The sequence below is a fragment of the Pseudomonas sp. LBUM1669 genome (genome assembly GCF_059695705.1).
In genome coordinates this window covers 3,968,757-4,082,828 of sequence record NZ_CP166784.1, presented here as the reverse complement: position 1 = coordinate 4,082,828, position 114,072 = coordinate 3,968,757, and the positions used below count along the sequence as shown (strand labels likewise).

Genomic DNA, 114,072 nt, shown 5'->3' with positions numbered 1-114,072 from the left:
CCGTACCGATCAGGCGCGGGATCTGCGCAACGTCACCGAGCTGCGCTTGCGCACCGAAATCCAGACCGCCCTTGAGCAATGGCAGACCGCCAACGGCGAAGTCCAGGCGTTCAACCAGACCATCCTGCCCGCCGCACAAAGTGCAGTGGACAGCGCCACGCGCGGCTTCGAAATGGGCAAGTTCGATTTCCTCGACGTGCTCGACGCCCAGCGCACCCTGATCAGCGCCCGCACCCAATACATCCAGGCTGTTGCCGAGGCGACGGACGCGCGGGTGCGCATCGAACGCATTTTCGGCGACCTCGGCGCACTCGCCGTCAGCCCTTGAATTTCACCTTTCAGATCACTGCGCGATGACATGGCGCAGAGGAGTTTCCATGGATAAAAAACTGATCGTTGTCGCAGTGGCGACGTTGGCGCTGGGCCTTGGTATGGGCTCGATGTGGGCGGGCAACGCGTCCATCGATGCCCACGCCGATGAAGCGGCGGAGCATGCGGACCACGCCGAAGAAGGCGCTGCAGCCGACGGCGAACATGCCGAAGGCGAAGAGGGGCATCTGACGTTGAGTGCCGAGCAGATCGCGGCGGCGGGCATTCAACTGGCCGAAGCGCGGGCGCAAAGCATCAGCCTCGGTTTGTCGTTCCCCGGCGAAGTGCGCTTCGATGAAGACCGCACCGCCCACGTCGTACCGCGGGTGCCAGGGGTGGTCGAGTCGGTGTCGGTCAATCTCGGGCAGTGGGTGAAGAAGGGCCAGTTGCTGGCGGTAATCGCCAGTCAGCAGATCTCCGATCAGCGCAGCGAACAGGCTGCGGCGCAACGGCGCCTGGCCTTGGCGCGCACCACCTACGAACGCGAGAAGCAGTTGTGGCAGGACAAGATTTCCGCCGAGCAGGATGTGTTGCAGGCGCGCCAGGCGCTGGAAGAGGCCGAAATCGCCGTGAGCAACGCCCGGCAAAAAATCAGCGTGCTCAGTGGCAGCGTGGTTGCCACCGGCGGCAATCGTTATGAATTGCGCGCGCCGTTCGACGGCATGGTGGTGGAAAAGCACCTGACCCCAGGGGAGGTAGTCGACGAAACCACGGCGGCGTTTACGCTCTCGGACTTGTCGCGAGTGTGGGTGACCTTCGGCGTTTCGCCCAAGGATCTGAACAAGGTGCAAGTCGGCAAAGCAGTCACCGTCAGCGCCCCGGAACTCAATGCGCAAGTCGCCGGCACGGTGGCTTACGTCGGCAGTTTACTCGGCGAACAAACCCGCACCGCCACCGTGCGCGTCACCTTGGAAAACCCTCAAGGTTCGTGGCGTCCAGGATTGTTCGTCACCGCACGGGTCGCCACCGACAGCCGTCAGGCCAAAGTGGCGGTGCCGGAAGCTGCGATCCAGACCGTCGAGGATAACCCCACGGTGTTCATGCGCACCGACGACGGTTTCCAGGCGCGGGCCGTGGAGCTGGGCAGTCGTGCATCGGGCCTGGTGGAAGTCACGCAGGGGCTGGAGGCCGGTGCGCAAGTCGCTGCGGCCGGCAGCTTCGTTCTCAAATCGGAACTGGGCAAGGGCTCGGCCGAGCACTCTCATTGAAGAAGCTCGTTGAAGACTCCCAATAAAGACGCCCATCGATTCGCCCCCTCGACGAGAAGGTTCTCATGTTTGAACGCCTGATCCAGTTTGCCATTGAGCAGCGCATCATCGTGCTGCTCGCCGTTCTGCTCATGGCCGGCCTAGGGATCGCCAGTTATCAAAAACTGCCGATCGACGCCGTGCCCGACATCACCAACGTCCAGGTGCAAATCAACACCGGCGCCGCCGGGTTCTCGCCGCTGGAAACCGAACAACGCATCACCTTCCCGATTGAAACCGCCATGGCCGGTCTGCCGGCGCTGGAGCAGACCCGTTCGCTGTCGCGTTCGGGGCTGTCGCAGGTCACGGTGATTTTCAAGGACGGCACCGACCTGTTCTTCGCCCGGCAATTGGTCAACGAGCGGTTACAGATCGCCAAGGAGCAATTGCCCGAGGGTACCGAAGCGGTGATGGGGCCGATTTCCACCGGCCTCGGCGAGATTTTCCTGTGGACCGTGGAAGCCAAGGACGGCGCGCTCAAGGACGACGGTAGCGCCTACACGCCGACGGATTTGCGGGTGATTCAGGACTGGATCATCAAGCCGCAACTGCGCAACGTCCCTGGTGTGGCCGAGATCAACACCATCGGCGGCTTTGCCAAGGAATACCAGATCGCCCCCGATCCGAAACGGTTGGCAGCCTACAAGTTGACCCTCACTGACCTGATCACGGCGCTGGAGCGCAACAACGCCAACGTCGGCGCGGGGTACATCGAGCGCAGCGGCGAGCAGTTGCTGATTCGCGCGCCGGGGCAAGTGGCGAACACCGAGGACATCGCCAACATCGTCATGGCCAACGTCGATGGCACGCCGATCCGGGTGAAGAACGTTGCCACCGTGGACATCGGCCGCGAACTGCGCAGCGGCGCGGCCACGGAAAACGGCCGTGAAGTGGTGCTCGGCACGGTGTTCATGCTGATCGGCGAAAACAGCCGCACGGTGTCGCAGGCCGTCGCCAGCAAGCTGGAACAGATCAACCGTTCGCTGCCCAAGGGCGTGATCGCGGTGCCGGTGTACGACCGCACGCACCTGGTGGACAAAGCCATTGCCACGGTGAAAAAGAACCTGATCGAAGGCGCGATTCTGGTGATCGCGATTCTGTTCCTGTTCCTCGGCAACATCCGCGCGGCATTGATTACCGCGATGGTGATTCCGCTGTCGATGCTGTTCACCTTCACCGGCATGTACAGCAACAAGGTCAGCGCCAACCTGATGAGCCTGGGCGCACTCGACTTCGGCATTATCGTCGACGGCGCGGTGGTGATTGTCGAAAACACCCTGCGCCGCCTGGCCCATGCGCAGCAGCATCACGGGCGCTTGCTGACCCGTTCCGAGCGTTTCCATGAAGTGTTTGCGGCGGCCAAAGAGGCTCGGCGACCGCTGATTTTCGGCCAGTTGATCATCATGGTCGTGTACCTGCCGATCTTTGCCCTGAGCGGCGTCGAAGGAAAAATGTTCCACCCGATGGCGTTCACTGTGGTGATTGCGTTGCTCGGCGCCATGCTGCTGTCGGTGACCTTTGTTCCTGCCGCGATTGCGTTGTTCGTCACCGGCAAGGTCAAGGAAGAAGAGGGCATGGTGATGCGCGGTGCGCGCCGGGTGTATGCGCCGGCGCTGGCGTGGGTGATGAGCCATCGGGCATTGGCGGTGGGTGCGGCGTTGGGCGTGATTGTGCTCAGCGGCGTGCTGACCAGCCGCATGGGCAGCGAGTTCGTGCCGAGTCTCAGCGAGGGCGATTTTGCCCTGCAAGCCTTGCGCGTGCCGGGCACCAGCCTCACGCAATCGGTGGACATGCAGCAGCGCCTGGAAACCCTGATCCTCGGCAAAGTGCCGGAAGTCGAGCGCGTATTCGCCCGCACCGGCACCGCGGAAATCGCCTCCGACCCGATGCCGCCGAACATCTCCGACAGCTACGTGATGCTCAAGCCAAAAGAGCAATGGCCGGACCCGGGCAAGTCCCGGGAAACCCTGATGGCGGAACTGCAACAGGCCGCCGCGACGTTGCCGGGTAGCAACTACGAACTGTCGCAGCCGATTCAGTTGCGCTTCAACGAGCTGATCTCCGGCGTGCGCAGCGACGTCGCGGTCAAGGTGTTCGGCGATGACATGGACGTGCTCAACGCCACAGCGGCGAAGATTGCTGCCGCCATGCAGAAGGTCAATGGCGCTTCTGAGGTCAAAGTCGAACAAACCACCGGCCTGCCGGTGCTGACCATCAACATCGACCGCGACAAGGCGGCCCGTTACGGGCTCAACGTCGGCGATGTGCAGGACACCATTGCCGTCGCGGTGGGTGGGCGTCAGGCCGGCACGTTGTATGAGGGCGACCGGCGTTTCGACATGGTAGTGCGGTTGTCCGATGCCATGCGCAAGGACATCGAAGGTCTGTCGGCGCTGTTGATTCCTGTACCGGCACCGCTCAATGGCGCGGCTGATCAGATTGGTTTTATTGCCTTGAAAGAAGTCGCCAACCTTGATCTGGTGCTGGGGCCGAATCAGGTTAGCCGCGAAAACGGCAAGCGCCTGGTGATCGTCAGCGCCAACGTGCGCGGGCGAGATATCGGTTCGTTCGTCGAAGAGGCGGGCGAGGTGATCGAGCGAGAGGTGCAGGTGCCTGCGGGTTACTGGACCCATTGGGGCGGGCAGTTCGAACAACTGCAATCGGCGGCCAAGCGCCTGCAGATCGTGGTGCCGGTGGCGTTGCTTCTGGTGTTTGGGTTGCTGTTCATGATGTTCAACAACCTCAAGGACGGCTTGCTGGTGTTCACCGGGATTCCGTTTGCGTTGACCGGCGGCGTCATGGCGTTGTGGCTGCGGGACATTCCACTGTCGATCTCGGCAGGCGTGGGCTTCATCGCGTTGTCGGGGGTAGCGGTGCTCAACGGGCTGGTGATGATTGCGTTCATCCGCAACCTGCGGGAGGAGGGGCGTTCACTGTCTGATGCGATCAACGTAGGCGCGCTGACACGTCTGCGCCCGGTGTTGATGACGGCGCTGGTGGCGTCTCTGGGCTTTATTCCGATGGCGCTGGCGACCGGTACTGGTGCGGAAGTGCAGCGACCGTTGGCGACGGTGGTGATCGGCGGGATCCTGTCCTCGACCATCCTCACGCTGCTGATCTTGCCGGCGCTGTACCAGCTCGCCCATCGCCGCGATGAGGACACGATCCCCGCCTAATGGTGAACACAAACCCTGTGGCGAGGGAGCTTGCTCCCGCTGGACTGCGCAGCAGGCCCCGCTTTTCAGATGAAGAGCGGGGGCCGCTTCGCGCCCCAGCGGGAGCAAGCTCCCTCGCCACAGTTCTTTCTCAGGACTGACCTGCCTACCCCACATAACGGATATGTAATTTGTGCGCCACCGTCACGAAAGGTTCGGCTTGTTACCTTGATTCCGTCAGTTACCAAACGAGGATCAAACATGAAATTCGCACAAATCAGTGTTTTTACAGCAGCGTTGGCGATGTCTTCCCTGGCCTTGGCCGAAGGTGGCGGCGATCGGACTTTCGAACGAATGATGACTGCCAATGACCGCTCCGTAGAGCTGTTCGTCGCCAAGGAACAGGCTCGCGACCCGATCGTCGTCAATGAAAAGAAAGACGGCAACACCACAGACTTGTAAGCGCATTGCACTTGAACAAGCCCGTCATCGAGTCCCGATGCCGGGCTTTTTTATGAGCCAGAATTGGAAGGAAATGGATATGAAAGGACTTAAGTTAATGACGTTCGCCGGCGTGCTGGCGATGTCCCTGAATGTGTTTGCCGAGGGTGGTGGTGACCGGACGTTCGAGCGGGCGCTGAGTGCCAATACCAAAGCCATGGAGCAGTACGCGGCCAGCCAGGGCAAACCGGCGCCGTTGGTCCAGAACTACGAATACGGAATGAAGCTGGACGTGGTGAAAGTGGTGAGCGTTGTGCGCCCGCCAGCTGTCTGCGCCGTAGTCCCCACCGCCATGACCTACGAAGACTCCAAGGGCCAACTCAACACCATCAAATACAGCGTGGCGGGGGATTGCCGCAATCGCGGCGGCTGACACCTCCCTGATGGCCAGGACCGGATTCCCTGCAGGTGCTGCCGAACCTTCGGCTGCACCTACGGGTTTTATTCAGGCGCACATAAAAAAGGCGTCCCGAAGGACGCCAAAGATTCACCTCTTACCAAAGGAGCAAGGAGCTTCTAAAGGTGAATGTGTATCAACCGTTTGATCAGAGAATCGCCAACGGGTACTCGACAATCACCCGCACTTCATCCAGATCCGATTCAAACGCCGTGGCGCGAGTCGTGGCCTGGCGCAAACGTAGCGCCAGGTCTTTCATCGAACCACTCTGCACCACGTATTTGACTTCGACATCACGCTCCCAGCGCTTCTGGTCGGTCAGTGGATTACCGTCAGCATCGCGGCGCATGTACACGGCGTTGGCGTTGGAGTAATCGGCGTCAGTGCCTCGGGCGTAACGAGTCATGAACGACAGCCCCGGCACACCGTAAGTGGTCATGTCGAGGTCGTATCGGACCATCCACGAACGCTCCTTGGGCGAGTTGAAGTCGCTGTACTGGATGGAGTTGTCGAGGAAGATCGAGTCGGATTGACGCAGGTAATCGAAGTCGTCGTTGCCGTTGTTGCGCTGGTGCGAAAGAGCAACGGAGTGCGCGCCGAGTTTCACGCCGACCCGGCCGCTCCAGATGTTGTTGTCGAACTTGCCGAGCAGTTGTTTGCCTTCGTCGACAGCCTTGTAATAGTTCAGGCCACCAAACAGCGACAGGTCATCCGAGAGCGGATAGGTCCAGGCAGTGCCGGTGTAGTACTGATTCCAGGCATCCTTGAGGCGGCTGGAGTACAAGCTGAAACTGAGGTTCTTGTTCAGTACATAGTCGCCGCCGCCGTAAGCGATCCATGGCGAATTAACCGGGCCGGCATAAAACGTGGCGAAGTTCTCGCGCATGTCGCTGGACACGGGCTGGCTCATCGCATGCAACCGGCCGCCCTGAACCGACAGACCGTCGATGCTGGTGTTGACTGCCGTTACACCGCGAAAGCTCTCCGGCAGCAATCGCGAGTCACCTGCCGCCACCACCGGGTTGGCCGGGAACACGTCACCGACCTTGACCACTGTATCGAAGGCTCGCACTTTGGCGGCGCCACCCACCTTGGTGTACTCGTCCCGCGCCTCGCTATCACTGTTGACTGGCAGCACATCAAACGAACTGCGGCCACCGTTGCGCCCGTCACCGGTGTCGAGCTTCAAGCCGATCATCGCAAACGCATCGACACCGACGCCGACGGTGCCTTGGGTAAACCCGGACTCGAACTTGCTGATCACCGCATGGGCCCAGGCTTCCGAATAACCATTGCCGGTGGGGCTGGACTGGCCGTTGCGGTAATCACGGTTGAAGTAGAAGTTACGGTTGAGCACCGTCAGGTTGCTGCCCTCGATAAACCCTTCGGATTTATCATCCGCCATCACCATGGACGGCCCGGAGCCGACCACCACCGCTAAAGCGGCGATCGACATTTTTGTATTGTTAACCATTAATCACTCCTTGGGTTCGGCAGAACGGGAACGTGCTTCGGCGTGGGTTTTATTGTTCGGCGGAGAAGGCCCGCCGGCATGGTCGCCGGGTGACATCGTTGCAAGCTGCGGATAACGCCAAGGTGATGCGGGAATTACAATTTCGTAATGTGGGTGGAGTAACAGCCCTAAGCATTCAGGTCAGGGCTGCGAGCTGATCGATCGTCTGCGGAAAGCGTTCAACCAGACGGATCAGTGTCGTGGCTTGGGCATTAGGTGTTGCCCGTCCCTGTTCCCAGTTCTCGAGGGTTCGAGTGTTGGTGCGAAGATACATGGCGAACACAGACCGGGAGAGATTGAGCTGTTGGCGGATGGCTACCACTTCCTCTGCAGTGATGGGCACCAGTTTTGGCAACTGAACCTTGTGGGTTCGTAAAGTGATTTTGCCTTGGCGCTCATCCGCCAGGGCCTCGAGGCCATCCATCAGTTCGGAAAAAATGTCACGTTTCATAGTGGGATCTCGTGTTGATTTCTCTTTCTAGCGCTTGCCTGAAAATTTTTTTCTGGGAGGGCGACAGGTCGTCTTGCTCGTTTTTGTCATACACGGTGAACAGCCAGAATTGATCGAAGCCTGACCACCAGTAGTAAATCACCCGTAATCCGCTGCGCTTGCCCTTGCCTCGGCGTTGGTCGCAGAAGCGGATTTTGCGCAGCCCACCGGTGCCCTCAATGAGATCGCCCGCTTCCGGATTCCTCAACAACTCCAGCTGAAAGCTGCGAAACAGATCGTCATCCAGGAAATTGTCTCGATGTTTCTGAAACATACGTAATTCGATAAAAAGAGCATCCATGTTCTGTACGTTACCTACGTATAGTGTTGTCTCGATAATCGAATCGGTCAAGGCATCAAAGCCATCCTTTTCGTTCCCGTTTTCAACGGTAGACCCCGGTTGTAAAAACACCTGTAGGACAAGTCGACCCGTGCGGTGAGAGCATTCGATAAAAGAGAGGGGATACCTGGCAGTGGGACTGACCTGGGAGGCGGTGCATAAATCGATGCTTGAAAATCACGATCCCATAAACGCAAAAACGGCACCCGAAGGTGCCGTTTTTGTTTAAAGCCAGATATCGCCGAGCGATCAGCCCGCCAGACCTGCCTGCTGAACCAGAGTCAGCAGCGGTTGTGGGTAGACGCCGAGGAAGAATGCCACCAGCGCGATGGCCAGCAGCATCACGCCGCCTGCCTTTTGTTCCCAGTGCAACTGCGCATCGTGGCGACGCAGGTTCGGCTCGATCAGGTACAGGGTGACCATCACGCGCAGGTAGTAGAAGACGCCGATGGCGCTGCCCAGTACCAGGGAACCGACCAGCCACCATTGGTGCGATTCGACACCGGTAGCGATGATGTAGAACTTGCCGATGAAGCCCGCAGTCAGCGGAATACCGGCCAGGGACAGCATCATCACGGTCAGTACGGCGGTCAGGTACGGACGGCGCCAGAACAGGCCGCGGTATTCGTACAGGGCGTCGGCGTCACGGCCTTTGTACGGCGAGGACATCAGTGTGATCACGCCGAACGCGCCGAGGCTGGTGATGACGTAGGTGACCAGGTACACGCCAATAGCTTCAACGGCCAGACCCTTGCTCGCCACCAGGGCGATCAGCAGGTAACCGAAGTGCGCGATGGACGAGTAACCCAGCAGACGCTTGAGGTTGCTCTGGGTCAGCGCCAGCAGGTTACCGAACAGGATCGACGCGATGGCGATGATGGTCAGCACGTCACTCAGGACTCCGCTGCTTGCCGCTGGCGAGATCTGGAACAGACGCACCATCACGGCAAACACGGCGACTTTCGAAGCCGTAGCAAGGAACGCAGCGACCGGCGCTGGAGCCCCTTCGTAAACGTCTGGGGTCCACAAGTGGAACGGTACCAGCGACAGCTTGAACGCCAGACCGATTAGCATCATGCCCAGGCCCAGTTGCGCCAGCGAGCTTGGCAGGCCGGTGGCCGCGAGGGCCTGGCCGATACCGACGAAGCTCAGGCTGCCGGAGTCGGCGTACAGCAGGGCCATACCGAACAACAGAAACGCGGAACCGGCGGCCGACAGCACCATGTACTTGATGCCGGCTTCCAGCGAACGCTTGTTGAAGAAGGCGTAAGCCACCAGGCCGTAGACCGGCACCGACAACAGTTCCAGACCGATGAACAACCCGGCCAGGTGTTGCGCGCTGACCAGAACCAGGCCACCGGCGGCGGCCATCAGGATCAGCAGATACAGTTCTTCGCGGTTGCCCGGGTAACCCGTGCCGCCATCGCCGAGGTAGGCGTGGGCGAGGGTTACACAAGCGAGAGTGGCGACCAGGATCAGCGCCATGTACAGGCAAGCGAAGCTATCGATTTGCAGCAGTGGGGTCACGGCCAGAGGCGCGACTTTCAAGGCTGGCAGGATCGACAGCAACGCCAGGTTCAAACCCGCCACGGAAATCAGGAAGGTCTGTGAGTGGTTGCGGCGCCAGGCAATCGCCAGCATCACCACGATGATCGTGGCGCTGGTGATCAACAACGGCGCAAGCGCGATAAAGTGTTGAGTCGTGAATTCCATAGCGCTCTTACCGGGCCGAAGCGAGTTGAGTGAAGGCGGTACCGAGCCACTGCTGCACGCCATGCATCGTCGCGGCAGAAGTGTCGAGGAACGGTTGCGGGTAGACGCCGAGGTAAATCAGCAGTACCGCCAGACCGACCACCATGATCAGTTCGCGAGCATCCATGCCGTGTAACACCGCGTCCGACTTGGACGGGCCGAAGTAGGCACGGTGGATCATGATCAGCGAGTAGACCGAACCGAACACCAGGCCGGATGTAGCAATCGCGGTGATCCATGGTGCTGCGGCGAAGGTGCCGAGCAGGATTAGGAACTCACCGACGAAGTTACCGGTGCCCGGCAAGCCCAGAGACGCGGCGGCGAAGAACAGGCTGATGGCTGGCAGGTAAGCGATCTTCGACCACAAGCCGCCCATCTGACGCATGTCACGGGTGTGTGTGCGTTCGTACAACTGACCACTCAGGATAAAGAGTGCAGCGGCCGACACACCGTGCGCCAGCATCTGCATCACCGCGCCCTGCAGCGCCAGTTGGCTGCCGGAGTAGATGCCGATCAACACGAAGCCCATGTGGGAAACGGAGGAGTAGGCGATCAGACGCTTGATGTCGGTTTGCGCGAAGGCCAGGAACGCACCGTAGAAGATCCCGATCAGACCCAGGGTCATGGCGATCGGCGCAAACTCGGCCGAGGCATTCGGGAACAGCGGCAGGGCGAAGCGCAGCAGACCGTAAGCCGCCGTCTTCAACAGGATACCGGCCAGGTCGACCGAACCCGCTGTTGGCGCCTGGGCGTGAGCGTCAGGCAACCAGGAGTGGAACGGTACGACAGGCAGCTTCACCGCGAAGGCGATGAAGAAGCCAAGCATCAGGATGTACTCGGTCGTGAGCGACATCTTGGTTTTCAGCAGGTCGGCGTAGTTGAACGTGATCACGCCGGTGCTGTTGAAGTTGACCAGCACCAGACCCAGGATCGCCACCAGCATGATCAGGCCGGACGCCTGAGTGAAGATGAAGAACTTGGTCGCCGCGTAGATCCGGGTCTTCTTGCCGTCCGAAGAACTGTGACCCCAGAGCGCGATGAGGAAGTACATCGGCACCAGCATCATTTCCCAGAAGAAGAAGAACATGAACAGGTCGAGGGCGAGGAACACGCCGACGACACCGCCCAGGATCCACATCAGGTTCAAGTGGAAGAAGCCAACGTGACGCTGGATCTCTTTCCACGAGCAGAGTACCGAGAGGATACCCAGCAGACCGGTCAGCAGGATCATCAGCAGCGACAGGCCATCGAGGGCCAGGTGCACGCTGATGCCGAAGCGCTCGATCCAGATGTGCTTGAACTCAAGCGCCCAGGTCGGATCGGCGCCAGGCGCCGGAGCAAATGAATAATTACCGTGGGCCCACAGCCAGAGGCCGAGCGCGAGTTCCAGGGTCATGGTCAACAGCGCAATCCAGCGGGGGAGGGTAGCGCCGAAGCGCTCACCCATCCAGCACAGCAGGCCGCCGATGAAGGGGATCAGGATTAGCCAAGGCAGAATCATGACGGGCTCAATTCCTTTCGCAAGTTCGCAAGGTTCATATCAGACCGCTACCAGCACGATGGCGCCGATGACCAGCACGGAGCCGGCTGCCATCGATGCCGCGTACCAACGCAGTTGACCGGTTTCGGTACGGCTCAGGGCGGTATGACCGCCTTTGGCCATACGCGGGATCAGACCGATGGTCTGGTCGAGCGGGTCTCTGCGCAGTGCGTGGCTGATCGCAAGGTATGGCTTGACGAACAGTTTGTCGTAGATCCAGTCGAAGCCCCAGGCAGCGAACCACCAGGCCGAAAGGAAGCGGCCGATGCCGCTGTTGGCGATTGCAGTGACGAAACGACGCTTGCCGAGGAACAGCATCGCGGCCAGCAGGATACCGGCCAGGGCGATGGCGCCCGAAGCGATTTCCAGACTGTGCTTGGCTTCGCCGCCGGCATGACCAACGCTTTGCGGCAGCACGCCGTGCAGCGGAGGAACGATCATTGCGCCGACGAAGGTCGACAGTACGATCAGCACCGACAGTGGCAGCCAGTGAGCGATGCCGTGACCGGCGTGGGCTTCGGTCTTCGCTTCACCGTGGAACGCGATGAAGATCAGGCGGAAGGTGTACAGCGACGTCATGAACGCACCGACCAGGCCGGCGTAAAGCAGACCGTGGTTGCCGCTGGCAAACGCTTCCCAGAGGATTTCGTCCTTGGAGTAGAAGCCTGCGGTCACCAATGGCAGGGCCGACAGAGCCGCGCCGCCGACGATGAAGCTGGCGTAGGCCAGCGGCAGTTTCTTCCACAGGCCGCCCATCTTGAAGATGTTCTGCTCGTGGTGGCAGGCAACGATCACCGCACCGGAGGCAAGGAACAGCAGCGCCTTGAAGAAGGCGTGGGTCATCAGGTGGAAGATCGCGCCATCCCATGCGCCAACGCCCAGCGCCAGGAACATGTAGCCGATCTGGCTCATGGTCGAATAGGCGAGGATACGTTTGATGTCGGTCTGCACCAGTGCGGCAAAACCTGCCAGCACCAGGGTCACGCCGCCGACGATGCCAACGAGGTGCAGGATGTCCGGCGCCAACGCAAACAGGCCGTGGGTACGGGCAATCAGGTAGACACCGGCGGTCACCATGGTCGCGGCGTGGATCAGTGCCGAAACCGGGGTAGGACCGGCCATCGCGTCCGCCAGCCAGGTTTGCAGTGGCAGTTGCGCGGATTTACCGACAGCGCCGCCCAGCAGCATCAGGGTCGCCAGGACGATCCAGAAGTCGCCGACCTGGAATTTCTGCGGTGCCAGCACCAGCAGTTCCTGGATGTTCAGCGTGCCCAGCTGTTGGAACAGGATGAACAGGCCGATGGCCATGAACACGTCGCCGATGCGGGTGACGATAAAGGCTTTGAGTGCCGCGTTACCGTTGTTGCGGTTGCTGTAGTAGAAACCGATCAACAGGTACGAGCACAGGCCCACGCCTTCCCAGCCGAAGTACAGGAACAACAGGTTATCGCCCAGGATCAGGAACAGCATGCTGGCGATAAACAGGTTGGTGTAGGCGAAGAAGCGCGAGTAACCGTCTTCACCGCGCATGTACCAGGACGCGAACAGGTGGATCAGGAAGCCGACGCCGACGACAACACCGAGCATGGTCACGGACAGACCATCCAGGTACAGCGCGAAGTTCGGCGTAAAGCCTTCAACGGCCATCCACTGCCACAACACCTGGGTGTAGTGGCCGCCTTCAGGCGGGGCGACGTTGAATTGCCAGATCACGTAGGCCGTGACGATGGCAGACAAGCCGATGGAACCGACGCCAATCAGCGCCGACAGGTTTTCCGAAAAGCGGCCGCGTGAGAACGACAGCAGCAGGAAACCTATGAGAGGGAATACGAAAGTCAGATAGAGAAGATTCATCCGCGCATCTCGCTGGCAGCGTCGATATCGAGAGTGTGGAAGCGGCGATACAGCTGCAACAGAATCGCCAGGCCAATACTGGCCTCGGCGGCTGCCAGGCTGATCACCAGGATGAACATGATCTGTCCATCCGGCTGACCCCAGCGGCTACCGGCGACGATGAAGGCCAAAGCGGAGGCATTCATCATGATCTCCAGGCTCATCAGCACGAAAAGAATGTTGCGCCGGACCATCAGGCCGACCAGACCGAGGCAGAACAAGATGCCGGCGACCGCCAGACCATGCTCCAAAGGGATAGCAGGCATCGTCATTGCTCCTTGGCTTCGTTGCGGCCCAAGTGGAACGCCGTGACGGCTGCGGCAAGCAGCAGCATCGAGGCGAGTTCGACCACCAGCAGGTACGGGCCGAACAGGCTGATGCCCACGGCCTTGGCGTCTACGGTGGTGTGGCCGATGGCCTGACCGCTGGAGTGGCTGAACAGCACGTACAGCAGTTCAGCCAGCAGCAAGGCGCCGAGAACGACCGGGCCGAGCCAGATGCCGGGCTTGAGCCAGACGCGCTCTTGCTGAACCGAGGCCGGGCCCAGGTTGAGCATCATCACCACGAACACGAACAGCACCATGATGGCGCCAGCGTAGGCGATCACTTCCAGCACACCGGCAAACGGTGCGCCGAGGGCGAAAAACGTCATCGCCACGGCAATCAGCGAAATGATCAGGTAGAGCAGGGCGTGCACAGGGTTGGTGTTGGTGATCACGCGAAGCGTGGACACCACCGCGATACCCGATGCGAAATAGAAAGCGAATTCCATCTTTCTTCCTTAAGGCAGCAAGCTCTTCACGTTGATCGGTTCGGCTTCATTCTGCGCGGCGCCTTTGGGCTTACCGGCAATCGCCATACCTGCAACACGATAGAAGTTGTAATCAGGGTTTTTGCCGGGGCCGGAGATCAGCAGATCTTCTTTCTCGTACACCAGGTCCTGACGTTTGAACTCGGCCATCTCGAAATCCGGTGTCAGCTGGATCGCGGTGGTCGGGCAGGCTTCCTCGCAGAGGCCGCAAAAGATGCAGCGCGAGAAGTTGATGCGGAAGAAGTCCGGGTACCAGCGACCGTCTTCGGTTTCGGCTTTCTGCAGCGAGATGCAACCGACCGGGCACGCCACGGCGCACAGGTTGCAGGCTACACAACGCTCTTCGCCATCAGGGTCGCGGGTCAGGACGATACGGCCACGGTAGCGCGGCGGCAGGTACACGGCTTCTTCCGGGTACTGCAGCGTGTCGCGCTTGCGGAAGGCATGGCCGAAGATCATCACCAGGCTGCGAAGCTGGGTGAAGAAGCCATGCACGATGTCAAATATGTACTTCATGATTCTCTATCCTCACTGAGCCGCGACGGCGGGCGTGTTGAGCAACACGATCGCAGCGGTCACCAGCATGTTGACGAGGGTCAGCGGCAGGCAGAACTTCCAGCTGAAATCCATCACTTGGTCATACCGTGGGCGCGGAATCGAGGCGCGCAGCAGGATGAAGATCATGATGAAGAACGCGGTTTTCAGCGCGAACCAGATGAACGGGATCTGCGGCAGAATGCCGAACGGACCGTGCCAGCCACCGAAGAACAGGGTCACCAGCAGCGCCGAAATCAACACGATGCCAATGTACTCACCGACGAAGAACATGCCCCATTTCATGCCGGCGTATTCAATGTGGTAACCGTCGGCCAGTTCCTGTTCTGCTTCCGGCTGGTCGAACGGGTGACGGTGAGTCACGGCGACGCCAGCGATGAAGAAGGTCAGGAAACCGAAGATCTGCGGGATGATGAACCACAGGTTCTGCGCTTGATATTCAACGATGTCGCGCATGTTGAACGAGCCGACCTGGATCACGATGCCCATCAGCGACAGGCCCATGAACACTTCGTACGACACGGTTTGTGCCGAGGCCCGCAAGCTGCCCAGCAGGGCAAACTTGTTGTTGCTCGACCAGCCGGCGAACAGCACCGCGTAGACCGACAGACCGGCCATGGCGAAGAAGAACAGGATGCCGATGTTGATGTCCGCGACGCCCCAGGTCGGGGTGATCGGGATGATCGCGAAGGCAATCAGCAGCGCGCTCATGGCGACTACGGGTGCCAGGGTGAAGATCATCTTGTCGGCGAACGGCGGCGTCCAGTCTTCCTTGAAGAACATCTTGATCATGTCGGCCGCAATCTGGAACGCGCCGAACGGGCCGACGCGGTTCGGACCGTAACGGTCCTGCCAGAGGGCGAGCAAACGACGCTCGACCCAGCTCAGCAGCGCGCCGCACACCACCACGGCGAGCAGAATCACGATGGCCTTGAGGACCGCGATGATCACGTCAATCACTTCAGGCGTGAACCAGGTCATTGAGCTGCCTCCTGCAGTCCGTCAACGGTTTTGCCAAAGATTGCCGCTGGAATGCCGGCGATACCCGCAGGCAATGCCACCAGACCTGCGCCAAGCTCTTCGTTGATGCGCAGCGGCAGACGCAGGGTCTGGCCGTCTACGTTCACGCTGAGCAGGGCACCGTCGTTGACACCCAGACGATCAGCTTCGGATTTGGCCAAAGCGATGTAGGCGGCCGGGATGCGTTCTTGAACCGGTGCGGCTTTGGAAGAGGTCTCTTCGCTGCCGAGCAGGTGGAAGAACGGCACGACCTGCCAGGTGCCCGGAGCCGGGTTGAACGCGCGCGGAACACTGGCGAACCAGTTCAGCGAATCACCGGTGCTTTCGATCAGGCGGGTGCCCGGGTCGCCAGCACGGATGTGACCACCGACTTCGTCCTGGAACTTGTTCCAGGCTTGCGGCGAGTTCCAGCCCGGCGACCAGGCGAATGGTACTTGCTGACGCGGTTCGACCGAGCCCGAGTAGCCTTCCATCGAGAAGTTGAACGCGGTGTCGTTGTCTTGCGGGGTACGCGGTTCGTGCACGCTGATGTCAGCGCGCATGGCGGTACGACCGGAGTAACGCAGCGGTTCGCGTGCCAGCTTCATGCCCTTGATGCGGAACGCGGCGGACGGTGCAGCGTCAACGATGCGCGCCAGTTGCGGCGTGCTCGAAGCGACGGCAGCGGTGACGTGGTCCAGTTGGGTCCAGTCGATCGGCTGGTTCAGCAGGGTCGCGCGCAGGGCATGCAGCCAGCGCCAGCCTTCGTGAACCAGGATGCTCGCGTCCATGTATTTCGGATCGAACACCTGGAAGAAGCGCTGGGCGCGGCCTTCCTGGCTGACCAACGTACCGTCGCCTTCGGCGAAGCTGGCAGCCGGCAGAACCAGGTGCGCGCGATCGCTGGTAGCGGTCTTCTGATGGTCCGCCACGATCACCACTTTCGCGGCGTTCAGGGCAGCATCGACACGGGCTTTGTCGGTGCGGGTGTACAGATCGTTTTCCAGCACGACGATAGCGTCGGCCTTACCGTCGATCACCGCTTGCAGCGCGTCGTCGACCGAGTTGCCGCCGAGCATGGCCAGGCCGAGGCTGTTGGCCTCTGGCACGATCAGGCTGATGGAACCGTTCTTCTCGCGCAGCTTCAAGGCTTTGGCGATGTTGGCGGCGGCTTCGATCAGCGCCTTGGAACCCAACGAGGTGCCGGCAATGATCAGCGGGCGCTTGGCCGCGAGCAGGGCGTCGGCGATGCGTTTGGCCAGTTCGAGGGCTTCAGCATCCAGGCCTTCAACCGCAGGAGCGCTGGCGTCGAGGGCGTGAGCCACGGCGAAACCGATGCGCGCCAGGTCGTCTGGGGCGGCGTGAACGCATTCTTCAGCGATGTCGTCGAGCTTGGTTTCAGCCAGGCTTGCGATGAACAGCGGGTTCAGCGCGTGCTGACCGATGTTCTTCACCGCAGCGTCGAGCCACGGCTGAACGCGCATGGCATCGGCCATGTCTTCAGCCTTGCCTTTGACCGATTGACGCAGGGACAGCGCCATACGGGCAGCGGTCTGGGTCAGGTCTTCGCCGAGGACGAAGATCGCATCGTGGTCTTCGATGTCGCGCATGTTCGGGATCGGCAGCGGGCTGTCTTTCAACACCTGCATGACCAGACGAATACGTTCCAGCTCGGCGGCTTCAATACCGGAGTAGAAGTGCTCGGCGCCGACCAGTTCACGCAACGCGTGGTTGCTTTCGAGGCTGGCACGGGGCGAGCCGATACCGACGATGTTGCGACCGCGCAGCAGGTCAGCGGCTTTATCCAGCGCTTCGTCGAGGCTCAGCTTGGCGCCGTTGGCCAGCAATGGCTGACGCGGGCGGTCTTCGCGGTTGACGTAGCCATAGCCGAAACGGCCACGGTCGCACAGGAAGTACTGGTTGACCGAACCGTTGAAGCGGTTTTCGATACGACGCAGTTCACCGTAGCGTTCGCCCGGGGAGATGTTGCAACCGCTGGAGCAGCCATGGCAGATGCTCGGCGAGAACTGCATGTCCCACTTGCGGTTGTAGCGTTCGGAGTGAGTCTTGTCGGTGAATACACCGGTCGGGCAGACCTCGGTAAGGTTGCCGGAAAACTCGCTTTCGAGGGTGCCGTCTTCAACGCGACCGAAGTACACGTTGTCGTGGGCGCCGAATACACCGAGGTCGGTGCCGCCGGCGTAATCCTTATAGAAGCGCACGCAGCGGTAGCAAGCGATGCAGCGGTTCATTTCATGGGAAATGAACGGACCCAGTTGCTGGTTCTGGTGGGTACGCTTGGTGAAACGATAACGGCGCTCATTGTGGCCGGTCATCACGGTCATGTCTTGCAGGTGGCAGTGACCGCCTTCTTCACAGACCGGGCAGTCGTGAGGGTGGTTGGTCATCAGCCATTCGACGACGCTGGCGCGGAATACTTTCGCCTCTTCGTCTTCGATGGAGATCCAGCTGCCGTCGGTGGCCGGGGTCATGCAGGACATGACGATCCGACCACGGGTGTCGTTGGCGTCGGTGTACTGCTTGACCGCGCACTGGCGGCAAGCGCCAACGCTGCCTAGGGCTGGGTGCCAGCAGAAATAAGGGATATCGAGGCCTAGCGACAGACATGCCTGTAACAGGTTGTCTGCCCCATCGACTTCGAGCTCTTTGCCGTCTACGTGGATAGTGGCCATGGTTCAAAGTTCTTCGTTGGCCCGGTGTCAGCGGGCGTGGCTAATGGAATCTTGTTATTCGCGTGAATCAACACAGCCGTTTACGGCGTCATCACACGACAAAGCGAAGGGCACGGACCCTTCGCCTTTTTAAGCGTTTACGCGCCGACTACGATCGGCCTTGCCAGAGGCGGGACGGCGGCGCTGGTAGGCGCGATGCCGGCTTCGAACTCATGGCGGAAGTATTTGATTGCGCTGCCCAATGGCTCCACGGCGCCCGGTGCGTGAGCACAGAAGGTCTTGCCAGGGCCGAGGAAACCGACCAGACCCAGCAGGGTCTCGATATCGCCGGCTTGCCCTTCACCGTTCTCGATCGCACGCAGCAGCTTGACGCTCCAAGGCAGACCGTCACGGCACGGGGTGCAGAAACCACACGACTCGCGGGAGAAAAACTCTTCCATGTTGCGCAGCAAGGAAACCATGTTGACGCTGTCATCCACCGCCATGGCCAGGCCGGTACCCATCCGGGTGCCCACTTTGGCGATGCCGCCGGCGTACATTTGTGCGTCCAGGTGTTCCGGCAACAGGAAGCCGGTACCGGCGCCGCCTGGCTGCCAGGCCTTGAGCTTGAAGCCATCGCGCATGCCGCCGGCGTAGTCTTCGAACAACTCGCGACCGGTAACGCCGAACGGCAATTCCCACAGGCCCGGGTTCTTGACCTTGCCGGAGAAGCCCATGAGCTTGGTGCCCATGTCTTCACTGCCTTCGCGCGCCAACGATTTGTACCAGTCAACGCCGTCGGCAATGATCGCCGGCACGTTGCACAGGGTTTCAACGTTGTTCACGCAAGTCGGCTTGCCCCACACGCCAACGGCGGCAGGGAAGGGCGGCTTGGAGCGCGGATTGGCGCGGCGGCCTTCGAGGGAGTTGATCAGTGCGGTTTCTTCACCGCAGATGTAACGCCCGGCGCCGGTGTGGACGAACAGCTCGAAGTCGAAGCCGCTGCCCAGGATGTTCTTGCCCAGCAGGCCCGCTGCCTTGGCTTCTTCCACGGCACGGTTGAGGTGCTTGGCGGCGGTGGTGTATTCGCCACGCAGGAAGATGTAGCCACGGTAGGTTTTCAGCGCGCGAGCACTGATCAGCATGCCTTCGATCAGCAGATGGGGCAGTTGCTCCATCAGCATGCGGTCTTTCCAGGTGTTCGGTTCCATCTCGTCCGCGTTGCACAGCAGGTAACGGATGTTGATGGATTCGTCTTTGGGCATCAGGCCCCACTTCACGCCTGTGGGGAAGCCAGCACCGCCGCGACCTTTAAGGCCGGCGTCTTTCACGGTCTGGACGATGTCGTCCTGAGCCATGTCGGCGAAGGCTTTGCGCGCAGCCGCGTAGCCGTTCTTGGCCTGGTATTCGTCGAGCCAGACAGCTTCGCCGTCGTCGCGCAGACGCCAGGTCAGCGGGTGAGTCTCGGCCGAACGCTTGATGCGGTTGGCAGGACCGAAGGAAGTCAGGGTCATACGTAGCCCTCGAGCAATTTGGCAACGCCGGCAGGCTGCACATCACCGAAAGTGTCGTCGTCGATCATCAACGCCGGCGCCTTGTCGCAGTTGCCGAGGCAGCAGACCGGCAGCAGGGTGAAACGACCGTCGGCGGTGGTCTGACCCAGGCCGATGCCCAGATTGCTCTGGATTTCGCTGACTACCGATTCATGGCCGCCGATGTAGCAAACCATGCTGTCGCAGACGCGAATGATGTGACGACCGACAGGTTGGCGGAAGATCTGGCTATAGAACGTCGCCACGCCTTCAACGTCGCTGGCCGGGATGCCGAGGATCTCGCCGATGGCGTAGAGCGCGCCATCAGGCACCCAGCCACGTTCCTTCTGGACGATCTTCAAGGCTTCGATCGACGCCGCGCGCGGGTCTTCGTAGTGATGCAGCTCGTGCTCGATGGCCGAGCGCTCGGTTTCACTCAAGGTGAAACGGTCTGTCTGGATAAGCGTGCTGTTCATGCTTAGCGGTCCACGTCGGCCATAACGAAATCGATACTACCCAGGTACGCGATCAAGTCCGCGACCATGCTGCCTTTGATCACCGAAGGGATCTGCTGCAGGTGCGGGAAGCTTGGGGTGCGAATCCGGGTGCGGTAGCTCATGGTGCCGCCATCGCTCGTCAGGTAATAACTGTTGATGCCCTTGGTCGCTTCAATCATCTGGAAGGATTCGTTGGCCGGCATGACCGGGCCCCACGAAACTTGCAGGAAGTGCGTGATCAGGGTCTCGATGTGCTGCAGCGTGCGTTCTTTCGGCGGCGGTGTGGTCAGCGGGTGATCCGCCTTGTACGGGCCTTCCGGCATGTTGCGCATGCACTGCTCGATGATCTTGATGCTCTGGCGCATTTCTTCGACGCGCACGATGCAACGATCGTAGGCATCGCCATTGACGGCCAGCGGCACTTCGAATTCGAAGTTCTCGTAACCGGAGTACGGGCGCGCTTTACGCAGGTCGAAGTCGCAACCGGTCGAACGCAGGCCTGCACCGGTGACGCCCCATTCGAAGGCTTCTTTGGTGTTGTAGGCGGCGACGCCGATGGTCCGACCCTTGAGGATGCTGTTGTCCAGTGCGGCTTTCTGGTATTCGTCCAGACGCTTTGGCATCCACTCGACGAAGTCTTTCACCAGTTTTTCCCAGCCGCGCGGCAGGTCGTGCGCGACGCCGCCGATGCGGTACCAGGCCGGGTGCAGACGGAAACCGGTAATGGCTTCGATCACCGTGTACGCCTTCTGACGGTCGGTGAAGGTGAAGAACACCGGGGTCATGGCGCCGACGTCCTGGATATAAGTCCCCAGGAACAGCAGGTGGCTGGTGATCCGGAAGAACTCGGCCATCATGATGCGGATGACGTCGACCTTCTCGGGCACCTTGATGCCGGCCAGCTTCTCGACCGAGAGCACGTAGGGCAGGTTGTTCATCACGCCGCCGAGGTAGTCGATACGGTCGGTGTACGGAATGAAGCTGTGCCAGGACTGACGCTCGGCCATCTTCTCGGCACCACGGTGGTGGTAGCCAACGTCCGGCACGCAATCGACGATCTCTTCACCGTCCAGCTGCAGGATGATGCGGAACGCACCGTGCGCAGAAGGGTGGTTAGGACCGAGGTTGAGGAACATGTAGTCCTCGTTCGCACCGGAACGCTTCATGCCCCAGTCTTCAGGCTTGAAGCGCGCGGCTTCTTCCTCGAGCTGTTGCTTGGCCAGGGTCAGGCTGAACGGGTCGAACTCGGTGGCGCGGGCCGGGAAGTCCTTGCGCAGCGGGTGACCTTCCCAGGTCGGCGGCATCATGATGCGGGTCAGGTGCGGGTGACCGGCAAAGTTGATGCCGTACATGTCCCACACTTCACGCTCGTACCAGTTGGCGTTCGGCCAGATACCGGTCACGGTCGGCACGCTAAGGTCGCTCTCGGACAAGGCGACCTTGATCATGACGTCACTATTACGTTCGATCGACATCAAGTGATAGAACACAGTGAAGTCAGCGCCGCTTGGTAGCCCTTGACGCTTGGTGCGCAGACGCTCGTCCACGCCGTGCAGGTCATAGAGCATGACGTATGGCTTGGGCAGGTTGCGCAGGAAGGTCAGGACTTCGACGAGTTTGGCACGGGCAACCCAAAGCACCGGCATGCCGGTGCGGGTAGGCTGGGCGGTGAACGCCTCGGGGCCAAAACGGTTATTCAGTTCGACGACCACATCCTGGTCGTCTGCCTTATAAGGCGGGATGTACAGAGCACTGCCTGTAGTCATGGTTATTTATCGCTTTCGGTCAACGTAAAGAATGAAGCCAGTTTCTCGTTCTATAAAAGAAGCAGATCTGGATCAGACTTCGTCGGGGCTGCGCAGGTTGGTGACTGCGATTCGCTGTTCGCGGCGCTGTTCCTTTTGCGAAGGCATCTCGGCGCGGTACACGCCTTGATCACCGACGACCCAGGAAAGCGGACGACGCTCCTGTCCAATCGACTCTTGCAAGAGCATCAAGCCTTGCAGAAAAGCTTCAGGGCGGGGCGGGCAGCCAGGCACGTAGACGTCCACGGGCAGGAACTTGTCCACCCCTTGAACGACAGAGTAGATGTCGTACATGCCACCGGAGTTGGCGCACGAACCCATGGAGATAACCCATTTAGGTTCGAGCATTTGCTCGTAGAGACGCTGAATGATCGGCGCCATCTTGATGAAGCAGGTACCGGCGATAACCATGAAATCCGCCTGGCGCGGCGATGCCCGGATAACCTCGGCGCCAAAGCGCGCGATGTCGTGGGGCGCCGTGAAGGCGGTGGTCATTTCCACGTAGCAGCACGAAAGACCGAAGTTATACGGCCACAGGGAGTTCTTGCGCCCCCAGTTGACTGTGCCGTTAAGCACGTCTTCGAGCTTGCCCATGAAGATGTTTTTGTGGACTTGATCTTCTAACGGATCGGAAACGGTTTCCCGTTCGCCAATCGGATACTGCTCGTTAGGAGCATCGGGGTCGATCCTGGTGAGATTGTATTGCATTGCCAAAGCCTCATTGTTTCAGCTTCGCCTGCCGCTTGCGACGAGCTTCCGGAGCCCAGTCAAGGGCGCCCACTCGGAACAGGTAGACAAGACCTGCCAACAGAATTGCTATGAAAACGAGAGCTTCGACGAATCCGGTCCAGCCGCTTTCGCGGACGGACACAGACCAGGCAAAGAGAAAGAGGGCTTCGATATCGAAGATCACGAAGAGCATCGCGACCAGATAGAATTTGGCTGAGAGCCGCAAGCGGGCGCCACCTGTAGGTAGCATGCCGGATTCGAACGGTTCGTTTTTACTGCGGCCCCAGGCTTTTGACCCGAGGAGGCTGGAAACGCCGAGCATGAAGGCGCAAAGGCCGACGACGCCCAGAAGGAAAATGGCAAAGCCCCAGTTGTGGGCCATGAGTCCTGTCGCTTCGGGCATGCTGGTAATCCTTAACAGAGAGCAAAGGTCTCTGAGCTTGAAAAGAAACAAAGCAGTGACGATATGTCGCAGCAATCAATCGCGGTGATTTTATGGCACAACACCGTGCAAGTAAAATTCCTATAGCGAAATTATTTATAGGAATAAGGACATAGCGCACCTCCAAAGCCCCGCAGCCCATGCATTGCGGGCATTAGCCGGGTTTTCATCAATATTGTTTTGTCGGTGATGTAACGAACAAAGTTTCGGCTAAATGATAATCAATATTGTTTGGCTTGGTTTTTAAACTGTTTAACAGGTAGGTGAGTGGGAAGTTGTCTTATATAGCTTTTACTGCAAGTAGCGGCGATGCACGTTTTACCCCGGTTTTTTGCTCGCGGTACCGCTCTGGATCAATGTTTTTGAGTGCGCAGCCCGCCCCGTAGGAGCGAGGCTTGCCCGCGAAGAACGATGGCGCGGTAGGCCTGCGATACCGAGGCGTATTCTTCGCGGGCAAGCCTGGCTCCTACGGGTGAGGATGAAATCCTTGGCAAAAAAAAACGCCCCGAACCAGTCGGGGCGTCAGATGTGCGGCGTTGCGGTTAGCTTTCTATCTGGTCCGCAACGGCCGTTAGCTCAGGCGAAGCAGATCAGTGGAACTGTTCTTCTTCAGTCGAACCGGTCAGCGCGGTCACCGAAGACGAGCCACCTTGAATCACGGTGGTCATGTCGTCGAAGTAGCCGGTGCCCACTTCCTGCTGGTGAGCCACGAAGGTGTAACCCTTGGAAGCGTCAGCGAACTCTTGCTCTTGCAGCTTCACGTAGGCAGTCATGTCGTTGCGGGCGTAGTCATGCGCCAGGTTGAACATGCTGTGCCACATGTTGTGAATGCCGGCCAGGGTGATGAACTGGTGCTTGTAACCCATGGCGGACAGTTCGCGCTGGAACTTGGCGATGGTCGCGTCGTCCAGGTTTTTCTTCCAGTTGAAGGAAGGCGAGCAGTTGTACGACAGCAGTTGGTCCGGGTATTCCTTTTTGATCGCTTCAGCGAAGCGACGAGCCTCGTCCAGATCCGGCTTGGCGGTTTCGCACCAGATCAGGTCGGCATACGGAGCGTAAGCCAGGCCGCGAGCGATCGCCTGGTCCAGGCCGGCGCGCACTTTGTAGAAACCTTCCTGGGTGCGTTCGCCAGTTACGAACGGCTGGTCGTATGGGTCGCAATCGGAAGTCAGCAGGTCAGCCGCGTTAGCGTCGGTACGAGCCAAAATGATGGTCGGTGTGCCGGCAACGTCAGCTGCCAGGCGGGCAGCGGTCAGCTTCTGTACCGCTTCCTGGGTAGGAACCAGTACCTTGCCGCCCATGTGGCCGCATTTTTTCACGGAAGCCAGTTGGTCTTCGAAGTGAACGCCGGCGGCGCCTGCTTCGATCATGCTCTTCATCAGCTCGTAAGCGTTCAGAACGCCGCCAAAACCGGCTTCAGCGTCAGCCACGATCGGGGCGAAGTAGTCGATGTAACCTTCGTCGCCCGGGCCTTTGCCGGCTTTCCACTGGATCTGGTCAGCCCGACGGAACGAGTTGTTGATGCGCTTGACCACGGTTGGAACCGAATCCACCGGGTACAGCGACTGGTCCGGGTACATCGATTCGGCGGAGTTGTTGTCCGCAGCAACCTGCCAGCCCGACAGGTAGATCGCCTGGATACCGGCTTTGACTTGTTGTACAGCCTGGCCGCCGGTCAGGGCGCCCATGCAGTTGACGAAATCTTTATCAGGACGGAAGGATGGCTTGGCGCCCTGGGTCACCAGGTTCCACAGCTTCTCGGCGCCGAGTTTTGCAAAGGTGTGCTCAGGTTGAACCGAACCACGCAGGCGGACGACGTCAGCAGCGGAGTAAGCGCGTGTCACGCCTTTCCAGCGTGGGTTTTCAGCCCAATCTTTTTCGAGGGCTGCAATTTGCTGTTCGCGTGTCAGTGCCATGGGGATAAACCTCGTCGCGTCTTTATGAAAAGTCGTTCTTGGGTGAAAAATTCATGCGCTCGCTGACCAGAAGCTTGGGTGGTCAAGTCGGATTCGGCGGGGATGGCGACGGGATGAACGATGGGCTCGAGGGGAAGTGAGCAGGTAAGGGCGAACTGGCGAGCGCATTCGGGCGTCGTGGGCCTTGGTACGAACTTCAGTGTGGAGCCGGGTTACCTAATTACGCTTCCGTCCCTCGGGACAACTTCGTTCCAGTCGGCAACCTCGTCAAACACACCTTGTGGGCGGTACAGACACGAAGCGGCTCGCGGGGTATATGCGAGCGGCGCCTCGAAGGCCCTTGCCAGGGCCCCTGATTAGCGGGAGCGAGGCCATCATGCCCTTGCTTTTTTCGATCGTCAAACGTTTTGTAGTGCTTTTTTTCAAGCACTACATCTTTGGTCTAATACGACTAATCAGTCAGTTTTCGGTGGTTTAGTCCAAAGTATCGACTTTCACCCGCAGGGTCATGTCATCCCGGCCTTGAGTCGAGTAGCTGCGGGTCAGGCCCTGTTTGTCGGCTTGAGTCTGGCGGTTCACGCCGGCCAGGGTGATCCACTCGCCCAGGCGTCCCGTGACAGTTGTGTCGGTACTTTGCACATTCACTACATCGGGGCGTTCCTGGCTCAAACGGTCACGGTTTGTGGTGATCGCCAGGTGAACGATGTCGCCGGTGACGCTGGCGGTGACGTAGAAGCCCTGGGTGACGTTGCGGTACTCGGTCTGGCTGCGCAGATCACCGTAGGAATCAGTCTGAGTGCTGGTGAGCGGTACGCTCTGGCCGACCTGAATCAGCGCCGGTGTACCTTCACTGGCTTGAATCTGCTGGATGCCGCCATCGCGGGTGTCGGTGCTGCGATTGATGATGCGTGTCTGGCTCGGCTTGGCGCCGTTGACCGAGTAACCCTGGTCGCCCTGGAAGTTGTTTTCGTTGGTGTCGACGGTGATCAGCAGGCGCTTGGCGGCAACGTCGAGTTGTGCAACAAGAGCCTTAAGTTCGTCGATCTTGCGCTGTTCGGCATTGACGATCAGCTGGTTGCCGTAGGCGCTTACCTGGCCGTCCTTGCCAATGAAATCTTGCGCCATGGGGAGCATATCGGCACTGGTGCGGTAGTTCAGGGGCACGATCTCGGTGGCTGCCATGGCTGAAAAACTGCACGTCAGCAGCAGCGTGGTGAGCAGGGTGCGTAGGGACATATCCGTTATCTCCGACATCTTGAAGTGTTGATATTGCCAGTTTGTCGGCCCGGCGTGGGGCAAGTTGAATCGTAGACAGCAAAACGCCCCGGCATCCGGGGATGGCGGGGCGTTTTGTGTGTTCTTTAGGCCGCCTCCGCGGGCAAGCCTCGCAACAACAGGTTCAGCATAAATCCTGTAGGAGCGAGGCTTGCCCGCGAAGGGTGCGACTCGGTCTCAAGCCGAGTGCCGCACCATGTCCACATGCGGAATCCCGGCTTCCAGGAATTCCTCACTGACCAGGCTAAAGCCCAGGCGCTCATAGAACGCCGTGGCCTGGACCTGTGCGCTCAGCATCTGCTGCTTCAGCCCGCACTTCTCGGCTTCACCGATCACTGCTTGCATCAGCGCATCACCTACTTTCAAGCCTCGCCAGTCTTTCAGCACCGAGACCCGGCCAACATGCCCATCGGGCAGCAGGCGGGCGGTGCCAATCGGAAAGTCGCCTTCGAAGGCCAGGAAATGCACCGCCGTTGCGTCATCGGCATCCCATTCCAGCTCAGGCGGAACGGATTGCTCGGCAATGAACACCGTCTCACGAATGCGCCGTATCTCGGCGTTATCCTTTTGCCAGTCTGCGACACGAACGTGGATTTTATTCATCAGCAAACCCCAGGCTGCCCTGCTTGACCAGCTCGCACAGCAGGCCGCGGCCGTCTTCGTCGCTCAGCCAGTCACCGAGGTTGTCGGTGTGCAGGGCGTCGGCGGCGCAGATCAATTTCAGCAGCTCCCGCAGTTTGCCCGGCAGGTAACGACTCTGGCCGCTGGCGAACAGCAGCAGGTCATCATCGACTTCAGACCAGGCCATGCGCGCGCTCGGGTTGCGGATCAGCACAGCGCCTTGTTCGAGGCTGGCGAGGAAGTCTTCTTCTTCGACTTCTTCCGGGCCGACCACCAGTTCCGGGTAGCGCGGCTCGGTCATGTACTGGCCGAACCAGGTCAGCAGCAGGCGCTCATCACTCATGTGCTCGGCCAGCAACGCTTTCAGGCGATCGAGGGCGTCGTGCTGAATCTGGTGTGGATCGACCGCCGGCACGGCGTCGGCATCGGTGTAGCGCTCTTCATCGGTCAGGAACTGGCTGAGGAAGTCGGTGAAGTGAGTCAGCACTTCAGAGGCGCTCGGGGCGCGGAAGCCGACCGAGTAGGTCATGCAGTCATCAACCGCAACGCCACAATGGGCCAGGCGCGGCGGCAGGTAGAGCATGTCGCCTGGTTCCAGAACCCACTCATCGGTGGCTTCGAAGTCGGCGAGGATGCGCAGGTCCGCGTGTGGCAGTAGCTTGCTCTCGGAGTCGCACATCTGGCCGATCTTCCAGTTGCGCTTGCCGTGACCTTGCAGCAGGAACACATCGTAGTTATCGAAGTGCGGACCGACGCTGCCACCCGGGGCGGCGAAGCTGATCATCACGTCGTCGACGCGCCAGCTCGGCAGGAAGCGGAATTGCTCCAGCAACTCGCCGACTTCCGGCACGAACTGGTCGACCGCTTGAACCAGCAGAGTCCACTCGGTTTCCGGCAACTTGCTGAACTCGTCTTCGGCGAACGGGCCGCGGCGCATTTCCCAAGGACGCTCGCCGTGCTCGATCACCAGGCGCGATTCAACTTCTTCTTCCAGCGCCAGGCCGGCCAGTTCGTCTGGATCGATCGGGCTTTCGAAATCAGGGATCGCCTGGCGGATCAGCAGAGGCTTTTTCTGCCAGTAGTCACGCAGGAATTCGCGCGCCGTGATGCCGCCCAGAAGTTGAAGAGGAATGTCAGGATTCATGTGTAACCTATTGAAAAAAAGCACTTTTCAGACGGGAATAAAAAACGCCCGGCGCTGCCGGGCGTCTCAAACGGGTAAAACGGTCGATCAGATGCGTTTGGCTTGCGCCACAGCGTTACCGATGTAGTTCGCCGGGGTGAGCAATTTCAGCTCGGCCTTGGCGGCGGCTGGCATGTCCAGGCCGTCGATGAAAGTTTGCAGTGCTTCAGGGCTGATGCCCTTGCCACGGGTCAACTCTTTCAGTTTTTCGTACGGGTTTTCGATGTTGTAGCGACGCATCACGGTCTGGATCGGCTCGGCCAATACTTCCCAGCACGCGTCCAGGTCAGCAGCGATCTTCTGAGCATTGAGCTCCAGTTTGCTGATGCCTTTGAGGCTGGCTTCGTACGCGATCACGCTGTGGGCGAAGCCGACACCGAGGTTGCGCAGGACGGTGGAGTCGGTCAGGTCGCGCTGCCAGCGGGAGATCGGCAGTTTGCTCGCCAGGTGCTGGAACAATGCGTTGGCGATGCCCAGGTTGCCTTCGGAGTTTTCGAAGTCGATCGGGTTGACCTTGTGCGGCATGGTCGACGAACCGATTTCGCCAGCGATGGTGCGCTGTTTGAAATAACCCAGGGAGATGTAGCCCCAGATGTCGCGGTCGAAGTCGATCAGGATGGTGTTGAAGCGCGCGATCGCGTCGAACAGCTCGGCGATGTAGTCGTGCGGTTCGATCTGCGTGGTGTACGGGTTGAAGCCCAGGCCCAGCTCGTCTTCGATGAAGGCGCGGGCGTTTTCTTCCCAGTCGATTTCCGGGTAGGCAGAGATGTGAGCGTTGTAGTTGCCGACAGCACCGTTGATCTTGCCCAGCAGCGGAACGGCTGCGACTTGAGCGATCTGACGCTCCAGACGGTAAACCACGTTCGCCAGTTCTTTGCCCAAGGTGGTCGGCGAGGCCGGTTGACCGTGAGTGCGCGACAGCATCGGCACGTCGGCGAAACGGATGGCCAGTTCGCGGATGGCGTCGCAGGTCTGGCGCATCAGCGGCAGCATCACGTCATCACGGCCTTCGCGCAGCATCAGGGCGTGGGACAGGTTGTTGATGTCCTCGCTGGTGCAGGCAAAGTGGATGAATTCGCTGACAGCGGCCAGTTCCGGCAGCTTGGCCGCTTGCTCTTTGAGCAGGTATTCGATGGCTTTGACGTCGTGGTTGGTGGTGCGCTCGATCTCTTTGACACGCTCGGCGTGCTCCAGAGCGAAGTTTTCCGCCAGGGTGTTCAGCACCGCGTTGGCTTCGGCGGAGAACGCCGGCACTTCGCTGATGCCTGGGTGAGCGGCCAGACGCTGGAGCCAGCGCACTTCAACCAGAACGCGAGCACGGATCAGGCCGTACTCGCTGAAAATTGGGCGCAGGGCCTGGGTTTTGCCGGCGTAGCGGCCGTCAACAGGGGAAACCGCAGTGAGCGAAGAAAGCTGCATGGGGTGTTCTCGGACAGTCGGGCAACGAAATGGGGCGCGTATCATACATGAAAAATTCCGCCGGTCCGCTGCCAACTGACCGGCGTATTACGCGTTACAGATCTAAAGCGGTGTTGCGGGCGCGGTTCAGCTGCTGCGCATCAGCGGGTAAAGCTCTTTGAGCAACTTGCGACGGCTGATCACCAATTGCCAGCGATGACCGCCCAACTGCCGCCACAGGCGCGCCGAACGAATCCCGGCCAGCAACAGGGCGCGGATTTTCGAGGCGTTGCTCGGTTGCTGCAGATTGCGCATGTCGCCGTGGACCTGAATCCGTTGGCGCAAGGTGCTCAGGGTGTCCTGGTACAACGCACCGCAGGCCGCAATCACGTTTTCGTGGGCCGGGCCGAAGTGTTCGACCTGGGATTGAATCTGCGGCAAACGCTTGCCGATTACATCGAGCATGTCGTTGCGCTTGGCCAGCTGACGCTCCAGTCCCAGCATGGCCAGGGCGTAGCGCAGCGGTTCGCGCTGCAGGGTGCTCGGGTCGCGTTCCAGGGCGCCGATCAATGCGCGGTAGCCTTCGCGCAAATTGAGGTCGTCGCCGCCGTACACTTCCAAGGTGTCCTTGGGGTCGCGGATCAGCAGGCTGCCGAGCATACAGGTCAGGCCGGCTTCGGTGGTCTGGCCGGTCTTGGCAATCTTGTCGACGAGGACGGCGGCGAGAAACACGCCGCCCAGCGCCGTCAGTTGCTCCTGAGTGGGGTTCATGCCTTGCTGCTCCATGGCTCTGCGACTTCAATCACGCCGCCGCCCAGGCAGATTTCACCGTCATAGAACACCACGGACTGGCCCGGGGTGACCGCGCGCTGCGGGTCATCGAAGGTTGCGCGATAACCGGTGGCGGTTTTTTCCAGCGTGCAGGGTTGATCGCTTTGGCGATAACGAACCTTGGCGGTCAACTTGCGCGGCTCGCTCAGATCGATCGGGTTGACCCAATAGATGTCCGAGGCGAGCAGGGCGCGGGAGAACAGGTACGGATGGTCATTGCCCTGGCCGACGATCAGCTCGTTGTGCTCCAGGTCCTTGATCAGCACGTACCACGGCTCGTCGCTGGCGTCTTTCAAGCCGCCGATGCCCAGGCCCTGACGCTGACCGATGGTGTGATACATCAAGCCGTGGTGACGGCCGATGACTTCACCTTCGGTGGTCTTGATCTCGCCCGGTTGGGCTGGCAGGTACTGCTTGAGGAAGTCGCTGAAGCGGCGTTCGCCGATAAAGCAGATCCCGGTGGAATCCTTTTTCTTCGCGGTGGCGAGTTCGTGTTTCTCGGCAATCGCGCGCACCTCGGGCTTTTCCAGTTCGCCGACCGGGAACAGGGTCTTGGCGATCTGTTCACCGCCGACGGCGTGCAGGAAGTAACTCTGGTCCTTGTTCGGGTCCAGGCCCTTGAGCAACTCGGTGCGGCCATCGATGTCGCGGCGGCGCACGTAGTGACCGGTGGCGATCAGGTCGGCGCCGAGCACCATGGCGTAGTCAAGGAACGCCTTGAACTTGATCTCGCGGTTGCAGAGGATGTCCGGGTTCGGCGTGCGACCGGCCTTGTATTCGGCCAGGAAGTGCTCGAACACGTTGTCCCAGTACTCGGCGGCGAAGTTGGCGGTGTGCAGCTTGATGCCAATCTTGTCGCACACGGCTTGAGCGTCCGCCAGGTCGTCCATGGCGGTGCAATACTCCGTTCCATCGTCTTCTTCCCAGTTCTTCATGAACAGGCCTTCCACCTCATAACCCTGCTCGATCAGCAGGAGAGCGGAAACGGAAGAGTCCACGCCGCCGGACATGCCGACAATAACGCGCTTCTTTTGTGTGTCAGACGGGGCTGGATCACGCATAGGGATTCAATGAGTGTCTTGAAAAAGGACGCGATTCTAACAGGCCGAAGCCCGCAAGGCTAAAGAGAAGGGCGGATCAGTTCGAGACCGAAGTGTTTACCGTCCAGATAATCATCGATACAGCGGATGATCAACTCACTGCGCCAGTTTGCGCGTTGTGCCAGCAATTCGTCACGCGTCAGCCATTTCGCGCCGACGATGCCGTCATCCAGCTGATAATCAGGGTGATGCTTGAGCGGTTTTGCGGTGAAGCAGACCCGTTGATAGGTCACGCCGTTGCTGGGGGCGGTGTAGAGGTAAATGCCCACCACGCCGGTAGGTTCGACGTCCCAGCCGGTTTCTTCCAGGGTTTCGCGCACGGCGGCTTCGATCAGGGTTTCGTCCGGGTCGAGGTGGCCGGCGGGCTGGTTGAGCACCGTTCGTCCGTGCTTGGTTTCTTCGACCATCAGGAAACGGTCGTTGTCTTCGACGATGGTCGCGACGGTAATGTGGGGTACCCAATCCATAAGACTTCCTTGAATTTTGAATAGTGAAGCACGGACCCTGTGGGAGCGGGCTTGCTCGCGAATGCGGTGGGTCAGTCAATAAAGATGTTGAATGATAAACCGCATTCGCGAGCAAGCCCGCTCCCACATTGGTCCAGTGTTCACATTGGAACTGTGTAAAAGTCAGAAACAGAAACCCCGGCACTGGGCCGGGGCTTCTTTACATCCTTACAACCTTAAACCAGCGCAGCGATCGCGGCGTTGAAGGTGTTGCTCGGGCGCATGGCCTTGCTGATCAGCTCGGCATTGGCGTGGTAGTAACCGCCGATGTCTACTGGCTTGCCCTGAACGGCGTTGAGTTCGGCAACGATGGTTGCTTCGTTCTCGGCCAGGGTTTTGGCCAGTTCGCCGAACTGCGCTTGCAGTGCAGCGTCTTCGGTCTGGGCAGCCAGGGCTTGAGCCCAGTACAGCGCCAGGTAGAAGTGGCTGCCGCGGTTGTCGATGTTGCCGACTTTACGCGATGGCGACTTGTTGTTGTCCAGGAACTGGCCGGTAGCCTGATCCAGGGTCTTGGCCAGTACCAGCGCCTTAGGGTTGTTGTACGTGACGCCCAGGTGCTCGAGGGAAGCGGCCAGGGCCAGGAACTCGCCCAGGGAGTCCCAGCGCAGGAAGTTTTCTTCCAGCAGTTGCTGAACGTGCTTCGGTGCCGAACCGCCGGCGCCGGTTTCGAACAGACCGCCGCCATTCATCAGCGGAACGATCGACAGCATCTTGGCGCTGGTGCCCAGTTCCATGATCGGGAACAGGTCGGTCAGGTAGTCGCGCAATACGTTGCCGGTCACCGAGATGGTGTCCTTGCCTTCGCGAGTGCGGCCCAGGGTGAAGGCCATCGCGTCGACGGGCGACATGATGCGGATGTCCAGGCCGGACGTGTCGTGATCCTTCAGGTAAGCCTGAACTTTCTCGATCACTACGCCGTCGTGGGCGCGCATCGGGTCCAGCCAGAAAATCGCTGGCGTGGCGCTTGCGCGAGCGCGGTTGACGGCGAGTTTGACCCAGTCCTGGATCGGCGCGTCTTTTGTCTGGCACATGCGGAAGATGTCGCCGGCTTCAACCGACTGTTCCAGCAGGGTGCGGCCAGCGCCGTCGGAAACCCGAACCACGCCGTTGGCCTTGATCTGGAAAGTTTTGTCGTGCGAGCCGTACTCTTCGGCTTTTTTCGCCATCAGGCCAACGTTTGGCACGCTGCCCATGGTGGTCGGATCGAAAGCGCCGTTTACCTTGCAGTCTTCGATGACCGCCTGGTAGATGGTGGCGTAGCAGCGATCCGGGATCACCGCCTTGGTGTCGTGCAGCTGACCGTCAGTGCCCCACATCTTGCCGGAGTCACGGATCATTGCCGGCATCGAGGCGTCGACGATCACGTCGCTCGGCACGTGCAGGTTGGTGATGCCTTTGTCGGAGTTGACCATGGCCAACGACGGACGAGCGGCGTAGACCGCCTGGATGTCTGCTTCGATCTGCGCTTGCTGCTCAGCCGGCAGGGCCTTGATGCGAGCGTACAGGTCGCCGATGCCGTTGTTCAGGTTGAAGCCGATCTGTGCCAGCACGTCAGCGTGCTTGGCCAGTGCGTCTTTATAGAACTCGGCAACGATCTGGCCGAACATGATCGGGTCGGAGACCTTCATCATGGTGGCTTTCAGGTGAACCGACAGCAGCACGCCTTTTTGCTTGGCGTCTTCGATCTCGGCCGCGATGAAGCTGCGCAGGGCGTTTTTGCTCAGTACCGCACAATCGAGGATCTCACCGGATTGCACGGTGGTTTTTTCTTTCAGGACGGTGGTGGTGGTGCCGTCTTGAGCGATCAGTTCGATTTTGACGGCGTCAGCGGCGTCGATCAGGGCAGCTTTTTCGCTGCCGTAGAAATCGCCGGTGCTCATGTGCGCGACGTGGGACTTGGAGTCCGCAGCCCAGGCGCCCATTTTGTGCGGGTGCTTGCGTGCATAGTTCTTGACCGACAGCGGTGCACGACGATCGGAGTTGCCTTCGCGCAGCACCGGGTTCACGGCGCTGCCCTTGATCTTGTCGTAACGCGACTTGGCGAGCTTGTCGGCGTCGGTGGTCACGGTTTCCGGGTAGTCCGGCAGGGCGAAGCCCTGGGCTTGCAGCTCTTTGATCGCGGCTTGCAGTTGCGGAACCGAGGCGCTGATGTTCGGCAGCTTGATGATGTTGGCTTCAGGCGTAACGGCCAGGTCGCCCAGTTCGGCGAGGTGGTCGGCTACGGCTTTGTCACCCAATTGCTCGGGGAAGCTGGCCAGGATGCGCCCTGCAAGAGAGATATCGCGGGTTTCCACGGCGATATCAGCCGAAGCGGTGAACGCTTCTACGATAGGCAACAGTGAATAGGTGGCGAGGGCGGGAGCTTCGTCGGTGAAGGTATAGATGATCTTCGAGCGGGTGGGCATATTCGGATTAACTCTCTCTTCTTTGCTAAAGCGTGCGCAGAAACTCGAGGAGCGCCGGGTAAGCGCGTTCGTTCAAAGTCATCCATGAGCCGAATGTCGAGGTTTCTTTGCGGTGATGTTGGGTGCATCGGTCGAGCGTCAAGCGGGTGGACTGCGGTAACAATCCGGCTTTTTCGGGCCCAAAGCCTTGTAGTAGAAAGGTTGGCCGTCGTGACTCTGTGGTCAGCGGGCGGCATTATACATAGGTAGCTGGCAATCTGCCGATGGTTCATATGCAACGATTCTCGTCCATTGGTCTAAAGGTCGCAGGGGCGAGTGGGGCGTAGAGTCTTGCACCGTGCTTGAGTTTGGCGCTTTTCCCTTTGCTTTCAGACTTGTACGTCGCGAACTGTGCAGCTTTGCGGCAGATGGATGGAACATAGGGTTTGCGTGCCGATTTAACTGGGGTACGCTCGAACGAAGCCAGATGTTCAATCCAAACAATGGAGTTCAGCATGGGATACAAGAAGATTCAGGTTCCAGCAGTCGGCGACAAAATCACCGTCAACGCGGACCATTCTCTCAATGTTCCTAACAACCCGATCATCCCCTTCATCGAAGGCGATGGTATTGGCGTTGATATCAGCCCGGTCATGATCAAGGTTGTCGATGCTGCTGTTAAGAAGGCTTACGGCGGCGAGCGCAAAATTTCCTGGATGGAAGTCTACGCCGGGGAAAAAGCGACTCAGGTTTACGACCAGGACACCTGGCTGCCTCAGGAAACCCTGGACGCGGTCAAGGATTACGTGGTTTCCATCAAGGGCCCTCTGACGACTCCGGTCGGCGGCGGCATCCGTTCCCTGAACGTGGCCCTGCGTCAGCAACTCGACCTTTATGTGTGCCTGCGCCCGGTGCGCTGGTTCGAAGGCGTGCCTAGCCCGGTCAAGAAGCCAGGCGACGTCGACATGACGATTTTCCGTGAGAACTCGGAAGACATCTACGCCGGTATCGAATGGAAAGCCGGTTCGCCGGAAGCGACCAAGGTCATCAAGTTCCTCAAAGATGAAATGGGCGTCACCAAGATTCGTTTTGACGAAAACTGCGGTATCGGCATCAAGCCAGTCTCGCTGCAAGGCACCAAGCGTCTGGCGCGCAAGGCGTTGCAGTATGTGGTCGACAACGACCGCGACTCGCTGACCATCGTGCACAAAGGCAACATCATGAAGTTCACCGAAGGTGCCTTCAAGGAATGGGCCTACGAAGTGGCCGCTGAAGAATTCGGCGCGACCCTGCTCGACGGCGGTCCGTGGATGCAGTTCAAGAACCCGAAAACCGGCAAGAACGTCATCGTCAAGGACGCCATCGCCGACGCCATGCTTCAGCAGATCCTGCTGCGCCCGGCCGAGTACGATGTGATCGCGACCCTGAACCTGAACGGTGACTATCTCTCTGACGCTCTGGCGGCGGAAGTGGGTGGTATCGGCATTGCGCCTGGTGCCAACCTGTCCGACACCATCGCGATGTTCGAAGCGACCCACGGTACTGCGCCGAAGTACGCCGGCAAGGACCAGGTCAACCCGGGTTCGCTGATCCTGTCCGCCGAGATGATGCTGCGCCACATGGGCTGGACCGAAGCGGCCGATCTGATCATCAAGGGCACCAACGGCGCGATTTCCGCCAAGACCGTGACCTATGACTTCCACCGTCTGATGGAAGGCGCGAAGCTGCTGTCTTCTTCTGCGTTCGGTGATGCGCTGATCTCGCACATGTAAGCGAGTTCACGCACGACAAAAACCGCCCGATTCAAGTGATTGAGTCGGGCGGTTTTTTTATGACTGGATGACGTGTACCGGTTTAAGCCGTAACGGTCTGCTGCGCGGCGGGCGCGGGGACTGCCTGAGCGTCCTCGGGTGTGCCGATGTTGATGGCATGCAGACCCTTGGGTCCCTGGATGATGTCAAAGACGACCGCTTGGCCGGCTTTCAGGGTTCTATAACCGTCCATCTGGATGGCCGAATAATGGGCGAAGAGGTCTTCGCTATCACCTTCCTTGTTGATGAATCCATAACCCTTGGCATTGTTGAACCATTTGACCTTACCTTTTACAGTGCCTTTGTCTGGCACTGTGTCCTTGACGCCTGACATACCCATATCCCTCTGCAACAGACTCCATCACTGGAGTATCATCAAGTACATCCGCAGTCGAATCTCGAAATAAGATTGACTCCGCGGACCTTTTTTACCCACTGTGGGCTCTATTGGTTGTAACACCGTTTTGCCGATAGTCAAGGTGACCGGGCGGTCGGAGTTGAAATCGTCCATAACCGCCCCCACCACTGTATTTGAACAACTGACGAACCTTTCTTTCCATGCATGCAATCAGCCAGATTCGACTAACATTCAATCAGGATCGCCCGGCTCTCCAAAAAGATCACCCGGGGGAACACGACGACGATTCCGCAGGCATTGCTGTTCAGGAGGCCAAGCCTGCTTTACAGGCGCCGCCGATGTACAAGGTGGTTTTGTTCAATGATGACTACACACCGATGGATTTCGTCGTCGAAGTGCTCGAGGTGTTTTTTAACCTGAATCGGGAGCTGGCGACCAAGGTCATGCTGGCCGTCCACACAGAAGGACGGGCAGTATGTGGAGTGTTTACCCGCGACATCGCCGAGACTAAGGCCATGCAGGTCAACCAGTACGCCAGGGAAAGCCAGCATCCGCTACTCTGTGAAATCGAGAAGGACGGTTAATCGCCGACCACTTGGGTATGAGGTGAAGCTATGTTAAACCGCGAGCTCGAAGTCACCCTCAATCTTGCCTTCAAGGAGGCTAGATCGAAGCGTCATGAATTCATGACCGTCGAACACCTCCTGCTGGCCCTATTGGACAATGAGGCTGCCGCCACCGTTTTGCGTGCCTGCGGCGCAAACCTCGACAAACTCAAGCACGATCTGCAGGAGTTCATCGACTCCACCACGCCGTTGATCCCCGTCCATGACGAGGATCGCGAGACCCAACCAACCTTGGGCTTCCAGCGTGTTCTGCAGCGTGCTGTCTTTCACGTACAGAGCTCGGGCAAACGCGAAGTGACTGGCGCGAACGTGCTGGTCGCCATCTTCAGTGAGCAAGAGAGTCAGGCAGTGTTCCTGCTGAAACAGCAGAGCGTTGCGCGCATCGATGTCGTCAACTACATCGCCCATGGCATTTCCAAAGTGCCGGGGCATGGCGATCACTCTGAAGGTGAGCAAGATATGCAGGACGACGAGGGCGGTGAGTCTTCTTCTTCAGGCAATCCTCTGGATGCTTATGCCAGTAACCTCAACGAGCTCGCGCGCCAGGGTCGTATCGATCCGTTGGTAGGCCGTGAGCTGGAAGTCGAGCGTGTCGCGCAGATCCTGGCGCGTCGTCGCAAAAACAATCCGCTGCTGGTGGGCGAGGCGGGCGTGGGTAAAACCGCGATTGCCGAAGGCCTGGCCAAACGCATTGTCGACAACCAGGTGCCGGACTTGCTGGCCAACAGCGTGGTCTATTCCCTCGATCTGGGGGCCTTGCTGGCCGGGACCAAATACCGTGGCGATTTCGAGAAACGCTTCAAGGCGTTGCTCAATGAGCTGAAAAAACGTCCGCAGGCGATCCTGTTCATCGACGAGATCCACACCATCATCGGTGCGGGTGCGGCATCCGGTGGCGTCATGGATGCGTCGAACCTGCTCAAGCCGCTGCTGTCGTCGGGCGATATCCGTTGCATCGGATCGACCACGTTCCAGGAATTCCGCGGGATCTTCGAGAAGGACCGTGCCCTGGCGCGCCGCTTCCAGAAGGTCGATGTGTCGGAGCCGTCGGTGGAAGACACCATCAGCATCCTTCGTGGCCTGAAAGGGCGTTTCGAAACGCACCACGGCATCGAATACAGCGATGAAGCGTTGCGTGCGGCCGCTGAGCTGGCCTCGCGCTACATCAATGACCGGCACATGCCGGACAAGGCCATCGACGTCATCGACGAAGCGGGTGCCTACCAGCGCCTGCAGCCAATCGAGAAGCGCGTAAAACGCATCGAGGTGCCTCAGGTCGAGGACATCGTGGCGAAAATCGCGCGGATTCCGCCTAAGCACGTCAACAGTTCTGATCGAGAATTGCTGCGTAACCTTGAGCGTGACCTGAAATTGACGGTATTTGGTCAGGATGCTGCCATCGACTCGTTGTCGACGGCGATCAAACTGTCCCGTGCCGGCCTCAAGTCGCCTGACAAGCCAGTCGGTTCGTTTCTGTTCGCAGGGCCGACCGGTGTCGGCAAAACCGAAGCGGCGCGTCAGCTGGCCAAGGCGTTGGGCATCGAGCTTGTTCGTTTCGACATGTCCGAGTACATGGAGCGCCACACCGTCTCGCGTCTGATCGGTGCGCCTCCAGGCTATGTCGGGTTTGATCAGGGCGGTCTGCTGACCGAGGCCATCACCAAGCAGCCTCACTGCGTGCTGTTGCTCGATGAGATCGAGAAGGCGCATCCGGAAGTCTTCAACCTGCTGCTGCAGGTCATGGACCACGGTACGCTGACCGATAACAACGGGCGCAAGGCGGACTTCCGTAACGTGATTGTCATCATGACGACCAACGCCGGTGCCGAAACAGCGGCGCGTGCTTCGATCGGTTTCACCCATCAGGACCACTCGTCCGATGCGATGGAAGTGATCAAGAAGAGCTTCACGCCGGAGTTCCGCAACCGTCTGGACACCATTATCCAGTTTGGTCGCCTCAGTCATGAGGTCATCAAAAGCGTGGTGGACAAGTTCCTTACCGAGCTTCAGGCGCAGCTGGAAGACAAGCGCGTGCAGCTGGAAGTGACCGATGCTGCGCGAAGCTGGCTGGCAGCAGGTGGCTACGACTCGGCAATGGGGGCTCGACCAATGGCGCGTTTGATCCAGGACAAGATCAAGCGTCCGCTGGCGGAAGAGATCCTCTTTGGCGAACTGGCCGACCATGGTGGCGTGGTTCACATCGACCTCAAGGACGGCGAGCTGACCTTCGAGTTCGAAACCACGGCTGAAATGGCCTGACGGTTGTTGATCTGTTGTAAAGCGAAAGGCGCCCTCGGGCGCCTTTTTGCTGTCTGGGTTTTTGTGTTTGTGTACATATCCGTTTCTGCGGTAACGGCGACTTAGGGTTTCGCCCTTACGGCGACTCACTTTTTTTACAAACGCCTAAAAAAAGTAAGCAAAAAAACGCTCGCCCCAAGCGTCCAGCCCCTCGCTTAGGCTCGGCGTTCCTTCGCTCCGGCATTCATCTGGGGGCATCGCCTCCAGTTGGCTTCGCTTCAACCTCCTCTCGATGTGTTCGACTTCGTCGAACGGCGCTGCGCGCCTCCCCCCAGATGAACACCTCCACTCAGCCTCCCGAAGGGGCGGGTGGATCAAGATCAAAAGCTTCAGGCGAGCTAACGCTCGGCCTGTTGAGTGGTGAGAAGCGGGTGTACACCCATCCCCTGTAGGAGCTGTCGAGTGAAACGAGGCTGCGATCTTTTGATCTTGCTGTGGCTGCGGCTTTAGATCTTGATTCTGCTTTTGATCTTTCGCCCCTTCGGCAGGCCGAGCGTAGGTGTTCATCAGGGGGTTAGGCGCGAAGCGCCGTTCGGCGAAGCTGCACACATCGAGAGGAGGTCGTCGCGAAGCAGACCGTAGGCGATGTCACTGATGGATACCGTAGCGAGGGAACACTGAGCTTTAGCGAAGTGCCGTACGCCGGGGCAAAGCCTTTTGGTTCCTTTTTGCTGGGCCGGCACTCCGGCGTTTGAAAAAGGGACTCGCTGTAAGAGCAAAACCATATTCAGCCGTTACGACAGCAACGGATATATACCCAAAATCATAGAGCCCACCAAATCGCAGACAAACAAAAACGCCCGGCATAAACCGGGCGTTTTGTATTGACTTGATTAGCGAGCGCGGTAAGTGATGCGCCCTTTGCTCAAGTCATAGGGCGTCAGCTCGACGCGCACTTTGTCACCGGTAAGAATACGAATGTAGTTCTTGCGCATCTTGCCGGAGATATGCGCGGTTACGACGTGCCCATTTTCCAACTCCACACGAAACATGGTGTTGGGCAGGGTGTCGACGACAGTGCCTTCCATTTCGAAGCTGTCTTCTTTCGACATGCAGTAAAGCCCTCGGTGTCCAATGAATGGCCCGGTGCAACTGCGCCAGGCAAAAGCGGCGTGCATTGTGCCCGAAAAATGGGGTTTAAGCCAAGGGGTTCTAGTTCAGGATGACCCAGCGCTGATTAATCAGCAGTTCGATAGGTCGATATTGCGTCTTGTAGCTCATCTTTTTGCAGTTTTTGATCCAGTAGCCGAGGTAGACCGCTTCCAGTCCAAGGCGCTGGGCCTCGGCGATTTGCCAGAGGATCGCATAGCGACCCAGGCTGCGGCGTTCTTCATCGGGCTCGTAGAAGGTGTAGACCGCCGACAGACCGTTCGGCAGCAAGTCGGTGACGGCCACTGCCAGCAGCCGGTCTTCGAGACGAAATTCGTAGAATCGCGAGAACGGCAGGTCACGCACCAGGAACGTCGAAAACTGGTCGCGACTCGGCGGGTACATGTCGCCATCGGCGTGACGTTGTTCGATGTAGCGCTGATAGAGATCGAAATACTCTTCGCTGAATTTTGGCCGGGCCGGGCTCACGTGCAGGTCGGCGTTGCGTTTGAAGATGCGTTTCTGCTGACGGTTGGGAGCAAATTGCGCCACAGGGATGCGCGCCGGGACGCACGCATTGCAATTCTGGCAATGAGGCCGGTAAAGATGATCGCCGCTGCGACGGAAACCCATTTCAGACAGGTCTGCGTAGACATGCACATCCATGGGCTGACTAGGGTCGAGGAACAGGGTCGTGGCCTGCTCCTCGGGCAGATAGCTGCAAGAGTGGGGCTGAGTGGCATAAAACTTCAAACGCGCCAACTCGGTCATGATCAACCCTCGGGAATAAGCTTTGAATTAAGTGTAAGCCACACGGGCAAAAGTCGCTCAGCAAACCCAGGTGGCGCGGCTGGGTTGATCCAGATGTTGCGCGAGAAAGTTGGCGAAATCGCGCCGGGGAATCGCTCGGGCGCCGAGGCTGTGCAGATGGTCGGTCGGCATCTGGCAGTCGATCAGCACAAAACCGGAGTCTTTCAGATGTCGCACCAGCGTGGCAAAGCCATATTTCGAGGCATTGTCGGCGCGGCTGAACATGGACTCACCGAAAAACAGCTGACCCATCGCCAGGCCATAGAGCCCGCCGACCAGCACGCCATCATCCCAAACCTCCACGGAATGCGCGTAGCCACGCCGATGCAGCTCGAGGTAAGCCGTCTGCATCGCGTCAGTGATCCAGGTGCCGTCGGCATAATCGCGAGGGGCGGCGCAGGCGCTGATCACCGAGGCAAAATCCTGATCAAAGGTCACTTGATAGCGTTGCTGGCGCAACAATTTATTCAGGCTGCGCGAGACATGCAGTTCGTCGGGAAATAATACGGTGCGCGGATCCGGTGACCACCACAGAATTGGCTGACCTTCCGAGAACCATGGAAAGCAGCCGTGGCGATAAGCCTGAATCAGACGATCGGCGGACAGATCGCCGCCCGCGGCCAACAATCCATTGGGGTCGCGCATGGCTTTTTCCAACGGCGGGAACGTCAGGGTGTTGCGTTGTAACCAAGTCAGCATGGCATCCGGGCTTGCAGAAGGGGAGGGCGGTGACGGGCTGGTGGGCCCGCCGTAAAGTGTGCCGTCAAACGGTGGGAATGTCGTCGAGGTATTTCTCGGCGTCCAGTGCGGCCATGCAGCCAGCCCCGGCGGAGGTCACGGCCTGGCGGTAGACGTGATCGGCCACGTCGCCGGCGGCGAACACGCCCGGAATCTCGGTACCCGTGGCATCGCCTTCGCTGCCGCCCCTGACTAGCAGATAGCCATCACGCATTTTCAGCTGGCCCTCGAACAGGTCAGTATTGGGCTTGTGGCCGATGGCGATGAACACGCCTGCCAGCGCCAATTCACGGGTTTCGCCCGTGTGGCTGTCGCGCAGGCGGGCGCCGGTCACGCCACTGGCATCACCCAGCACTTCATCGAGATTCTGGTTCCAGTGCAGGCGTATATTACCGTTGGCGGCTTTTTCGAAGAGTTTGTCCTGGAGAATTTTCTCCGAGCGCAACTTGTCGCGTCGGTGGATCAGGTGGACTTCCTTGGCGATGTTCGACAGGTACAGCGCTTCTTCGACCGCCGTGTTGCCGCCGCCGACCACTGCGACCACTTGATTGCGATAAAAGAATCCATCGCACGTGGCGCAGGCCGAAACCCCTTTGCCGGCAAAGGCTTCTTCCGAGGGCAGCCCCAGGTACTGCGCCGAGGCGCCGGTGGCGATGATCAGTGCGTCGCAGGTGTAAGTGCCGCTGTCACCGATGAGTTCAAAAGGGCGCTGTTGCAACTTGGCCGTGTGGATGTGGTCGTAAACGATCTCAGTGGCAAAGCGCTCGGCGTGCTTTTGCATGCGTTCCATCAGCACCGGGCCGGTGAGGCCTTCAACGTCGCCGGGCCAGTTATCGACTTCGACGGTCGTGGTCAGCTGGCCACCTGCCTGTATGCCGGTAATGACAACGGGTTTGAGGTTGGCGCGGGCGGCATAAACGGCTGCGCTGTATCCGGCAGGGCCGGAACCCAGAATGATCAGGCGGGAATGCTTCGGTTCGCTCATAAAAACACCTCATAAGCCTTTGTCACAAAAGAGAATGCATGCTCAAATTGAAACGCGCGTAACGTGCTTTTGGCTATGCTACACCGAAGGGCTTCAAGCATGGCATCGGGCGAACAAACCCGTACAATGCCGTCTGTAACAGTGGTTGAAACAAAATAAGCTGTGCGTACCGTGTTTATAAAAACCGGGGCGCAATGTTAAAAGTAGTCCCAGTTGCGCGTGTTAACTTTTTTACCTGCCTGGATTGGGCAGTTTTTTATAGTCATTCAACAGATGGACGCGCCCAGGGCGCAGGAAAAGAAGCGTTTTGAAGAAATCCACCGCAGCACCCAAAACAGTCGTCGTTCCACTCTGGCGCCAGCACTTGCACTACCGGCTCAAGGAAGGTGCATTGATCGCCATCGGCGGCTTGTGCCTGTTCCTGATGATGGCCTTGTTGACCTATGGCAAGGACGATCCGGGCTGGAGCCATAACAGCAAGATCGACGACGTACAGAACTTCGGCGGGCCGGTCGGCTCCTACAGCGCCGATATCCTGTTCATGGTGCTGGGTTACTTCGCCTACATCTTCCCGCTGTTGTTGGCGATCAAGGCCTATCAGATCTTCCGTCAGCGCCACGAACAGTGGCAGTGGAGTGGCTGGCTGTTCTCCTGGCGCCTGATCGGCCTGGTGTTTCTGGTGCTGTCGGGCGCGGCCCTCGCGCATATCCATTTCCATGCGGCGACCGGTCTGCCAGCCGGCGCTGGCGGCGCGTTGGGCGAAAGCCTTGGCGACCTGGCCAGGAACGCGCTGAACATCCAGGGCAGCACGCTGTTGTTTATCGCGCTGTTTTTGTTCGGACTGACGGTGTTTACCGACTTGTCGTGGTTCAAGGTGATGGACGTTACCGGCAAGATCACCCTCGACCTGTTTGAACTGTTCCAGGGCGCGGCCAATCGCTGGTGGAGCGCCCGTGTCGAGCGCAAACAACTGGTGGCGCAACTGCGTGAAGTCGATGATCGCGTGCATGACGTGGTCGCCCCGACGGTTACGGACAAACGCGAGCAAGCCAAGGTCAAGGAACGTCTGATCGAACGTGAGCAGGCCCTGAGCAAGCACATGTCTGACCGCGAGAAGCAGGTGCCTCCCGTCATCGCGCCCGCACCGCCCAAGCCGGCCGCGCCGAGCAAGCGCGTAGAGAAAGAGAAACAGGCGCCCTTGTTCGTCGACAGCGCCGTCGAAGGCACTTTGCCGCCGATATCGATTCTCGACCCGGCCGAGAAGAAACAACTCAATTATTCTCCAGAATCGCTGGCCGCCGTCGGCCACTTGCTGGAAATCAAGCTCAAGGAATTCGGCGTTGAAGTCTCGGTGGATTCGATCCACCCGGGCCCGGTCATTACCCGTTACGAAATCCAGCCAGCGGCTGGCGTCAAGGTCAGCCGCATCTCCAACCTGGCGAAAGACCTCGCGCGTTCCCTGGCCGTGACCAGTGTACGTGTGGTGGAAGTGATCCCGGGCAAGACCACCGTCGGTATCGAGATTCCCAACGAAGACCGCCAGATCGTGCGTTTCTCCGAAGTGCTGTCGACCCCTGAGTACGACAACTTCAAGTCGCCGGTCACCTTGGCCCTGGGCCACGACATCGGTGGTAAGCCGGTCATCACTGACCTGGCGAAAATGCCGCACTTGCTGGTGGCCGGTACGACCGGTTCCGGTAAGTCGGTGGGTGTGAACGCGATGATTCTGTCGATCCTGTTCAAGTCCGGCCCGGAAGACGCCAAGCTGATCATGATCGACCCGAAAATGCTTGAGCTGTCGATCTACGAAGGCATTCCGCACCTGCTGTGCCCGGTCGTGACCGACATGAAGGATGCGGCCAACGCCCTGCGCTGGAGCGTGGCGGAGATGGAGCGTCGTTACAAACTGATGGCGAAGATGGGTGTACGAAACCTGTCGGGTTTCAACGCCAAGGTCAAGGAAGCCCAGGACGCCGGTACGCCGCTGACCGACCCTTTGTACAAGCGCGAAAGCATTCACGACGAAGCGCCGCTGCTGACCAAGCTGCCGACCATCGTCGTGGTCGTCGACGAATTCGCCGACATGATGATGATCGTCGGCAAAAAGGTAGAAGAACTGATCGCCCGTATCGCGCAGAAGGCCCGTGCGGCCGGTATCCACTTGATCCTCGCGACCCAGCGTCCGTCGGTTGACGTGATCACCGGTCTGATCAAGGCCAACATCCCGACGCGCATGGCGTTCCAGGTGTCGAGCAAGATCGACTCCCGGACCATCATCGACCAGGGCGGTGCCGAACAACTGCTGGGCCACGGTGACATGCTTTACATGCCGCCGGGCACGAGCCTGCCGATCCGTGTCCACGGTGCATTCGTGTCCGATGACGAGGTTCACCGGGTGGTTGAAGCCTGGAAGCTGCGCGGTGCACCGGAATACAACGACGAGATCCTGGCCGGTGTTGAAGAGGCCGGTAGCGGTTTCGACGGCGGCAGTGGCGGCGGCGACGAAGACAGCGAATCCGATGCGCTTTACGACGAAGCGGTGCAGTTCGTACTGGAAAGCCGTCGTGCGTCCATCTCTGCGGTCCAGCGAAAGCTGAAAATCGGCTACAACCGCGCCGCACGCATGATCGAAGCCATGGAAATGGCCGGGGTCGTGACGTCCATGAATACCAACGGTTCGCGTGAAGTCCTGGCGCCTGGCCCGGTACGCGACTGATTTGATTTGAAAGGGCGTCGCGACATGCGCCGCCCGAACTCCCACGAATGTTATGAGGACTCCCATGCGTCTTATCCGCATGCTGTTGCTGCCGGTACTGGCTTTGACCACGCTCTCGGCCCACGCCGATGACAAGGACGTGGCGCGTCTGACCCAATTGCTGGAAACATCCAAGACGCTGACCGCGCGTTTCTCGCAACTGACCCTTGATGGCAGTGGCACCCAGTTGCAGGAAACCACCGGGCAAATGTCCCTGCAGCGTCCTGGCCTGTTCTACTGGCATACCGACGCACCGCAAGAGCAATTGATGGTTTCCGATGGCAAGAAAGTATCCCTGTGGGACCCGGACCTGGAGCAGGTCACCATCAAGACCCTTGACCAGCGCCTGACCCAGACCCCGGCGCTGCTGCTGTCCGGCGACGTGTCCAAGATCAGCCAGAGCTTCGACATCAGCGCCAAGGAAGCCGGAGGCGTGATCGACTTCACCTTGAAGCCGAAAACCAAGGACACCCTGTTCGACAGCCTGCGTCTGTCGTTCCGCAATGGCCTGGTCAATGACATGCAACTGATCGACAGCGTCGGTCAGCGCACCAACATCCTGTTCACCGGTGTGAAGGCCAACGAGCCGATCCCGGCATCCAAGTTCAAGTTTGATATCCCCAAGGGTGCGGACGTGATCCAGGAGTAAGACTAAAACCCGTGGGAACGGGCTTGTGTGGCGAGGGAGCTTGCTCCCGCTGGGGCGCGAAGCGCCCCCCCCAAATGGGACTGCTGAGCAGTCCAGCGGGAGCAAGCTCCCTCGCCACAGGATTTCGCCAGACTTGAGAGCTACGTAATAAAGCGAGGTTTCAACCGCACGTGATGGACCTGTTTCGCAGTGCCCCGATCGCTCAACCTTTGGCTGCACGTCTGCGTGCGGCCAATCTGGACGAGTACGTCGGTCAGGAACACCTGCTCGCTCGCGGCAAGCCTTTGCGCGAAGCCCTGGAGCAGGGTGCCCTGCACTCGATGATTTTCTGGGGCCCGCCGGGCGTGGGCAAAACCACCCTGGCGCGGTTGCTCGCGGAAGTCTCGGATGCGCACTTCGAAACGGTCTCGGCAGTATTGGCTGGCGTGAAGGAAATCCGTCAGGCGGTGGAAATCGCCAAGCAGCAGGCCGGCCAGTACGGCAAGCGCACCATCCTGTTCGTCGATGAAGTGCATCGCTTCAACAAGTCGCAGCAGGATGCATTCCTGCCATACGTTGAAGACGGCACGCTGATTTTCATCGGCGCGACCACGGAAAACCCTTCTTTCGAACTCAACAACGCGTTGCTCTCCCGGGCACGCGTTTACGTGCTCAAAAGCCTCGACGAAGCGGCCCTGCGAAAATTGGTACATCGCGCGCTGACCGAAGAACGTGGCCTGGGCAAACGGCAGCTGACCCTCAGCGATGAAGGCTTCCAGATGCTGTTATCGGCTGCCGATGGCGATGGCCGACGTCTGCTGAACCTGCTGGAAAACGCCTCGGACCTGGCAGAAGACAACAGCGAGATCGGCGTCGATCTGCTGCAAAGTCTGCTTGGGGATACCCGTCGGCGTTTCGACAAGGGCGGCGAAGCGTTCTACGACCAGATTTCCGCGCTTCATAAATCGGTGCGTGGCTCCAATCCCGACGGCGCGTTGTACTGGTTTGCTCGGATGATCGACGGCGGTTGCGATCCGCTGTACCTGGCCCGACGCGTGGTGCGCATGGCCAGCGAAGACATCGGTAACGCGGACCCGCGCGCCCTGAGCCTGTGCCTGGCAGCGTGGGAAGTGCAGGAGCGCCTCGGCAGCCCTGAAGGCGAGTTGGCGGTGGCCCAGGCCATCACCTATCTGGCTTGCGCGCCGAAAAGCAACGCGGTCTACATGGGCTTCAAAGCCGCCATGCGCAGCGCCACCGAACACGGTTCGCTGGAAGTGCCGCTGCACCTGCGCAACGCACCGACCAAGCTGATGAAGCAATTGGGTTATGGCGATGAATACCGTTACGCCCACGATGAGCCAGACGCCTATGCCGCTGGCGAAGACTATTTCCCGGAAGAGCTCGAGCCGCAACCGTTCTATCAGCCGGTGCCTCGCGGCCTGGAGCTGAAGATTGGCGAAAAGCTCAATCACCTCGCACAACTTGACCGTCTAAGCCCCCGGCAGCGGAGAAAATAAGTGATTCCTTTGGTTATTGCGGTTTCCGTTGGCGGTATCGCCGGGACACTGTTGCGCTTTGCCACCGGTAATTGGGTCAACGCTAATTGGCCGCGGCACTTCTATACCGCGACGCTGGCCGTTAATATCGTCGGCTGTTTGCTGATCGGCGTTCTATACGGTCTGTTTTTGATACGCCCGGAGGTGCCGATCGAGGTGCGCGCCGGGTTGATGGTCGGCTTCCTCGGGGGGCTGACGACTTTTTCATCCTTTTCACTGGATACGGTGCGCCTGCTCGAAACCGGGCAAATGCCGCTGGCCCTGGGCTATGCTGCCATCAGCGTATTCGGCGGGCTGCTCGCGACCTGGGCTGGCCTGTCCTTGACCAAACTTTGATAACGAGAGACCGACATGCTCGATTCCAAACTGTTACGTAGCAACCTTCAGGACGTAGCGGACCGCCTGGCATCCCGTGGCTACACGCTGGATGTTGCGCGCATCGAAGCGCTGGAAGAACAGCGCAAGACCGTCCAGACCCGCACCGAAGCACTGCAGGCTGAACGTAATGCGCGCTCCAAATCCATCGGCCAGGCCAAGCAGCGCGGCGAAGACATCGCGCCGCTGATGGCTGACGTCGAGCGCATGGCGAACGAATTGAGTGCCGGCAAAGTCGAGCTGGACGCGATCCAGACCGACCTGGATTCGATCCTGCTCGGCATCCCGAACCTGCCACACGAATCCGTACCGATCGGCGCCGATGAAGACGGCAACGTCGAAGTGCGTCGCTGGGGCACCCCGACAGCCTTCGATTTCCCGGTTCAGGACCACGTGGCTCTGGGCGAGAAGTTCGGCTGGCTGGACTTCGAAACCGCCGCCAAGCTGTCCGGCGCCCGTTTCGCCCTGTTGCGCGGCCCGATCGCTCGCATGCACCGCGCCCTGGCGCAGTTCATGATCAACCTGCACACCAGCGAACACGGGTACGAAGAGGCTTACACGCCGTATCTGGTCCAGGCGCCGGCCTTGCAAGGCACTGGCCAGTTGCCGAAGTTCGAAGAAGACCTGTTCAAGATCAGCCGCGAAGGCGAAGCCGATCTGTACCTGATTCCGACCGCTGAAGTGTCGCTGACCAATATCGTCTCTGGCGAAATCGTCGATTCGAAACTGCTGCCGATCAAATTCGTCGCCCACACCCCGTGCTTCCGCAGCGAAGCCGGCGCGTCGGGTCGCGATACCCGCGGGATGATCCGTCAGCACCAGTTCGACAAAGTCGAGATGGTCCAGATCGTTGAGCCGTCGACGTCGATGGACGCGCTGGAAGGCCTGACCGCCAACGCCGAGAAAGTCCTGCAACTGCTGGAACTGCCTTATCGCACGATCGCACTGTGCACCGGCGACATGGGTTTCAGTGCGGTCAAGACTTACGACCTGGAAGTGTGGATCCCGAGCCAGGACAAGTACCGCGAGATTTCGTCGTGCTCCAACTGCGGCGACTTCCAGGCCCGTCGTATGCAAGCGCGTTTCCGCAACCCGGAAACCGGCAAGCCTGAACTGGTTCATACCCTGAATGGTTCGGGTCTGGCGGTCGGTCGTACCCTGGTGGCAGTGCTGGAAAACTACCAGCAAGCCGACGGTTCGATCCGTGTGCCTGAAGTGCTGAAACCGTACATGGGTGGCCTCGAGGTCATTGGCTAAATGGATTATCTGCCGCTGTTCCATAACCTTCGCGGCAGTCGTGTGTTGGTCGTTGGTGGGGGGGAGATTGCCTTGCGCAAATCCCGCCTGCTGGTAGAAGCCGGTGCGCTGCTGCGGGTGGTCGCACCTGAAATCGAACCGCAACTGCGCGAACTGGTTGTCGGCAGCGGTGGCGAGTGCCTGTTACGGGGTTACGTCGAGACGGACCTGGACGGTTGCGGGCTGATCATTGCCGCTACCGACGACGAACCGCTGAACGCGCAAGTCTCCGCCGATGCCCATCAGCGTTGCGTGCCGGTCAATGTGGTGGATGCGCCAGCCTTGTGCAGCGTGATCTTCCCGGCGATCGTCGACCGGTCTCCCTTGATTATTGCGGTGTCCAGCGGCGGCGATGCGCCGGTGCTGGCGCGGCTGATCCGCGCCAAACTGGAAACCTGGATTCCTTCCACCTACGGTCAACTGGCCGGTCTGGCGGCGCGTTTTCGCAGCCAGGTCAAACGCCTGCTCCCCGATGTGCAGCAGCGTCGGGCATTCTGGGAAGATGTGTTTCAGGGCCCGATTGCCGACCGGCAACTGGCCGGGCAGGGCGCTGAAGCCGAACGCCTGATGCTGGCGAAGATCAATGGCGAAGTGCCGGTCGCTACCGGCGAAGTGTATTTGGTGGGAGCGGGTCCCGGTGATCCCGACTTGCTGACCTTCCGTGCCTTGCGCCTGATGCAGCAAGCCGATGTGGTGCTCTACGACCGCCTGGTCGCCCCGGCGATTCTCGATTTGTGCCGTCGCGATGCCGAGCGGGTCTACGTTGGCAAGCGTCGCGCCGATCACGCCGTGCCGCAGGACCAGATCAATCAGCAATTGGTGGACCTTGCCAAGCAAGGCAAGCGGGTCGTGCGATTGAAGGGTGGTGATCCGTTCATCTTCGGTCGTGGCGGTGAAGAGATCGAAGAACTGGCGGCCCATGGCATCCCGTTCCAGGTCGTGCCAGGTATCACGGCCGCCAGCGGTTGCGCGGCGTATGCCGGGATTCCGCTGACCCATCGCGATTACGCGCAGTCAGTGCGATTTGTCACCGGGCACTTGAAGGATGGTTCCACCGACTTGCCGTGGGCCGACCTGGTCGCGCCAGCACAAACCCTGGTGTTTTACATGGGGCTGGTGGGCTTGCCGATCATCTGCGAGCAGTTGATCAAGCACGGTCGCGGGTCGGACACCCCGGCGGCGCTGATTCAGCAGGGCACCACGGTCAATCAGCGGGTATTTACCGGCACGCTGGCTGATCTTCCTCGACTGGTGGCGGAGCATGAAGTGCATGCGCCGACGCTGGTGATCGTTGGGGAAGTGGTGCAATTGCGCGAGAAACTGGCGTGGTTTGAAGGGGCTCAGGCGCAAGTCTAATCAGACCGAGTCGGTCCCATCACTAGCAGGCTAGCTCCCACAGGGAATTTGAGAACGACACAAATCCAGTGTGGGAGCTAGCCTGCTAGCGATTTGGGGCCTCAAAAACGGCACAAACCTCAGGCCCTGCGCCAAACCCCTTTCCCGTTCAACCGCGCCCGATCATGCGGCGCAGTGAAATCCTGCACCGGCCCTTTCGGCACAATCCCCGTAGGGTTGATGGTCTTGTGGCTGCCGTAGTAGTGATGCTTGATGTGCTCAAAATCCACCGTCTCGGCAATGCCCGGCCACTGATACATCTCCCGCAGCCAGTTCGACAGATTCGGATAATCGGCGATCCGACGCAGGTTGCACTTGAAGTGGCCGTGATACACCGCATCAAAGCGAATCAGCGTGGTGAACAGCCGAATATCCGCTTCGGTCAGGTACTCGCCGGCCAGGTAACGATTGGCGCCCAGCAGCTGCTCCAATCGATCCAGTTCGGCAAACACATCATCAAACGCTTCTTCATAAGCCTGCTGTGACGTGGCAAACCCGGCGCGATAAACGCCGTTGTTCACTGCCGGATAAATCCGCTCATTCAACGCATCGATCTCGCCGCGCAGGGGCGCCGGGTAGAAATCCAGGTCATTGCCGGTCAGGCCATCGAAGGCGCCGTTGAACATGCGGATGATCTCCGCCGATTCATTGTTGACGATGCGGTTTTGCTGTTTGTCCCAGAGCACCGGCACGGTGACACGACCGGTGTAATCGGCGGTATCGGCGGTGTAGCGCTGGTGCATGAAATTGAAATGATCGAGTTTGTCGCCAGTCGAACCCAGGTTCTGGTCGAAGGTCCAGCCGTTTTCCAGCATCAACCAACTGACCACCGAGACGTCGATCAGCCTTTCAAGGCCTTTGAGTTTGCGCAGGATCAGCGTGCGATGGGCCCACGGGCAGGCGAGGGACACGTAAAGGTGATAGCGGCCAGCCTCGGCTGCAAACCCACCGACGCCTGTCGGACCGGGCTTGCCGTCGGCGGTCAGCCAGTTGCGACGTTGCGCCTGTTCGCGCTGGAACGCGCCGTCCTTGCTGCTTTCGTACCACTGGTCATGCCAGCGACCTTCAACTAACAAACCCATGTTCAAGACTCCTCAACCAATAAGCGTTGGAGAGGAGTCTATTCGCATAGGTTCGATAAAATAGCGCAAAGGTTCGGGGGTTATGATCGGTTAAATCGATCTGTCCCGAGCGTCCCAATACTGCTGCGCCGTTTCGAAGGCGTGTTCGCGGGTCTGACCGAGGCCGCGCAATGCGAGGGCCATGGTCGAGATCAAGGCCATTTGCGGGTAGCTGTCGACCACATCACCGCGCCAGACGGCCTTCAAATGTTCAGGATCGAGCGAGGCGGGTTTGACGTGGCGTTGGCTCGACCACTGCGGCCATTCCTCGTCCCAGCTTTCGCCGCCGGTGGTGCCGTACAGGTGGCTGTCGGCGTCCGGGTTGATCTCGATTTCGCCACCGTCGCCCTTGACCACAATCGCGGTGTCGCCGAGCAAGCCGCTGGCATCGCGATGCACTGCCTGATAGCCGGGGTGGAAAATGCTTTGCAGGCCGCAGCGAGCCCCCAAAGGGTTGAGGATACGGGTGAGGGAGTGAATCGGTGAGCGCAGGCCCAAAGTGTTGCGCAGGTCGATCATGCGCTGCAGCTGCGGTGCCCAATCCACCAGCGGCATGAACGCCAGGCCACCGTTATCGAGAGCCGAGCCGACCTGTTGCCAATCACGGCACAGTGGGATGTTCAGCGCGTCCAGCAATTGCTCGCTGTAGAGCCGGCCAGCGGTGTGGGCGCCGCCGCCGTGCATGAAGATGCGCACACCGTTTTGCGCCAGGCATTTGGCCGCCAGCAGGTACCACGGCAGGTGACGCTTCTTGCCGGCATACGTCGGCCAGTCCAGGTCCACCGCCAGCGCTGGCGGGTTCAACCGTTCACGCAGGGCTTCAGTGAAACCGGCCATTTCCTCAGCGCTTTCTTCCTTGTGCCGCAACAGCATCAGGAACGCGCCGAGCTGGGTGTCCTCGACCTTGTCGTCGAGCACCATGCCCATGGCTTCACGCGCTTCGATCCGGGTCAGGTCACGGGCGCCACGCTTGCCTTTGCCAAGGATTCGCACGAACTGGGCGAACGGGTGTTCGGCGGGGGTTTCGAGGGTCAGCGCTGGAAAGTCGGTCATAAGCAATTCGTCGGTTTGGGCAGACCCGCCAGTTTCGCGGCGAGTTTGGCAGGGGTGCCTTTGAACAGTCGGTTCAGGTGCAGGCTGTTGCCTTTTTCCGGGCCGAGCTTCAACGCGGTGTATTTGATCAGCGGACGGGTGGCCGGGGACAGCTGGAATTCGGCGTAGAAGCTGCGCAGCAATTCGAGGATTTCCCAGTGCTCCGGGCTCAACTCGATGTCTTCGGCGGCGGCGAGGGCGGCGGCCACCTCATTGGACCAGTCGCTCAGTTCGACCAGGAAACCGTCCTTGTCCAACTCGATGGCGCGTGCGCCGACCGTTATGGAATTCATAGCCAACTGTTCACCTTGTCGTAGTGAATCGACAGTTCGACGAAGGCGGGGTAATCAATGGCCCTGGCCGCTTCAGGAATCGCCAGCGCGCGAGCCTGGGCGTCTTCGGCCAGTACGAACAGTTTCAACGGGCGAGCATTCAGCGCGTTGAACGGCGCGGTGCCCGGTTGCAACGCATAGACGGCGTCGCCGGTCAGCAACAACGCATCGTTCGTGCCGATCACACGCAGGCAACTGGTCAGGCGGTCATCGCCGAATGGGGAGTGAGACAACACATGCAAAGTCGACATCAGAGGGTAATCACCTGGTCATAACGGTCAATAAGTGCAGTGATTTCCTGGGCGGCCAGCACCCGTGCTTCTTCAAGCGACCGACCATTGAGGTCCAGACCCCGTTCGGCAGCGCTGTCGCCACAGACAAACAGGTCTTCCACACCGAACATCGGCAACGCTTGCAGGTTGGCGCTCAGGTCTTTCTGTTGCAGCGCCTTGGCGTCCTGTTTCGCGGCGAGCTGGAACACCCCGTCATCGAGAAACAGCAGGCCGATCGGCAGGTCGAACGCGCCGCCGGCCAGCACGATGTCCAGCGCTTCCCGAGCGCTCGGCCCGGACCACGGGGCCTGGCGGCTGATGATCAACAAGGATTTAGCCATCTCACGCGCCTCCGAAACAGATCAGACGGTCAGCGCCTTGCACCGCGTCATGCAATTGGCCGAGGCCGGACAGTTCCCACGGCGCGCCCACTGCAACTGCGTCACGCTGATAGCGCCCGGCTTCCTCTTCGTTCAACACGCCACGGCGCAGGGCGGCAGCGATGCACACGACGCCGTCCAGCTGATGCTCGGTGACAAAAGCACGCCATTGCTTGGGCAGGTCCTGCTCATCCTGGGGCGTGACCACGCTGCCGGAGGCGTTGTAGACCCCGTCCTGATAGAAAAACAGCCGGACAATCTCATGGCCGCCGGCCAGCGCTGCCTGGGCAAACAGCAAGGCACGGCGCGAGGAGGGCGCATGGGCGGCGGAAAACAACGCGATGGCGAACTTCATGACGGACTCGATCAGCAAAACTGTGGCCATGATAAAGCTTTATCGGCGAGGCGGCGAAGGGGGTTTACTCGTAGACCGAGTCGCGGCCATCGCGAGCAGGCTCGCTCCTACAAGGGATTTGTGTCGTACACAGCATTGAAATCCACCGCAGATCTCCTGTGGGAGCGAGCCTGCTCGCGATGGCTGACTCGCAGGCACCGCTCAACGCGGCATATACCCCAACTGCCACCGCCGCGGAATCTTCAGCGACAGCAACCCGATCGCCCCCGCCAGCAACCCGCTGACAAACAACGCCTTGAGCCCCAGATGATGTTCCAGCACCGCGCCCAGCACGGCACCGGCAAACATCCCCGTCCAGGGAATCAACTGAACCCGCCAGCCATTACGCCGCTCACCGAGCATCCAGCGCCCCAGCCCGCGCCCGAAGCGCGACAGGGCGCCGGTGACGTAAGTGAGGCCGACCGGCAGACCGTTCACTTCTTCCACTGCCGCGTTGAGCATGCCCATGGCGATGATGGCCGCCAGCAGCGCCGGCAATTGTTCGTCATAAGTCCAGGCCGCGGCGCCGCAGAGCAGCATCGCGATGCACAGCAGCAAGGGCAGCGCCCGGCGGCCACCGAGGCGGCTGACGACAATGCCCAAGGCGTTGCCGACGATGAACGTGGCGACGAGGATCGACAGACGCAGCGTCAGCCCGAAATCACCATCACTGATCGCAACAGCGAGGCGGGTGGTGTTGCCGCTCATGAAGGAGACAAAGTCGCCGCTGGCCATGAAGCCGATGGCGTCAGTCATGCCGGCGAGCACCGAGAGGGCGGCCACCAGCACCATGCCAATGCGTCCGCGCCATTTTTGAATATGCAGATGGCCAGGGCTGGCGCGCGAAGTCGAGAGGGATGGCAACATCGGTGGTAGTCGTCCTCAGGCAGCGACCGTCAGGGTCACTTGGTCAATCCATATAACTCGCAATACTCCAGCCAGTCCATACCGGCCATCTCGGCCATCTCGGCCACTTCCTTATGCACTTCCAGACGCTGAGTCTCGTAGTCTTCAGGCGTCTCGGCGGTCAATTGCAATGTCAGCTCCCAGGCAAACAGCCCCAGGCGCTCGGCTTCGGCTTCGAAGGCCTCGTGCAAGCGCTCGTCGCGATATTGCGCCGCGGTCTCGCCCTTGGCCTGAGCCAGCAGCGGGTTGAGGTTGTCGAGCTCATTGCGCAGCTCAGGGCGCTCATCGAGAAACTTCTTCAGCGCTTGCTCGTGTTGCTGTTCGGTTGCCGCCATGGTCGCTCCTTGAGGCTGGGGTTACGAAGATTGCTTCTTGCTGGCCTTGGCCGCAGCCGCCAGGCACTCGAGGGCAAACTGCTCGGGGTAGGTCATCTGGATCGGCGTGGTTTCGCCTTTGACGGTCCGTTCGCCGTCGAGGATGTAGCGGATTCGTTTGTCGGTGACGCCAATGCGCTTGGCGATCCAGGACGGTGTCTGACCGATTTGGCTGATCAGCTTGTCAGCGTATTCGGCGGTCGGTTTGTAATACTCGGCGTTGGGTGTCATGACCTTTCCAGAAAAATGAGCCCGAAAAAAGGGCGATGCGACGTTAATGGCGCGACAGGGTGCGCGAATCGTCACTCGGTGTCGCGGTATAAATGAAGTAAAGCAGAACGATACGCCGTGCCACGGTGATACAGTCCGCTTTTTCTTGATGAGCGAACACAATGCGAATTCTGATGGTGGCGCTGGCCGTGACGTTGCTGGCGGGATGCGCCGGCTCGGTGATGAACGATGCCCGCACCAAAGCCCCTTACAAAACCCTCAACTCGGACAAGCCGGAAAAAGTCGTCGCCCAGTGCGTGCAGTTTTCCTGGCAGGACGAGGCGGTGTTCGGTGTCGATGCCGGCGCGTATTTGCAGCCGGGTGAGAAGGGTGGGTCCACCGTTTACACGCGTTCGGCGGAGTCCTTTGTGGACGTGACCACCGATGCGTCAGGCACCGTGTTGAGTTACTACGCGCAGCAGGATGACTTCGTGGCCAAGCGCCGCCTGGCGGCGCTGGCGACCTGCCTCTGACCTGATGGCCGACGCAGTACCCCCTGTGGGAGCGGGCTTGCTCGCGAAGAGGGAGTGTCAGTCGACATCAATATTGCCTGACACCCCGCATTCGCGAGCAAGCCCGCTCCCACAGTTGTTTGGTGTGGATCGCGCAACAGGGTTATACGTCGTTGATCAGGCGCTTCTGGAAAAAGAAGCGCTTATGGCCCGGAGGATAGTCGGCAATCTGCCCCAACTCGCTGTAGCCCAGCTTCTTGTAAAACTCCGGCGCCTGGAAGTCGAATGTGTCTAGCCAGACCCCGATGCATGCCTTCTCCCGCGCCAGGTCTTCGGCCATCCGAATCAATTTCGAGCCTATGCCTTGGCCCCGACCCTGTTCCGGCACTGACAGCAACTCGATGTACAACCATTGATAAAAAACCCGGCCATAAAGACCGCCGAGAATCTCGTCGTGTTCGTCGCGGATCAGCAAGGCAATAGGCTCCTGCTTCGAAACGCCGGCCTTTGAGGCGTTATAGGCGCGCAAGGGCAGCAAGATCGCCTGCTCCTCGGCTTCGGTGGGGTTTTGCGACTGTTCGATTCGCAGTTCCATCAGCTCAATCCTTATGGCCATGAGGGGACAAGACCCGCCAGCCTAACGCGTGTCCCGGTGGTTGTTCCAGCCCCTTGAGTGGAACCCTCACTCGCGCCCGGATGTCTAGCCTATACAGCGTCATTCCAGAACGCGGCCAATGAGGATCACCCGTGAATATTTTTGAAGCCCTGCGTGAAAGTCACGAACGGCAGCGCACCTATGCCAAAGCGCTCATCAAGACCAGCGGCGACACACCGGAGCGGGTCGAGGCTTACAAACAGCTCAAATCCGAACTCCAGGCCCACGAAACTGCCGAAGAGCGCCATTTCTACATCCCGCTGATGGAGTTCGACAACGGTGTCGATCTCAGCCGCCACGCCATCTCCGAGCACCACGAAATGGACGAAATGATGGAAGAACTGGACGAGACGGACATGTCCAGCCCAGCCTGGCTGGCGACCGCGAAGAAGCTGTCCGAGAAGGTTCATCACCACTTGGAAGAGGAAGAGCAGAAGTTCTTCCAGATGGCCGGCAAGCTGCTCGACGACAAGCAGAAAGAGTCACTGGCCGACCAATACGAGAAGGAATACAAGGCACAGCTTCCCTAGTTGGCACGATGCCCCGATTGCTACCTGGCGTTGTAATCCGTTTGCTACACGGAATGTAGGACTTGGATCAGAGCACTGGTTTTATATCCAGTATTTGCGGCTAATCTGCGAAGGCAGACTCATCCGGGGCACAAATGGGCTGATGGACAAAAAAAGCAGCTCCGTTAGGTTGGAGGCCTCTCCTCAGGAAGGAGAGTTCTCAAATCAACGGAGTGAAAAAAATGAACCAACCACAGACTCAACCTCAACCTCAACTTCGACACGGTCGTGTCACATCCCCCTCCAGCCGCGGTGCGGTCGCCGTAGAGCTGGGGTTGCTGGGTAACTGGCAAGTCAACGAAATGGAAGGCGGCAAGAACTTCCCGTCGCTGACGGCGGGGCCCTTTGCGGCGCCGTATCAAACCGACAGCGACAGTGTCACGCCACCCGCCGACGGCTACATCCTCAGCGGTGGCAAGACGGATGCCCGTGACTGCATCAACTTCACCAACGAGGAATTGAGCCTCAAGCTCGGCCGCCCATTCACCTGGCCTTTGTTGAACGTCGATCCGGGCCAGACCTTCAAGGTCACCTGGGAATACACCGCGCCCCATGTCACCCGTGGCTACAGCTGGTTCATCACCAAGGACGGCTGGAACCCGAAACAGCGCATCAGCCGTGCGCAACTGGAGCCGAAATCGATCTTCGACGACTTCTATACGCAGGTCCCGTACTACAGCCATTCCGCCGAGATGAAGGCCAAGGTCAATCACGAAGTGAAATTGCCGGGCAACAAGAAAGGCCATCACGTGATTGTGCTGATGTGGATCGTGGCCAACACCGGCAACGCCTTCTACCAAGCGTTCGACGTGGACTTCAAGTAAGCCACGGCGATAAACCCCACACGTTCTGAAGGAATAGAACATGTCTACTTTCGACTTTACACTACTGAAATCGCCACTCGCCGATGCGGCTTCGTTAATGCCGAGCATTGCTGGCAAAAAGATCCTCATGGGCTTCTGGCACAACTGGCCCGCCGGGCCGAGCGACGGTTACCAGCGTGGCCAATTCGCCAACATCGCGCTGCAGGATGTGCCCAAGGATTACAACGTGGTGGCCGTGGCCTTCATGAAGGGCAACGGCATCCCGACCTTCAAGCCGTACAACCTGTCCGACGCCGAGTTCCGCCGCCAGGTCGGCGTGTTGAACACCCAGGGCCGGGCGGTGCTGATTTCCCTCGGGGGCGCCGATGCGCACATCGAGTTGCACAACGGCAACGAACAGCCGCTGGCCAACGAAATCATCCGTCTGGTGGAAACCTACGGCTTCGATGGACTGGACATCGATCTTGAACAGAGTGCGATTGATTTCGCCGACAACAAGACCGTCCTGCCTGCGGCGCTGAAATTGGTCAAAAACCATTACGCCGGTGAAGGCAAACACTTCATCATCAGCATGGCGCCGGAGTTCCCGTACCTGACCACTGCCGGCAAGTACGTCGGCTACCTCCAGGCCCTGGAAGGCTATTACGACTTCATCGCCCCGCAGTATTACAACCAGGGCGGCGATGGAATCTGGGTGCCGGAAGCCAATAATGGCAACGGCGCGTGGATTGCCCAGAACAACGACGCGCTGAAAGAGGACTTCCTGTTTTACCTGACGGAAAGTCTGGTGAGCGGTACTCGTGGGTTCACGAAGATCCCGGCGGACAAATTTGTGATCGGCCTGCCCGCCAACGTCGATGCGGCGGCCACCGGTTATGTGATCAACCCGGCGGCAGTGGTGAACGCCTTCAAGCGTCTGGATGCCAAGGGCCTTTCGATCAAGGGCCTGATGACCTGGTCGGTGAATTGGGACAATGGTGTAAACAAAGACCATGTGCCTTACAACTGGGAGTTCAGCCGTCGTTACGGGCCGTTGATCAACGGTAAGCGTCTCTCGTCCCACGAGGAAGGGCTCGCGGCGCCCGAAGTCGCCAGCCAGCCGTAAAAAGAAGCCCGGCAGAGATGCCGGGCTTTTCCGTTTTCGCCTACCATGGCGATCTTCTGACGAAAAAAGGATGCGTTGTGATGGCGAACACAGCCGAACGGGTCAACATCATCGAAACCCAGGTGTTGTCCCACGACTGGTACCTGCTGAAGAAAATCACCTTCGACTATTTGCGTAACAACGGCGACTGGCAGCGTCAGACGCGCGAGGTGTACGACCGTGGCAATGGCGCGGCCATTCTGTTGTTCAACCGCGAGAAAAGAACCGTCGTGCTCACGCGTCAGTTTCGGTTGCCGGTGTTCGTCAACGGCCATGATGGTTTGCTGATCGAGGTCGCGGCCGGATTGCTTGAGGGCGCTGATCCTGAAGAACGCATCCGCGCCGAAGCTGAAGAAGAAACCGGTTATCGCGTTCACCACGTGCAAAAAGTGTTCGAGGCCTACATGAGCCCAGGCTCGGTCACTGAAAAACTGCACTTCTTTATCGCAGAATATGACGCCGCGTCGAAAGTCAGCGAGGGCGGTGGGCTGGAAGAAGAAACCGAAGAACTGGAAGTGCTGGAGTGGACCTTCGACGAGGCGCTCGAGGCGTTTTATCGTGGGGAGATCTGCGATGCGAAGACCGTCATGCTGCTGCAGTATGCGGCGATGAAAAACATCTTCGCCGCTACCTGAGACCCGAGATCTGAACCCTTAACCCTGTGGCGAGCGAGCTTGCTCGCGCTGGGCTGCGAAGCGGCCCCAAAATACTGGCTTTGTCGGAGATTTTTGCCAGTGCTGCGCACTGGAGCGGGAGCAAGCTCCTCGCCACAGAGATCGGGGGGCAGTCAGCTTAAAACAGCTCGCCCGTTCGGCTAACCCCGGACCATTCGCAACCCTCCAGCGTCAACAACCGTTCCTTCGCCTCAAGCCCACCCGCAAACCCCGTTAACTTCCCCGATGCCCCAATCACCCGATGGCACGGTGCAACAATCGAAATCGGGTTCTTGCCATTCGCCGCGCCCACCGCCCGGACCGCACTCGGATGGCCAATCTGCTCGGCAATCTCGCTGTAACTGCGCGTCTCCCCAAACGGAATGGTCAGCAGCGCCTGCCACACCTTCTTCTGAAAGTCCGTCCCGGCAAAATCCAATTCGAGCTCGAAGCGATTACGCGTGCCGGCAAAGTATTCCTGCAGCTGTCGAACGGCGCGTAGGAGGATCGGATTGTCCGGGGCTTCGCTCATCGGCCCGAGCCTTACGCGGTTTGGCTTGTCGTTTTCCCAGAGGATGGCCGCCAGTCTTGAATCTTTCGCAACCAGCTTCAGCTCGCCGACCGGGGACGCCAGGGTGGTGAAGGTGTAAGTCATGCCGGCGAACTCCGCAGAAGGGCTGAACAGTGGCCAAGCATACTGCCTCGGCGAGGAGGCGCAAAACGCAATCCCAGCCATACTTGCGTCTGCTTTGAAGCGTTTTCTCCGTTTTTAAACAGAGCCTAAAAACAAAAAGAGACCGACTCATGAAGTTCGAACCTTTTGCCAAATCGCTGATTGCGACCTCATTGGCGCTCAGCTGCCTCAGTGCTTACGCTGCCTCCGTGGCCCCGGTCGCGGCCGAAAACGGCATGGTCGTCACGGCCCAGCATCTGGCCTCCCATGTGGGCGTCGATGTGCTCAAGAACGGTGGCAACGCCGTCGATGCCGCTGTCGCCGTGGGTTATGCGCTGGCGGTGGTTTATCCCGCTGCGGGTAACCTGGGGGGCGGTGGATTCATGACCGTTCAACTGGCGGATGGGCGCAAGACCTTCCTCGATTTTCGCGAAAAAGCGCCGCTGGCCGCGACAGCAGACATGTACCTCGACAAAGAGGGCAACGTCGTGCCGGACCTGAGCACCCGTGGTCACCTGGCGGTTGGTGTGCCCGGTACTGTGTCCGGCATGGAACTGGCGCTGAAGAAATACGGGACCAAGCCCCGCAAGGAAGTGATCGCCCCGGCGATCAAACTCGCCGAAGACGGTTTTGTGCTGGAGCAGGGCGATGTCGAATTGCTGGAATACGCCACCGACGTGTTCAAGAAGGACATCAAGGATTCCGGCTCGATCTTCCTGAGCAATGGCGAGCCGATGCAGGTCGGGCAAAAATTGGTGCAAAAGGATCTGGCCAAAACCCTGCGGGAAATTTCCGAGAAGGGTGAAGACGGTTTCTACAAAGGTTGGGTGGCCGACGCCATCGTCACCTCCAGCCAGGCCAACAAGGGCATCATCACCCAGGCCGACCTCGACAAATACAAGACCCGTGAACTGGCGCCGATCGAGTGCGACTACCGTGGCTATCACGTGGTGTCGGCACCGCCGCCCAGCTCCGGTGGTGTGGTGATCTGCGAGATCATGAACATCCTCGAAGGCTACCCGATGAAGGACCTTGGCTACCACTCGGCCCAGGGCATGCATTACCAGATCGAAGCGATGCGCCATGCTTATGTGGACCGCAACAGCTACCTCGGCGACCCGGACTTCGTGAAAAATCCGATCGCCCACCTGCTGGATAAAAACTACGCGACTAAAATCCGTGCCGCGATTGATCCGAATAAGGCCGCCATCTCGAGCGAACTCAAACCCGGCGTAGCGCCCCATGAAGGCAGCAACACCACGCATTACTCCATCGTCGATAAATGGGGCAACGCGGTGTCGGTGACCTACACCCTCAACGACTGGTTCGGCGCCGGTGTAATGGCCAGCAAAACCGGGGTCATCCTCAACGACGAAATGGACGACTTCACCTCGAAAATCGGTGTGCCCAACATGTACGGCCTGGTGCAAGGTGAAGCCAACGCCATCGCGCCCGGCAAGGCACCGCTGTCGTCCATGAGCCCGACCATCGTCACCAAGGACGGCAAAGTGGTCATGGTCGTCGGCACCCCGGGCGGCAGTCGCATCATCACCGCCACCTTGCTGACCATGCTCAACGTGATCGACTACGGCATGAACATCCAGGAAGCGGTCGATGCACCGCGTTTCCACCAGCAATGGCTGCCGGAAGAGACCAACCTGGAGACCTTCACCACCAGTCCGGACACGGTGAAGATGCTTGAAAGCTGGGGCCACAAGTTTGCCGGGCCGCAGGATGCCAACCATGTGGCGGCGATCCTCGTGGGCGCGCCTTCGCTGGAAGGCAAACCGGTGGGCAAGAACCGCTTCTATGGTGCGAACGACCCACGTCGTAATACCGGGTTGTCGCTCGGTTATTGAGGGTTGTTTTTCAAAGGGGACAGATCTATTTTCTGTCCCCTGGCCCACCGACTTCTCAAGGAAGGAATCATGCCGACTGCACTGCTGATCATCGACGTCCAGCACGCCCTGTGCGCTGGCGAGTACGAATGCTTTGACATCAAACGCGTCATCGAGAACATCAACGGTCTCAGTGCCAGAGCCCGAGATGCCGGTATCCCGGTGATCCTCATCCAGCACGAAGAAAAGGGCGCCCTGCTGCAACATGGTTCTGAAGGCTGGCAACTGGCCGAAAGCCTGAAGACTTCGCCGCAAGACCTTCGCGTGCGAAAAACCACGCGAGACTCGTTCTACCAGACCCATTTGCAATCCCAGTTGCAAGATTTGGGCACTGACCGCCTGATCATCTGCGGCCTGCAAACCGACTATTGCGTCAACGCCACCGTCCGCCAGGCCCTGAACCTGGGCTATGACGTGGTGCTCGCCGCCGACGCGCATTCCACCGTCGACAACGGCAATCTCGCCGCCGAAGACATCATCGCCGAGCACAACGCAGACCTGGCGCACTTGACGGGGCCTGTGGCACGGATCGACGTTATCCCGGCCAGCAAAATACACATCTAAGTACCGAAAATATCGATCAGCTCGCTCAGGAACGCACTCACCAAATCCCGCTGCCGCGCTGAATGCCGAACCGCCGCATGAAAGCCGACCTCATAACGCAGCAGTTCAGGGTTCAGCGGATGCAACTGCCCCAGCTGTTCATGCTTCGCCGCATAGTGCTGCGGCAAAAAGCCCAAATGCTGCCCCGACAGAATGAGCAGCGCAGCCCCGTCCATGCTGTCGGTGAGCACAGTCAGGCGTTCGATCGAGGTGGGCGCGGGCATTTCCGGCAAGGGGTGGCTGGGCCATACCCAGTCGTAATCGCGGACGTCATCCCGGGTCAGCTCGCCCACGTGCTCAAACAGGGGGTGAACCGGGGCGCAGTAGGCGATCTGGGTTTCCTGGAACAAGGGGAAGTAATCGATGTTGGGCAAGCGGTGCCAGAAATAACCGATCGCCAGATCGATATGGCTGTTGATGATTTTCTCTTCCAGCAGCGACGACGACAGTTCCGTGAACTGGAAATACAAGCCTTCATGCCGGGCCCTTAAACGCGCAATGGCCAGGGCGATTTTCTTGTTGGCAACAGGGTCGATCTGACCGAGCAAACCAATATTGATGTTGCCCGACACTTTACGGTTGATGTGCTGAACCTCAACCCGGAAACCTTCGGCCGCCGCCAGCAATCGGCGGGCCGCTTCGACAAACTGGCCGCCCTTGGGCGTCACCGAAAATCCGCCTCGCCCGCGCTCGCACAGGCGAAATCCCACCCGCGCTTCCAGCGTCGCCAGTTGCGCACTGATGGTGGGTTGCGTGGTGTTGAGCGCAGTTTGCGCGGCCGAAATACCGCCCGCCTCAACGACGGTCAAAAAGACCCGGATCAAGCGCAGATCCAGTTCCGATACAGTGCCCAGCATGGGTGTCCCTCAATGTTCACTCACATAGACGCGGATCTATGTAAACAGTGTGCCTGCGATATTTTATAGCCCTGATCAACGCCCTACATTGCAATGAAACCGGCGCTTTGCCCATAAAAACAACAATCAACTGCATAGGAACAATCGTATGTCAGGGTCCCCTCATTCTGCGCACGCCCTCGAGGCGAGTGGCGGGTTGGCCATCGAAGGCCACTCGATCGATTACATCCCGGAAAACGAACGTCACGCCAAACTCAGCAGCCAGGGCCCTTTCTGGTTCTTGGGCAACTTCCACTTCTTCACCATCTCCATCGGTTTTGTCGGCCCAAGCCTTGGCTTGTCGGCGCTGTGGACCATGGTGGCCGGTGCGCTCGGGATCATGTTCGGCACGATCTTCATGGCCTTCCACGGCTCGCAAGGTCCCGAAATGGGCCTCCCGCAAATGATCCAGTCCCGTGCCCAGTTCGGGTATCGCGGAGTGATCCTGGCCTTGATGGCGACGATGTTTGTGTTCGTCGGCTTCAACGTGGTGAACATCTCGCTGATCATGAACGGCCTCGAACACGTCTTCGGCGTCGACCCGACCATTGTCGCCATCGCCGTGGTGCTGATCGGCGCGCTGCTGTCGATCTACGGCCACGACTTGATGCACAAAGCCTTCAAATGGGCGTTGCTGGCGACCTTGCCACTGTATGCGCTGGTCACCATCGCCCTGATGTTCGGCGCCGGCCAGGAGGGCGTCACTCCAGCCACCGATCTGGGCTTCAGTTGGGTTGCGTTCGCCACGCTGTTTGCCATCGGCGCGAGCTACAACATTTCCTACGCGCCCTATGTCTCCGACTATTCCCGTTACCTGCCGAAAAACACCAGCCGGCCAAAACTGATCGCCGCCGTGTTCATCGGCGCATCGTTGTCGGGAAGCTGGATGATCGGCCTCGGCGCGTGGCTCGCGCAGCAGTTGAAAGCGGCAGATGCGCTGGTGGCGCTCAATCAGGTCGGTTCTTCGATGATTCCAGGCCTGGGCAACGTGTTGGTCATCGTCTCGGTGGCGGGTTTTCTGCCGATTATCGCGCTCAACACCTACAGCGCCATGCTGACCTTGTTGACGGGCGTCGACTCGATCAAAAAGATCACGCCGACACCCCGCGCCCGGGTCATGTCGATCTCCGCGATCAGCATCACCCTATTGACCTGCGTGCTCTCGATCAAAGGCGATGGCATCGCGCTGTTGAACACCTTCCTCGTGCTGCTGTTGTACTTCCTCGTGCCCTGGACCGCAGTCAATCTGGTCGACTACTTCTTCGTGCGCAAAGGGCGTTACGCGATCCCGCATTTCTTCACGCCGAGGGGCATCTATGGCGCCTGGCAATTCCGAGGGATCGTCTCGTACCTGATCGGTTTTGCGGCGATGGTGCCGTTCTTCTACATCTTCGATGCCGCTGCCGGCAAAGAGGTGTTCGTCGGCCCGCTGGCGCGCATGCTCGAAGGCGTGGACATCGCCTGGCTGGTGGGCCTGGTGGTTTCCGGCCTGACGTATTACCTCCTCAGCCGTTCGATCGACCTTGAATACGAACGCCGAATCATCGACTCAATCACCGAGAGCGACATTGTTTCCATGGCTCATCAGCCAGTGGAGGAGGGACGTTGAACAGCGTGAAAAATACCGTGGTCGCCTGCTGCCAGATCGCACCGAAAATAGGCGACCTCGCGTTCAACCGGACGCTGACAGAACGGGCGATTCGCTCGGCGGCGTTGCAAGGCGCCCAAGTGGTGGTGCTGCCCGAACTGGTCCAGAGCGGCTATCTGTTTGCTGATCGTGACGAAGCGTTGTCCTTGTCCGAAACAACCGACGGGCCAACCCTGCGCCTGTGGACGGCGTTGGCGAAGGAATTGAACGTCGTTGTAGTGGGCGGATTCTGCGAGCGACTGCAAGGCGATGAACTGGCCAACAGCGCGGCGATGATCGATGCCCAGGGCCTTCGCGCCGTGTATCGCAAGGCGCACCTGTGGGACGCCGAGAGCGAAATCTTCAGCCCCGGCAACGACGCGCCGCCGGTGGTCGAAACGGTCCATGGACGGATCGGCATGCTGATTTGCTACGACCTGGAGTTTCCGGAATGGGTGCGCCTGCCGGCGTTGGCCGGCGCTGATTTGCTCTGCGCACCGGTCAATTGGCCCGATGGGCCGAGGCCGCCAACCGAGCGCCCGGCCGAGGTAGTGCGGGTTCAGGCCAATGCGTCGGTGAACCGGATGTTCATTGCCGCGTGTGATCGGCATGGGCATGAACGTGGGGTTGGTTGGGTGCAGGGTTCGGTGATTGTTGATGCGGATGGTTACCCGTTGGCTGGGCCGGCGGAGCAGGGGGGAGAGCAGATTTTGCTGGCGACACTTAACCTCGCTGAGGCGCGGAATAAGCGGATTAGTGCGCGTAATGATTTGCATCGGGATCGGCGGTTGGGGTTGTATGGATGGGTTGAGGAGTGAAGCGGTATCCCGTTCCTCTTTTTTCTACCAGATGCCGAGGTAGGGAAGGGGCGACTTCTACTTTTTTGTGTAAACCGCCCATGAGTTTTTTAGCGACGTACTGTTCAGGGGCGGGATCTGCCTGACTGGCCACACTGCTTCTGGCCGATTTTTCTGCCTGATACGAACGACAAAAATCGGCCAGAAGCGGACGATGCACAGAAAAATGGCAAATGGGTAGCGTCACTAGACAAGTAGGACGACAAGGAGCGTTATACGACAAGCCAACGCGACATGGCATGTCGCCTAATAGTAGACAGGTATAACGAATGGCAATCACGAAACCGTACCGCCGCACATGTCGGCAGTTCGCCGATGGAAGTTATTCTGAAGGTGGGCGATGGATGTATCTGTTGCACAAACGCTATGCCACCGATCCGCGCCACTACGTCCGAGCCTTCCTGCTTCTCCAAGAGGATGTACTTAATCTCTTCGCCTACGTTGAGCCGAGTGACAAAAATATAGAAACGTATTCTCACCGAATTCAGCAACTGCTGATGAGAGCTTGTGTGGAGGTTGAGGCGAACCTGACAGCGATCTTCCTAGACAACGAGTACGCAGCTGCTCAGGGCAACCTGACAATGCAACAGTACCGCCTCATAGATTTCTCACACCGCTTGTCCTCGTACGAAATTCGGGTTCCCACATGGCAAGGCTCTATGGGAGTTAGAAAGCCATTTCATGGTTGGAGCCAAGGTGCACCGCTGCCTTGGTATCAGGCTTACAACAAGTCCAAGCACAATCGGCACGAGAACTTCAAGCTTGCAACCTTTGACGCACTGATCGATGCATTCTGTGGCTTGAGCGCTCTACTCTCTGCACAATTTCACGACGAAGACTATTCTCCTGGTGGCAAGACTCTCGGGCTAGATGGTGCGTGCTACACATACGACGGAGATGATGGAATGGAGCCCGCCATTGGAGGACTGCTTCGGGTTGGTTTTCCATCGGACTGGCCGCAGGAGCAGAGATATGAGTTCAACTGGGAGCAAATCAGCGCGTCGGAAGACCCATTTCAGAACTTTGATTACGCGCAGTATGCTTACCCTTCCATCGAACGCCCTCACAACGACTAGCTTCGCCATCCGCTGCGTGCCGCTCCTTGCATGGAGCGACAGGCTGCAATCGGCCGAGGCTGTGTAAAAACGTTTTTGAGCGCGACAGGTACTCAAAACCGGAGTGAAAATCGCGCTTCTACGCGAAATCCACATCTGCTGACGTGCCGATAAATTTCAGATTTAACGTAGACGCGCACACTTCAATTTTGGCGAAGCGTTTTTACACACTCTGGGCCAATAGCAGCCGCTCGCAACCGGCAGTTTCCGTATTGCAGCATTAAACCGTCGATCAATCACGCGGAGCATGGTCAGTCAAATATCCAATGTTCGTGAGAAAAACCCTGGAATCCCGATTAGACCGCAGAAAGACGACGCGGCAAGCTGATGGCGCAGTCGCCACGAGTTGCTGCATCTTTACTCGCGCTGATTTGTTCGTCCGCCACATGAATCTAAAAAACTCTGGCAGATTCGCCAGCAGTTCGGGGCAGTTCTCCGGCAAGTCAGGCCGAGACCGACCGCGCTGGAGCAGCGTTCTGAGCAGTACGCGCCAGAATCGAAGCGTCGCAGAACGATCAATCCATATCAAGAGATCTGCGCGGGCGATCCTATTATCCCAAGTGGCTGAATGGCCACCTTCGAATATCCAGCGATCACGGGCCTCAACCTCGCGACAAAGGTGCGTCTTCTCGTCCCAGCTTCGTTCGACCCACCCTGGCTGCCAGTGGATAGTGTCGATATGAACGACCGGCAAACCCGTGCGCTGGCCAAGCTGACGAGCCAAAGTGCTTTTTCCCGACCCAGGCTGACCAACAATCATCACCCGTTGCATCGAAGCTCCTTCTCGCCATGCACGCCGTTTTTTGGGGGTTGCGATTTTACGTCAATGCCTGTCTCCGTCAACAACAAGCGGTCAGCGCGACCAGCTGCTACCGGCCAAAAGCGGACAGTTCCCAAAAAACACTATCGCTAGCTTTTTGCTACTATTTGGCGCTCTTGCCATTGGCACGGTGTAAACATTAGGTTCTTCCATGTTCGACAGAAACGACTTTGATCAGCTCTCCAGTGAACAACTGACTTTTTGGACAGCGCACAATCGTTGTCCCGGTCTCTATTACGTCGTTTATCCAGGAATGGCTTTTCGAATTGAGGAATCTCAGCAGTGCATCAGGATAACTCGTGCCCCCAAGCGGCAAGGGGAGAACGGATTAAGTTTCTGGCTTTTCGCGGAATGGATGGATTGGCGGCTGGGAGGAGAAAGTTATTTCCCAGGATACGTTTCCGACGCTCAGTTTGAGGAAATCTCTGAAGCAGTTTTCAATCAGATGGTTGCAGATCAGGCGATCGAATTGATCGCCCCGCTCCAACAACCGCTGCATGAGTCGACGGGCTTCGTGGGAGCCCTATTGATGTACTCAATGAAAACGGAATTCATCGTTTCGCTGTTCGCGGAGTATGAAGATGAGTACATCCATTTCTATTGGGACACGACTTCATGAGCGGCAGCTAAGGGTCGTTTTCTGCCCCTCACAGCCGTTAGTTTTACGGCAAATAATTTATCCCTTCGCTAATAAAAGTTAACGAATATTCATAGCTTAGCGTAGGCGGCGTCAAAATCCTTAAGAGCTTGATTGACCTTGTATCGAAGCATCAGAGATGCGGAAAGCTTGACCATTGACTCGAAAAGCACGTGACCTGATTGAATTTCACATTGACCAACGCATAGTCCACCATATCCGCCGGGCTCATATGCATAGACAATATAGAAAACACCTCGAGACTCTCGGTTTAATCCAGCCGTGATATGCGTTACAGGGCTACCCTCGGCAGGACCGTTTGGCAGCGAAAACTCCAACACATCTTCAAAAGGAATGAACATAGCAGAAGCAGACATTACAAATAGACTCGCGATATCCAACGCCTCCTCAACTATTTTAAGCTCAGGAGTTTCGTATTCGTGTTCAAGAATATTCCGCATGCTAACTGCTTTACGCAAAAGACTCGGCGCCAATAAGCCGAGTGCTCTCAACTTCTCTATTTTTTTTCGGCACATTCCATCTGAATGACGGATAACCAAACGAGATCAACAACTGGTCAAGCTGACAGACAATCGCACGTTTAATATTAGTCGTTGCATTGACAAGGGCTGACAAACCGCCACGTTCAAAATCGTCTTCCGCCAAGCTCAAGAATTCGACAGGCGAAGTTTTCAGATCCGTCAACTCGAAGCTGCCACCACCTGATGCTACTGCGCATTTGCTCATATCGAATCGATGAGCGAGGCAAAACTCTTTGATATCCATTTCTCGGCCCAACTCATTGGCTGCCCAAAGGGCTGCTGTAGGAATAGTGTATCAGCGACGCCACCGGGATGATCGAACTGAGACGTGCAGACAGATTGGGAGGGGTTACCCGCCGGAGGGCTATATCCCATCAACGTCCTGCTGAAGTCAAAGCGCTTGCACCATTTGCCTCTTAGCATACGGCACTGCGGCTGTTTTTTGCCGGTTGCCGGCAGCTACGGGGCGCTTTCTGCCTCTCGTTACGGCCAGCAATAGGTCAAAAAACAGACGTTTAAACCAAGGAGTATAAAATTCTGTTTCCTTTCCGAATCGTCGTCCCAGCAGTGAATTGCTAATGCGCGGCAGCATAGGTTACGTCAGCGTGATTATGCGGACGAAATTCAGCGTGATACCGAATGACCTCTTCTGCCAACCCGAGATTACTTACCAGACTAATCGAAAACAGACTGGCGAGTTCTCTTTCTCTAGCCAGAACGACATCGACTGGTTCGCTGATATCTAGATTGGCCTCATCTGACCAGACTCCATGCTGCACTCGCTTGATATAGATGTTTGCTGCGGGTGCCAGTTGAATTCGCCGCAACACCTGGCGCAGGCAAACACCTTCCACTACATAGCCTTCAAACTTCTCCAGCGTAGCCTTAAGCTTCAGGTAGTCGATGTGCTCAACATACCCTTTCATATCTTTCTCAAGGAAGGAGTCGAGGCTTATACAAGGAAGTCCAAGGGCTTCAGAGACTTCTCGGGCCAGCGTTGACTTGCCCGCGCCATCTATTCCATCAATGCCGATACGCGTTGTGCTCATTGTGCGGATCGCATTTACCACTTCCTGTGAACTTATGCAGTACGTCATATCGAGCCCGCTAACATGATGTGTTGCTGCCAGTGGACTGCTTTGGAAGAAGAGGGCGCGGTGAAAGAATTGATTAAATGCGCCACTCCTGGAGATGCCTTCTCTGGCAGTGTTCAAGCTTACCTAAAGCTAGTGTCGGAGAGAGTAGCTCAAAATCTCCGTCCCAAGGGCCCGTAACGACAGTCTGCTTTTGGCCCAGAGTGTGTAAAAACGCGCCGATGCACTGTCGGCGCGCAGCGCTGACGGTTGTTAGCTGAGTAATTGCTCACAACAAGTCCTGCGGATCATCACGAGGGTCTGGGAGCCCCTAGCGCCGCTTCTACCTTGCTGGGTGGCCAAAATACAGACCTCTTCAGGCCGACAGCGCCTTCATTAAACCGCTGGTACCGAGAATTTTCATGACTCGTTTCAAGTTGTAGGCGAGGACGTTCAAGCTCATCTCCGCACTTACTCCGTTCAGCTTTCGTGTCAGGAAATGTGTGGCGCCCATCCATTGTTTGAGTGTCCCGAAGGGATGCTCGACCGTACGCTTGCGGACTCGCATCATGTCCGGCGCGTTGCTCAGCCTGTTCTGCATTTCCTCCAATACGGCTTCATGCTCCCATCGCCGAACTCGCCGATGCTTGCTCGGTGTGCACTTCGATTTCAGCGCGCATCCCTGGCAATTAGAACTCCAGTAACGGTGCAACTTCAGGCCTTTTTCAACGCTGGAAAAGCGCCAGATCAACGCCTCTCCAGCGGGACAAATGTATTCGTTTTTTGCCGCGTCATAGATGAAGGCATCGTTATTGAAACGCCCGTCAGCCTTGGCTCCAGAGGTCATCGGCTTGGGCACATAGGCGGTGATGCCTGCATCGTGACAAGCTAGGATTTGTTCGCTTTTGAAGTAACCTCGGTCAGCCACTACCGACAACGTATCTGACGCCATCGCCTCGCGGGCCTGCTTGGCCATCGAGCTGAGTAGATCGCGGTCGGAACCGACGTTGGTCACCTCATGCGCAACGATCAAATGGTGCTGGGTATCGACTGCTGTCTGCACGTTGTAACCGACGATTCCAGTGCCGCGCGTCATCATGGAACGGGCGTCTGGATCGGTCAGTGAGAGCTGTTTATCCGGTGATTCGTTGAGCTGAGTTTCAATGACCTGCAACTCTTTCATCTGAGCTTTGAGCTTGTCGATTTTCTCTTGCAGACGAGCAGCCTTGGGCTGAGCGACCGAGGGTTCTTGCCGATCGGTTTCGTCGAGCGTAGTCAGGTACCGACTGATACTTGATTCAATTTCTTCCATCCGCCGTTTCAGCTTGGCGCTGGTGAAATTGCGGTCGCGGTTATTGACGGCCTTGAATTTACTGCCGTCGATGGCGACCAGATTTTCTTCGAACAGTCCTAGCTGCTGACAGAGCACCACGAACTGGCGGCAGACACCTCGGATGGCCTTGCTGTTGTCTTTTCGGAAGTTGGCGATGGTCTTGAAATCGGGCATCAAACGCCCGGTCAGCCACATCAGCTCGACGTTGCGTTGGGCTTCTCGTTCAAGACGCCGGCTCGATGGAATGCGGTTCAGATAGCCGTAGATGTAGATCTTTAGCAGGACCGAGGGATGGTAAGCCGGCCGGCCTGTATCAGCAGGTAAGGCGCCCTCGAAACCTAGTTTGACCAGGTCCAGTTCGTCGACAAAGATGTCGACTACGCGCACCGGATTGGCATCCGTGACGTAATCGTCGAGGCTCGCGGGAAGGAAGGTTTCTTGGCCTCGATGTTCACCTTGGATAAAGCGCTTCATGGGCGATCCCTGCGATGAAATCCTCAGAAATCATAGCAGGGCTAAGAGCGGTGCTCTGTTCAGATATTGATGCGTTTTTCAACCGCCTGTAGTTGCCTTACCGGGTCCCAACCACTCGGCGACGCTTGAGCTTTGCTCCACCAAAGCATTCCTTTAGAGATCCATAATTTCCGCAAATCAGCATGAGCAGATGTTGCGTCATCATAGCCAAACTGCGTACCGCAGGACGGGCACATGCCAAACGAAGAGCAGTCAACCTCATCGTATGGAGGCTCTTCAAGCCCGGGGTATCCACAAACCGGACAAAGATATGAAACGTTGCTTGCAATCATCCAACCCCCAGATTTCTAGCCTCTAGCCCACGTTGTCGGCGTACCTGCTGATTTCCGGAATCTTATACTGAATCTGAGCAACTGATGTCTGACCTGGGCTGAGTAGGAAAAAACACTAGAGTGGAAGCCACTAACAAGGGTTTTGACACACTCTGGGCCGATAGCAGACTGATTCAAGAGACCACGTTGCTATCACACTTGCGACGGTCATCTTGTAAATACGGCAATGGCTTCCTGAGTTTTTTCGAAGCTTTCACCGCCTGTAGGAAACGCGCATCAGCTTTTTCAACAACTCTTGAGGGCGCATGTTTAAACACCCTGAACGTTACGTCCTGAAAGCTACAAAACCTTGCGCCGTTGCCTACGACTGCACCAGAATCCGCCGGCTTGTGCGCTTTTGGGCCGCTCGGTAACTTGGTTCGTGTCACTGCCCTTCAGTGATCGGGTTTAGCAGCCCGTCGTGACGAAGCGTATCTGCATCCAGACAGTCGGGTCATTTCATGCCTGCACTTTATGGTAGCTGTGCGCAGGGCGCCCTCGGGCGCGCCGGATTTCGTCTCCGCCGGTCTGCTAACCTGCACACAGCTGCCACCTTACGTTTAGCAGCGTTCGGTGATGGCTCCATATGGAGACAGAAATATGTTTAAGGCCACACCCAACCCACCAGACACCGATCCAGTTTCCCCCTACGAACCCGATTCAAAAAAACTCAACGACGCCGCCGAACGCGCCCTCGATTTTCACTTCCCATCAAACGCCGATATCAAAGCCACCCCGCGTACATCCAGCAAGCTGTTTACCGTGGACCCAGAAGCCACGGCCGAAACTCTGGCGGTTTTTTTGGTCGAGACGCTGGCGTCGGTCGATGTGATGGTCCATCAGTTGGTGGATCATTTGGAGGGTGAGTCGCGTTATGCCTTGCTGGGCATTTCAAACAGCATCATGGTGGCGGAGGTTGCGGCGAATCGGGTGTTGGATAAGGTTGAGCCTTCTGTTTAACCGCTGTCATGTGGCGAGGGAGCTTGCTCCCGTTGGGCAGCGAAGCGGCCCCAAAAGATGGGCCTGCTGCGCAGGCCAGCGGGAGCGAGCTCCCTCGCCACAGGTTGTTTGTTGTTTGTGCTATTTGTTTTCACAAGAACGGGACGCTTGGCGTCCCGTTTTTTTATGGCGCTGGGTCAGCCTCCGGCGCGTTTGTTTAGCGCCTCTTCCGCTGCAGCAATTTCAGCCTGACGCCTGATGATCACGTCGCCTATCGGCGGTCCCTGGAAACGTCGGGCTTCAAAACCGAACCAGACGATGGCCGTCAGCACCAGAAAACCGATGGTGATGTACAGCGCCCAATCGTTCGGTGGCTGGATGCCGATGACGAAGATGATCACCATCGACAGGATCGAGAGGAGGGCGAACACGGTGAACCAGAAGCGCCCCATGTTCCACGGTCCCATGGTCGGCCACTTCGACGTCCCGTAGGTAAACAGGCCCAGCACGATAGGGATGATGAAGGAGAAGAACAGGAAGATCACCGTGCAGGAGACCACGATGGTGTAGACCGGCGTTTCACCGACCGAGATCACCGACGATCCCCAGACGAACAACACCGCGAGGGTGGCGCCGGTCCAGATTGCGGCCACCGGGCTGCGCAGGGTCGGTGAGACTGAGGCCAACGCTCTGGAGAAGGGCAGGCCGCCGTCACGGGAGAAGGCGAAGATCATGCGTGAGACCGAGGTCACGGTCGCCAGTCCGCAGAGGAATTGCGAGATGAAAATGGCCACGTACAGCGCCGTTTTTACCGTCGGGTTCACTTGCGTGTCCATCGCCCAGAAAAACACGGTCCAGCCATGCTTCGCCGCTTCGTCCATGCTTGGCAGCATCAGGACAAACGAGCAGAGCATGACCCAGCCGAACAGCAACGACCAGACCACCGACATGACCATGCCACGCGGCACGGACAGGGCAGCATTGCGGGTCTCTTCCGAGGTGTGTGCGGAGGCGTCATAGCCGGTGATGGTGTAGATCGGCAAGAGCAGGCCGAGCATGAAGATCCAGCCGTTCGAGACCTGCGGCCAGACGCTGCCGCCCGCTTCGCCGGAGTAGTTGCCAAAGGTCCACAACCGGGCGAATTCATAGCTGGGCGCCGAGATCAGGCAGACGATGGTCAGCGCCAGCGCCGTGGCGAAGATCAGGTACCCCGAGAAGTCGGTGAGTTTCGCGGTCAGGCCAATGCCCAGGTGGTTACACAAGGCTTGTAAACCGGTCAGCATCGCCAGGAAAAACATCCGTGTCGGGATGGTGTCTTCCATGCCCAGTGCCGGTCCGAAGGCGCCGAAAAAGAAGTAGTAAGTGCCGACGTTGATCGCGCCGAGCACGGTCACCAGCCCCAACAGGTTGAACCAGGCCGTCAGCCAGCCGGTGAAGCGGTTACCGAGAATCGAACCCCAATGATAGAGGCCGCCAGCGGTGGGGTAGGCTGAGGAAATCTGCGCCATGGCCATGGCGAAAACCCCGGACATCAGGCAGCCAATGGGCCAGCCGATGCCGATGGCCGCGCCGCCCGCGCCCGAGGTGCCTTGGGCGAGTGAGTTGATGCCACCCGAGAGGATGCAGATGATCGAAAAGGAGATGGCAAAGTTGGAGAAAACGCCCATTCGTCGCGAGAGTTGCTGGGCATAGCCCATGCTGTGCAGCACCTTGACGTCATCGTCGTGCGACGCGTTGGTGCCGGCTTGGCTTGCTGGCTTCATGTTGTGTGCCCCTTCAGGTTTTGATACGCATCCATCCGGATCCCGGATGGGCTGGCTTTCAACCCCTTGTCGTACTGCTCCTTTTCCAACTGGTACACCCTGTCCATGCCCTATGTCTGGACAGGCAACTGCTCTAAATACGGCCGTGATACGCCGCCGCGAAAATGTTTGCCGCGCCTTCCCGGGTCAATGGCAACGGGTTGCCGCCGGCAGAGGGGTCGACAATGGCCATGTCCGCAATAAGGTCAGCCTGTTGCTCATCCACCCCCAACTCGACCAGCGTGTGCGGCACGCCGATGTCTTTGCGGAGCTTCAGGATGAAGGCCAGAAAACTGTCGAAACCGGGCGAGGGCAGGCGCAGATAAGCCGCCAGGCGTGTGATGCGCTCTTCGATGGCCGGGCGATTGAATTGCAATACGTAGGGCATGAAGGTGGCGTTGGTCATGCCGTGATGGGTGTCGTACAGCGCGCCGACTGGATGCGAGAGGGCGTGCATCCCGCCCAGGCCTTTCTGGAATGCGGTAGCGCCCATCGCGGCGGCGGCGAGCATTTGCGCGCGCGCGTCGAGGTCGGACGGGGTGTGGACGGCCCGCACCAGCGCGCTGGCCACCAGGCGTATGCCTTCCACCGCGATGCCGTCGGCCAGCGGGTGAAAACCAGGCGCGCAGTAGGCTTCCAGGCAATGCGCCAAGGCATCCATGCCTGTGCCGGCGGTGACTTTGGCCGGCATGCCGACGGTCAGGGCCGGGTCGCTGATGACCACGCGCGGCATCATTTTCGGGTGGAAGATGATGCGTTTGGTGTGGGTGCGCTCATCGATGATTACCGCCGCACGGCCGACTTCCGAACCGGTGCCCGCTGTCGTCGGCACCGCGATGACCGGGGCGATTTGGCTGGCGTCGGCGCGTGTCCAGTAGTCGCCGATGTCTTCGAAATCCCAGACCGGCCGGGTCTGGCCGCTCATGAAGGCGATGAGCTTGCCCATGTCCAGGCCGCTGCCACCGCCGAAGGCGACCACACCATCGTGTTTGCCGGCGCGCCAGGCATCGAGCCCGCCCGCCAGGTTGGCTTCGACCGGGTTGGGCTTGAGGTCGCAAAACAGCTCGACGCCAAGGCCGGCAGCACGCAAGGAATCCAGCGCCGCCGTGGTGATCGGCGCGCGCCCCAAGCCGCTGTCGGTGACCAGCAACGGTCGCTGGATACCCTGGCTGCGACAGACCTCGGCCAACTCGCTGATGCGGCCGACACCGAAGCGAATGCTCGTGGGGTAGTTCCAGTTCCCGGTCAGGCTCATGGCTCAGATCTCGTGGCGCAAATGGAAGGATTTTGCTCGGGTTAGATGCTCGTAACCCAGGCGCGACAGCGTCACGCCGCGACCGCTGTTCTTCACGCCGGTCCAGGCCAGGGCCGGGTCGAGGTAATCGCAGCGGTTCATGAACACGGTGCCGGTGTCGATCTGGTTACCCAAGTGTTCGGCGGCGGCGAGGTCCTGGGTCCAGATGGACGCGCTGAGCCCGAACTCGCTGTCGTTCATCAAGGCAATGGCTTGGTCATCGCCGGCCACCGGCATGATGCCGACCACGGGACCAAAGCTTTCTTCGTGCATCACCGACATCTGATGGTTGACGTCGACCAGCACCTGCGGCGCGAGGTAGGCGCTGCCCGGTGCGTCGGCGGGAAAGGCCTTCGGATCGATCAGTGCCTTTGCGCCTTTTGCCAGCGCTTCGGCGATTTGGCCGCGTATGAATTCAGCGGCGCCCGGATTCACCATCGGACCGAGGGTGGTGGCTTCATCCAGTGGATCGCCCAACACGTATTGATTCGTCAGTGCGACGAAACGCTCGACAAACGCCGGGTAGATTTTTTCATCGACATAGATGCGCTCGATGGCGCAGCAGCTTTGCCCTGAATTGAAGAAGCTGCCGTCTACCAGGTTTTCCACCGCGTGGTCGAGGTTGGCATCTGCGCGGACGTAGGCTGGGTCTTTGCCGCCGAGTTCCAGGCCCAGGCCGAGGAAGTGTCCTGTGGCGGCGGTTTCCATGGCCTTGCCACCGCCGACCGAACCGGTGAAGTTCACCTGGTGCACGCGGCCGGAGGCAATGATCGCGGCGGTCTGGTCATGATTGAGCAACAGGTTATGGAACAGTCCTTCGGGCAGATTGGCGCGGCGAAACGCTTCGGCGAACCGCTCACCCACCAGCAGCGTTTGCGAGGCGTGTTTGAGGATGACGCTGTTGCCGGCCATCAGCGCCGGAATGATCGTGTTCACTGCCGTCAGATAGGGGTAATTCCAGGGTGCGACGACTAGCACCGTACCGAGTGGCTCACGTTTGATATGCCGTCGAAAACCGTCGACAGGCGTGGGTTCGATGGCTGCCAACGCTTCAGGTGCAATGGCGATCATGTGCCGGGCGCGCTCTTCGAAGCCGCGCAGTTCGCCCGCGCCAAAGCGCACCGGGCGACCCATCTGCCAGGCCAGTTCCGGGACGATTTCAGCCTTCATGGCCAACATCGCGGCCACGGCGGCGCTGCAAAAATCGGCGCGCTCGTTCAGCGGTCGGCGTTTCCATTGCGCCTGGGCCGTTGCGGCAGCCGCCAGCGCCTGATCGATCTGTGCAGTATCGGCGCAGTGACGTTCGGCATAGACCCGGCCATCGACCGGTGAGATGAGTTGAATCATCGAAGTCATGATCGCCTCAATAGCGCTCGAAGCCGCGCTGCAATTCCCAGTCGGTGATGCGGCGGTCGTACTCTTTCTGCTCCCATTCGGCGGTGTGCACGTAGTGGTCGATCACTTCATCACCGAACGCTTCGCGCAACATCGTTGAACCCTGGAGTGCGGCGCAGGCTGCGCGCAGGGTCTTCGACACTTCCGGCAAGTGTTCATCGACGTAGGCATCGCCTTCAAAGGGCGGCGTAAGGGTGAGCTTCTCGTCGATACCGGCCAGCCCCGCAGCGATCAACGCGGCAAAGGCCAGATAAGGGTTGAGGTCGGCGCCGCCGATGCGGCATTCGATGCGGATGGATTTGCTGCTTTCTGCGCACAAACGAAAGCCGGCGGTGCGATTGTCGCGACTCCACACCGCCCGCGTCGGCGCAAACGTGCCGGCCTGGAAACGCTTGTAAGAATTGATATAGGGCGCGAGAAAGCAGGTGATGTCGTTGGCATATTTAAGCTGCCCGGCCACCCACGCGCGCATCAGTTTCGACATGCCGAACTCGGCCTTGGCGTCGAAGAACAGCGGTTTTTTGCCGTTTTTGTCCCACAACGAATTGTGGATGTGGCTGCTGGAACCGGCGGCGTCATAACGCCACTTGGCCATGAATGTGATCGCCTTGCCTTGCAGCTGCGCGATCTCTTTGCAGGCGTGCTTGATGATGACGTGGTGGTCGGCCATGGTCAGCGCATCGGCGTAACGGATGTTGATCTCTTCCTGGCCCGGGCCCCATTCACCCTTGGAGTTTTCCACGGGAATGCCGGAGGCCTGCAAATGCTTGCGAATCGCCCGCAGCACCGGCTCTTCGCGGGTGGTCTGCAGGATGTTGTAATCCTCGATGTAGTGGCCGGCGGTCTTTGGCTTGTGGTAGTTGCGCTTGTGGATAGCCTCGTAGCTTTCGTCGAACAGATAGAACTCAAGCTCCGAGGCGAACATGCCGGTGTAGCCGCGTTCGCGCAGTCGCTCGATCTGCTTTTTCAGGATCGCCCGCGGGCTGTGCGGCAGGTCGCGTCGATGGTGATGATCGAGCACATCACACAGCACCAGCGCCGTGCATTCCAGCCAGGGCACCCGTCGCAAGGTCGACATATCAGGCTTGAGAACAAAGTCGCCGTAGCCTTTGCTCCAGCTGGCGGCGGCGTAACCCGGCACGGGTTCCATGTCGATATCGTCGGCCAGCAGGTAATTGCAGCAGTGGGTTTCTTCATGGCCGCTGTCGATGAAAAACTCGACCTGGAATCGCTTGCCGACCAGTCGGCCTTGCATGTCGACCATGCACACGAGCACGGTATCGATCTCGCCGGAGGCGGCAGCACGCTTGAGTTGATCAAAACTGAGGAGGGGCTCGGTCATCACGTAGTCCTGCGTGAATAGGTTGGGCCTGTCTGAAATAGCTGTTGCAGACGCTCTCCAGAACAACCCAAAACCTGCAGACGCGAGCATCGTGTGCAATAAGCTGCTCTAAGCTTAGCTTACGGTTGCTGAACGCAAGTTTTCTCGCGCACGTACCGACGTCTCGAACTGCAGCCCCCGGATTCCCTGGCTGCCGTAAAAATTTTTACGCTTTCTTTACGGTCGGTGTTTTTGCCCGCAACGATACTGGGCGCGATTTTTTTGATCGTCCATGCGCCTTGCTTTTCCAATGGCCCTGACAAACTGTATTGCCCAAGGATGGGATGCACTTCCTCCCCGCAATTTGAGAGAAGCGACCCTTGAGTGAGACAGCAACCGTTGCACACGAAGACTCCCCATCCAAAACCTCTGGAGTGGGCTTGCTCGTCGCCGCTGTCGGGGTGGTTTACGGGGACATTGGCACCAGCCCCCTCTACACGCTGAAAGAAGTATTTTCCGGCCACTACGGCGTCCAGGTAAACCACGACGGCGTGCTAGGCATTCTGTCGTTGATCTTTTGGTCGCTGATCTGGGTCGTCTCGATCAAATACGTACTGTTCATCCTGCGTGCCAACAACCAGGGGGAAGGCGGCATCATGGCGTTGACGGCCTTAGCCCGTCGTGCGGCCGCACCTTATCCGCACATGAGCAAGGTCCTGGTGTTGCTCGGCCTGTTCGGTGCGGCACTTTTTTACGGGGACAGCATGATCACCCCGGCCATCTCGGTGCTCTCTGCGGTTGAAGGGCTTCAGCTGGCGTTTGACGGGATAGAGCACTGGGTCGTGCCCTTGTCAGTGGTCGTGTTGGTGGCGCTGTTCTTGATACAGAAACATGGCACGGCTCGAATAGGCATCCTGTTCGGCCCTGTCATGGTGCTGTGGTTTGTGGTGTTGGGTGCACTCGGTGTCTACGGTATTTTGCAGCGCCCCGAAGTCCTGCAAGCGCTTAACCCCGCTTGGGCCGTGCAATTTTTCGTGGTTCATCCTGGCATGGGTGTAGCGATTTTGGGCGCTGTGGTGTTGGCACTGACCGGTGCTGAGGCGCTGTATGCCGACATGGGCCACTTTGGTCGCAAACCGATTTCCCGTGCCTGGTTCATTCTGGTGTTGCCAGGGTTGGTACTCAATTATTTTGGCCAGGGTGCGCTGATCCTGGAGAACCCGGAGGCTGTGCGCAATCCGTTCTATCTGCTCGCGCCGAGCTGGGCACTGCTGCCGATGGTCGCGCTCTCCACGCTGGCAACCATCATCGCGTCTCAAGCCGTGATCTCTGGTGCTTTTTCCCTGACGCGCCAGGCCATCCAGTTAGGGTACGTCCCTCGCATGTTCATCCAGCACACTTCGAGCCAGGAGCAGGGGCAAATTTACATCGGCACGGTTAACTGGGCGTTGATGGTCGGTGTTGTGCTGCTGGTGATCGGCTTCGAGTCGTCCAGTGCCTTGGCCGCTGCCTATGGGGTCGCTGTGACGGGCACCATGTTGATCACCACCATTCTGTCTTCGGCGGTCGTCCTGCTCCTCTGGAAAACGCCGCGCTGGCTGGCCATCCCGATGCTGCTCGGATTTTTGCTGGTAGACGGTCTGTACTTCGCCGCCAATGCGCCGAAGATTTTTCAGGGCGGTGCGTTTCCGGTGATCGCCGGCATTGGCCTGTTCATCTTGATGACCACCTGGAAGCGAGGGCGAAAAATCATCGTCGAGCGGTTGGACGAGACCGCGCTGCCTCTGCCGTTGTTCATCAGCAGCATTCGTTCACAGCCGCCGCATCGGGTGCAGGGTACGGCGGTTTTTCTGACGGCCAGGGCCGATGCGGTTCCGCATGCGCTACTGCACAATCTGCTGCATAACCAGGTTTTGCACGAGCAGGTGGTATTGCTAACCGTGGTGTCCGAAGACAGTCCTAGGGTGACTGCCGATCGACGCTTTGAGGTTGAAGCCTATGGCGAAGGGTTCTTCCGGGTCAGTCTGCACTTCGGTTTCATGGAGGAGCCCGATGTACCGATGGCCTTGAGTCTTTGTCACTTGAATGAGCTGGATTTCAGCCCGATGCGCACGACCTATTTCCTCAGTCGGGAGACGGTGATCCCTACCAAGCGCATTGGTATGGCGCGCTGGCGAGAAAGTCTGTTTGCGTTCCTGCTGAAAAACGCCAACAGCAACCTGAAGTATTTCAGATTGCCGCTAAACAGGGTGATTGAACTGGGGACTCAGGTGGAGATGTAAGGACAAACAAGGAAGCGAACGTGGACAGCTCACTCACAGAGTTTCTGTGAGTGTCTTGAGGTGCTGAATGAGCTGACCATTGGCACGCAACTGTACAACCTGAGCAGCTCGCTGGACGCTATTACCCGGCCTATGGCATCGTCGAAAAAATACGTCGCACAGCGAACAGGATCAAAGACGATGGAGGAGGGTGATGAGGTCGTTGCCAATTCGGCAATGGCAACGCTAAAGGCATTCAATCTTTGCGTGCTGCACCTTGGTCGGCTTGCTCGAGAGCGTGGCTCATCCCAGTTCATCGCGGAAGGCCTGCAAGCGTTCCGCCAGCTGGTGCCCTTTGCGTCGGCGTGGTGGGGCGAGATGTCCGCGTCAGCCGTCAACGCGCCCCCTAAAAGCTGGATGCACGGGCGCATCAATCTGCCCGAATCGTTTGCCGCCGAATGGCACAAAAGTGCGGGCCGCGACAAGTTCTCCCATGACACTTTGAGTCAACCCGGTGCGGTCGTGCGCGACAGCGGGTTCACCGACCCCGATGAAGCAGTGGACGCTTTCGCTCGGCGCCACGACCTCTACCACCCGATGTGCATTACCTTCGAGTTGCCCGAAAGCGGTTTGATGTTCTTCGTGTGTCTCTACCGTGGCATTGATGCTGCGGCGTTCAACGACAGCGAGGCCGCATTGTTTTCGGCCTTCTGCGACCACCTGTTGCAGTTGTGGCGGTTCCAGGTGCAAGACATGATTCGCATCGACACGGGCAACGGCGCGACCGACTTCGGCGTGGCGCGCATGGACGGCAGTCTGCTGTACGTGGGCGCAAGCCTGTGCGCCGCCATTCAGCGCGAGTTGCCCGGGTGGAGCGGTTCGATGCTGCCGGCCGAGGTGATTGCGCAACTGCAAAAGGCGCCATGCGTGATGCGGCTGGGTCGTTGTGCGCTGACACTGAGTCCGAACGCGGAGCATGTGATTCTCTCGCTCGAGGCGCAGTCACGCGCGGCAGTACTTGCGCCACGGGAGCGGACGGCGGCGATGCTGTTTGCCGCCGGTCATTCCTATAAAGAAATTGCAAAGATCCTGACCTTGAGCCCGGCGACAGTGCGCACCTATCTGCGCAACTGCTACTTGCAGCTTGGCGTGAAAAGCAAGGTGGAACTAGGGTCTGTCCTGCGGGACGCAACGCGCCGCGATTAACTCCACAAATCTCTCCAACTAAATGCTCATCCCCTGTAGGAGTGAGCCTGCTCGCGATGAGGGCGTGTCAGTCGACATCAATGTTGCCTGATAAACCGCCATCGCGAGCAGGCTCGCTCCTACAAGAGGCAATTGTGGCAGGGCTATTTGTGTTGCCCCTCCTCATTTGTGGAGGTCCCGCAGGCGGCCGCGCTCTATAGGGTATGCCCTGCAGATCAGGGGCTTGCACGGCAGTCTGCCCGGGCCACTTCCAAAACTATAAAAACAGAGGTGAGGCAGTTGAAATTTTCCAGGCTGTTTATTGCGATTGCGACCACTACGACACTTTCTTCCATGGTGCTGGTGGGGTGTCAGACCCAGGGCTCGACGCCTGCCGACAGGGTGATGCGCAACGGCTACATCTACACCGTCGATGGCCAGAACTCCGTGCAGCAGGCGATTGCCGTGACGGGCGGGAAGATCGTCTATGTCGGCAGCGACGAAGGGGTTGCCTCGTACATCGGCAAGCAGACCCAACTGATCGATCTGGCCGGGCGCATGCTGATGCCGGGCTTCATTGATGCGCACATGCACCCGGGGGACGGCGGCCGCGCGATGACCTTGTGCGACCTGAAATACCAGACAATGACGCGCAAGGTGTTCCAGGAAACCATTCAAGCGTGCCTGGACGCCGACAAGGACAAAGGCCCCGATGTCTGGCTCGAAGTGGGCAGCTGGGATCGCATGGGCATGGACGGACTCGACGGCGACCCGGACAAATCGACGCTGGACGCGCTCAGGACCCAGCGTCCGATCCAGGTCCGTTCCACCGACTTCCATACCGTGCTGACCAACTCCCGCGGCCTGGCAGTGGCCGGCATCAACAAGCACACAGCCAATCCGAGCGATGGCAAATACGTGCGCGACAGCGCCGGCAACCCGACCGGTATCTGCGAAGATGGTGCAGCCGAAGCCATGGCCGCCGTGGTGCCGCCCGCCACCGACGCCGAAAAACTCAACCAGACCCGCGCGGCGCTCGACGCCATGCGCCAACAAGGCATCACCAGTTTCTTCGATGCCTTGTCCGGGCCCGAAAATGGCAAAGCGTTCACTAGCCTGCAGCAGTCGGGCGAGCTGACCGCCCGGGCCTTGCTGGCGATCAAACTGGACCCGGCCGCCGCCGCGGCAGACCCGACAAAAACCATCGCCGACGCCAAGGCATTGGCCACGACTTACGACCAGGGTGAAGCCAAGCCCGCGCCGGGCGTGAGCATGCGCCACGTCAAATTGTTCATGGACGGCATCATCAATGCGCCGGCAGATACGGGGGCCATGCTGACGCCGTATTTGCGCAATGCCGGCACCGAAAAGGCGCCGAAGTGGGCACCTGGCACCAACGTCGGTGAGCTGTACTTCCCGCCGCAAGTGCTCAAGCCGCTGCTGTTGCAAGCCGTGCAGGCCGGCCTCGACCCGCACCTTCACGCCACCGGGGACCGGGCAGTGCGCGACTCACTGAACGGCATCGAATACGTGCGCCAGCAATTGCCCGGCAATGGTTTTCGCCCGGCCATCACTCACAACGAGTCCGTCGACCCTGCCGACTATTCACGCTTCAAGGCGCTCGACGTGACCGCCAACATGTCTTTCCAATGGGCCCAGCAGGCACCGTCCACAATCGACGGCACCAGCGACCACCTGGGTACCCAGCGGTTCGCCCGCATGGAACCCTCGGGCAGCATCGCCCGTGCTGGCGGGCGCGTGGCGTATGGCAGCGACTGGCCCGTCGACCCGCTCGACGAGTTCCTGGCGCTGAAGATCGGCGTCACCCGCTCAGGCGACCCGCAAAACCCCCACAGCTACGGCCCCAAGTACGCTGGCCGGCTGAATGCCGACCCGGCGCTGTCGCGCACGGAGGTGCTGCGCACCATCACCCTCAACGCCGCCGAGCAGCTGAAACTGGACGCGGTGGTCGGCTCGATCGAAGTGGGCAAGTTCGCTGACCTGATCGTCCTCGACAAGAACTTCATGCAGGTGCCTGAGGAAGAACTGGCTCGCAATAACGTGCTGCTGACAATGGTCGGCGGCAAGGTCGTGTGGGCGAAGGCGCCGTTTGTGGGGCTTGAGCAGCGGCCGGCTCAAGTCGCTGCATTGAATGCTGAACAACAAAAATAGAAATACCGTCAGCCCCAATGTCAGACAGGTAAACGCAGTCCAGGTGGGAGCGGGCTTGCTCGCGAAAGCGGTGGGTCAGCTTGCATCAATGTTGAATATGCAACCGCCTTCGCGAGCAAGCCCGCTCCCACAGGGATCGCCTTTAACCGCTGGCCATTGGCGTCTACCAATAACAAGAGAACACCGTAATGACCCAACAACGAAGTCCCCTGATCGAGACCCGTTCGATCGATTACATCCCCGAGGCCGAGCGTCATGGCAGCCTCTACAGCCAGTTCACCCTGTGGCTCGGCGCCAACCTGCAGATCACGGCCATCGTCACCGGCGCGCTCGCCGTGGTGCTGGGCGGTGACGTGTTCTGGTCACTCATCGGCTTGCTGATCGGCCAGGTGCTCGGCGGTGCGGTCGTTGCCTTGCACGCCGCCCAAGGGCCGAAACTCGGGCTGCCGCAGATGATCTCCAGTCGTGTGCAGTTCGGGGTTTATGGGGCGGCCATTCCGATTGTCCTGGTGTGCCTGATGTACCTCGGCTTCAGCGCGACCGGCGCGGTACTGTCGGGGCAGGCCATTGCCCAGTTGATCCATGTCAGCGACAGCGCCGGCATCCTGATTTTCGCCGCCTGCATCGCGTTTCTGACGATCTTCGGCTATCGGGTCATCCACTTGGTCGGACGGGTGGCCAGCGTGCTGGGCATCATTGCCTTCGCCTACCTGTTTACCCGGCTGATGACGCTCAACGATATCGGCTTGTTGCTGGAAAACCGTCATTTCGGCTGGAGCACGTTCCTGCTGGCCGTGTCGCTGTCTGCGTCCTGGCAAATCGCCTTTGGCCCTTATGTGGCCGACTACTCACGTTACTTGCCGAGCAAAACCTCGTCCTGGAAGACCTTTGCTGCCGTGGGCCTGGGCACGGTGCTCGGCGCGCAGGCTTCCATGGTGCTGGGCGTGTTCGCCGCCGCATTGGCCGGCGCGAATTTTCGCGGTCATGAAGTGGCGACCATCGTTGGCCTGGGCAGTACCGGGGTGATGGCCTCGCTGCTGTATTTGAGCGTGGTGTTCGGCAAGGTCACGGTATCGACGCTCAACGCTTATGGCAGCTTCATGTGCGTGGCCACGATCATCAGTGGCTTTCGCAGCCGTCTCGAGATCACCGCCCGCCAGCGCATGGTGTTTGTGCTGCTGATTGTCGCGGCGTCCACCACGTTGGCGCTGCTCGGGCAGTACTCGTTTCTGAACTCGTTCAAGTACTTCATCCTGTTTCTGCTGACCTTCTTCACGCCGTGGAGCGCGATCAACCTGGTGGATTACTACTTCATCAACAAAGAGCGCTATGACATTGCGGCGCTGTCCGATCCGGCGGGCCGTTATGGTCGCTGGAACGTGCGCGGGATCAGCGTGTATGTCGTCGGTGTGTTGATCCAGTTGCCTTTCGTCGACACGCATTTCTACTCCGGGCCGATGGTCGCGCAGCTCGGCGGTGTTGATATTTCCTGGATCGTGGGGCTGGTGGTGCCGGGCATTTTCTACTACCTGCTGGCGAGAACATCAGCGCTGGCGGTGTTGCCTGAGCAGCATTCAAAGGCCTGAATCAACGACTTACAAAGTGAATGCGCCGGTCACCGGCAGGTCTTGAAGCGTCTCCTATACTGATGCGCGTTGACCGGTTCAACACAGATCCCGAATGCCGTTGGAACAGCGACTCGCGTTCCGACGGCTTCCCTACGCACTCACAATCAGGAGAACGATATGACCATCCGCATTGGCGACGAAGCACCGGACTTTACCGTCGAAAGCACCGAAGGCACGCTGCATTTCCATGAGTGGATCGGCGACAAGTGGGCGATCCTGTTCTCGCACCCCAAGGACTTCACCCCGGTGTGCACCACTGAACTCGGTTATATGGCTGGGCTCAAGCCAGAGTTCGACAAACGCAACACCAAGGTCGTGGGGCTCAGCGTCGACCCCGTCAGTAATCATGCGAGCTGGGCCAAAGACATCGAAGAAACCCAGGGGCATGCGGTCAACTACCCCATGATCGGCGACGAAAACCTGGTGGTGGCCAAGCTCTACGACATGATCCATCCGAATGCCAGCGGCGGCGCACGCACGGCCGTGGACAACGCCACGGTGCGTTCCGTGTTCATCATCGGGCCGGACAAAAAGGTCAAGGCGATGCTCATCTACCCGATGAGTGCCGGGCGCAACTTTGATGAGGTATTGCGTCTGCTCGATGCGCTGCAACTGAACGCCAAGCACACCGTTGCCACGCCGGTGAACTGGCGTCCGGGCGAGGACGTGATCATTCCGACTTCCGTCTCCGATGAAGACGCGAAGAAGAAATACCCGGAGGGTTTCAAGACGGTGAAACCTTATTTGCGCACGGTGGCGCAACCTAAGTAATCCATACGGAGACTCCAGGCATGGCCGTTCAAGTCTTGCGCGTCGAGGCAACGCACATCGACACAATCGCCAATCTCTTTGACGCTTATCGAGGCTTCTACGGCCAGCCCTCGAACCTCCAACAGTCCCGGGACTTCATCGCCGAACGCATTGCCCGGGATGAATCCGTCATTTTTTTCGCATCGGACGTCACCGGTGATGCGCTGGGATTCGTCCAGCTGTACCCAACGTTTTCCTCCATCGACGCCCACCGAACCTGGTTGCTCAGCGACCTGTTCACCACCCCCGAGGCCCGGGGGCAAGGCGTGGGGAGGATGCTGATGAACGCTGCCCGAGCTTTTGCGCTGTCGACTGGCGCCAAGGGCATGGTGTTGGAAACCGCCACGGATAATTTCGGCGCTCAGCGGTTGTATGAGTCGTTGGGTTACGTGCGCGACCCGGGTTACTACACCTACTGCCTCGATTTGAAGCAGGGCTGACCAAGGCCTGGCGAACACCCTTATCAGCAACACCAACGTCTCGGCAGCTGCTACAAGGCCCCGCGCTTACCCCGCTTGAACGTGGTTATCCAGCATTCGATTCACCTGTTACATCAACGCAGCGGCAACTTCCACCGCTCGCGCCATTGCTCATATTCCCCCTCAGGCATCTGCACCAACGCCGGAGATTCACGAGGATCCAGCCACTCGAACAACCGCGAAATATCCGCCTGATCCATCGCCGTACACCCCAACGTAGGCGAGGCAGGCCCGCGCCAGATATGGAAAAAGATGCACGAACCTGAACCCGGCGACGCCGGCGTGTTGTGCTCGATAAAGATCCCGTTGCGATACCCAACCTCTTTGCGCATTTGCTCGGAGCTGTTCCAGTCCTTGGCGATCGCCGCGCCGTCGACCAGTTCGTTGTAGCGTTCGGATTTGCTGTCATCCACGCATTCAGTGGTCGATGTCAGCGCGAGATAAGGCAGTTTTGTGTCGGCTGTCGTGTCGTAACCAAACGCAGTCCCGAGTTTGAAGATCCCGGCAGGCGCTTTTCCATCGCCTTCACGTTTGACCGGCCCTTCTACTGACTCAACGTTGCCCAAACCCTTACCCCACGCCATTCCGTTCTTGCCAACCACCACCGCAAACCCATCACCGACTTTTCGAAAGCTTCCTTCAACACGCTCATAGCGCTGGGCGATGCCCTGAATGTCATCCCAGTTTTTTGCGGTGACCACAATCAGCTGGTGGCTGGTGTCCAGCACCTCGCTGGCACTCAGCGGCGTAATGGGAAAATCCATCACGTTCTTCGGCGCGCCCTCACCAGCAAAAGTGAAGTGCCACCACTCTTTCGAGTAACCGGCAAAACCCTCTTTCTCCATGGCGCTGCTGAGTCGCTGACGGTTCTCTTTTGCGGTTGCATTGATGGTCGGATTGGCGGTATGCGCGCGCTCATCGAAGCAATCGAACCCGGTGCCCATGTCGAGTGCGCCGTCGTGCCAGCGCTGGGCATAAGGCGCGGTGCAATCGACTTGTGCGGCCTTGGGTGTCCAGGTATCGGCGGGTAGAGCCTTGGGACCGATGAGTGTCAGGTCCACGGTTGAGCCTCTGGAGTGATTCGACACCCGCGCCACATAACCCAGGCGCCAGAAGTCCTGTTTGTCCACGCGCGGATAGAACTCGGCTTTGAGCGGGTCTCCCGGCTCAGTCGCGAAACGGCCCATATCGGCCACCGCACGGCCGGGGCGATAGCAGTCGAACACCTTCAAACCGTAGCCTTGCTTTTTAAGTGCCTGTTGCACCCGGGCGAGGGCCTGAGCAGTCTCCGGCGACAGCATGCACTCGGCAGCGGCGTAACCGTCGAGGGGATGCCCGGTGAAGTTGTGGGCGCTGGCGTAGCGGATGTCTTGTTCGATGGTTGGATCAATCGTGCGCAGGTAGACCATGTTTTCGGGTCTTGGCTCGGCACTGGCGAAGCCTGGAAGGATGACGCTCAGCAACAGCAGTGATCGCAGCCATGACCGGGCTGGCAGGCTGTGGGGTTGAACCGGAAATAGTAGCGAGGGGGGCATACGAACCTTCAGGTTTAAGCGCATGAAGTTGTTGTCGAGTCCGGAGGACACTTCAAACGGATCTTAAACCATGACTGCCGGTGTCTGGCTGATTCATGTCTGGGCGCAGGCATTACGACCGAAAGCGCAAAGGCGCCCGCGATGCTGTCGCGGGGGGCGCAAAAAAGGCATTTTGCTGGCCCCGAAGCGTTCAGGTTGTCGTCAAAATCACTTCACTTTCAGGTGGTTAGGCGGAATGCAATTGCGAAGTGTATTTGTCACGATGATCTCGTTTGCCCTGGCCTGCGTTGCAGCCTCTGCCCATGCCAGGGAGCTGGCGTCCAATGATCGCTACATGTGCAGCTGGGGGGCGGGCACGGCGGCGAGGGCCCAGGAACTCAAGCTGGCCGGGGTCTCTCTGTATGCCGCCCGGCAGAAGATACAGGCCTACAAATTCAGCAAGGCGTGGATGCGCATGATGGCGATGGGCATCACCGAGCAGACCTACGACAGCCAGTCGCGCTACAAACCGGCGGATGTCCGGCAGAGTTTTTATGACGAGTGCGTGCGGTACAAATTGGCGCGCAAGTGATAGAAACAGGACCCAAGCCTGATGCCGAGCCAAGGCAGTAACTGGACGTGTAGGAGCCAGGCTTGCCGGCGAAAGCGATCTTGAATACGCCTTCGCCGGCAAGCCTGGCTCCTACAAAAAGCAATTCAAACACCCGGCATGTTGCGTCACGTTCAATTGAGGCACTGCGCCCCGGCCTTGGCCACTTGGGCATCCTGCTCGGCCTTGACGCCGGACACGCCAACCGCGCCGATCACCTGGCCATCGACGATGATCGGTACGCCACCTTCAAGGGAGGTCAGCAACGGCGCTGACAAAAACGCGTGGCGTCCCCCGTTGACCATCTCTTCATACCCTTTCGATTCACGCCGTCCAAGGGCAGAAGTGCGGGCCTTTTCAGTGGCGATGTAGGCGCCGATCGGGGCGCAACCGTCGAGGCGTTCCAGGGCCAAAGGATGGCCGCCGTCGTCGACAATCACGATGGTCACGGCCCATTGATTGTTCTGGGCTTCGTTGCGTGCAGCGCTGAGAATCCGGCTGACTTCGGTCTGGCTCAGGACGGCTTTGCTTTTCATAGGAATACTCCAGGGCTCGATGAGGGCAACGCGGCTTCGACCAGTTCGATCCAGTGCCGGACAGGGGTTCGGCCCGCACCGTCGAGGTGCGACTGACAGCCGATATTGGCCGTGACAATGACTTCGGGATGACCGCTTTCCAGCGCATTGAGCTTGTTGTCACGCAGTTGTCGGGACAGCTCGGGCTGGGTCAACGAATAGGTGCCCGCCGAGCCGCAACACAGGTGACCGTCGGGAACGAACGTGAGGTTGAAACCCAGGCGCGTCAGCAGTGCTTCAACCGCACCGCCGAGTTTCTGTGCGTGTTGCAAGGTGCAGGGGCAATGGAAGGCCAGGCGTTGATCGCTGTGAATGCCGAGCGTGTCCAGCGGCTCGTCGCGCAACACTTCAACCAGGTCCCTGGCCAGTGCGCTGACCTTTCTCGCCTTCTGGGCATACGCCGGATCGGTGCTGAGCAGGTGGCCGTAGTCTTTGATAAAGGCGCCGCAACCGCTGGCGGTTTGCACAATGGCCTCGGCCCCTTGCTCAATGCTCGGCCACCACGCGTCGATATTGCGGCGGGCGCGATCAAGGCCGGCCGCCTGCGCGTCCAGGTGATAATCGACCGCGCCGCAGCAACCGGCCTCGCGCGCCGGCCTCACACTGATCCCCAGTCGATCCAGGACGCGCGCGGTGGCCGCATTGGTGTTCGGCGACAGACTCGGCTGCACGCAGCCTTCGAGCATCAGCACCTGCCGGGCGTGGCGGGCGACCGGGCGTTGTCTGGCCGGATACACGTGGCGAGGCAACTTGGCTTGCAGCGTGTTGGGCAGCAGCGCACGGAACACCTGACCGCTGCTGACCAGCACTTTGAACAAACCCGGATTGGGCACCACGCTGCGCAAGCTTTCACGCAGCAAGCGCTGGTCGAGCGAGCGTGGCACGGCCGCGTCGACCACCGCGCGGCCAATGTCGAGCAAGTTGTGATAATCGACACCCGAGGGGCAGGTGGTTTCGCAGTTACGGCAGGACAGGCAGCGATCCAGGTGCTGCTGGGTCTTTTGGGTGACTTCGTTGCCTTCCAGCACCTGTTTGATCAGGTAGATGCGCCCCCGCGGCCCGTCCAGCTCATCGCCGAGCAATTGATAGGTTGGGCAGGTGGCATTGCAGAAACCGCAGTGCACACACGTGCGCAGGATGCTTTCGGCTTCTTCGGCGCGGGGCAGTTGACGGGCCTGTTCGCTCAAGGTGGTCTGCATGGGTCAAAGCTCCGCGTACAGGCGACCGGGGTTGAAGATGCCCCCTGGATCGAGTTGCTGCTTGAGGTTGCGGTGATAGCGCATCAGTGCGTCCGGCAACGGTTGGAACGGGCTGTCGATCAAGCCGTGGCTGTAGCAGGTGACATGCCCCCCGACCTCATCGACGACCTTGCGGATGAACGCCGCTTCGGCATCGGATTTGAGCCAGCGCTGGGCGCCTGCCCAGTCGATCATTTGCAGGCCGGGCAGGGAAAGCCGAGGTGTGTTGTGCGGTACGGACAGGCGCCACAGCGGCTGGTCTTCATCAAAAAAACTCAACCGATGTTCATTCAGATCCGCCCAGTACGAAGCTTCCAGCACCTCGCCACCCAGTCGGTCGTGCGCCGCCGCCACGGAGCCTTCGCCACCCTCAAGCCGCAGGTGCAGGCGCTGACCGTCGTGACACGCGGCGCTGATCGGCAGCGGTTGCTGCCCCCATTCGGCGAGGCGTAGCAAAGCGCGATCGCTGTCCATTTCCAGGCTGATGCTTAACGCTTGCCGAGGTTTGGGCAGCACTTTCAGCGAGACTTCAGTGACCACACCCAGCGCGCCATAACTGCCGGCCATCAAGCGCGACAAATCGTAACCGGCGACGTTTTTCATGACTTCGCCGCCGAAGCGTAAATGCTTGCCATGGCCGGTGATGACGCGAGTCCCGAGGACGAAGTCCCTGACCGAGCCTGACCATGGGCGCCGTGGTCCGGACAGCCCACTGGCAATCATCCCGCCCACGGTGGCGCCGTCACCGAAGGAGGGCGGTTCACACGGCAGCATTTGCTGCGCCGCGTCCAAGACGTCGGCCAGTTCTGCCAACGGCGTGCCGCAGCGTGCGGTGATCACCAGTTCGGTCGGGTCGTAGCTGACGATGCCGCGGTGGCTGCGCGTGTCGAGCACTTCACCCGCCGCGATACGGCCCAGAAACGCTTTGCTGTTGGAGCCCTGGATGCGCAGCGGCGTGGCGTTTTGCAGGGCCTGGTTAACCTGGTCCAGAAGCGCGCCACTGTCATCGATGTCGTGTTTGCTGCGCATCAGAAACGCTCCAGTTCAGGGAAGGGCAGCTGACCCATGTGAACGTGCATCGCGCCGAACTCGGCGCAGCGATGCAGCGTCGGAATGTTCTTGCCCGGATTGAGCAGACCGCCCGGATCGAACGCGGCTTTGACCGCATGAAACAGGGTCAGCTCATCACTGTTGAACTGCGCGCACATCTGATTGATTTTCTCGCGGCCGACCCCGTGTTCACCGGTGATGCTGCCACCGACTTTCACGCACAATTCGAGGATCTTGCCCCCCAGAGCTTCGGCGCGGTCGAGTTCGCCGGGTTGGTTGGCATCGAACAGAATCAGCGGGTGCATGTTGCCGTCACCGGCATGGAAAACGTTAGCCACCCGCAGGTCGTACTCGGCCGACAGCGCGGCAATCGCCTGCAGCACGCCGGGCAGCTCGCGGCGAGGGATCGTCCCGTCCATGCAGTAATAATCCGGCGAGAGGCGGCCCACCGCCGGGAACGCATTCTTGCGCCCGGCCCAGAAGCGCACGCGTTCAGCCTCATCCTTAGCCTGGCGGACTTCGGTGGCGCCGGCCTGTTCCAGCACCTGGCGCACGCGGTCGCAGTCATCGTGGACGTCGGCTTCAACGCCATCGAGTTCGCACAGCAGAATGGCCTCGGCGTCGACCGGATAACCGGCGTGAATAAAGTCTTCGGCGGCGCGAATGGCCAGGTTGTCCATCATTTCCAGGCCGCCCGGAATGATGCCGGCGGCAATAATATCGCCCACCGCGCGTCCCGCTTTTTCGACGGAGTCGAACGCCGCCAGCAGCACCTTGGCGGTCTGCGGTTTGGGCAGCAGTTTGACCGTGACTTCGGTGATCACCCCCAGCATGCCTTCGGAACCGGTGAACAACGCCAGCAGGTCAAAGCCCGGCGAATCGAGCGCTTCGGAGCCCAGGGTCAGGTGCTCGCCATCGACGGTGAGAATGTCGACCTTGAGCAGGTTGTGCACGGTCAGACCGTATTTCAGGCAATGCACGCCCCCGGCGTTTTCGGCCACGTTGCCGCCGATGGAACAGGCGATCTGCGAGGAGGGGTCCGGCGCGTAGTACAAGCCGAACGGTGCGGCGGCCTGGGAAATCGCCAGATTGCGCACGCCCGGTTGAACCCGCGCCGTGCGGGCGGCGGGGTCGATGTGCAGGATGTTGTTGAAACGCGCCATCACCAGCAGCGCGCCTTTTTCGAGCGGTAGTGCACCGCCGGACAAACCGGTGCCGGCGCCGCGAGCGACCACCGGGACGTGAAACTCATGGCAGAGCTTGAGCACGCCCTGAACTTCGGCGATATGGCGCGGCAGTACCACCAGCATCGGCGTGGTGCGGTAAGCGGAAAGTCCATCGCATTCATACGGTTTGAGTTCTTCGCGCTGATGCAGGACTTCCAGGTCTGGCAGGCGATCGCGCAGTGCCTGGAGCAGAGCCGCTCTGTCGACATCAGGCAGAACGCCGTCGACGCGTTCATCGTAGAGGATGTTCATAGGCGGTTCACGACCCTCCGTTTGTTTTTATTAGAGGTCTGTTTGCGGTGAAAGCTCACTTGCATCATTGGCCTGACGCGTCTTACTGTCCATGCGTTGTTTCACTGGTCGAACCAGTTCTTCAAGAGTTATTTCCACGCTTCTGAGAAAAATAACCGTCTAAACATAAGGTTAGGGTTGTATTCGAACGTGGCGGGTTTTACCGGTGAAGCTGGTCATACCAGTGGGAGGTTCGATGGAGAGTGCGAAAGTGACCCGTAATCCCCAAGTCGCAGACGTGGTCTGTGAACGCATAGAACGCCTGATCGTCGACGGGGTCCTCAAGACCGGGCAATTGTTGCCTTCGGAACGGCGCCTGACCGAAAAGCTCGGCGTCTCGCGCACAGCACTGCGCGAGGGCCTGAAGTTGTTGCGCGCCCGGGGGATTATCAAGACGGAGCAGGGCAAGGGATCCTTTGTCGCTGATCTGTCGGGCCACGGTGCCGCATCGCCGCTGATGCATTTGTTCAGCTCACAACCGCGCACACTTTACGATTTGTTCGAGGTGCGCAGCCTGCTGGAGGGAGAGTCCGCTCGCCTGGCCGCATTGCGCGGGACCGAGGCAGATTTTGTCCTCATTACCCGCAGCTATGAAGCATTGCTCGATGCTCACACGCGGTCGATGGAAGCGAGCGAACACGCCCGGCTCGATCATGCCTTTCACCTGGCGATCTGCGAGGCCTCGCACAACCCGGTACTGGTGCAAACCTTGCGCTCGCTGACGGATTTGCTGCTCAACACCGTGTTCGCCTCGGTCAACAACCTCTACCACCGCGCACCGCAAAAACGTCAGATCGACCGTCAGCACGCCCGGCTCTACAACGCCGTGACCGGCCGCATGCCGGAGCGGGCGCGCAAGGCGGCCATCGCGCACATCCAGAGCATCTGCGAGAACCTCAGGGAAATCGAAAGCGAGGAGCAGCGTCTGGTCCGGGCCACGCTACGGCTCGAAGGGTGGGCGTAAAGGTTGCCGATCCTGTACTGCTGAAAAGCGGCACGACTGTCGTAAAAACGACCTGTTTACGCTGAACGCGAACCCTGGTCACTTTTCTGTTGAACGAGTGTTCAGCTTCGACTATGTTCGTTCCACCTCCCCGGCTGGTAGCGCGGGCTTGCGTTTCTTCTTTTCGAACGAGGCACTGGCATGCGGTTTTCACCCTTTGTTGAGCGGATTTCAGGCGACGGTGTCGCCGCCTGGGATATTCACAATGCGGCATTTGAAGCCCAGCGCCGCGGTGAGGATGTGATCATTCTCAGCGTCGGCGACCCGGATTTTCCCACCCCCGACTTCATCACCGATGCCGCGATTCATGCGCTGCGCGAAGGCGACACCCACTACACCGAGATCGCCGGTCGCCAGGCTTTGCGCGAAGCCATCGCCGCTCGGTACAGCCTGCTGTTCGACCGTGAGGTGACCGCGCCAAACATCATCATCGCGGCAGGGGCACAGAACGCGCTGTTCATCACTTCGATGTGCCTGCTCAATACCGGCGACGAAGTGATCGCCCTGGACCCGATGTACGTGACCTACGAGGCGACGCTCAAGGCTTCCGGCGCCACGTTGGTACGCGTTCCCTGCGCGGCGGATTCAGGTTTCCGGCTTGATGCCGCCGTGCTGGCCAAGGCCATCACCCCGCGCACCCGGGCGCTGTTCTTCTCCAATCCGAATAATCCGACCGGTGTGGTGCTCAACCGCGAAGAGCTGCAAGCCATCGCCGACCTCGCCATCCAGCATGACCTCTGGGTCGTGGTGGACGAGGTCTATGAAAGCCTGACCTTTGAACGCGAGCACCTCAGCCTGGCAGCGTTGCCGGGCATGGCCGAGCGTTGCGTGGTGATCGGCAGCCTGTCGAAATCCCATGCCATGACCGGCTGGCGTACCGGTTGGATCGTTGCCGATGAAGCCCTCGTGGCTCACGCCGAAACCCTGGTGTTGAGCATGCTTTACGGCTTGCCGGGCTTTGTCATGGAGGCCGCGCTCAAGGCGGTTCTGGCCCATGAAGAGGTGACCCACGGCATGCGCGACATCTACCGCCGCCGTCGCGATCTGGTGGTGACCAGCCTGTCGGATTGCCCGGGGATTTCAGTGCTCAACCCTGATGCCGGCATGTTCGTGCTGGTGGACGTGCGTGACACCGGCCTGACCTCTCTGGAGTTCGCCTGGCGACTGTTGCGAGAGGCGCGCGTATCGGTGCTGGATGCGGCAGCGTTCGGCGAGCCGGCCCAAGGCTTTGTGCGGCTCTCGTTCACCCTGGGTGAAGAACGACTGGCCCAGGCCTGCCAGCGTATTCGTGACTTTGTCCTGGTGTTGAAAGGCGAAGCGCCGCGGCCGGTGATCAGCCGTGTCACTTGCGAAGCGACCGCTGAACCGGTCAAGGCCAAGACCATGATCGAAGTCGATGGCCTGCACAAACGCTTCGGCAATATCGAGGTTCTCAAAGGCGTTTCCCTGACGGCCCGCGAAGGCGATGTGATCTCGCTGATCGGTGCCAGCGGCTCGGGCAAAAGTACCTTGCTGCGCTGCATCAACATGCTCGAAGTGCCGGACCAGGGACGCATTCTGGTGGACGGCGAAAGCATTCACCTGAACTTCGATCGTCCGGGCGCACCGCTGGTGGCCGACGCCAAGCAGCTGGTGCGCATCCGTTCCAGCCTGGGCATGGTGTTCCAGAACTTCAACCTCTGGCCCCATCGCACGGTGCTGGAAAACCTCATCGAAGCGCCGACCCAGGTCCTGCGTGAAAGCCGTGCGGAGGCCACTGAGCGGGCCGAAGCCTTGCTTGAACGCGTGGGGCTGGCGGCCAAGCGCAACGAGTACCCGGCGTTTCTCTCCGGGGGACAGCAGCAACGGGTGGCCATCGCCCGGGCCCTGGCCATGCGGCCCAAGGTCATGCTGTTCGATGAACCCACCTCGGCACTCGACCCGGAACTGGTCGGCGAAGTGCTGCGGGTGATCCGCTCCCTCGCGGAAGAAGGCCGGACCATGATCCTGGTGACCCATGAAATGGCTTTCGCCCGCGATGTCTCCTCCAAAGTCGCCTATCTGCACCAAGGGCTGATCGAGGAAACCGGTTCGCCGGACGAAGTGTTCGTACACCCACGCAGCGAGCGTTGCCGACAATTCGTCAACGCTCATCAGACTCGCTGAAAACATCATAAAAAGACGGGGAAAAATCATGGGAAATCGACGTTTGGTAAACTGGATGACGGGCGTGGCTTGCGTGTTACTGGCCGGGATGAGCGCGGCCCAGGCCCAACCGATCAGGTTCGCAGTCGCAGCGGAACCCTATCCGCCGTACACCGAGAAGCAGGCCAGCGGTGAATGGAAAGGCTTTGAAGTCGACCTGATCCACAAGCTGTGCAGCGAAATGAAAGCCGAGTGCGAGATCAAGGAAGTGGCGTGGGACGGGATCATTCCATCGTTGCTGGCGAAGAAGATCGACGTGATTTTCTCGTCGATGTCGGTGACTGAAGAACGCGAAAAACAGATCGCTTTCAGCAAGGCGTATTACGACTCCGTGATTGCGATTGTCGGGCCGAAGGGCACGTCGGTAAAAAAGTATCCGGATGACCTCAAGGGCAAGATCATCGGTGTGCAGAACTCGACGGTGAGCGCCAGCTACCTCAAGCAGTACTACGAAAAAATTGCTGACGTGAAGTATTACGACACCCAGGACTCGGCCAACGCCGACCTGATTGCCGGGCGCATTGACCTGATGATGGCGGACGGCACGGCGATGGCGTCTTTCGTCCAGACCCCGGATGCCCGCAACAGTAACCTCGATTACCTGGGCGCCGTGCCCTATGACCCGATCTTCGGCAAAGGCGTGGGCGCCGGTCTGCGCAAGGATGACACCGAGCTCAAGGCCAAACTCGACAAGGCGATCACCTCGTTGCTGGCCAGCAAAGACTACGACGACCTGTCCCAACACTACTTCGGGACCAGCGTGAAACCCGCCTTCTGACGGCCACGCGCAAAACAACTCCATGGAATGAAATTTTCCTGAGGAAACACCCATCCCCGTAGGAGCGAGGCTTGCCCGCGAAGGGGCCCTTGAAGTCGCCAAAAGCTTCGCGGGCAAGCCTCGCTCTTACAAGAGGGCGGTGGTGCATCAAGGCCACCGATTGGAGACTGAAATGCCAGCCATGTTCGAATTGATCAACTTCAGCGAAACAGGATGGGGCAGTGCGCTGTTGAAGGGTCTTTGGATGACCCTGCAAATATCAGCCGGGGCCTTTGTGGTCGGGCTGTTCATCGGTCTGGTGGTGGCCTGCCTGAAGCTCGGCGCGCCAAAGCCAATTGCAGCGCTGATGCGCGGTTACACGACCTTGTTCCGGGCGATTCCGGAGTTGCTGCTGATCCTGCTGCTGTACTACGTCGGCTCCATGCTCCTCAACTCGCTGATGACGCAGATGGGCTACGGCGTCGTCAATGTCAGCGGTCCGTTGGCCGCCATCGTGGTGCTGGGATTGGTGCAGGGCGCCTACGCTTCGGAGATTTTCCGCGCGGCGATCCAGGCGATTCCCTTCGGCCAGATCGAAGCGGCGAAGGCCTTCGGCCTGAGCGGTTTCGGCCTGTTCCGACGCGTCACGCTGCCGATCATGGCACCGTATGCGATGGCCGGGATGGCCAACCTGTGGATCAACCTGATCAAGGACAGCGCCTTGATCAGCGTGGTCGGCACCAACGAGCTGTTGTACACCGCCAAGCAAGGGGCGGGTTCGACGCGTCATTACTTGTTGTTCTACCTTACGGCCGCGGCGTTGTATTACGCGGTGACGTTGGCGTCCAACTACCTGTCTGGACGGCTCGAGCGGCGTATTCGTCGCTGGATGCCTTTGGCTGAGTGAATGAAATGATTCCAGCGTGGATAGTTGAATACGCGGCGCTGTTGGGCCGGGGACTGCAAACGACCATCACCATTCTGTTGATCTCCAGCGTGTTCGGTTTCGCGCTGGCGGTGCTGGTGGCGCTGGCGCGGATTTCGAAAAACAAGGTGATCGCCAAGGCCAGCCTGTTCTACACCAGCGTGTTGCGCGGTACGCCGTTGCTGATCCAGATCTACATCTTCTACTACGGGCTCGGCAGCGTGTTTGCGCAGTTCCCGCTGATACGCGGCAGTTTTCTCTGGCCGTATTTGCGCGACGGTTACTGGTACATCGTGTTCGCGCTGGTGTTGTCGGTGGGCGCGTATGTCGGCGAAGTGATTCGCGGCGGGCTGTTGGCGGTGCCCAAGGGTGAGATGGAAGCGGCCTCGGCGTTTGGCATGACACCGCGCCAATCGCTGCTGCGGGTGCGCTTGCCTCGAGCGCTGCGGTTGCTGTTGCCGACACTGGCCGGGGAAACCGTGATGTTGCTGAAATCCACGGCCCTGGCCTCGACGATTGCGATCGTCGATCTGCTGGGAGCCGCCAACGTGGTGCGGGCGCAGACCTTGCAGGTCTATGAACCGCTGTTGTTGGTGGCCGGGGTCTACGTCTGCCTGACCTTCCTGATCGAGGCGCTGTTTGCCTTTGCCGAACGGCGCGGGACGCCTGTGCGCAGGTCGGTGTAATGAGCACGTCGCAAGTCGTCGACCGGTCGCTGCAAGGCATTGGCCTGTGCACCTTGGGGTACGCGTTCCTGGCGTTGCAGGACGCGGTCATCAAGTGGCTGGTGGCCGATTATTCGGTGGTCACCATCCTGTTCTGGCGCAGCCTGGTGGTGGTCGTCGCGTGCCTGTTGGCCGGGCGTCTGCGCCTGGTCCAGCGGGCCTGGCGTTCGCCGAGCCGGCGCTTGCTGGTGGTGCGCGGTTTGCTGTCGATTGTGGCCTGGCTGCTGTATTACACGGCCGCCCGGGACCTGTCGCTGGCGGAAATGACCACCTTGTATTTTTCCGCGCCGATCATGGTCACGGTGCTGGCGGCGGTGATTCTCAAGGAACGGGCCAGCGGCTGGCAGTGGTTTTCCCTGATCCTCGGGTTTGTCGGGGTAATCATCGCCTGCCGCCCGAGCAAAATCGTCGATCCGTGGCCCATCGTGCTGACACTGCTGGCGGCGATGTGCTGGGCGTTTACTTACATCCAGTTGCGCCAAGTGGATGACCAGACATCTGTGCTGGAGCAGATGCTGATCACTAACGTGGTGTTCGTGCTGTGCATGACGGTCGCGTTGCCCTGGACGTTCACCCCGGCGCCGACGCCGGCGTGGCTGGGAATGCTGGCCGCCGGTTTGGTCGGCGGCATCGGCCAGTTCCTGTTGTTCGCCAGTTTTCAGCGCGCCACCGCCACCTTGCTCGCGCCATTCGAGTACACCGGGCTGATCTGGGCGTTCCTGCTGTCGAGCCTGATCTGGGGCACGCTGATGGATATGTCGCTGATGATCGGCGCTGGCCTGATCGCGGTCAGCGGCACCCTGGCGATGATCTTCGGGCGCCATCCCTCACAGGATGTCGTCGGTGCTGAATGCTCCGTGACGCAGCCCCTTTATCCAGCAGCGACAGATGTGGAGGCCGTTGGCGGGGCTGAAGGTTTCGGGGTTGAGGCACCACTCGATCCAGAGTCCGTCGAGCATCGCCGATAAACCGATGGCGGCCAGGCGCGTGTCGTGGATCACGAACCCTTCGCTGGCGGCCATGTCATCGAGCAACTGGCGCAGCAGATCGAGGTAGGCGCGGTAGCTTTTTTCGTGGGACTGGCTGACGTGTTCGGAGTGCCGGATCAGGCTCCAGAACACCACCCAGACGCCAAGCAATTGCGGGTCCATGACCCTCGGCGAAAAAGAGCCTTTGAGAAACGCGTCCATCTTTTCGGCCGGGGTGGCGACCTGCTGGATTTCCTGGCGCAGGGCGGTGGTCAGTTCGCTGGCAATCTTCTGGTACGTGTCGGCGATCAACGCATCGATGCTGCCGAAATGGTGATTGAGCAGGCCGACGGACACTCCGGCTTCGGTGGCAATACGGCGCACGGAAATGCCGGCATGACCATCACGGACCAGGCAACGCACCGTGGCGGCCACCAGCATCTCGCGGCGCTCATCGGGTTCTGCGCGGCGGTTTTTTGGAGAGGGGGTTGTCACAAGGGAATCCTTGGGTGCAGTGCCAGGTTGGCGAGCTTAGTTGAACATGCGTTCAATCTCCAGTGTCGGCCGCAGCGATGCATCGGTTTTTAACGTTCATGACGGGGGAGGACAAGCGGATGGCGCAGGATATTTCGTTCAGTGTTCGCAACAACAATGGCGACGCGGTGCAGGTCGGCGCCTGGCGTTTCGAGGGCGACGGCCGCGGGCCGAAGGTGCATTTGCAGGCGGGGGTGCATGCCGACGAAATCGCCGGGATGCTGGTGCTGCATCGGTTGATGCAACGGCTTCAAGTCGTCGAGGCCGAGGGCCGGCTCAAGGGCAGTGTGACGGTGGTGCCGCAAGCCAATCCCCTGGGCATCGGGCAGTTTCGACAGGGGCGGATTCTCGGTCGCTTTCACGATGCGACCGGGCATAACTTCAACCGCGGGTTCGACCAATCGGCGGCGATGGAGCGACCTTCGACCAACGTCCAGCAGTGGCAAAAAAGCCTGGTGCAACTGGCTTCAACCGCAGAGGTGATGCTCGACTTGCACACCGATGACGAAGCCTTGCCGTACCTCTACGTGCACCGCAGTTTCTGGCCCCGTGGTCGCGAATTGGCGGCGGCGATGAAGATGGACGTGGCGATCATCTGGGATGACGGCGGCGACGGCTCCTTCGAAGAAACCATCATTGCGCCGTGGCTGCGCGATGGCATTACCGACCAGCGCATGGCCGCGACCCTGGAGTTGCGCGGGCAGGGCGATGTCAGCGACCGGTTGGCCGAGCAGGACGCCGCGGGACTTTACGCCTGGCTGTGCAGCTACGGGGTCATCGACGAGGCGTTGTCACCCGGTGACTGGCCCGTCGAGGTGATGGAAATGGGGCAGATGGAGACTCTCCTCGCACCGCAACCCGGGGTGTTGATCTTTGAAAAGGAACTGGGCGATTTCGTCGAGGAAGGGCAGCGCTTTGCGCGGATTCTGCGGCGGCCCGGTGATCCGTCTTCCGAAGTGGTGCTGGTGGCCGAGCAAGCGGGACGGATGGTCACGCGCTACCGGGACCGGCTGGTGTCGCAGGGCATGGTGGTGGCGAAATTCACCGGGAGCCGGATTTCACGCAACTGGAGTGGCGGGTTGTTGGACCCGAACTAGGTGCAGAGCATACGGCCATCCCCGCTGAACACACGCGGGGATGGTTTTCACGCTAGTTCCCATCCGCTACTTTGCGTTCTATCTCGTCTATTTTTCGTTGGAGCGCCTCGGCTTCATTCTCTTCGGGAGGTGTTGTTTCATCGACCTCTTCGGCGTCCCTGTCCTTCCGATCCCTTTCGGTGTCACTGACACTGTCATCGTTGTTCATCGTGCGTACCTCCGTTGACCTACACATTGGATGCAGCACCTGGGAGGGAGTTCGAGATTTTTTCCTGGGGGCAGCCGCGCACGCAATCCAGGCTTCGGCCTGTAAACTGTCCGCGCAAAAGGCATCGACCGCCTCTTTACCACCTCAAGCACGAGATCCCCCATGGCAAACCAAGACATCGCGTTTACTCCTGATCCTGACGCGGATTCCATCTCCTCCGACGTCACCGGCTTCGGCGGCATTCTGGTCTCCACGCAGATTCCCACCCGCGCCGACGGCAGCCTGGAACTGGGCGACATCACCCTGCAAAGCGAATGCACGTTGCAGGCGCTGAAGGTCGCGCTAGAAGGCGCCGGCAGCTCCATGGACCGGGTTCTGCACCTGACCATCTACCTCACCGACATGGCCGACCGCGCGGCGTTCAACGAGGTTTATAAACGCTTCTTCGCCAAACCGTGGCCGGTTCGCGCCGCCGTGGGCGTGGCCGCTTTGGCGGTCGAAGGCATGCGCGTGGAAGTCACCGCGATGGCAGCCAAAGCCTGACGGTGCGGGTCAGGTGTGATGAAAATCCACCTGACCCAGTTTCAAAAACAACGACGGCTCATGCCTCTGGGCGACAACCCTTATCCCTCTACGAAAATTAGTTTCGCCTCGTTTGAAAATCACGCCTCGAAATGTTTTATGAGTTTCACAACCAATTCGCCGTGACCCTTTCGAGGAGTTCCGCATGACCCTGGCCTTCGGCTATTGGCTGCTGGTGTATGCCGCCATCGCCATCGAGGTGAACGCATCACTCATCATTCCGTTGGAACTCCCCATCACCCCCTTCGTCATCTGCAGTAAGGGAGACTGGCACTCCCTGCGAACACTAGGCCTGATGCTGGGTTTCGGGCTCACGATGTTGTTCGATACAGCGCTGGGATAGTTCCAGATTGCAGTGCGTCAGCCAGGGAGCGAATCGATGAACAGACACCTGAAATTCGGCATTGAAGAGGAATACTTCATCACGGACCTGGACACCCGGCGCATGTCCGAAAAGCCCCCCGACGCGTCAATCGAAGCGTGCCAGGCAGTGTTAGGCGATTGTTTCGCGCATGAGATGTTCAAGGGGCAAATCGAAGTCGCGTCCCCCATCTTCACCAGCGTCGAGCAAGCAACGGAGTACCTGTTTTCTGCCCGCACAAGGTTGCGGCAAACGCTCGAACGGTACGGTCTGGGACTGCTCAGTGCCGCAAGTCACCCATTGGCTGATTGGCGTTTGCAGCAGGCCACGGACCACCCTCACTTTCTTCAACTGTTTGAAGACTACCAACGAGTAGCAAGGCGCAGCCTGCTATCCGGTCTGCATGTGCATGTTGAAGTGCCAGGGCATCTGGATCGTATTCAAGTGATGAACGAAGTCTTGCCGTGGATGCCGTTGTTGTTGGGACTGAGCACTTCTTCACCGTTTTGGGATGGCGCCGACAGCGGCTTCATGAGCTATCGGCAGACCGCGTGTGATGAGTGGCCGCGGATGGGCATTCCGGAGTTCTTCGAAGATCAAAGCGCCTATGACGCCTACGTCTCCTTGCTGATTCGTACTGGCACGATCAAGCAGGCGAGCGATTGCTGGTGGGGTTTACGCCCGGCTATGAAGTACCCGACGTTGGAGATGCGCATGACGGACGCCTGTCCGCGCCTGGATGACGTCTTGTGCATTGCTTCTTTGTTTCGTTTGTTGGTGGCCCATGCCATTGATCAACCTCGCCCGGGATCGAGCTATACCCAGACGTCGCAATGGATCCTCAAGGAAAATCGCTGGCGGGCGAAACGGTCCGGCATCCACGCAGCATTCATCATCGAAGGCTACGACCGGCCGTTCTCTGCCGAGCAATGGTTGTTCAGGGCGCAACAGATTCTTGGAGACACGGCGCGCAAGATGGGTGTGGAGAACGTGTTTACTCAAGCCCGCCGAATTCTCAGGGACGGCACCAGTGCAGACCGCCAGCGGGACGTCTACGAGCGAGCCTTGCGCGGGGGAGAGGAGGTTGACGCCGCGCTGTCGCAAGTCGTGGATCAGCTGCTGATGGAAACGTCGCAAGCGTCGTGCATCTGTGAAATGGTGCTCACCTAAGACAATCACCAGACGAACAAGGCCCCTGTGGCAAGTCATGCTGTTCACTTAAACGCAACGCCGTATCTGTGGCGAGGGAGCTTGCTCCCGTTGGACTGCGCAGCAGGCCCTTTTTGGGCGCGCTTCGCGACCCAGCGGGAGCAAGCTCCCTCGCCACAGGGTTCTTGTTCGACTGGAGATTGTCTTGGATCAGTGAAGGTTTGAGTTTTGGAATCCGGGTGAATTGATGACAAGGCGAGATCGGAGCCTGCACTGGTCCAATCCCGCGCGCAGCTATTTCAGCCCTGCAACGGCGGTGTCCGAGGCGGGATCATTCGTTTGCTGCCGGCCGACTCAAACGCCGAAGCAAAGCGCAGCAGCGCTGAATCGTCATAGGCACGACCGGCAAAGGTCAGCCCGGCCGGCATGCCGATGTCCGGCATGACACCCATCGGCACCGTCACCGTCGGCACACCGAGGTGGCGGATGGCGAGGTTGCCGTTGGCGACCCACACTCCGTTACTCCACGCGATGTCCGCCGACTGCGGATCGACATCGGCATTCGCCGGCCCGACGTCGGCCACTGTCGGGAACAACACTGCATCGAGATTCAGCCGGTCCATCCAGTCTTCCAGGTCGATTCGACGTGTTTCTTCCAGCCCGCGCAGGCCGTCCGGCAGCGTGGTGATCCGGTCCCACGGCGTGATGCCACGCTCGGCCATCTTCACGTATTCGTCCATGCCCGCAGCGAGGTCGTCTTCGCGATTGGGCAGGGTGCCCGGGTCGTGGGGGAAGATCAGCTGCCCGTCGACATCGGCCAGGCGGTTCAGTTTCGGATCACCGTTGGCCCGCAGAAAATCATCGAACGCCCAGGCCGACAGGTCCCACAACTCATGGTGCAGGAACTCCTTGGACACCAGGCCGCGGGTGAACACAGTCGGCGCGCCCGGACGATCGCCTTCGCAATTGGAGACCAGCGGGAAGTCGACTTCGACCACCTCGGCACCCGCGGCTTCGAGTGCCTGGCGAGCCTTTTTCCAGAGACCGATCACAGTAGGACGGGTGTTGATTTTCTGCCCCGTCGGGCCACCGATGCCCGGCGCCTCGCTGGTGCCCGCGTCAGGATCGGCGTTGATGTACATGCGCGGCACGCCGAAGCGTTTTCCAGCGAGCGCATCGGTGGTAGCGGCCAGCCCGGCATAGGACGCGGGGCGCACCGAAGCGACGCTCGGAATCGGCACCCAGGGTTGCAGCCGCCACAGATCGCCGCGTGTGTCGGGGTCTTCCGCCACCACCACGTCGAGCACCTCAAGCAGGTCGGCCATGGTTCGCGCGTAGGGCACGACCACGTCCATCGTCGGCGTCAGCGGCCAGTTGCCGCGCACCGAGATCACCCCGCGCGAAGGGGTATAGGCGCACAAGCCATTGTTCGAGGCCGGACCGCGTCCGCTCGACCAGGTTTCTTCGGCAAGGCCGAAGGCCGCGAAACTGGCGGCGGTGGCAGTCCCGGCACCGTTCGATGAACCCGACGCAAAAGGCGCCGTCAGGTAGTCAGCGTTGTACGGGCTCTCGGCCCGGCCATAGACCCCGCGCTGCATGCCGCCATTGGCCATCGGCGGCATGTTGGTCTTGCCCAGGCAGATCGCCCCGGCGGCGCGCAACCGTTCAATGGTGAAGGCATCGCGATAGGCAATCAGGTTTTTGAAGGCCGGACTGCCAGAGGCCGCGGTGAGGCCTTTCACCAGATAACTGTCCTTGGCCGTATAGGGAATGCCATCCAGCGGGCCGAGCGTTTCGCCCTTGGCCCGACGGGCATCGGAGGCTTGCGCTTCCTTGAGTGCGTCGGGGTTGCGAACCACCACCGCGTTGAGCGCGGTTGGCGTATCGGCGCCGTCGTAGGCGTCGATCCTGGCAAGGTAGGCCTGGACCAGCTCAACCGCCGTGGTCTGGCCAGACGCCAGCGCCGCACGCAATTGGGCAATGGACACTTCGGTGACTTCGATCATGCTGTTACCACTGACGGCTGAGGGGGGAGGAGGTGAATGTTTGCCGCTTGCCGGGTCTTGGGCTCAGGAGCATCACGTGTCTCAAAAGGGGTGTTCATATCGATTTCTCGTTGCACGGCAATACGCGACAGGGTCTGGACTTGAAACCTGGGCCGTCTATTTAGCACCAAGGTGGGCGCAGAAGGAAACGGTGAAACGGTTTATGCCTGTCACAAAGCTTCCTGTTCCAGCCATTCCAGGAACTCGGAAAAGCCGCTTGAGCGCTTCACCCGCTTTGGATAGACCAACGTATAACGTCCACCGGTGATGATACGGCCGGCATGCACCCGCGTCAGTTGCTGGGTGAGCAACTCATCGCGTGTGAGCACGGCATCAACGAGCGCGATGCCCTGACCACATTTCACCGCGACGATCGCGGACTCCAGCGTATCGAACGTCAGATGCGCGTTATCGGCGCCGGTTGAGCCCGGGTAGTACTCTTCCCAGCGGCGCCAGTCCAGGCGATCCATGCTTGAGTCCACCAGGCGCCCGGTCTTCAGCACCTCTTCGGGGGTCGTCCCGACGAGCAGTGCCGGCGAACACACCGGAATCAGTTCCTCTTCCCACAACTCCAGCGCTTCGAAGTCGGGCCAGGTGGCGGTTCCGTAGGCGATCATGGCGTCGATCGATTCGAACGCAAAGTCGGGAAAGCGGTGATACACCGTGTCGACGCTGACGGTCACCTCCGGGTGCAGGGCATAAAACGCCGTCAGCCGTGGAATCAGCCAGCGCGCCGCCATCGTCGGGTGCGCGCGCAGGCTGACACTTCGTCCCACGGTGGCGAGCATGTGCGAGGCATCCGAGAGCAGGCCGATGACCTGTTCCGCCACCGGTACCAGCGACCGGCCTTCTGCAGTGAGCACGATTTTGCGCGTGTGCCGCTCGAACAGACGGTTGTCCAGGCGCGTCTCCAGCTGCGCAATCTGCCGACTCACCGCGCTCTGGCTCAGGTTGAGCTGCTCACCGGCCTTGCCAAAGTTGCCGGTCTTGGCAACCGTCAGGAACGCCTGCAAAAGCTCGATGGATGGCAGTTGGCGGCTCATGTGTCTATGCGCTCCTCGCATGGGATTAATGCAGATACATCACTGTAACTTCAGATGATCGAGGCACATTCTTAGCCGAAATAACAACACGGCGCTACGCGTCATTTCCAACCTGGTGGTCCTCCTCATGAACACTCCAGCAGCGGCACTTGCCAAGGTCTCGGCAACCAGGGACGACCTCCTGCCTCGTGAAGTCGACGTGGCGATCATCGGGGGTGGCCTGATGGGGTGTGCGTGTGCGTACTACCTCAGCAAAGCGGGCGCCAAGGTGCTGGTGCTCGAAAAAAGCCTGCTGGCGGGGCAGCAATCGTCTCGTGCCTGGGGCTTCGTTCGCCAGCAATCGCGTGACGAGGCCGAAGTCCCGCTGATGCAAGCCAGCATCGAGCTCTGGCGCTCGCTGGAACACGAACTCCAGACCGACCTGGGATGGCGCAACGACGGCTGTCTGTTCGTCGCGGGCAATGAGGTCGAACGTGACGGATACGAATCGTGGCTGACGGTTGCGCGCAGCTTTTCGCTCGACACCGTGATGCTGTCGCCGCGTGAAGTGGTGAAGAAGCTGCCGGGTTACGCGGTCCCGCAACTGGGCGGTTTGTTTACCGCCAGCGACGGTCAGGCGGAACCCACCCTGGTGGCTCGCGCTTATGCAATGCGTGCCCGTGAACTGGGCGCACACATCGTCGAACAGTGCGGCGCCAAAGGCATCGATGTCGCCGCCGGCCAGGTCGTCGGCGTTGAAACCGAGCGCGGCTACGTGAAGGCGAAAACGGTGGTGTGCGCCGCCGGGGCAACGACGTTCCGCCTGCTGAAGATGCTCGGCATCTCCCTGCCGCAGCAGTTGGTCAGGGGTACGGTGGCGCGGACCACGGCCGGCCCGACGCTGAGCGGTATCTCCACGATCGCCAACGGCGTGGGCTTCCGGCAACGGATCGATGGCAGTTTCAACATCGCCGACGACGCCCATGTCGATGTCGACATGACGCTGGGCCATCTGCGCGCCCTCCATTGGTATGCGCCTTCGCTGTGGGCGCAGCGCAAGTCGTTTCGCTTCCATTTGAACGGTGCGTGCCTGACGGATCTGCACCAGCGCATGCCGTGGTCGGAAGCGTCGCGGCTCGGCGCGGGCATTCACCAGCGCAATCCGCTTATCCACCCCAATGAGAAGGGGCTGGGAACCGCCATGCGCGCGCTCAAGGCCGCGTTCCCCGGGCAGGTGAATACGCAGATCGCCGACCGATGGGCGGGCGCTATCGATGTCTTGCCGGACGGCATTCCCGTCATCGACGCGCAAACGTCGCCACGGGGCCTGGCGGTGGCCACCGGATTCTGCGGCCACGGCTTTGCCATGGGCCCGATCACAGGCAAGACCCTGGCTGACTGGATCAACTCTGGCAACCCGGGCCTGGACATGCGCCAGCTGCGTCTGTCGCGATTCGCCGAGGGCGACGTCAAGCCGCCTTCTTCGCTGTTCTAGTCGATACCCACGAACCAACGCGCACGCGCCTTCCGGGGGAAACACCGTGAAACGACCTCTGACACCCGACATCTACTACGATCCAGCGTCGCTGGCAGGCAAAGCACCGCCGATCAGCGACGAAACCGATATTCTCATCGTCGGCGCGGGCCCGGCGGGGCTCGCGGCCGCCTTGACCGCCGCAGGGCAGGGCCTGCGCGTGACGCTGGTGGACGAAAACCCGGTGCCCCTCGAAACCATGGGCGAAGAGGTGCCGCTGCACTTCGGTGGCCGAATGGGCGCCGGGGTCGCTAACCGCAACAGCGTGCTGCAGACGCTGCTCGATGCCCGCCCAGAGATCGTCGAGGCGCTTGAAGCCGGGGTCGACGTGCGGCTCGGCACGGCGGTCTGGGGCCTGTTTCCCCAGCAACGCACCACGGCGTGGATCGAGGGCGCGGTCGCCGGCCTCGCCGATGACGAAAATGCTTATCTGCTGCGCTTCAAACAGGTGATCGTCGCCGCCGGAAGGCGCGACATGGGCCTCGCCTTCGATGGTTGGCATCGCCCCGGCGTCATGGGCGTCAGCGCTGCGCATCGGTTGGCGACGGTTTATGAGGCGCTGGATTGCAAGCGCGCCGTGTTGATCGGCAGCGATTCGCAAGCGCTGGTGTCGGCCCACGCGCTGATCAGCCAGGGCGTGCATATCGCGGCAATCATTGAACAGGCCCGGCAGGTGAGTGGCGATCCAGCGCTGCTCGGTCTGCTGGTCGAGCAAGGCGCTCAGGTATTGACGGGGCATGTCGTTCGCGAGGCGACCGGGGATGCCTTCGGCGTCAAGCGGATTACGGCGGTCTCTGTCGACGCGGCGGGTAGCCCCGTGGGCGGATCTCTGACGGAGATCGAATGCGACACGGTGCTGCTGGCAGTGGCCGCCATTCCCGCGATCGAACTGGTCGAGGCGGCAGGGTGCAGCACGTCATTCCAGGCCGACCGCGGTGGCCATGTCCCCGACACGGATTCTGCACAGCGCACGTCGTTGCCGTTCGTTCTGGTGGCCGGCGACTGCGCCGGCGTCTGGGCATCGAAAAGCCTCGATGACACGATTGCCCGGCGCGAAGGGCGGATCGCCGCATACGCCGCGTTGTCGGCGTTGGGTGTCGACCTTGCTCAGAACGACAAGGCGTCGGTGCCTGACGAGCCGGTCTGTGATGTGGCCGCCAATCGCGAGGCCTGGGTGCGCGCATCCACCGTCCATGCACAGAACGAACCCTTTGTTTGCCTGTGCGAAGAGGTGACGGCCAGCGAAATTCTCGGACAGCAACCGCCGCGCTATCTCGACTGGACACCCGCTGACGCAAACTTGCAAAACACCATGAAAAACGACTCGCCCAACCCGGATGTGACCAAGCGTCTGACCCGGGCCTGCATGGGACCCTGCCAGGGACGTCGTTGCCGCGAACAGGTGGCGGCCTTGCTCGGCATCGGTGCCGGTTTGAGTGTCGGCGAGATTGCGCTGGCCTCGTTTCGTCCGCCGGTCCGTCCGCTGTCACTGCAACAGATCGGACAGGTCGAGGAAGCGCCACCGATGCATAGCCGCTGGGATGCCTGGTTTGACATGCCGTCACAGTGGACGCCGTTCTGGCTGTGCACCGGCCAGCCAACCGTTGCCAGGCGGCCACAGGATGTCGTCGATCATTTGAACCCGCCGCAGAACGAGGGCTGACACCATGCACGCAGTCAAGAAATCGTCCAACCGTGCGTCCGTCGTCATCGTCGGTGGCGGCGTGACCGGATTGAGCGCCGCCTGGTGGCTGGCGCGTGAGGGCGTCGATGTGCTGGTGCTCGATGCCCACCTGATTGGCTGGGGCGCCTCGGGCCGTAATGGCGGCGGATGCTCGCATCACCACAGCCCGCTGTTTCTCGAAGAACAGCGACTCTGGCCCATGATGGACGAACTGCTCGGTTACCCGACCGAATATCGCCCGGACCGCATCAGTATCGATCTCACCGAACACCAGTTGTCACTCGACAAAAAAGTCGTGGATGAAGCCCAGTATTATGGATTGCGCGTTGACCTCCTGGACCCTCAGGAGGTTCGGGAACTCGTGCCCTTCGCGGGCGACAACGTGTTGGCGGGCTATTACTACCATTTCGGCGGCCACGCCAATCCGCACCGCACCCTGCAGGCCTACGCATGGGCGCTGCAAAATCTCGGCGGTCGTGTGCTCGAGCACACGCCCGTCGTCGCCATCGAACGCCAAGGCGACCACGTGACGGGCGTGCAAACGTCACAAGGCTTGATCGCCTGCGACCACTTGGTGATTGCCGCCGGCCCGCATACCGGTGAGCTGGCGGCCCAACTGGGCGTCGACATTCCGCTGGTCACCGCTCGCGCGGAGATGATCGTGACCGAGCCGCTGCCGTTACTGGCGGTGGGGGGGGTGGATGGCAATGGTTTGTATGGCCGGCAGACCCTGCGCGGCAACCTGGCCTACGGGGGCGGCCCGCACGAATGGGTCGAGCTCGCCGATCTGCGCGGCACACGTCCGCAGTCGACGCCCCTGCAATGCAACATCGCCAAACGACTGGCTGAACTGTTCCCCAAAATCGCTCACAAACGGGTGATTCGCAGTTGGGCAGGTTTCATCGAAAACACGCCGGACGGGCGCCCCGTCATCGACCGTCCCGCCGCGCTGGATAACCTCACCGTCGCGACGATGTCCGGTGTCGGTTTCGGGCTCTCGCCGGCGAGCGGGCATGCCATTCGCGACCTCGTTGTCGACGGCGAGTGCAGTTTTGCCGACCTGTCGACCTTTTCTCTCTCTCGTTTCGCGAGCCTGGAATCGGACTGGCAAGCGATCCAGGGATGGCTGCCGTTGCCTGTACCCCAGGCGTAGAAAGGCTGTTTTGTACTGATGTTGAATCGTTTTATTTGCAACCATCCTCCTGAAAAAAAGGGATCGACCATGAAACGAATATTCCGCAATCTGGCTTTGCTGGCCTCCATCGGCCTGACGTTGAGTGCCTTTACTGCGCCGGCTGGCGCAACAGAAGACAAGCTGCGTTTCGGCGTTGCTGCCGAACCGTATCCGCCGTTCCTCGTCAAGACACCCACCGGGCAATACACCGGTTTCGAACCCGACCTGATCCGCGCGCTCTGCGAGCAGATGAAAGCCGAGTGCGAGATCAAGGAAGTGGCCTGGGACGGCATCATTCCGGCGCTGCTTGCCAACAAGTTCGACGTGCTCTTCAACTCCATGGGCATCAGCCCGGAACGGCAGAAAGTCATCGCTTTCTCGCGTCCGTATTACGAGACGACGGGGATCTTTGTCGCCGCGAAGGACGCCAATCTGACGCTGACACCGGAAGGCCTGGCCGGTAAATCCATCGGCGTGCAGGGCTCGACCACCAACGCCGAGTTCATCCAGACCGCTTATGGCAAGGCATCGAACATCCGCATCTACAACACACAGGATGACTGCAACGCCGATCTGTTGGCGGGCCGTATCGACGTCATGTTCCTCGACAAGCTCGGCGACATCGATTTCCTGAAGTCCCAGGACGGGTTGGCCTACGAGGAAAAAGGCATCGGCAGCGTCAAGATGGACCCCTTGCTCTATGGCCTGGGAATCGGCGCGGGCCTGCGCAAGAGTGACACCGCACTCAAGGCACGAATCGATCAGGCGCTCACGCAATTGCATGACTCGGGCAAGTACAC

The 114,072-nt window shown here is 59.6% G+C and carries 105 protein-coding genes and 2 pseudogenes (2 of these 107 running past the window's edge); 47 read left to right on the top strand and 60 right to left on the bottom strand.

Annotated features, from left to right (window positions below; translation table 11 throughout):
* The 5 genes from ACA051_RS19080 to ACA051_RS19060 all read left to right on the top strand — a co-directional run.
* Positions 1–328, top strand: partial view of a TolC family protein gene (locus ACA051_RS19080; RefSeq protein ID WP_497371422.1) — the final stretch only. 944 nt of this gene lie to the left of the window's left edge; 328 of the gene's 1,272 nt are visible here — the last part of the coding sequence; its start codon lies off the left edge, out of view; its stop codon occupies positions 326–328.
* 49 nt (positions 329–377) lie between these two features.
* The gene (locus ACA051_RS19075; protein WP_497371420.1) at positions 378–1,577 is read left to right on the top strand and encodes an efflux RND transporter periplasmic adaptor subunit; all 1,200 of its coding nucleotides are present in this window, start codon (positions 378–380) and stop codon (positions 1,575–1,577) included.
* A gap of 65 nt (positions 1,578–1,642) precedes the next feature.
* Positions 1,643–4,792 carry a CusA/CzcA family heavy metal efflux RND transporter gene (locus tag ACA051_RS19070; RefSeq protein ID WP_497371418.1) on the top strand — a complete coding sequence of 1,050 codons (3,150 nt, stop codon included), beginning with the start codon at positions 1,643–1,645 and terminating at the stop codon, positions 4,790–4,792.
* Positions 4,793–5,032: 240 nt separating this feature from the next.
* A complete protein-coding gene (locus ACA051_RS19065) occupies positions 5,033–5,233 on the top strand; it encodes a co-regulatory protein PtrA N-terminal domain-containing protein (RefSeq protein ID WP_497303907.1) in 201 nt (66 codons plus the stop codon).
* Positions 5,234–5,312: 79 nt separating this feature from the next.
* Complete coding sequence (locus tag ACA051_RS19060; RefSeq protein WP_497371416.1) at positions 5,313–5,645, top strand: DUF2790 domain-containing protein; 333 nt, start codon at positions 5,313–5,315, stop codon at positions 5,643–5,645.
* 172 nt (positions 5,646–5,817) lie between these two features.
* On the opposite strand, the gene ACA051_RS19055 is transcribed toward ACA051_RS19060, so the two are convergent.
* The 25 genes from ACA051_RS19055 to ACA051_RS18935 all read right to left on the bottom strand — a co-directional run bounded on the left by ACA051_RS19055 (position 5,818) and on the right by ACA051_RS18935 (position 34,474).
* Positions 5,818–7,143, bottom strand: a complete 1,326-nt coding sequence (locus tag ACA051_RS19055) for an OprD family porin (protein ID WP_497371414.1) — start codon at positions 7,141–7,143, stop codon at positions 5,818–5,820.
* A gap of 175 nt (positions 7,144–7,318) precedes the next feature.
* Positions 7,319–7,633 carry a helix-turn-helix domain-containing protein gene (locus tag ACA051_RS19050; RefSeq protein ID WP_497303902.1) on the bottom strand — a complete coding sequence of 105 codons (315 nt, stop codon included), beginning with the start codon at positions 7,631–7,633 and terminating at the stop codon, positions 7,319–7,321.
* Entirely contained in the window at positions 7,623–7,973 is a 351-nt protein-coding gene (locus ACA051_RS19045; protein ID WP_497371412.1) for a toxin, read from the bottom strand. Before ACA051_RS19045 ends, ACA051_RS19050 begins: the two co-directional genes overlap by 11 nt.
* 288 nt (positions 7,974–8,261) lie before the next feature.
* Entirely contained in the window at positions 8,262–9,725 is a 1,464-nt protein-coding gene (nuoN, locus tag ACA051_RS19040) for an NADH-quinone oxidoreductase subunit NuoN (protein WP_497303900.1), read from the bottom strand.
* Positions 9,726–9,732: 7 nt separating this feature from the next.
* Positions 9,733–11,265 carry an NADH-quinone oxidoreductase subunit M gene (gene nuoM / locus ACA051_RS19035; protein WP_497371410.1) on the bottom strand — a complete coding sequence of 511 codons (1,533 nt, stop codon included), beginning with the start codon at positions 11,263–11,265 and terminating at the stop codon, positions 9,733–9,735.
* Positions 11,266–11,304: 39 nt separating this feature from the next.
* On the bottom strand, positions 11,305–13,158 hold the full coding sequence (gene nuoL, locus ACA051_RS19030; RefSeq protein WP_497303897.1) for an NADH-quinone oxidoreductase subunit L: 1,854 nt from the start codon (positions 13,156–13,158) through the stop codon (positions 11,305–11,307).
* Positions 13,155–13,463, bottom strand: a complete 309-nt coding sequence (gene nuoK, locus ACA051_RS19025) for an NADH-quinone oxidoreductase subunit NuoK (RefSeq protein WP_010458852.1) — start codon at positions 13,461–13,463, stop codon at positions 13,155–13,157. Before nuoK ends, nuoL begins: the two co-directional genes overlap by 4 nt.
* 2 nt (positions 13,464–13,465) lie before the next feature.
* Complete coding sequence (gene nuoJ / locus ACA051_RS19020; protein ID WP_123508913.1) at positions 13,466–13,969, bottom strand: NADH-quinone oxidoreductase subunit J; 504 nt, start codon at positions 13,967–13,969, stop codon at positions 13,466–13,468.
* A 9-nt stretch (positions 13,970–13,978) separates the two neighbouring features.
* Positions 13,979–14,524 (bottom strand): NADH-quinone oxidoreductase subunit NuoI, encoded by a 546-nt coding sequence (nuoI, locus tag ACA051_RS19015; protein ID WP_177331423.1) that lies wholly within the window; start codon positions 14,522–14,524, stop codon positions 13,979–13,981.
* 12 nt (positions 14,525–14,536) lie between these two features.
* Positions 14,537–15,544: an NADH-quinone oxidoreductase subunit NuoH gene (gene nuoH / locus ACA051_RS19010; RefSeq protein WP_028623953.1), complete on the bottom strand. Its 1,008-nt coding sequence runs from the start codon at positions 15,542–15,544 to the stop codon at positions 14,537–14,539.
* Positions 15,541–18,255 (bottom strand): NADH-quinone oxidoreductase subunit NuoG, encoded by a 2,715-nt coding sequence (nuoG, locus tag ACA051_RS19005; RefSeq protein ID WP_497303894.1) that lies wholly within the window; start codon positions 18,253–18,255, stop codon positions 15,541–15,543. The genes nuoH and nuoG overlap by 4 nt, the downstream gene beginning before the upstream one ends.
* 137 nt (positions 18,256–18,392) lie before the next feature.
* Positions 18,393–19,748: an NADH-quinone oxidoreductase subunit NuoF gene (nuoF, locus tag ACA051_RS19000; protein ID WP_392890271.1), complete on the bottom strand. Its 1,356-nt coding sequence runs from the start codon at positions 19,746–19,748 to the stop codon at positions 18,393–18,395.
* Positions 19,745–20,242, bottom strand: a complete 498-nt coding sequence (gene nuoE / locus ACA051_RS18995) for an NADH-quinone oxidoreductase subunit NuoE (protein ID WP_007946422.1) — start codon at positions 20,240–20,242, stop codon at positions 19,745–19,747. The genes nuoF and nuoE overlap by 4 nt, the downstream gene beginning before the upstream one ends.
* Before the next feature lie 2 nt (positions 20,243–20,244).
* The gene (gene nuoC / locus ACA051_RS18990) at positions 20,245–22,029 is read right to left on the bottom strand and encodes an NADH-quinone oxidoreductase subunit C/D (RefSeq protein ID WP_010458865.1); all 1,785 of its coding nucleotides are present in this window, start codon (positions 22,027–22,029) and stop codon (positions 20,245–20,247) included.
* Between the two features lie 72 nt (positions 22,030–22,101).
* A complete protein-coding gene (locus ACA051_RS18985; protein ID WP_010458867.1) occupies positions 22,102–22,776 on the bottom strand; it encodes a NuoB/complex I 20 kDa subunit family protein in 675 nt (224 codons plus the stop codon).
* A gap of 10 nt (positions 22,777–22,786) precedes the next feature.
* On the bottom strand, positions 22,787–23,200 hold the full coding sequence (locus ACA051_RS18980; RefSeq protein WP_003223812.1) for an NADH-quinone oxidoreductase subunit A: 414 nt from the start codon (positions 23,198–23,200) through the stop codon (positions 22,787–22,789).
* Positions 23,201–23,829: 629 nt separating this feature from the next.
* The gene (aceA, locus tag ACA051_RS18975) at positions 23,830–25,155 is read right to left on the bottom strand and encodes an isocitrate lyase (RefSeq protein ID WP_033057066.1); all 1,326 of its coding nucleotides are present in this window, start codon (positions 25,153–25,155) and stop codon (positions 23,830–23,832) included.
* 474 nt (positions 25,156–25,629) lie between these two features.
* Entirely contained in the window at positions 25,630–26,391 is a 762-nt protein-coding gene (locus ACA051_RS18970) for a secretin N-terminal domain-containing protein (protein ID WP_497371408.1), read from the bottom strand.
* A gap of 216 nt (positions 26,392–26,607) precedes the next feature.
* Positions 26,608–27,033 carry a GNAT family N-acetyltransferase gene (locus ACA051_RS18965; RefSeq protein WP_253429201.1) on the bottom strand — a complete coding sequence of 142 codons (426 nt, stop codon included), beginning with the start codon at positions 27,031–27,033 and terminating at the stop codon, positions 26,608–26,610.
* Positions 27,026–28,195 (bottom strand): ribosomal protein uL16 3-hydroxylase, encoded by a 1,170-nt coding sequence (locus tag ACA051_RS18960; protein WP_497303889.1) that lies wholly within the window; start codon positions 28,193–28,195, stop codon positions 27,026–27,028. The genes ACA051_RS18965 and ACA051_RS18960 overlap by 8 nt, the downstream gene beginning before the upstream one ends.
* An 87-nt stretch (positions 28,196–28,282) precedes the next feature.
* The gene (purB, locus tag ACA051_RS18955) at positions 28,283–29,653 is read right to left on the bottom strand and encodes an adenylosuccinate lyase (protein ID WP_497303888.1); all 1,371 of its coding nucleotides are present in this window, start codon (positions 29,651–29,653) and stop codon (positions 28,283–28,285) included.
* A 126-nt stretch (positions 29,654–29,779) separates the two neighbouring features.
* Positions 29,780–30,403 carry a high frequency lysogenization protein HflD gene (gene hflD, locus ACA051_RS18950; RefSeq protein WP_497294729.1) on the bottom strand — a complete coding sequence of 208 codons (624 nt, stop codon included), beginning with the start codon at positions 30,401–30,403 and terminating at the stop codon, positions 29,780–29,782.
* Positions 30,400–31,524 (bottom strand): tRNA 2-thiouridine(34) synthase MnmA, encoded by a 1,125-nt coding sequence (mnmA, locus tag ACA051_RS18945; RefSeq protein ID WP_497371406.1) that lies wholly within the window; start codon positions 31,522–31,524, stop codon positions 30,400–30,402. Before mnmA ends, hflD begins: the two co-directional genes overlap by 4 nt.
* Before the next feature lie 59 nt (positions 31,525–31,583).
* Complete coding sequence (locus ACA051_RS18940) at positions 31,584–32,030, bottom strand: NUDIX hydrolase (RefSeq protein WP_497371404.1); 447 nt, start codon at positions 32,028–32,030, stop codon at positions 31,584–31,586.
* Between the two features lie 215 nt (positions 32,031–32,245).
* Positions 32,246–34,474, bottom strand: a complete 2,229-nt coding sequence (locus ACA051_RS18935) for an NADP-dependent isocitrate dehydrogenase (RefSeq protein ID WP_497371402.1) — start codon at positions 34,472–34,474, stop codon at positions 32,246–32,248.
* 494 nt (positions 34,475–34,968) lie between these two features.
* Between ACA051_RS18935 and icd the strand changes: the two genes are divergently transcribed.
* Positions 34,969–36,225, top strand: a complete 1,257-nt coding sequence (icd, locus tag ACA051_RS18930) for an NADP-dependent isocitrate dehydrogenase (RefSeq protein WP_010458895.1) — start codon at positions 34,969–34,971, stop codon at positions 36,223–36,225.
* Between the two features lie 82 nt (positions 36,226–36,307).
* Here the strand turns inward: icd and cspD are convergent, their stop codons facing one another.
* The gene (cspD, locus tag ACA051_RS18925) at positions 36,308–36,598 is read right to left on the bottom strand and encodes a cold shock domain-containing protein CspD (protein WP_497303882.1); all 291 of its coding nucleotides are present in this window, start codon (positions 36,596–36,598) and stop codon (positions 36,308–36,310) included.
* 224 nt (positions 36,599–36,822) lie between these two features.
* On the opposite strand from cspD, the gene clpS reads away from it, so the two are divergent.
* Together clpS and clpA are read left to right on the top strand one after the other, a co-directional pair.
* Positions 36,823–37,206, top strand: a complete 384-nt coding sequence (clpS, locus tag ACA051_RS18920; RefSeq protein ID WP_497303880.1) for an ATP-dependent Clp protease adapter ClpS — start codon at positions 36,823–36,825, stop codon at positions 37,204–37,206.
* Between the two features lie 30 nt (positions 37,207–37,236).
* On the top strand, positions 37,237–39,507 hold the full coding sequence (gene clpA / locus ACA051_RS18915; RefSeq protein WP_201197127.1) for an ATP-dependent Clp protease ATP-binding subunit ClpA: 2,271 nt from the start codon (positions 37,237–37,239) through the stop codon (positions 39,505–39,507).
* 872 nt (positions 39,508–40,379) lie between these two features.
* On the opposite strand, the gene infA is transcribed toward clpA, so the two are convergent.
* The 4 genes from infA to trxB form a co-directional block, all read right to left on the bottom strand.
* A complete protein-coding gene (infA, locus tag ACA051_RS18910) occupies positions 40,380–40,598 on the bottom strand; it encodes a translation initiation factor IF-1 (RefSeq protein ID WP_002553999.1) in 219 nt (72 codons plus the stop codon).
* A 100-nt stretch (positions 40,599–40,698) separates the two neighbouring features.
* Positions 40,699–41,406, bottom strand: coding sequence for an arginyltransferase (locus ACA051_RS18905; protein WP_497303878.1), 708 nt, complete (start codon positions 41,404–41,406; stop codon positions 40,699–40,701).
* Positions 41,407–41,463: 57 nt separating this feature from the next.
* Positions 41,464–42,144, bottom strand: coding sequence for a leucyl/phenylalanyl-tRNA--protein transferase (gene aat, locus ACA051_RS18900; RefSeq protein ID WP_010458902.1), 681 nt, complete (start codon positions 42,142–42,144; stop codon positions 41,464–41,466).
* 64 nt (positions 42,145–42,208) lie between these two features.
* Entirely contained in the window at positions 42,209–43,168 is a 960-nt protein-coding gene (gene trxB, locus ACA051_RS18895) for a thioredoxin-disulfide reductase (protein WP_497303876.1), read from the bottom strand.
* A 307-nt stretch (positions 43,169–43,475) separates the two neighbouring features.
* Here trxB and ACA051_RS18890 point away from each other — a divergent pair, with 307 nt between their 5' ends.
* The 6 genes from ACA051_RS18890 (at position 43,476) to cysG (ending at position 51,134) form a co-directional block, all read left to right on the top strand.
* Complete coding sequence (locus tag ACA051_RS18890; protein WP_010458906.1) at positions 43,476–45,884, top strand: DNA translocase FtsK; 2,409 nt, start codon at positions 43,476–43,478, stop codon at positions 45,882–45,884.
* Between the two features lie 64 nt (positions 45,885–45,948).
* Positions 45,949–46,572, top strand: a complete 624-nt coding sequence (lolA, locus tag ACA051_RS18885) for an outer membrane lipoprotein periplasmic chaperone LolA (RefSeq protein WP_497303874.1) — start codon at positions 45,949–45,951, stop codon at positions 46,570–46,572.
* Between the two features lie 173 nt (positions 46,573–46,745).
* On the top strand, positions 46,746–48,068 hold the full coding sequence (locus ACA051_RS18880) for a replication-associated recombination protein A (RefSeq protein WP_027925133.1): 1,323 nt from the start codon (positions 46,746–46,748) through the stop codon (positions 48,066–48,068).
* Positions 48,069–48,443 carry a fluoride efflux transporter CrcB gene (gene crcB, locus ACA051_RS18875; RefSeq protein ID WP_403104281.1) on the top strand — a complete coding sequence of 125 codons (375 nt, stop codon included), beginning with the start codon at positions 48,069–48,071 and terminating at the stop codon, positions 48,441–48,443.
* Positions 48,444–48,458: 15 nt separating this feature from the next.
* Entirely contained in the window at positions 48,459–49,739 is a 1,281-nt protein-coding gene (gene serS / locus ACA051_RS18870; protein WP_497371399.1) for a serine--tRNA ligase, read from the top strand.
* Entirely contained in the window at positions 49,740–51,134 is a 1,395-nt protein-coding gene (gene cysG / locus ACA051_RS18865; RefSeq protein ID WP_497303872.1) for a siroheme synthase CysG, read from the top strand.
* Between the two features lie 119 nt (positions 51,135–51,253).
* Here cysG and ACA051_RS18860 read toward each other — a convergent pair whose 3' ends face one another.
* From ACA051_RS18860 to ACA051_RS18820, 9 genes are all read right to left on the bottom strand, one after another.
* Positions 51,254–52,255, bottom strand: coding sequence for a glutathione S-transferase family protein (locus ACA051_RS18860; protein ID WP_497371397.1), 1,002 nt, complete (start codon positions 52,253–52,255; stop codon positions 51,254–51,256).
* Between the two features lie 90 nt (positions 52,256–52,345).
* A complete protein-coding gene (locus ACA051_RS18855; protein WP_497371395.1) occupies positions 52,346–53,347 on the bottom strand; it encodes a glycosyl transferase family protein in 1,002 nt (333 codons plus the stop codon).
* Positions 53,344–53,679 carry a TusE/DsrC/DsvC family sulfur relay protein gene (locus tag ACA051_RS18850; RefSeq protein ID WP_497371393.1) on the bottom strand — a complete coding sequence of 112 codons (336 nt, stop codon included), beginning with the start codon at positions 53,677–53,679 and terminating at the stop codon, positions 53,344–53,346. Before ACA051_RS18850 ends, ACA051_RS18855 begins: the two co-directional genes overlap by 4 nt.
* On the bottom strand, positions 53,676–53,969 hold the full coding sequence (gene tusB / locus ACA051_RS18845) for a sulfurtransferase complex subunit TusB (RefSeq protein ID WP_497371391.1): 294 nt from the start codon (positions 53,967–53,969) through the stop codon (positions 53,676–53,678). Before tusB ends, ACA051_RS18850 begins: the two co-directional genes overlap by 4 nt.
* Positions 53,969–54,331, bottom strand: coding sequence for a sulfurtransferase complex subunit TusC (tusC, locus tag ACA051_RS18840; RefSeq protein WP_497371389.1), 363 nt, complete (start codon positions 54,329–54,331; stop codon positions 53,969–53,971). Before tusC ends, tusB begins: the two co-directional genes overlap by 1 nt.
* Before the next feature lies 1 nt (position 54,332).
* Entirely contained in the window at positions 54,333–54,725 is a 393-nt protein-coding gene (gene tusD, locus ACA051_RS18835) for a sulfurtransferase complex subunit TusD (RefSeq protein ID WP_497375601.1), read from the bottom strand.
* A 201-nt stretch (positions 54,726–54,926) separates the two neighbouring features.
* Entirely contained in the window at positions 54,927–55,631 is a 705-nt protein-coding gene (locus tag ACA051_RS18830) for a YoaK family protein (protein WP_497303866.1), read from the bottom strand.
* A 35-nt stretch (positions 55,632–55,666) separates the two neighbouring features.
* Complete coding sequence (locus ACA051_RS18825; RefSeq protein ID WP_497371387.1) at positions 55,667–56,005, bottom strand: DUF6388 family protein; 339 nt, start codon at positions 56,003–56,005, stop codon at positions 55,667–55,669.
* A gap of 21 nt (positions 56,006–56,026) precedes the next feature.
* Positions 56,027–56,275 carry a hypothetical protein gene (locus ACA051_RS18820; protein ID WP_008154823.1) on the bottom strand — a complete coding sequence of 83 codons (249 nt, stop codon included), beginning with the start codon at positions 56,273–56,275 and terminating at the stop codon, positions 56,027–56,029.
* Between the two features lie 161 nt (positions 56,276–56,436).
* Here ACA051_RS18820 and ACA051_RS18815 point away from each other — a divergent pair, with 161 nt between their 5' ends.
* Positions 56,437–56,787: a hypothetical protein gene (locus tag ACA051_RS18815; protein WP_497294703.1), complete on the top strand. Its 351-nt coding sequence runs from the start codon at positions 56,437–56,439 to the stop codon at positions 56,785–56,787.
* Between the two features lie 142 nt (positions 56,788–56,929).
* Here the strand turns inward: ACA051_RS18815 and ACA051_RS18810 are convergent, their stop codons facing one another.
* Positions 56,930–57,361: a GNAT family N-acetyltransferase gene (locus ACA051_RS18810; RefSeq protein WP_497371385.1), complete on the bottom strand. Its 432-nt coding sequence runs from the start codon at positions 57,359–57,361 to the stop codon at positions 56,930–56,932.
* 152 nt (positions 57,362–57,513) lie between these two features.
* On the opposite strand from ACA051_RS18810, the gene ACA051_RS18805 reads away from it, so the two are divergent.
* The 4 genes and pseudogenes from ACA051_RS18805 (at position 57,514) to ACA051_RS18790 (ending at position 60,593) form a co-directional block, all read left to right on the top strand.
* Positions 57,514–57,951, top strand: coding sequence for a hemerythrin domain-containing protein (locus tag ACA051_RS18805; RefSeq protein ID WP_497303859.1), 438 nt, complete (start codon positions 57,514–57,516; stop codon positions 57,949–57,951).
* Between the two features lie 221 nt (positions 57,952–58,172).
* The gene (locus ACA051_RS18800; protein WP_497303857.1) at positions 58,173–58,814 is read left to right on the top strand and encodes a lytic polysaccharide monooxygenase auxiliary activity family 9 protein; all 642 of its coding nucleotides are present in this window, start codon (positions 58,173–58,175) and stop codon (positions 58,812–58,814) included.
* A gap of 40 nt (positions 58,815–58,854) precedes the next feature.
* Positions 58,855–59,856: pseudogene (locus ACA051_RS18795) on the top strand (chitinase); the annotation flags it as partial.
* A 143-nt stretch (positions 59,857–59,999) separates the two neighbouring features.
* A complete protein-coding gene (locus tag ACA051_RS18790) occupies positions 60,000–60,593 on the top strand; it encodes an NUDIX domain-containing protein (protein WP_497371383.1) in 594 nt (197 codons plus the stop codon).
* A gap of 157 nt (positions 60,594–60,750) precedes the next feature.
* Here ACA051_RS18790 and ACA051_RS18785 read toward each other — a convergent pair whose 3' ends face one another.
* Entirely contained in the window at positions 60,751–61,266 is a 516-nt protein-coding gene (locus ACA051_RS18785) for a methylated-DNA--[protein]-cysteine S-methyltransferase (RefSeq protein WP_497303853.1), read from the bottom strand.
* A 149-nt stretch (positions 61,267–61,415) separates the two neighbouring features.
* On the opposite strand from ACA051_RS18785, the gene ggt reads away from it, so the two are divergent.
* Positions 61,416–63,143 carry a gamma-glutamyltransferase gene (gene ggt / locus ACA051_RS18780; RefSeq protein WP_497371382.1) on the top strand — a complete coding sequence of 576 codons (1,728 nt, stop codon included), beginning with the start codon at positions 61,416–61,418 and terminating at the stop codon, positions 63,141–63,143.
* A 69-nt stretch (positions 63,144–63,212) separates the two neighbouring features.
* The gene (locus ACA051_RS18775) at positions 63,213–63,746 is read left to right on the top strand and encodes a cysteine hydrolase family protein (RefSeq protein WP_497371381.1); all 534 of its coding nucleotides are present in this window, start codon (positions 63,213–63,215) and stop codon (positions 63,744–63,746) included.
* Here the strand turns inward: ACA051_RS18775 and ACA051_RS18770 are convergent.
* Positions 63,743–64,642 (bottom strand): LysR family transcriptional regulator, encoded by a 900-nt coding sequence (locus ACA051_RS18770; protein ID WP_497371380.1) that lies wholly within the window; start codon positions 64,640–64,642, stop codon positions 63,743–63,745. The genes ACA051_RS18775 and ACA051_RS18770 overlap by 4 nt on opposite strands.
* 148 nt (positions 64,643–64,790) lie before the next feature.
* Here ACA051_RS18770 and ACA051_RS18765 point away from each other — a divergent pair, with 148 nt between their 5' ends.
* The 3 genes from ACA051_RS18765 to ACA051_RS18755 all read left to right on the top strand — a co-directional run bounded on the left by ACA051_RS18765 (position 64,791) and on the right by ACA051_RS18755 (position 68,241).
* Positions 64,791–66,290, top strand: a complete 1,500-nt coding sequence (locus ACA051_RS18765) for a purine-cytosine permease family protein (RefSeq protein WP_497371379.1) — start codon at positions 64,791–64,793, stop codon at positions 66,288–66,290.
* Positions 66,287–67,126, top strand: coding sequence for a nitrilase family protein (locus tag ACA051_RS18760; RefSeq protein ID WP_497371377.1), 840 nt, complete (start codon positions 66,287–66,289; stop codon positions 67,124–67,126). Before ACA051_RS18765 ends, ACA051_RS18760 begins: the two co-directional genes overlap by 4 nt.
* Before the next feature lie 383 nt (positions 67,127–67,509).
* The gene (locus tag ACA051_RS18755) at positions 67,510–68,241 is read left to right on the top strand and encodes a hypothetical protein (RefSeq protein ID WP_497371375.1); all 732 of its coding nucleotides are present in this window, start codon (positions 67,510–67,512) and stop codon (positions 68,239–68,241) included.
* Positions 68,242–68,512: 271 nt separating this feature from the next.
* On the opposite strand, the gene ACA051_RS18750 is transcribed toward ACA051_RS18755, so the two are convergent.
* Positions 68,513–69,052 (bottom strand): P-loop NTPase family protein, encoded by a 540-nt coding sequence (locus ACA051_RS18750; protein WP_497294683.1) that lies wholly within the window; start codon positions 69,050–69,052, stop codon positions 68,513–68,515.
* A gap of 199 nt (positions 69,053–69,251) precedes the next feature.
* Here ACA051_RS18750 and ACA051_RS18745 point away from each other — a divergent pair, with 199 nt between their 5' ends.
* Entirely contained in the window at positions 69,252–69,719 is a 468-nt protein-coding gene (locus tag ACA051_RS18745) for a hypothetical protein (protein ID WP_497294681.1), read from the top strand.
* A gap of 89 nt (positions 69,720–69,808) precedes the next feature.
* Here the strand turns inward: ACA051_RS18745 and ACA051_RS18740 are convergent, their stop codons facing one another.
* The 4 genes from ACA051_RS18740 to ACA051_RS18725 form a co-directional block, all read right to left on the bottom strand.
* Positions 69,809–70,198 carry a hypothetical protein gene (locus ACA051_RS18740; protein WP_497371373.1) on the bottom strand — a complete coding sequence of 130 codons (390 nt, stop codon included), beginning with the start codon at positions 70,196–70,198 and terminating at the stop codon, positions 69,809–69,811.
* A gap of 10 nt (positions 70,199–70,208) precedes the next feature.
* Positions 70,209–70,523, bottom strand: coding sequence for a hypothetical protein (locus tag ACA051_RS18735; protein ID WP_497371371.1), 315 nt, complete (start codon positions 70,521–70,523; stop codon positions 70,209–70,211).
* Positions 70,524–70,854: 331 nt separating this feature from the next.
* A complete protein-coding gene (locus ACA051_RS18730; RefSeq protein WP_497294678.1) occupies positions 70,855–71,328 on the bottom strand; it encodes a shikimate kinase in 474 nt (157 codons plus the stop codon).
* Positions 71,329–71,728: 400 nt separating this feature from the next.
* Entirely contained in the window at positions 71,729–73,159 is a 1,431-nt protein-coding gene (locus tag ACA051_RS18725) for an IS1182 family transposase (RefSeq protein WP_497371115.1), read from the bottom strand.
* Between the two features lie 971 nt (positions 73,160–74,130).
* Between ACA051_RS18725 and ACA051_RS18720 the strand changes: the two genes are divergently transcribed.
* Positions 74,131–74,490, top strand: coding sequence for a DUF6124 family protein (locus ACA051_RS18720; RefSeq protein ID WP_497294676.1), 360 nt, complete (start codon positions 74,131–74,133; stop codon positions 74,488–74,490).
* A 176-nt stretch (positions 74,491–74,666) separates the two neighbouring features.
* Here ACA051_RS18720 and ACA051_RS18715 read toward each other — a convergent pair whose 3' ends face one another.
* The 4 genes from ACA051_RS18715 to ACA051_RS18700 form a co-directional block, all read right to left on the bottom strand.
* Positions 74,667–76,232, bottom strand: coding sequence for an amino acid permease (locus tag ACA051_RS18715; RefSeq protein WP_497371369.1), 1,566 nt, complete (start codon positions 76,230–76,232; stop codon positions 74,667–74,669).
* A gap of 133 nt (positions 76,233–76,365) precedes the next feature.
* Positions 76,366–77,526, bottom strand: a complete 1,161-nt coding sequence (locus ACA051_RS18710) for an iron-containing alcohol dehydrogenase (protein ID WP_497371367.1) — start codon at positions 77,524–77,526, stop codon at positions 76,366–76,368.
* 3 nt (positions 77,527–77,529) lie between these two features.
* On the bottom strand, positions 77,530–78,921 hold the full coding sequence (locus ACA051_RS18705) for an aldehyde dehydrogenase family protein (protein WP_497371365.1): 1,392 nt from the start codon (positions 78,919–78,921) through the stop codon (positions 77,530–77,532).
* A 7-nt stretch (positions 78,922–78,928) separates the two neighbouring features.
* Positions 78,929–80,302, bottom strand: coding sequence for a glutamine synthetase family protein (locus ACA051_RS18700; RefSeq protein WP_497371363.1), 1,374 nt, complete (start codon positions 80,300–80,302; stop codon positions 78,929–78,931).
* Positions 80,303–80,661: 359 nt separating this feature from the next.
* On the opposite strand from ACA051_RS18700, the gene ACA051_RS18695 reads away from it, so the two are divergent.
* From ACA051_RS18695 to ACA051_RS18670, 6 genes are all read left to right on the top strand, one after another.
* Positions 80,662–82,563: a potassium transporter Kup gene (locus tag ACA051_RS18695; RefSeq protein WP_497371361.1), complete on the top strand. Its 1,902-nt coding sequence runs from the start codon at positions 80,662–80,664 to the stop codon at positions 82,561–82,563.
* Positions 82,564–82,743: 180 nt separating this feature from the next.
* Entirely contained in the window at positions 82,744–83,748 is a 1,005-nt protein-coding gene (locus tag ACA051_RS18690) for a helix-turn-helix transcriptional regulator (RefSeq protein WP_497375599.1), read from the top strand.
* A gap of 279 nt (positions 83,749–84,027) precedes the next feature.
* Positions 84,028–85,899: an amidohydrolase gene (locus ACA051_RS18685; protein WP_497303828.1), complete on the top strand. Its 1,872-nt coding sequence runs from the start codon at positions 84,028–84,030 to the stop codon at positions 85,897–85,899.
* Between the two features lie 188 nt (positions 85,900–86,087).
* Positions 86,088–87,485, top strand: coding sequence for a purine-cytosine permease family protein (locus ACA051_RS18680; protein WP_497371359.1), 1,398 nt, complete (start codon positions 86,088–86,090; stop codon positions 87,483–87,485).
* A 159-nt stretch (positions 87,486–87,644) separates the two neighbouring features.
* Positions 87,645–88,298 carry a peroxiredoxin gene (locus tag ACA051_RS18675; RefSeq protein ID WP_172790649.1) on the top strand — a complete coding sequence of 218 codons (654 nt, stop codon included), beginning with the start codon at positions 87,645–87,647 and terminating at the stop codon, positions 88,296–88,298.
* A 20-nt stretch (positions 88,299–88,318) separates the two neighbouring features.
* The gene (locus ACA051_RS18670; protein ID WP_497303824.1) at positions 88,319–88,777 is read left to right on the top strand and encodes a GNAT family N-acetyltransferase; all 459 of its coding nucleotides are present in this window, start codon (positions 88,319–88,321) and stop codon (positions 88,775–88,777) included.
* 113 nt (positions 88,778–88,890) lie between these two features.
* Here the strand turns inward: ACA051_RS18670 and ACA051_RS18665 are convergent, their stop codons facing one another.
* The gene (locus ACA051_RS18665) at positions 88,891–90,351 is read right to left on the bottom strand and encodes a M15 family metallopeptidase (protein WP_497371357.1); all 1,461 of its coding nucleotides are present in this window, start codon (positions 90,349–90,351) and stop codon (positions 88,891–88,893) included.
* A gap of 262 nt (positions 90,352–90,613) precedes the next feature.
* On the opposite strand from ACA051_RS18665, the gene ACA051_RS18660 reads away from it, so the two are divergent.
* Entirely contained in the window at positions 90,614–90,922 is a 309-nt protein-coding gene (locus tag ACA051_RS18660; protein ID WP_497375597.1) for a hypothetical protein, read from the top strand.
* 152 nt (positions 90,923–91,074) lie between these two features.
* Here ACA051_RS18660 and ACA051_RS18655 read toward each other — a convergent pair whose 3' ends face one another.
* The 4 genes from ACA051_RS18655 to glcD are packed head-to-tail and all read right to left on the bottom strand — an operon-like array spanning position 91,075 to position 95,281.
* Positions 91,075–91,476, bottom strand: a complete 402-nt coding sequence (locus ACA051_RS18655) for a heme-binding protein (RefSeq protein ID WP_497303820.1) — start codon at positions 91,474–91,476, stop codon at positions 91,075–91,077.
* Positions 91,473–92,714, bottom strand: coding sequence for a glycolate oxidase subunit GlcF (gene glcF / locus ACA051_RS18650; protein WP_497371355.1), 1,242 nt, complete (start codon positions 92,712–92,714; stop codon positions 91,473–91,475). The genes ACA051_RS18655 and glcF overlap by 4 nt, the downstream gene beginning before the upstream one ends.
* A gap of 3 nt (positions 92,715–92,717) precedes the next feature.
* On the bottom strand, positions 92,718–93,782 hold the full coding sequence (glcE, locus tag ACA051_RS18645; protein WP_497371353.1) for a glycolate oxidase subunit GlcE: 1,065 nt from the start codon (positions 93,780–93,782) through the stop codon (positions 92,718–92,720).
* Positions 93,782–95,281, bottom strand: coding sequence for a glycolate oxidase subunit GlcD (gene glcD / locus ACA051_RS18640; RefSeq protein ID WP_497371351.1), 1,500 nt, complete (start codon positions 95,279–95,281; stop codon positions 93,782–93,784). The genes glcE and glcD overlap by 1 nt, the downstream gene beginning before the upstream one ends.
* 235 nt (positions 95,282–95,516) lie before the next feature.
* On the opposite strand from glcD, the gene glcC reads away from it, so the two are divergent.
* The 6 genes from glcC to ACA051_RS18610 all read left to right on the top strand — a co-directional run bounded on the left by glcC (position 95,517) and on the right by ACA051_RS18610 (position 101,882).
* Positions 95,517–96,284 carry a transcriptional regulator GlcC gene (glcC, locus tag ACA051_RS18635; protein ID WP_497303814.1) on the top strand — a complete coding sequence of 256 codons (768 nt, stop codon included), beginning with the start codon at positions 95,517–95,519 and terminating at the stop codon, positions 96,282–96,284.
* Between the two features lie 180 nt (positions 96,285–96,464).
* Positions 96,465–98,468 carry an aminotransferase class I/II-fold pyridoxal phosphate-dependent enzyme gene (locus ACA051_RS18630; RefSeq protein WP_497371349.1) on the top strand — a complete coding sequence of 668 codons (2,004 nt, stop codon included), beginning with the start codon at positions 96,465–96,467 and terminating at the stop codon, positions 98,466–98,468.
* Between the two features lie 28 nt (positions 98,469–98,496).
* Positions 98,497–99,285: a transporter substrate-binding domain-containing protein gene (locus tag ACA051_RS18625; RefSeq protein WP_497371347.1), complete on the top strand. Its 789-nt coding sequence runs from the start codon at positions 98,497–98,499 to the stop codon at positions 99,283–99,285.
* Positions 99,286–99,457: 172 nt separating this feature from the next.
* On the top strand, positions 99,458–100,171 hold the full coding sequence (locus ACA051_RS18620) for an ABC transporter permease (RefSeq protein ID WP_497371345.1): 714 nt from the start codon (positions 99,458–99,460) through the stop codon (positions 100,169–100,171).
* 5 nt (positions 100,172–100,176) lie between these two features.
* Positions 100,177–100,875 carry an ABC transporter permease gene (locus ACA051_RS18615; RefSeq protein ID WP_219097633.1) on the top strand — a complete coding sequence of 233 codons (699 nt, stop codon included), beginning with the start codon at positions 100,177–100,179 and terminating at the stop codon, positions 100,873–100,875.
* Positions 100,875–101,882 carry a DMT family transporter gene (locus ACA051_RS18610; RefSeq protein WP_497371343.1) on the top strand — a complete coding sequence of 336 codons (1,008 nt, stop codon included), beginning with the start codon at positions 100,875–100,877 and terminating at the stop codon, positions 101,880–101,882. The genes ACA051_RS18615 and ACA051_RS18610 overlap by 1 nt, the downstream gene beginning before the upstream one ends.
* Here ACA051_RS18610 and ACA051_RS18605 read toward each other — a convergent pair.
* Positions 101,838–102,323: pseudogene (locus ACA051_RS18605) on the bottom strand (TetR/AcrR family transcriptional regulator); the annotation flags it as partial. The gene ACA051_RS18610 and the pseudogene ACA051_RS18605 overlap by 45 nt on opposite strands.
* 173 nt (positions 102,324–102,496) lie before the next feature.
* Between ACA051_RS18605 and ACA051_RS18600 the strand changes: the two are divergent.
* Entirely contained in the window at positions 102,497–103,513 is a 1,017-nt protein-coding gene (locus ACA051_RS18600; RefSeq protein ID WP_497371341.1) for a M14 family metallopeptidase, read from the top strand.
* 52 nt (positions 103,514–103,565) lie between these two features.
* Here the strand turns inward: ACA051_RS18600 and ACA051_RS18595 are convergent, their stop codons facing one another.
* Positions 103,566–103,721: a hypothetical protein gene (locus ACA051_RS18595; protein WP_178082311.1), complete on the bottom strand. Its 156-nt coding sequence runs from the start codon at positions 103,719–103,721 to the stop codon at positions 103,566–103,568.
* Positions 103,722–103,883: 162 nt separating this feature from the next.
* Between ACA051_RS18595 and ACA051_RS18590 the strand changes: the two genes are divergently transcribed.
* From ACA051_RS18590 to ACA051_RS18580, 3 genes are all read left to right on the top strand, one after another.
* Positions 103,884–104,264 (top strand): RidA family protein, encoded by a 381-nt coding sequence (locus tag ACA051_RS18590; protein WP_109632739.1) that lies wholly within the window; start codon positions 103,884–103,886, stop codon positions 104,262–104,264.
* A 184-nt stretch (positions 104,265–104,448) separates the two neighbouring features.
* The gene (locus ACA051_RS18585) at positions 104,449–104,646 is read left to right on the top strand and encodes a hypothetical protein (protein WP_497303805.1); all 198 of its coding nucleotides are present in this window, start codon (positions 104,449–104,451) and stop codon (positions 104,644–104,646) included.
* Positions 104,647–104,682: 36 nt separating this feature from the next.
* On the top strand, positions 104,683–105,834 hold the full coding sequence (locus ACA051_RS18580; protein WP_497371339.1) for a carboxylate-amine ligase: 1,152 nt from the start codon (positions 104,683–104,685) through the stop codon (positions 105,832–105,834).
* 278 nt (positions 105,835–106,112) lie between these two features.
* On the opposite strand, the gene ACA051_RS18575 is transcribed toward ACA051_RS18580, so the two are convergent.
* Together ACA051_RS18575 and ACA051_RS18570 are read right to left on the bottom strand one after the other, a co-directional pair.
* A complete protein-coding gene (locus ACA051_RS18575) occupies positions 106,113–107,819 on the bottom strand; it encodes an amidase (RefSeq protein ID WP_497371337.1) in 1,707 nt (568 codons plus the stop codon).
* A gap of 209 nt (positions 107,820–108,028) precedes the next feature.
* Positions 108,029–108,901: a LysR substrate-binding domain-containing protein gene (locus ACA051_RS18570; protein WP_497303800.1), complete on the bottom strand. Its 873-nt coding sequence runs from the start codon at positions 108,899–108,901 to the stop codon at positions 108,029–108,031.
* Positions 108,902–109,124: 223 nt separating this feature from the next.
* Here ACA051_RS18570 and ACA051_RS18565 point away from each other — a divergent pair, with 223 nt between their 5' ends.
* From ACA051_RS18565 to ACA051_RS18550, 4 genes are all read left to right on the top strand, one after another.
* Positions 109,125–110,375: an NAD(P)/FAD-dependent oxidoreductase gene (locus tag ACA051_RS18565; RefSeq protein ID WP_497371335.1), complete on the top strand. Its 1,251-nt coding sequence runs from the start codon at positions 109,125–109,127 to the stop codon at positions 110,373–110,375.
* A gap of 46 nt (positions 110,376–110,421) precedes the next feature.
* Complete coding sequence (locus tag ACA051_RS18560) at positions 110,422–112,077, top strand: FAD-dependent oxidoreductase (RefSeq protein WP_497371333.1); 1,656 nt, start codon at positions 110,422–110,424, stop codon at positions 112,075–112,077.
* Between the two features lie 4 nt (positions 112,078–112,081).
* Entirely contained in the window at positions 112,082–113,251 is a 1,170-nt protein-coding gene (locus ACA051_RS18555) for an NAD(P)/FAD-dependent oxidoreductase (RefSeq protein ID WP_497371331.1), read from the top strand.
* A gap of 69 nt (positions 113,252–113,320) precedes the next feature.
* Positions 113,321–114,072: the 5' portion of a transporter substrate-binding domain-containing protein gene (locus tag ACA051_RS18550; RefSeq protein ID WP_497303792.1), read on the top strand. The gene runs 46 nt beyond the window's last position; only the first 752 of its 798 coding nucleotides appear in the window; it begins with the start codon at positions 113,321–113,323; the stop codon falls past the right edge of the window.

Excerpts from the sequence above, each read along its gene's own strand:
- ACA051_RS19075 (WP_497371420.1), top strand. The coding sequence starts at position 378 with ATGGATAAAAAACTGATCGTTGTCGCAGTGGCGACGTTGGCGCTGGGC.
- ACA051_RS19070 (WP_497371418.1), top strand. The coding sequence starts at position 1,643 with ATGTTTGAACGCCTGATCCAGTTTGCCATTGAGCAGCGCATCATCGTG.
- ACA051_RS19065 (WP_497303907.1), top strand. The coding sequence starts at position 5,033 with ATGAAATTCGCACAAATCAGTGTTTTTACAGCAGCGTTGGCGATGTCT.
- ACA051_RS19060 (WP_497371416.1), top strand. The coding sequence starts at position 5,313 with ATGAAAGGACTTAAGTTAATGACGTTCGCCGGCGTGCTGGCGATGTCC.
- ACA051_RS19055 (WP_497371414.1), bottom strand. The coding sequence starts at position 7,143 with ATGGTTAACAATACAAAAATGTCGATCGCCGCTTTAGCGGTGGTGGTC.
- ACA051_RS19050 (WP_497303902.1), bottom strand. The coding sequence starts at position 7,633 with ATGAAACGTGACATTTTTTCCGAACTGATGGATGGCCTCGAGGCCCTG.
- ACA051_RS19045 (WP_497371412.1), bottom strand. The coding sequence starts at position 7,973 with ATGGATGCTCTTTTTATCGAATTACGTATGTTTCAGAAACATCGAGAC.
- nuoN (WP_497303900.1), bottom strand. The coding sequence starts at position 9,725 with ATGGAATTCACGACTCAACACTTTATCGCGCTTGCGCCGTTGTTGATC.
- nuoM (WP_497371410.1), bottom strand. The coding sequence starts at position 11,265 with ATGATTCTGCCTTGGCTAATCCTGATCCCCTTCATCGGCGGCCTGCTG.
- nuoL (WP_497303897.1), bottom strand. The coding sequence starts at position 13,158 with ATGAATCTTCTCTATCTGACTTTCGTATTCCCTCTCATAGGTTTCCTG.
- nuoK (WP_010458852.1), bottom strand. The coding sequence starts at position 13,463 with ATGCCTGCTATCCCTTTGGAGCATGGTCTGGCGGTCGCCGGCATCTTG.
- nuoJ (WP_123508913.1), bottom strand. The coding sequence starts at position 13,969 with ATGGAATTCGCTTTCTATTTCGCATCGGGTATCGCGGTGGTGTCCACG.
- nuoI (WP_177331423.1), bottom strand. The coding sequence starts at position 14,524 with ATGAAGTACATATTTGACATCGTGCATGGCTTCTTCACCCAGCTTCGC.
- nuoH (WP_028623953.1), bottom strand. The coding sequence starts at position 15,544 with ATGACCTGGTTCACGCCTGAAGTGATTGACGTGATCATCGCGGTCCTC.
- nuoG (WP_497303894.1), bottom strand. The coding sequence starts at position 18,255 with ATGGCCACTATCCACGTAGACGGCAAAGAGCTCGAAGTCGATGGGGCA.
- nuoF (WP_392890271.1), bottom strand. The coding sequence starts at position 19,748 with ATGACCCTGACTTCCTTCGGTCCTGCCAACCGCATCAAGCGTTCGGCC.
- nuoE (WP_007946422.1), bottom strand. The coding sequence starts at position 20,242 with ATGAACAGCACGCTTATCCAGACAGACCGTTTCACCTTGAGTGAAACC.
- nuoC (WP_010458865.1), bottom strand. The coding sequence starts at position 22,029 with ATGACTACAGGCAGTGCTCTGTACATCCCGCCTTATAAGGCAGACGAC.
- ACA051_RS18985 (WP_010458867.1), bottom strand. The coding sequence starts at position 22,776 with ATGCAATACAATCTCACCAGGATCGACCCCGATGCTCCTAACGAGCAG.
- ACA051_RS18980 (WP_003223812.1), bottom strand. The coding sequence starts at position 23,200 with ATGCCCGAAGCGACAGGACTCATGGCCCACAACTGGGGCTTTGCCATT.
- aceA (WP_033057066.1), bottom strand. The coding sequence starts at position 25,155 with ATGGCACTGACACGCGAACAGCAAATTGCAGCCCTCGAAAAAGATTGG.
- ACA051_RS18970 (WP_497371408.1), bottom strand. The coding sequence starts at position 26,391 with ATGTCCCTACGCACCCTGCTCACCACGCTGCTGCTGACGTGCAGTTTT.
- ACA051_RS18965 (WP_253429201.1), bottom strand. The coding sequence starts at position 27,033 with ATGAATAAAATCCACGTTCGTGTCGCAGACTGGCAAAAGGATAACGCC.
- ACA051_RS18960 (WP_497303889.1), bottom strand. The coding sequence starts at position 28,195 with ATGAATCCTGACATTCCTCTTCAACTTCTGGGCGGCATCACGGCGCGC.
- purB (WP_497303888.1), bottom strand. The coding sequence starts at position 29,653 with ATGCAGCTTTCTTCGCTCACTGCGGTTTCCCCTGTTGACGGCCGCTAC.
- hflD (WP_497294729.1), bottom strand. The coding sequence starts at position 30,403 with ATGAACCCCACTCAGGAGCAACTGACGGCGCTGGGCGGCGTGTTTCTC.
- mnmA (WP_497371406.1), bottom strand. The coding sequence starts at position 31,524 with ATGCGTGATCCAGCCCCGTCTGACACACAAAAGAAGCGCGTTATTGTC.
- ACA051_RS18940 (WP_497371404.1), bottom strand. The coding sequence starts at position 32,030 with ATGGATTGGGTACCCCACATTACCGTCGCGACCATCGTCGAAGACAAC.
- ACA051_RS18935 (WP_497371402.1), bottom strand. The coding sequence starts at position 34,474 with ATGCCCACCCGCTCGAAGATCATCTATACCTTCACCGACGAAGCTCCC.
- icd (WP_010458895.1), top strand. The coding sequence starts at position 34,969 with ATGGGATACAAGAAGATTCAGGTTCCAGCAGTCGGCGACAAAATCACC.
- cspD (WP_497303882.1), bottom strand. The coding sequence starts at position 36,598 with ATGTCAGGCGTCAAGGACACAGTGCCAGACAAAGGCACTGTAAAAGGT.
- clpS (WP_497303880.1), top strand. The coding sequence starts at position 36,823 with ATGCATGCAATCAGCCAGATTCGACTAACATTCAATCAGGATCGCCCG.
- clpA (WP_201197127.1), top strand. The coding sequence starts at position 37,237 with ATGTTAAACCGCGAGCTCGAAGTCACCCTCAATCTTGCCTTCAAGGAG.
- infA (WP_002553999.1), bottom strand. The coding sequence starts at position 40,598 with ATGTCGAAAGAAGACAGCTTCGAAATGGAAGGCACTGTCGTCGACACC.
- ACA051_RS18905 (WP_497303878.1), bottom strand. The coding sequence starts at position 41,406 with ATGACCGAGTTGGCGCGTTTGAAGTTTTATGCCACTCAGCCCCACTCT.
- aat (WP_010458902.1), bottom strand. The coding sequence starts at position 42,144 with ATGCTGACTTGGTTACAACGCAACACCCTGACGTTCCCGCCGTTGGAA.
- trxB (WP_497303876.1), bottom strand. The coding sequence starts at position 43,168 with ATGAGCGAACCGAAGCATTCCCGCCTGATCATTCTGGGTTCCGGCCCT.
- lolA (WP_497303874.1), top strand. The coding sequence starts at position 45,949 with ATGCGTCTTATCCGCATGCTGTTGCTGCCGGTACTGGCTTTGACCACG.
- ACA051_RS18880 (WP_027925133.1), top strand. The coding sequence starts at position 46,746 with ATGGACCTGTTTCGCAGTGCCCCGATCGCTCAACCTTTGGCTGCACGT.
- serS (WP_497371399.1), top strand. The coding sequence starts at position 48,459 with ATGCTCGATTCCAAACTGTTACGTAGCAACCTTCAGGACGTAGCGGAC.
- cysG (WP_497303872.1), top strand. The coding sequence starts at position 49,740 with ATGGATTATCTGCCGCTGTTCCATAACCTTCGCGGCAGTCGTGTGTTG.
- ACA051_RS18860 (WP_497371397.1), bottom strand. The coding sequence starts at position 52,255 with ATGGGTTTGTTAGTTGAAGGTCGCTGGCATGACCAGTGGTACGAAAGC.
- ACA051_RS18855 (WP_497371395.1), bottom strand. The coding sequence starts at position 53,347 with ATGACCGACTTTCCAGCGCTGACCCTCGAAACCCCCGCCGAACACCCG.
- ACA051_RS18850 (WP_497371393.1), bottom strand. The coding sequence starts at position 53,679 with ATGAATTCCATAACGGTCGGCGCACGCGCCATCGAGTTGGACAAGGAC.
- tusB (WP_497371391.1), bottom strand. The coding sequence starts at position 53,969 with ATGTCGACTTTGCATGTGTTGTCTCACTCCCCATTCGGCGATGACCGC.
- tusC (WP_497371389.1), bottom strand. The coding sequence starts at position 54,331 with ATGGCTAAATCCTTGTTGATCATCAGCCGCCAGGCCCCGTGGTCCGGG.
- tusD (WP_497375601.1), bottom strand. The coding sequence starts at position 54,725 with ATGAAGTTCGCCATCGCGTTGTTTTCCGCCGCCCATGCGCCCTCCTCG.
- ACA051_RS18830 (WP_497303866.1), bottom strand. The coding sequence starts at position 55,631 with ATGTTGCCATCCCTCTCGACTTCGCGCGCCAGCCCTGGCCATCTGCAT.
- ACA051_RS18825 (WP_497371387.1), bottom strand. The coding sequence starts at position 56,005 with ATGGCGGCAACCGAACAGCAACACGAGCAAGCGCTGAAGAAGTTTCTC.
- ACA051_RS18820 (WP_008154823.1), bottom strand. The coding sequence starts at position 56,275 with ATGACACCCAACGCCGAGTATTACAAACCGACCGCCGAATACGCTGAC.
- ACA051_RS18815 (WP_497294703.1), top strand. The coding sequence starts at position 56,437 with ATGCGAATTCTGATGGTGGCGCTGGCCGTGACGTTGCTGGCGGGATGC.
- ACA051_RS18810 (WP_497371385.1), bottom strand. The coding sequence starts at position 57,361 with ATGGAACTGCGAATCGAACAGTCGCAAAACCCCACCGAAGCCGAGGAG.
- ACA051_RS18800 (WP_497303857.1), top strand. The coding sequence starts at position 58,173 with ATGAACCAACCACAGACTCAACCTCAACCTCAACTTCGACACGGTCGT.
- ACA051_RS18790 (WP_497371383.1), top strand. The coding sequence starts at position 60,000 with ATGGCGAACACAGCCGAACGGGTCAACATCATCGAAACCCAGGTGTTG.
- ACA051_RS18785 (WP_497303853.1), bottom strand. The coding sequence starts at position 61,266 with ATGACTTACACCTTCACCACCCTGGCGTCCCCGGTCGGCGAGCTGAAG.
- ggt (WP_497371382.1), top strand. The coding sequence starts at position 61,416 with ATGAAGTTCGAACCTTTTGCCAAATCGCTGATTGCGACCTCATTGGCG.
- ACA051_RS18775 (WP_497371381.1), top strand. The coding sequence starts at position 63,213 with ATGCCGACTGCACTGCTGATCATCGACGTCCAGCACGCCCTGTGCGCT.
- ACA051_RS18770 (WP_497371380.1), bottom strand. The coding sequence starts at position 64,642 with ATGCTGGGCACTGTATCGGAACTGGATCTGCGCTTGATCCGGGTCTTT.
- ACA051_RS18765 (WP_497371379.1), top strand. The coding sequence starts at position 64,791 with ATGTCAGGGTCCCCTCATTCTGCGCACGCCCTCGAGGCGAGTGGCGGG.
- ACA051_RS18755 (WP_497371375.1), top strand. The coding sequence starts at position 67,510 with ATGTATCTGTTGCACAAACGCTATGCCACCGATCCGCGCCACTACGTC.
- ACA051_RS18750 (WP_497294683.1), bottom strand. The coding sequence starts at position 69,052 with ATGCAACGGGTGATGATTGTTGGTCAGCCTGGGTCGGGAAAAAGCACT.
- ACA051_RS18745 (WP_497294681.1), top strand. The coding sequence starts at position 69,252 with ATGTTCGACAGAAACGACTTTGATCAGCTCTCCAGTGAACAACTGACT.
- ACA051_RS18740 (WP_497371373.1), bottom strand. The coding sequence starts at position 70,198 with ATGCGGAATATTCTTGAACACGAATACGAAACTCCTGAGCTTAAAATA.
- ACA051_RS18735 (WP_497371371.1), bottom strand. The coding sequence starts at position 70,523 with ATGGATATCAAAGAGTTTTGCCTCGCTCATCGATTCGATATGAGCAAA.
- ACA051_RS18730 (WP_497294678.1), bottom strand. The coding sequence starts at position 71,328 with ATGAGCACAACGCGTATCGGCATTGATGGAATAGATGGCGCGGGCAAG.
- ACA051_RS18725 (WP_497371115.1), bottom strand. The coding sequence starts at position 73,159 with ATGAAGCGCTTTATCCAAGGTGAACATCGAGGCCAAGAAACCTTCCTT.
- ACA051_RS18720 (WP_497294676.1), top strand. The coding sequence starts at position 74,131 with ATGTTTAAGGCCACACCCAACCCACCAGACACCGATCCAGTTTCCCCC.
- ACA051_RS18715 (WP_497371369.1), bottom strand. The coding sequence starts at position 76,232 with ATGAAGCCAGCAAGCCAAGCCGGCACCAACGCGTCGCACGACGATGAC.
- ACA051_RS18710 (WP_497371367.1), bottom strand. The coding sequence starts at position 77,526 with ATGAGCCTGACCGGGAACTGGAACTACCCCACGAGCATTCGCTTCGGT.
- ACA051_RS18705 (WP_497371365.1), bottom strand. The coding sequence starts at position 78,921 with ATGACTTCGATGATTCAACTCATCTCACCGGTCGATGGCCGGGTCTAT.
- ACA051_RS18700 (WP_497371363.1), bottom strand. The coding sequence starts at position 80,302 with ATGACCGAGCCCCTCCTCAGTTTTGATCAACTCAAGCGTGCTGCCGCC.
- ACA051_RS18690 (WP_497375599.1), top strand. The coding sequence starts at position 82,744 with ATGGAGGAGGGTGATGAGGTCGTTGCCAATTCGGCAATGGCAACGCTA.
- ACA051_RS18680 (WP_497371359.1), top strand. The coding sequence starts at position 86,088 with ATGACCCAACAACGAAGTCCCCTGATCGAGACCCGTTCGATCGATTAC.
- ACA051_RS18675 (WP_172790649.1), top strand. The coding sequence starts at position 87,645 with ATGACCATCCGCATTGGCGACGAAGCACCGGACTTTACCGTCGAAAGC.
- ACA051_RS18670 (WP_497303824.1), top strand. The coding sequence starts at position 88,319 with ATGGCCGTTCAAGTCTTGCGCGTCGAGGCAACGCACATCGACACAATC.
- ACA051_RS18665 (WP_497371357.1), bottom strand. The coding sequence starts at position 90,351 with ATGCCCCCCTCGCTACTATTTCCGGTTCAACCCCACAGCCTGCCAGCC.
- ACA051_RS18660 (WP_497375597.1), top strand. The coding sequence starts at position 90,614 with ATGATCTCGTTTGCCCTGGCCTGCGTTGCAGCCTCTGCCCATGCCAGG.
- ACA051_RS18655 (WP_497303820.1), bottom strand. The coding sequence starts at position 91,476 with ATGAAAAGCAAAGCCGTCCTGAGCCAGACCGAAGTCAGCCGGATTCTC.
- glcF (WP_497371355.1), bottom strand. The coding sequence starts at position 92,714 with ATGCAGACCACCTTGAGCGAACAGGCCCGTCAACTGCCCCGCGCCGAA.
- glcE (WP_497371353.1), bottom strand. The coding sequence starts at position 93,782 with ATGCGCAGCAAACACGACATCGATGACAGTGGCGCGCTTCTGGACCAG.
- glcD (WP_497371351.1), bottom strand. The coding sequence starts at position 95,281 with ATGAACATCCTCTACGATGAACGCGTCGACGGCGTTCTGCCTGATGTC.
- glcC (WP_497303814.1), top strand. The coding sequence starts at position 95,517 with ATGGAGAGTGCGAAAGTGACCCGTAATCCCCAAGTCGCAGACGTGGTC.
- ACA051_RS18630 (WP_497371349.1), top strand. The coding sequence starts at position 96,465 with ATGCGGTTTTCACCCTTTGTTGAGCGGATTTCAGGCGACGGTGTCGCC.
- ACA051_RS18625 (WP_497371347.1), top strand. The coding sequence starts at position 98,497 with ATGGGAAATCGACGTTTGGTAAACTGGATGACGGGCGTGGCTTGCGTG.
- ACA051_RS18620 (WP_497371345.1), top strand. The coding sequence starts at position 99,458 with ATGCCAGCCATGTTCGAATTGATCAACTTCAGCGAAACAGGATGGGGC.
- ACA051_RS18615 (WP_219097633.1), top strand. The coding sequence starts at position 100,177 with ATGATTCCAGCGTGGATAGTTGAATACGCGGCGCTGTTGGGCCGGGGA.
- ACA051_RS18610 (WP_497371343.1), top strand. The coding sequence starts at position 100,875 with ATGAGCACGTCGCAAGTCGTCGACCGGTCGCTGCAAGGCATTGGCCTG.
- ACA051_RS18600 (WP_497371341.1), top strand. The coding sequence starts at position 102,497 with ATGGCGCAGGATATTTCGTTCAGTGTTCGCAACAACAATGGCGACGCG.
- ACA051_RS18595 (WP_178082311.1), bottom strand. The coding sequence starts at position 103,721 with ATGAACAACGATGACAGTGTCAGTGACACCGAAAGGGATCGGAAGGAC.
- ACA051_RS18590 (WP_109632739.1), top strand. The coding sequence starts at position 103,884 with ATGGCAAACCAAGACATCGCGTTTACTCCTGATCCTGACGCGGATTCC.
- ACA051_RS18585 (WP_497303805.1), top strand. The coding sequence starts at position 104,449 with ATGACCCTGGCCTTCGGCTATTGGCTGCTGGTGTATGCCGCCATCGCC.
- ACA051_RS18580 (WP_497371339.1), top strand. The coding sequence starts at position 104,683 with ATGAACAGACACCTGAAATTCGGCATTGAAGAGGAATACTTCATCACG.
- ACA051_RS18575 (WP_497371337.1), bottom strand. The coding sequence starts at position 107,819 with ATGATCGAAGTCACCGAAGTGTCCATTGCCCAATTGCGTGCGGCGCTG.
- ACA051_RS18570 (WP_497303800.1), bottom strand. The coding sequence starts at position 108,901 with ATGAGCCGCCAACTGCCATCCATCGAGCTTTTGCAGGCGTTCCTGACG.
- ACA051_RS18565 (WP_497371335.1), top strand. The coding sequence starts at position 109,125 with ATGGGGTGTGCGTGTGCGTACTACCTCAGCAAAGCGGGCGCCAAGGTG.
- ACA051_RS18555 (WP_497371331.1), top strand. The coding sequence starts at position 112,082 with ATGCACGCAGTCAAGAAATCGTCCAACCGTGCGTCCGTCGTCATCGTC.